Origin of the sequence: Acinetobacter ihumii, assembly GCF_900625095.1 — a bacterium.
GTDB classification, from domain to species: domain Bacteria; phylum Pseudomonadota; class Gammaproteobacteria; order Pseudomonadales; family Moraxellaceae; genus Acinetobacter; species Acinetobacter ihumii.
Window position 1 is genome coordinate 2,610,528 of the sequence record NZ_LR130760.1, and the last position, 115,343, is coordinate 2,725,870.

Genomic DNA, 115,343 nt, shown 5'->3' on the forward strand with positions numbered 1-115,343 from the left:
CAGACCCTTTTTCGACGACGCAGACGGACAAATCGGGTAGATTCTTTTCAATCGCAAGTTGGCGAATTTTAATCGCAGCCGATAGACCGGCAGGTCCAGCACCAACGATGACGACGTCAAATTCCATCGCTTCGCGTTCGATGTGCTCCATGTAGGACTCCTCATATTGCTAAGGGTGGCAACCGTAACTTTGTGCTTCGGTGCTGCCATGAGTGTTCTTTAATGTTATAGACACAAACAGACAATCGTGTCTTAAATAGTTTGCGGCTAGTATAGTTTCAAACCCTGATCTAGCCAATTGGCTGAGTCGCTCTATTTTCTCGTCAGCAAGGCATAAACCATGGTAAATCAAAATCATTCATCTCAGCAGACGAACGAGATTACATCGCTAGATGATAAAAACTTAATGAGTATCGCACAATATCTAAAAGATGCACAGCAAAGTCACAAAAGGTCAATTCCCCCACTTGACCAATGGCATCCAAAGCATTGTGGCAAAATGGATTTGGTTATAAAAGCCAATGGAGAATGGTGGCACGAAGGTCAATTGATTAAACGCCAAGCCCTTCTGGATTTATTTTCTAAAGTCCTTTGGAAGGAAAATGACACGTTTTATTTGAAAACCCCAGTCGAACAAATTGAGATAGAGGTTGAAGATGAACCTCTATTGGTCAATCAGGTGGAACAGGTTGAAATTGAATGTAAATCTTTTATCCAGTTGACCACGACCAATCAGGATGTGGTGATTGTCGATGAGGCGCATTCCATTTTTATGCGTGGTTACCCAAATGGAGCGGGGGAAATTGAATTGCGCCCGTATGTGCATGTGCGCTTTGGCATGAATGCCTTAATTCAGCGTGCGGCATTTTATCATTTGATTGAGCTCGGATCATTAACAGAAAATTCTGATGGAGAAACCGTTCTGGCATTAAAAAGTGGTGATTTAGACTTGCAATTGAGCAGTTGAGGTTTAAGCTTAATCGTGAATCTGAAAGGATGGATTTCAATGTGGATATGACGGCCATACAACCGATTTACGCTGAACTAAAACCAAGACCTAAAGCGGCTAAAAGTGCACCGATTGGAATTTTTGACTCAGGGATCGGTGGTTTATCGATTGCTCAGGAAATTAGTCATCATTTACCGAATGAACAAATTGTCTATTTTGCAGATACAGCACATGTACCCTATGGTCCACGTTCCGATGATGAAATTCGGCAACTGACCGCGCAGGCAGTTGAGTGGTTATATCGTCGTGGTTGTAAAATGGCGGTTGTGGCATGTAATACCGCTTCGGCATTTAGTCTGGATTATTTACGCGCCTATTATGGCGAATCTTTTCCTATCGTGGGTTTGGTTCCCGCGCTGAAACCAGCAGTACTACAAACTCAGTCTAAAGTGGTTGCAGTGCTGGCGACACCAGCGACTTTTCGTGGGCAATTGATTAAAGATGTGATTCAAAACTTTGCGTTACCAGCTGGCGTTAAGGTGTTGCCTGTGACTTGCTTGGAACTGGTGCCTTTTGTTGAAGCTGGTGAACAAATGAGTCCGGCCTGTTTAGAGGTATTGCAGCAGTGTTTGCAGCCCGTTGTGGATCAAGATGCAGATTTTCTGGTGCTTGGTTGTACGCATTATCCTTTTCTAAAGGACGCAATTGAGCACTTATTTGGCAGCAAAATGACGCTGATTGATTCTGGATTGGCAGTAGCTCGGCAAACTGCCCGTATTTTAATTAAAAATGAGTTACTATTTGACGAAATTCGTCAGAATTTTCTAAAAATTGAATGTTTTGCCAGTGGAAATAATGCAGACGAGTTAAGCTTTGTGTTAAAACATATGTTGAAGAATCATATTTCTTGGCGTATTCAAAATATTGATGATTAAACATGATGCAAATCATGATTTAGACGGTTGTACTTTTAAATTTGGGGATGTGTATATTTTCTACAGCATAAGGATGGGTGTGGAAATATAAACTTGAGAGGATAACCATGCTGGATAAGCGTTATCAGGTCTTTATTTCAACCTCTGGTGCAGACATGCAACCAGAGCGAATGGTACTGGCTCAGACACTCATTGGAATGGGCTTTTTTTCGTGGGGATTAGAGCAACGAACACCTCTGAGTACAGCCTTGGCGCGTCGTCAAATTGATGATTGTGATTATGTGGTTGTATTATTGGGAAGTCAGTACGGTGAACAGTCTGTTTCAGGTGTCAGTTATATGCATCTGGAATATATTTATGCGGTCACCAAACAAAAGCCTATTATTGTTTTTATGCACGATGCTCCTGAAAGTCGCGATCTGACATTGCAGGATAGTAAACCTGAATTAAAAGAAAAATTTAATGAATTTCGCAAACAGCTTCAACAAGAGGTTGATCAGGTATTTTGTTATCACAGTCTACGGGATCTGGAGCTGGCAGTGCGTTTTAATATGTCGCAGATGCTCGAGCGTTATCCCGTATTGGGTTGGGTGAGACCACAAAATACACAAGTTTTGCAGGATGAAATTGACAGTTTACGCGCCAAAGTCACTCGACTTGAAACGGACATGGGTAAACGTGAAGTTGATCCACTCATCACCATGCCTCGAGTATATACCAATGAGTTGTATAGTTTTGAATATCGCGTACATGCCTATCAAGATGGTAATTTTCAAGAATTAAAACCTGAACGGCAACTGACATGGTTGCAAATTTTATCCATTTTAAGTCTGGTCTTTAAAATACCGACACCTGAAGAATATTTTTCTAAACGCATCAATGACTATCTGAATGAAACTGGTTTAGAAGATGCACGAGTTGTGTTACCTCGTGCCCATGCGGTGGCTCGTGCTCAAATCAACATACGTGCCTTACATCATATTAAAATGCAGATGCGACAAAATGACTGGATTGTGCCAACAGGTCGAGATGATCGACAACGTTTGCTCTGGCAAATGACACCTAAGGCACTAAAATTACTTGAAAGCTATTCAACTGAAAATACTAGCCGTATTGCTCAACTCAAAACCAAATAGTCATATTCAATCTGGATGAATCATTACATGCAACTAAAGGTTGATGACTGAGCCAACTGACGCATAGATTTAGACAAACTGCCAAAAACTGTTAAAGTAAGCTCACTGAAAATATTTTGATTGAAGTGATGGATAGGAAGCGACATGTCTGCTGTGTCTAAACCAAAAGTGACCGTGATTTTAGCCAATTTGGGGACGCCTGATGCAGCTACTGTGCCAGCAGTACGACAGTTCTTAAAACAATTTTTGTCAGATCAACGTGTCATTGAAATTCCCAAAATACTTTGGCAAATCATTTTACGGTGTTTTGTTCTACCTTTTCGTCCGAAACGGGTAGCGCATGCGTATGCAATGGTGTGGCGCAATGACTCTCCAATGCGTGAAATTCTATTGGCGCAAACCGAAGCATTAAAACATGAATTAATAGCAGCTTACCCACAGTTTGATTTAAATATCGTGCCTGCCATGACCTATGGGCAGCCCGGAATTAGTGATCTTTTACAGCAACTGCAACAAGTACAACAAGATCATATTATCTTATTGCCTTTATTCCCGCAGTATTCTGCGACATCAACCGCGCCTCTTTACGATGCTTTTGCCAAATGGATTCCCCAGCAACGTAATTTGCCCGGACTAACCCTGATGAAGGATTATCATCGACATCCTCTTTTTATTCAGGCACTTGTACAAAGTATTCAAAATTTTCAGATCGAACATGGTCAGCCCGAAAAGTTACTCATGTCTTTTCATGGTATTCCACAACCTTATGCTGATAAAGGTGATCCCTATGCTGAGCAATGTCGGACAACGGCAGGTCTGGTTGCACAAGCGCTGGGACTTTCACAGGATCAATGGGCCATCAGTTTCCAATCCCGATTTGGCAAGCAAGAATGGGTTAAACCCTACACAGATCAATTACTTGCAGAGTGGGCAGAGCAGGGTGTGAAATCTGTACAGATTTTGAGTCCTGCGTTTTCGGCAGATTGTCTGGAAACACTGGAAGAGCTGGCGATTCAAAATGCGGAATTATTTTTAAATGCGGGCGGTCAGTCTTATCAGTATATTCCTGCCTTAAATGCTTCAAAGCCGCATTTGGCGTTGCTGAGTCAATTGGTTCAGGCACATCTGGATGCACTTGATGTGACACTAGCCCCTTTGATGTGATGTTTAACCCGAGGTAATTATGCTGCAAGTTAAAATTGTTCCTGTGACTGCATTTGCACAAAACTGTTCTATTGTTTGGGAGAGTGAAAGCAAAGAGGCGGTCTTAATTGATGCAGGTGGAGATGCCGCCCAACTTCAACAGGAAGTTGCAGCTTTGGGCTTAAAAGTCAAAGCATTGTGGCTTACTCATGGACATCTTGATCATGCCGGTGCCGTCGGCGAGCTGGCAAGAGTCTGGGATATTCCTGTTATTGGTCCGCATAAAGAAGATCAATTCTGGCTGGATATGATTCAGGAGGTATCCAAACGTTATGGCTTTCCAATACCAGAGCCTGTCAATGTGACACAATGGCTAGAGGGTGGAGAAATCTTAAATTTGGGCGAACATCAATTTGAAGTCCGTTTTGCACCGGGACATACTCCAGGACATGTCATATTTTATAATCAGCAGCATGATTTATTATGGACAGGAGATGTGTTATTTAAAGGTTCTATTGGGCGCACAGATTTTCCTAGAGGAAATCATCAACAGTTATTAGATTCAATTCAGCGCGAATGCTTTAGCTTGCCTGATCATACCCAGTTTATTTCAGGGCATGGACCGATGAGCAATATTGGCCATGAAAAACAATTTAATCCTTTTGTGGCAGGACAGGCGGGATAAAAAATCCTCAAAATAAGTGCGTAAAAAGGTGATGATTGAACCAGCAATCATCACCTTGGGAAATTATGAATGAAATATGCTATGAAATCGTTGTTTGGCTTCCCATGCGACTAAAACACTTGCCACAGCAAACAGTATCGCAATAACAAATAAAACGGCATCTGAGGCGATAAAACCTAAAATAAGGAAGATCAAACAGCAAATTGCAAAAACAGCAAAAAGAACTCTCAATAAAAGCATCATATTCTCCTATAAAGAGAGAAGGGATCTATTATTGATAAATATTTTACGTGATGTATGTTTAGTTTTGTTTAAAAAATGGGCATTTTAATGCGATTTTGCAACAAAATATAACCACAAATTGTGAGAGAGTTTCATTTTGCTGCATTAACTATCGTAATCATTGGGATTCCCATTTTCTGATTGGGGAGCATCTTCAGTGGGTAGCTTATAATCTTCATTTGCCCACGCTCCCAGATCGATTAGCTTGCATCGTTCAGAGCAAAACGGACGAAAAGGATTGCCTTCCCATACAGATGGCTCACCACAACGGGGGCATGGAAATGTACGTGGCATAGCAAAATCCTCAAATTCATGGTCAAGATGTTAGGCAAAGCTCAAATCAATTGTTAGACTTAGAGCTGATTTCAATACCTCATCTGAATAGTTTGCTGTGATTATCTCGATTCGTCAATTTCAAGCCCAGCGTATGCAGGCACCACGTGACTTTAGCCCGATTGAAAACACTCCGATTTGTGTCGAAATCGGTGCGGGTAAAGGCAAACATGCGTTGTTGTTTAGTGGGCAACATCCCGAAAAAAAGCTGTATGCAATTGAACGGACTAAAGAAAAGTTCTTGGCAATGCAGAAACAACAAACACTTGAACCTCGTCATCATCTGTTTCCGATTCATGCAGACGCTTTACCCTGGATGGTACATGCGCTCTATCCGCAGCAAGTAGCGCAGTTTTTTATTCTTTATCCAAATCCTGAACCCCATAATCCTGCACAGCGCTGGCTGAATATGCCTTTTTTTGAGTTTTTATTGTCACGTTTAAAACCTGAAGGAACCATTACCTTAGCCAGTAATATTCCAGATTATATAGACGAAGCACAACATCAACTGGAGCAACTTTGGCATTTACCTTATCTCAAACAGCGCATTGCTTCTGATTCAGCACGAACCCATTTTGAGATCAAATATTTAGAGCGTGGTGAATTATGTCAGCAGTTGATTATCACCAAGCCTGAACATTATCAGACCCGTTTTGATGAATTTATGCCATTGCAAGGGCAAAATGATGCTAAATAAGCAGGTGGTGATTATCGGCGCAGGTCCAGCAGGACTAGCTTGTGCCGAGATGCTGTCAGAATTGGGAGATTATGACATCACCATTTATGAGCAAAAACCGTCGGCTGCACGTAAGTTTTTAATGGCAGGCAAAACAGGGCTGAATATTAGTCATGCGGAAGATGTAGAAGTATTTATTTCACGTTATGATCATGCAGAATGGCTGCGTCCAATGATTGAAACTTTTAATGCGCAAGAGATTCAAGCATGGATGAAAGGCTTAGGCATAGAATCCTATGTTGGCAGTTCTGGACGAATTTTCCCCAATGAAATGAAAGCCGCGCCGTTATTGCGTGCATGGCTGAAACGTTTACATGATCGCGGTGTAAAGTTTCGTTATCGTCATCAAGTTGTTGCCATACAACATCAGGGTTTGACAGTTCTGGATCTTGTGCAAGGGCAACAGCATCAGATTCAAACTGATGCGATGGTACTGGCCTGCGGTGCACTGTCATGGCCACAATTGGGTAGCGATGGTAAATGGCAAAACTGGCTCAATTCTTCAACACTTCAACCTTTTATCGCCAGTAATGTCGGGGTTCTGGTTAATTGGTCGAGTTATTTGCAACCGATTTTTGGTCAACCATTAAAACGAATTCGAGCATGGGTACACGGGCAAACGCCGCAGTTTGGTGAAATGGTGATCAGTCATTATGGATTAGAAGGCGGTTTGGTCTATCGTTGTAATCGTGATTTACGTAAGGCGATGCAAACACAACATTCGGCAGTTTTATATTTAGATTTATTGCCAGATTTAAGTTTCGAACAAATTTTACAAAAGTTGCAACACGGCAAAAAGCAGTCGTTAAATACCTTATGGCAAAAGATTGGATTGGATAAAACCAAAATTGCTCTCATTCGTGATGTGGTTGATAAAGCGGATTGGAATGAGGTCCAAAAAATGGCACATCATATGAAACAGCTTGCTATTCAGATACATGGTTTTCGACCGATTGAAGAAGCAATTAGCTGCGCTGGAGGAATACGATTAAATGCGCTGGATCAACATTTAATGTTAAAAAATAGCCTTTATTTGTTTGCCTGCGGTGAAATGTTGGATTGGGATGCACCCACTGGAGGCTATTTACTCACCGCTTGTTTGGCAACAGGTCGTGCTGCTGGAGCAGGAGTTGATCAAGTTTTTCAACAGGGCATTAAACTTAGAAATTAAAATTTAAGTTTGTTAATAATCATGTTAATTTATTTGAAAAATCAAATATAACGCAAAAGGATTTTAAGTATGTCGCAATCAGCAGTATTATCTGGAAGCTGTTTATGCCAAGGCATTCGTTATGAAATTTCGGGTCATGGTTTGGGGGATATTATTCAGTGTCACTGCCAGCGTTGCCGTAAAGCCAACGGTACGGCTTATGCCACCAATACGCCTGTGCGTGTGGATGATTTTAAAATTGTACAAGGTGAGCATCTGCTCAAAAAATATCAATCCAGCCCAACGACGCAACGTTGCTTTTGTGGTGAATGTGGTTCACCGATTATGAGTATTAAAACCGATACGCCTGAATTTTATCGTTTGCGAATTGGGACTTTAGATAGCAAAATTGAGCAAAAACCAAGTATGCATATTTTTACTGCCCATAAAGCTGAATGGGAAACTATTTCTGATCATTTACCGCGGTATGCTGAACGACCTTAAGTTTATATACCAAGTTTTTTTGTTCATATGCTGGAACTTCGTGATTCATTTCGTCTTTAGTCATGAAATATGGGTGAATGAATCCTTGTGGAACGTGAATAGTCACGAAAAAGCCGTTCCAGTGCGCTGTTTACTGGAACGAATTAGCTTAAAGTATTGATGCTTATAGGAAAATTTCAATGACTTCGCATAAGCTGTATTATGTTAATTGTAGGAAGACTTATACGTTGAAAGAAAAGAGGATATAAAAAATAAAAATTAAACCAACAAGAAATATAACTATCTTAGTCCCATTTTTGCTTGGCTCTTGATAAGTAGGCTTTTCTATAATTATTGGTTTTTCTATAATTTGAAGTTCTCGCCAAGCTTTCAATTCTTGAGAGCTTACATACCAATCAGTTCTATTTCTTTGAGAAAATTTAGAGTTATTATGAAGGGGATTAGAAGCCCTAATTTCGGCTAACAATAAGTTAATAAATCTAAATCCTTCTTCCTTAAATCTTTGTATTTCTTCTTGATTTAACTCAATGTCAAAAAAATACTCACCATGGGTATCTACCATTATTCCAACTTCCAAGAGATATTCACCATTTTTTTCAGCAAAATAACAATCTCTATTCCAACGTAATATTTTAGGTTGGTTAGGCTGATCAGTAGTAATCACTTGGCATAAATATAAAAATCTAAGACAAGCCTGATATTCAGATGCATAAGTTATATTTTCTATAACTTTTCCATCATTAAGAGTTAAGACATGCCAAGACTTATCAGTTAATCTTATACACCAGCTCTTCGATTTTTTTTTAAAACATAATTCGTTGTTGTGGCAATTGAGCAATCTCGCTTTGTTCGATGAGAACAATGTTTGAATATTATTCAAGTTAAGAGACATAAAAGAATGAGTTCCTTTTTTTATATTTAGCAAAGTAACAGATATTAAATTAATGTTCTCTCAATGCTTATTTAACATAATGGGCGTTATACGAAGTGATTTTTTAAAATTTATTATTTTTCAATAAATTAGTCGTTTTACATAATCCTAAAATTCCTCAAAAATCTGCTTTGGAAACAATGCGGAGTTTTTTTGAGCAACTTTGATACTTCTTGCCAATAAAATTGCTTAAAAAACATCCAAAAAATCACTTTTTCCTGATTTCTTAAGCGTCACACATTTGAAATAATCCCCAATTTCTGCGGATAAACTTTGGGATAATTTTTAAAGCATTTCGCTGTACGTTTTGGCGTACAGCCATTCAGGAAATTCACCAATAGCCAGATCCCCATAGATTTCCTATGATGAACCCATCGAGAACAGGATGTTCGAAGACATAAAACAACGATAATTAGTCAATCATCAGGATCGTGAAGCAAGACAGGAGTCATGCTTAAGCAGCAAATACGAGAAACCCAGACAGGATGTCTGGGTTTTTTTAATGCAATATGACTTATTTTGTAGTCAATGCCTGACCTTCAAAGCTGATACCATCCCAGCCATGTTGCATAAACTGACGAATATTTTGGTGGTCTGTACCTTCTGGCGTAGAAACTACCGCTGCATAATGTTCAGCAAATAAGCTTAAAGTTTGAGCTTGATCTAAACCTTCAATTTGAGCAAAGGAAAATACTTTCGCGCTGCCTTGGTTCTCTGTTGCAGCATTGTGCTGTTGACCATTTTTAAATGCAGTAGGGGTATGATTAAAACGTGCTTCAATATGTGCAAGAACGTCAGAAAATTTTGCTTGACCATTTTCAAGTTGTGTCAATAATTCCAATGCCATGATATTCCGTAATTCAATGAAGAGCCAAAAGAGATGGCTAGCATACCATTGAATATAAAATGATGAGACATTGAATTGAACAGATCATGCACAGGACAGATCAATATAGAGGTGAGGAAACTGTAGATTAAAGTAGTAGTGTTGTGGATAACTTAATCTTTATACACAAGACTAAAATTAAGCCAAAAAAAGAAGCCTAAGAGGAGGAGATATGTCCTTAGGCTTCGAATAATACGATTTTAAAAGATAAAACTTAAAACAAGATTAACGTTTAAAACGTGAAAAACGTTTGTTAAAGCTTGCGACACGACCTTCATTACTGGCTTGACGTACTTCACCAGTGTAAAAAGGATGCGATGCACTTGAAATATCCAAAGTAACATAAGGATAAGTCTTGCCTTCATATTCACGTGTTTGTTTGGTTTGAATGGTGCTGCCAATCACGAAATAGGCATCTGCATTTGTATCGTGGAACAGGACTTCTTTATATTCAGGATGTATACCGTTACGCATGGGAAAGCCTCCAGTTAAATTGATTTATATTGATATGTTATATTATTTCAATAAAATAATCAAATCTGGAAGCTGATACGATCGTAACATGCTGTATTAAAATAAAATTGAATTAGCTTGGTACTAATTCCTCGAAAAGATCATTCAAATTATCGTCGACTTTAAGTTGAATCAAATTCCAGTAATGTCCTGAAATGGTTCGATTCACCATTAATGTATCAGGTGATGGCTTAAACACATCCCAATATTTCAGGGATTTTTTGACAAGAATGACACCATCATGATGCGCTGAATTTTCAGCAAAATTATAGGAAGTGGTGAGTGGGCGAAGTAGCACTTCAAGCCATTGTAAATAAAGTTCCTGTGGAAATAAGCCTTTGGCTGAAAGTGCATGTAAGGCATCCAGATGCTCTTCAATCACTGGGATGTTCTCTTGACGTGCAGCTTGAACCAGTTGTTTAAAATGCATGATGACATCAGGACTCAGAGTTTTTACGCCACCAAAATCATAAATAATCACGGTGCCATCTTCACGAAAAGCAAAATTGCCCGGATGCGGATCGCAATGAAAACGTTTCAGATAAAATATTTCTTGACCCAGAGCGCGTATTAGACGACGTCCGATCTGATTACGCACCTCAACAGGCCATGTGCTTGCGGTTTCAATGGATTCACCGCGTTCCAGACTTAAAGTTAAAATACGTCTTGATGAATAGTCTTTATACACGGTAGGAATAATAATTTTAGGATCAAGCTGCTCGTGGAAGGTTTTAAACACTTCCAGATTTTGCGCCTCAATTTCGTAGTTCAATTCGTCTGACAAGCTGTCCTGAATCTCTGCAAACAGTTTGTCTTGAAGTTTTTTATCAATTTTAATCACACCCATCAGGCGCAGCGCAAGCCGAACCTGTTTTAAATCACTTTCGCAGGCTTCATCGACGCCTGGATATTGAACTTTAACCACGACTTGCTGCCCATTGGGCAAGGTTGCACGATGGACTTGTCCGATAGAGGCGGCAGCAAAAGGCTGTTGCTCAAAAGATTGAAAGGCTTGTAGTAACGGCTTACCCAATTCTTTTTCAACTTGTTGTTGAATGGCACTAAAAGGTACAGCAGGTGCTTGACGTTGTAATTTGGCAATGGCTTTGGCAACTTCTGGCGGGAAAATGTCTTTATATTGAGACGCAATTTGTCCCACTTTCATGACCGCGCCTTTCATTTCACCGAGTGTGTCTGCAATTTGAACACCGATGTCCTGAAAGAGTTTACTTTTGGCAGCAAGTTTTTGTTCCTCATCGGCATTCAGGTTACGAATTGAATTGGAAACCGTTTTGCTCGCAATACTGGCGGTCATACCCGCAAGTTTCATAAAGCGCCGACCGGGAGAACTCGCATTTTTTGCCATATCTAATACCTTTCACTACCTGCGCTGGGATTGTTTGTTGATCATAGGCGACAACGCTTAAATTACCTATTTCAAATTGTTAATAAAAGAGAATTAATTCTAAAAACAAAGATTTGTGGAGATTGCAAATTTTATGCAAAGCATTGCAAAAACTAATTCATAAACAATGCGTTAATCCTTATAACACGCTCAAATTTTTGGTGCTATGTTGAGCAGTATAAAGCAAAAACAAAGATGAGATGATTCAACATGAGCCATTTAAATACTGCTGTTTCTCAACATTCCATACATGCGCAGCGAGCAAATTCTGTGCCATTACAGGTATTTGAACAACCTGAAAATGCACACATTATTCAAAGTGATGCTGAAGCCATTCAAGTGGCAAAACAATTGGCACAAGAGTTTGCCAAAGAAGCATCCTTGCGTGATCAGGAGCGTCGTTTACCATTAAACGAAATTCAACAATATTCTCAAAGCGGTCTCTGGGCGATTACCATTCCTAAGGCATTTGGTGGGGCACAAGTTCGCTATCGTACCTTGGCTGAAGTGGTCAAGACCATTTCCAGTGTCGATTCGTCACTGGGTCAGTTACCGCAAAACCATTGGGCATTTCTGGAGCATTTACGACTAGATGCCAGTTTGGAGCAACAACGTTTTTTCTTTGATCTGGTCTTAAAAGGCATTCGTTTTGGCAATGCATTTTCGGAGAAAGGCAGTAAAACCGTTGCAGATTTGACCACCACCATTCACAAAACGGCATCGGGCTATGAAGTGAATGGACAGAAATTTTTCGCAACAGGAGCCCTGTTGGCGCACTGGATTCCAATTGTCGCGATTAGTGAGTCGGGTCAGCCGCATGCTGCATTGGTTCCGCGTGAAACAGAAGGCGTCAATATCATTAATGACTGGTCTGGTTTTGGTCAACGCACCACTGCCAGCGGCACAGTGGAACTAAAAAAAGTACCTGTGCGTGAAGAATATGTTGTTCCTATTCATCAGGCTTTTGAACGACCAACAGTTGCGGGTGCAATTTCACAGTTTATTCAAGCGGCGGTAGATGCAGGTATTGCGCGCGGTGCGATTGAAGAAACCATTCAATATGTGAAAAAACACAGCCGTCCATGGATTGATTCGGGCTTGGAACGTGCCACAGATGATCCTTATACCATTGCCAGTATTGGAGATCTCAAAATCAAACTACGCGCTGCGGAAGCTGTTTTGGACTTAGCTGCTGATCAGATTGATTTGGCTATCGATGAACCTACAGAAGAACATGTTTCCCAAGCCACTCTGTTGGTTGCAGAAGCAAAAGTGCTAACGACGGAAATTGCTTTATTGGCCGCCAATAAATTATTTGAACTTTCTGGAACGCGTTCAACTTTATCAGAACTCAATCTGGATCGTCATTGGCGTAATGCGCGAACTCATACTTTGCATGATCCTGTGCGCTGGAAATATCACATCGTTGGAAATTACTACTTAAATGGTGTGCAACCACCGCGCCATCCTTGGAGTTGAGTTTAAACGACGGTCAAGATATTAGGATTAAAAAATAAACAGGATAAAATCATGAGTCAATTTGAACAGATTAAAGATCAATTGTCATTGGGTGCAGATTACGAAGCCGTTGCTGCTCAGTACCGTCCCATTTTTGCCAAAATTGCAGAAGGTGCTTTACAGCGCGAACAACAGCGTCAGCTACCGTATGAACAAATTCAGTGGCTTAAGCAGGCTGGTTTTGGTGCTTTACGTGTTCCAGTGGCCTATGGCGGGGCAGGTGTCTCAGTGGTACAACTTTTCCAGCTTCTAACCGAGCTAGCAAAAGCCGATTCTAATGTGGTGCAGGCATTGCGTGGGCACTTTGCTTTTGTGGAAGACCGCTTGGTTGCGCATAGTAGTCAGCCACAAACAGAATGGTTTGAACGTTTTGTTGCAGGCGAATTGGTTGGAAATGCATGGACAGAAGTGGGTGCAGTTAAAATTGGCGATGTTATCACCCGCGTGACGCAGGATGATGCAACAGGCAAGCTTTTGGTCAATGGTGAAAAATATTATTCTACGGGCAGTATTTATGCGGACTGGATTGATTTATTTGCCTATGATGAAGTCAGTCAACAGCATGTGATTGCCGCGATTGATCGTCATGCCACTGGGGTCACTATTGAAGATGACTGGGATGGCTTTGGTCAAAAAACCACGGGTAGTGGTACTTTGCGTGTACAACAGGTTGAAGTTCCAGCCACGCATATTTTACCGTTTGATCAGCGCTTTAAATATCAAACTGCTTTTTATCAGGTGGTGCATTTAGCGACATTATCAGGTATTGCTCAAGCAGCGGTGGAGACATTTAGTCAGGAAGTCCGTGAGCGCAAGCGAATCTTTAGTCATGGCAATGCCGATCTTGCACGACATGATCCACAGGTCTTACAAGTGATTGGTCAGGCATCGGCACAAGCCTATGCCAGTGAAGCAATTACACTACGCACAGCTGAAAGCTTGCAACGCGCTTATTTGAGTCATTTTGCTGACTCAGACGTGAAGGAGCATCTTGCCAATGTCGATGCAGAGCTTGAATCGGCTCAAGGTCAGGTGGTGATTGCGGATCTGGTACTAGAGTTAACCTCAAAGCTATTTAATGCATTAAGTGCTTCGGCCAGTAGTAGCGCAAAACAACTCGATCGTTTTTGGCGTAATGCGCGAACGGTGTCTTCACATAACCCACTTATTTATAAGGAAAAGGTGATTGGGGATTGGGTGGTGAATCAAACTGAATTGCCTTTTGTCTGGCAGATTGGGGCGAGTCCACAAGCAAAATCTGTTTAAAAGTAAAATCCTGACCAGTTATTTCGAGTCAGGATTTGATCATTTAGGGTGTTTGTGCTGACAATTTCCGATTATTGCTATGCAATCTGGCTAAAAGTAATACACATGCAATGCACAGTCCTATAATCAAGCCGAGCCAGACACCCGCGGGTCCCATCTTAGCCACTCGAGCCAAATAAATCCCGATTGGAAAAGCAATGATCCAATAGGCGATCAGGGTAATCCACATAGGACCTTTTGTGTCTTGCATACCGCGTAAACAACCTGCTGCGCCCACCTGCCATGCATCCATCAGTTGATACGCCATAGCAAATAGCAATAAATAGAGTGCAACATTAAATACGGCTGGATCTTGGGTATAAATGGCAACAATTTGTGGGCGAGCGAACCAGATCAGACTCATGGTACAAATGGCAAAAAAAGTGGCAGTTGCTAGGCCAAGTTTTTGTACATGGCGCATGGCAATCCAGTTTTTTTCACCATAATACATGCCCACACGAATGGTCAGCGCAATAGCAAGTGACATCGGAATCATAAACAGTTGCGAGGTGACCGACATGGCAATCTGATGTGCCGCTACCAACGTATCGCCGAGTGGGCTAAGTACAATCGCGCCTGTACTAAAAATACTGACTTCAAAGAACACGGCTAGACCAATGGGAAAACCGAGCTTTAGAATGCGTCGCACCAAATCAGGATTTATTTTGTCCCAAGTGCGAAACACTTGAGTAGATTGATAGGCTTTGGCCCGATAAATATAACCACCAAGGGTTATAAGCATGAGCCACTGTAAGATCGCCGTGGCAAAACCACAGCCTGCACTGCCCAAATGTGGCACAGGACCAATGCCATACATAAACAGATAATTGAGAGGAACTAGTGCCACTAATGCCAATAAACTAATCACAGTCACAGGGCGTGGGTAACCCAGTGCTTCGGAGTAACCTCGTAAAGCTGCATACATGGTGACCGCTGGCATACCAAAGCCAATCGCATGTAAAAACAGTCCAGCTTTGGCTTGTAAACTTTCGGGTACGCCTAAAATGGGCAACAAAAAAGGCATAAGTTGAAGAACAAGCATGGCGATGATTCCCAGCACCAATGCCACCCAAAGCGATTGACGCACAATCACGGGAATACGTTCAGGTGTTCTGGCGCCTTTGGCTTCTGCCACTAACGGCGTGGTGGCAATCATGATCGCACTAAATAGTAACATGACGGGCATCCACAAACCGACACCCACCGCAATTGCAGCTAAATCATTGGCAGACAAATGGCCTGCCATAATCGTATCAATCAGCCCAAGACCTGCTTGTGCAAATTGCGTGATCAGAATCGGCCACATTAAATGAAAAAGCTGTTTTAACTCAAAGCGGAAACCCGCAGTATTTGACACAAAAAATACTCATCTATAAAAATTATCGTTGCAGGGTCAATATCACGCCAACGAAAATAATGATTGCTCCGACCAGCCTTTGCCAGTTGAATGGAACCCGATCGGTTCCCAACCAACCGAAATGATCCAGTAGCATGGACATGCTCAATTGACCAAAAATAATCAGTGCAGACAGGGTTAATAAACCCAATTTAGGTGCAGTATAAATGCTCAGACTAATTGCATAAACCCCTAAAAAACCACCCAGCCATAACCACCACGGGATTTGCATCAGTTGTGATAACGATGGTTTCTCGACATCTTGAAAACTCACCAATACCCCAAGCAGCAGAGTGCCGATTAAAAAAGAAAAAAAAGCAGCCTGTAAAGGCGAGCTAAGATACTCTCTTAGCTGTGTATTTAAAGCTGTTTGAATGGACATGGCAATGCCGATACCTAAAGCTAAAGGTAATAAAATCAATAACTCCGAGCTTATTTTCATCTGTAGCGTTCCTTATTGTTCTTTTTCATTCATGTTCCAGTCTAAATGAATTCGCTGTACTTGAGGTCGGGGGATTGCTGTAGTCATGTTAAACTAACGGTGTTTGATTGCCTGAGCATATTTCTTGACTGTTTTACTTGATCCTGCCGAAATTCCACTATCGTTGTACATTCATATGCCATGGTGTGTACGCAAATGTCCGTATTGTGATTTTAATTCACATGCTGTACCCAACGGGGCTTTGTCGTTAGAACTTGAGCAGCAATATTTACAGGCGCTGTTAGCCGATTTTGAAACACAACTTGAGTTTGCTCAGGGGCGCAAGATTCACAGTGTATTTATTGGTGGGGGAACACCCTCGCTGATTTCGGCACAGGGTTATCAATGGCTATTTGAACGGCTAAGCGTCATGATTGCCTTTGAAGAAGGATGTGAAATTACGCTCGAAGCCAATCCTGGTACAGTCGAACATGATCCATTCGCAGATTATTTAACATCCGGAATTAATCGTTTATCCATTGGGGTGCAAAGTTTTAATCGTGAGCATTTACAACGCTTAGGGCGAATTCACAGTTCAGACAATGCCATTGAGTCGATTCAGCTGGCTAGGCAAGCGGGGTTTAAACGGATTAATGTCGATTTAATGCATGGACTACCTGAACAAACGCTTGAACAAGCCTTATTCGATTTAAAATTGGCGGTGGAAAATGGAGCAACGCATATCAGTTGGTATCAACTCACCATTGAGCCCAATACGGTTTTTTTTAGAACACAACCGGTTTTGCCACAGGATGAAACCCTTGAACAAATTCAACTACAAGGTGAGCAATATTTAAAAGCACAAGGCTTTATTAATTATGAAGTCTCAGCATGGCGTAAAGAGCGACCATCGGCACACAATTTAAATTATTGGCAATTTGGCGATTATTTGGCAATCGGGGCAGGGGCGCATGGCAAAGTCACGCAACCTGATGGTATTTATCGTTTTCAAAAAACCCGATTACCCAAAGATTATTTGGCCAAAGTTCCTGCTGAACATGGACAATGGAAGCGTATTGCAGCAGAGGAGCTGCCTTTTGAATTTATGATGAATGCTTTGCGGTTAAATGAAGGTGTCGAGTCAAAATTGTATACACAACGCACAGGTTTGCCGTTGGCTGAGATTGAACCGATCTTGAATGGTTTGCGTCAGAAAAAGTTATTGCTGGATGATCCCGATCGAATCGCCTGTACTGAGCAGGGGCATATGTTTTTAAATTCAGTGCTGGAGAGTTTTTTGTAAACAAAAAAAAGCTGAGAAAAGAGGGCTCCCAGCTTATAAAAAGATATTGTGATTAACGCGTGGTATAACCCCCATTCGCAAAAATGGTTTGCCCTGTAATCCACCAGCCTTCAGTGACCAAGAAACGCACCAACGGTTCGATATCTTCAATTTTAGTCAGACCGCCAAGCGCAGAAGCTGATTTGTGATAAGCCACTGCTTCTGGTGCCTCCTGACCGTAGAAAAATGGCGTGTCCATGGGACCCGGTGCAACCGCAGTCACTGAAATTCCACGTTCACCAAACTCTTTAGACGCAGCGCGGGTGTAATGTTCAACGGGGGCTTTTAAACCTTCATAGGTTGAGTAAAGCCCTGTATAAGCTGCGAGTAATGAGGTAACGATGCTACAAATTTTACCGCCATCATTCAAATGATGACCTGCCGACTGAATAAAGAAATAAGCGATTTTGGAATTAATGTCGCTCATCGAATCAAATTCAGCTTCTGTCGTATCCACAATAGGTTTTTTGAGCACACGACCTACAGTATTAATGGCAATATCAATTCCGCCAAAATGTTGTTTAGTTTTGACAAAAAGTTCCTCGATGCGATCAATTGAACTGAGATCAGCTTGCAACAAAATCGCATCAACTCCAAGTGCTTTCACATCAGCCAAAGTTTGTTCCGCATCCGCTTTGGTCGATTCGCTGTTGTAATGGATGGCCAGTTTCGCGCCTTGTTCAGCAAATTTACGTGATATTAAACCGCCCAGATTTTTTGCACCGCCCGTAATTAAAACCACTTTATCTTTTAAAGTTTGTGCTGCCATGATGTTCTTTCCTTTCAATCAGACTATTTTGGATATTTATGAGTCTAAATTTGAATCGTGTAACCATCAATTATGCTAATTTAGTTTCACTATTCAGAAATCACGAACAATAAAATGGATCGGCTACAGCAATTTGAAATTTTTATAGAAGTTGCCAAACGGGAAAGTTTTAGTGAGGCGGCGCTACGTCTGGATTTGCCGCGCTCTACAGTGACATCCGCTATCCAGAGTCTGGAAACGTTTTATAAAGTCCGATTATTTCAACGTACCACACGACGCGTTAGCCTGACGCAGGATGGAAAACGAATTTTACCCGACTGTCAAAATTTACTCATGGACTATCAACTGCTTGAACAGATGATTCAAACGCATAATCAGGATTATCAAGGCATATTAAAAGTTGATATGCCCAGCCGCATTTCGCATCAGATTGTTGTACCTGCATTGCCTGACTTTTTTCAGCAGTATCCGAATATTCAAATTCAACTGCATAGCTCTGATCATTTAACCAATTTGGTCGAGCAGGAAGTCGATTGCGTGGTGCGTGTCGGGACACTGGAAAATAGTAGTCTGATTTGCAAATCAGTCGGGTATTTAGAGATGGTCAATTGCGCTAGTCCCGATTATTTACAACAATTCGGGACGCCGCAAACGCTAGAAGATTTACAACAACATTCGATGATCAATTATCCAAGTGGTGTCGGAGAGCAACAGGGGATTTTCTTTTGTCGACATGAACGAATCAAATTAAATGCCAACCTAAGTGTGAATAATACTGAGGCTTATATTCAGGCAGCGCGCGCTGGTTTAGGCATCATTCAAATTCCTTATTATGATGTGCGAGAGGATTTAGAGCAGGGCAGGCTGGTTGAATTTTTAAGCTATGAAGTGTGTTCGGCATTAGCACTGAATGTACTTTATCCAAATCGGCAATATATTCCACGGCGTCTGGATGTGTTCATGAGTTGGCTCATTCCTGTATTACAACAACAATGTTGTTTACAACGTGAAAATAAAAAACCACTTCCTTTGTAGAAGTGGTTTTTCCCAGATTTAGTGGGGTTTAAATCTCTAGGCTTTCAGGCTTAAATTTTACCCACCAGATCAATCGATGGTGCTAAAGTTGCATCACCCTCTTTCCATTTGGCTGGGCAGACCTCCCCCGGATGATTGTGGACATAGACGGCAGCTTTGACTTTACGCAGTAATTCCTGAGCATCACGACCAATACCACCAGCATTGATCTCTACAATTTGAATTTTACCGTCTGGATCAATCACAAACGTACCACGATCAGCAAGACCTTCTGCTTCAATCAATACATCGAAGTTTTTAGCAATGGTCCATGTTGGATCGCCAATCATGGCATACTGGATTTTACCAATAGCATCTGAGGTGTCATGCCATGCTTTATGGGTAAAATGCGTGTCAGTTGAAACGGAGTAAATCTCAACACCTAATTTTTGAAATTCTTCGTATTGATCTGCCAAATCTTCAAGTTCTGTTGGACACACAAAAGTAAAGTCTGCTGGATAAAAGAACACAACTGACCATTTACCTTTTAAATCTGCTTCAGTCATATCAAAGAATTGACCATTTTGATAAGCGGTGGCTTGGAATGGCTTGATTTCAGTATTGATTAAACTCATGTTGAAGTCCTCTTGGTTAAATGAGAAAGTTTCTTAACTTGGTAACCAAGATAACGTATTTATTTAAATCGTAAAAACAGTAAATTTTTATAAATTTAATCGGATATTTAGATTTTTAAATAGCATAGGCATAAAAAAAGCCTTAACAAAAAATGTTAAGGCTTTTTAGAATCTGGTGGGTCGTCCGCGACTCGAACGCGGGACCAACGGATTAAAAGTCCGCTGCTCTACCAACTGAGCTAACGACCCTGAACGAAATATTCAAGCGACGCTTGAATATAAAGTGCAAGAGAAATTGATAACATCAATTTCTGTTAAAGTCATGCAACATCACTTTAACCATTTGCAAGAAATCAAAAATTGAAATCTTGACTGAGATCAAAACAATCAATGGTGGGTCGTCCGCGACTCGAACGCGGGACCAACGGATTAAAAGTCCGCTGCTCTACCAACTGAGCTAACGACCCTGAACGAAATATTCAAGCAACGCTTGAATATGAAGTGCAAGAAAATAAAATTATTTCTAACACCGCCGTTGTTTTGATGGAGCGTATTTTAGCAAGATCCTCAACGAACACAAGAGAAAATTGAAAAACAATCGCATAACTGTTTATAAAAAGCACGATTTTCTCTTGGTTAGTTAAAAAACACACTAAAAACGATATTTGTAAGCCTGAATGTTTTCAAAAATCTCAGAAGTTACATCGCAGTAGGCATCGGCATTTGGTAAAAGCACCAGTAAACGTTCATCTGTTTTACTCGGATCAAAAGCCTGTTCCTTGAGTTTGTTCTTTTGATATTTAAAGGTACCTGTGGTTTCAACGACTTCTTGTACACGTAAAAACACCGGAACGGCATAGGCCGGCAGACATTTTTTAAATGTGGCAGCCATATCGCTTAAATCCTGCTGATTCAGCTCGACGCCTTCAGCTAAGGTAATCGCGGCCATACCTACACGACCATTGGTATTTGGAATCTCAACGCCATACACCACAGCTTCAGTGATTTTGTCATATTCACAGACCATATTTTCAACTTCAGTGGTCGATACATTTTCACCTTTCCAGCGGAACGTATCGCCCAAACGATCGACAAATTGTGCATGACGAAAGCCGATATCGCGTACCAGATCACCCGTATTAAAGTAAGAGTCTCCCTTTTTAAAGACATCTTTTAAAATTACAGATTTATTTTTTTCTGGGTCGGTATAACCATCAAAAGGTGAACGACGGGTGATTTTACCAATCAATAAACCGACTTCTCCTGTTTTAACTTTAATACAATGGCCTTTTTTGTCACGAATGGCTTCGCCTTTTTCTTTATCGTATTTCACCACCGCATACGGTGTTGGAGAAAAACCGACCGTATTATCAAAGTTAAAGATATTACTAAAACCAACATTGCCTTCGCTTGAAGCATACAGCTCAAGCACTTCTTTAATGCCAAAACGTTGTTTGAATTTGTCCCAGATGTTTGGACGCATACCATTGCCAATCATTTTAGTCACGCGATGAGCACGATCGAGTTCAGATGGTGGGGCATCCATTAAATAGCGACATAACTCGCCTACATAGCCAATGGCTGAGGCATTAAACTTTTGTACATCTTTCCAAAATGCACTGGTCGAATATTTACGGCGCAAGGCAAGCGTTGAACTGCCAGCAATCACGCCACACCAGCACACCACAATTCCTGTGGCATGATACATTGGTAAGGTCACGTACATCACATCATCTGGGGTCAAATCCAGAATATGACCATAGGTTCCATACGCCAGTGTCCAGCGACTATGCGTGAAAATCACGGCTTTAGGCAGACCAGTTGTGCCAGAGGTATAAATATAAAATAAACCATCTTTACCTTGCACTGTATGGGTTGTCGGTGGGTTAAATTTAGCAAAATGATCGATTTTTTCAGCCAGATTGAGATAGCCAGTAGGTGCAGAACCTACATTTTGACGTGTTGGCTGATCTGCAAACCAATGGAAACGGTCTGATGGTAGCTCCAGATCATCACGAATCTCATCAACACAGGCACGTACTTCTTCGCCTAAAATCAGTGCAATGGGCTTGACCAGATTAATACTATGCGTCAGCACCTTGCCTGTTTGTGAAGTATTGACCAATGCAATTGCAACGCCAATTTTTGCCAGACCAATGACGGTCGCAATGAGTTCAGATCGATTCTCGATCATGACTGCAATCACATCACCTTTGCGTGCCCCAATGGATAAATAATAATGTGCAATCTGGTTGGCCCATTCATTTAAATCCTGATAGCTATAACGTTGCTCTTCAAATAAAAGCGCAGCTCCCTGAGGATTTCTTTTGACTGCTTTCTCAAATGCAATACCTAAACCAGCGGGGCTAGACGATGTGCGCAAATAGGCTTGTTTTAGACCGGCAAGAATATGCGGTACTTTAGGTAAAAAGCCTGGCAGGCGCGAAGCCACATTTCCAAGTGTAATGATATCGGGTTGTGCAGTCTGGCTCATATACATCCTATTATTTTTCGATCAGTCCAATGCGATTTAATATAGAAGAAACGCATGCAATCATTTGACGCAAAGGTTGTTTTAAAGGTTTTGCACTAGTGCAATCAACCTAATCTGACATAAAGTATCAAAAAAAACCTAGTCACCGAAATGACTAGGCTTTCATTAGTTACATGCAATTATGCAAATTATTCAGTTGTTGTGCTTGCCTTTTTAGGCGGACGACCACGTGGGCGACGTGGGCGGCTAGGCTTGTCACTGTCTACCTTCTTTGCTTTAGTTGCTGTTTTTCCAGTATTTTCTTCATCAGTTACAGCAGATGAATTTTCTTCTGTGTCTGCAACATCAAGTTCTGCTTGTACAGGTTGCGCTTGAGAAGGCACAGAAGCAGGTTCTGCCGTAGCCTCAAACTCCGCAGTACTGGTAGATTCCTCAGTGGTTTTGACCTCATCTGTAGGCGCTACCTGCTCAGTTTGAACAACAGGTGTAACATTTTCGGCCGTAGCAACGGTTGTCTCTGTCGCTTCCTGAGGTGCTTCAGCAGCAGCAACTGCCACTTCATCTGCTTGTGTTGTCGTTTGAGCGACTTCATTTGCCTGTTTCGCTTGTTCATGCGCTTGCTCAGCCGCTTGTTTCGCTAAACGACGGCGTTCACGTGGATCATTGGCAACACGACTGGCCGATGCCTCTGGTGGCGTCAGCGGTAAAACAGGTGCTGGTTCACTTTCTTCAGCCACTTTAGCGGTAAGCTGAGCATCACGTGTCACAGGCTTTTTGTCTTCTTCAACCGTTTTTGTCTCTGTGACTAAATTGCTGGCATATTGTTCAGTAAATTTCACCAAAGCACGGTTAAAGGTCGGTACTAATCCAAATTGTTCGATCAGTACGGTACAGTCTTCGCCATAGACATGACGAATCAGACTGCCCAAAGTATAGTTCGCTAATTCAGGAATTTGCGAGGGTTGTACCTTTGGTGCTGCAACCGATTTAGCCTGTTGCGCTTCACGTTGCTGGCGACGACGTAGACGTGGATCGTTATTTGCACGTTTAACAGGTTGCTGCGCAGTTTCGGTAACATCAACTGATGCAGGTGTTTCAGCCACAGTTGCCTCACTCACCACGGCTTCTTCTACAGGATTCGCAAGAGGTGTCTCAGTGACTTTAGCCGGCTCTTGTGATGCAACTTGTGGATTTAATGCCACAATCTCACTTTGTGCCTGATCCACATTAATCACCAATGCAGTTGCCATAACGTCATCACGTGGCGCATCAACGACATCGACTTTGACCTGTTTTGCATCATGCGTTACAGCTTTGCTGTTTGGTGTGTTGGCATTTTGATCCAACACACTTTGATCGCGATGACGATTCGGGCGGTTTGGACGTTGCTGGTTGTTACGATCACGACGTGGGACAGCTTCTTCAGCATGTGATTCAGTTTGCGCATGATTTTGTACATGATTTTGTGCATGACTTTGTACGTTGTTTTGATCTTGCGGTTGCTGACGTTTTTGCTGACGTTTTAATTCACGTTGTTCATGACGTGACAGTTGTACGACTTCTTCGTGAACCTGAGTCGGTTGTGGCTCTGGGTTCGGCTCACGTTGTTGTGGTTCACGATCGGTACGCTCGCGCTGATCTTTATGCTTACGCTTCTTGTTGTTTGGACGATTATTTTTCTCGTCACGTTCAACGGTGTCACGTGCTTCCTGTTTAGCCGCAGGTGCTTGTGACATGTAAGCGTTGTTGCCTGATGCTGCAACAGCCACAGTTTCGGTCACGCTAGCGATGTTTACCTGACCAAATTGACCACGGCTCACGGCACCGCCATTGACCATTTGCTCAATCGCTGAGGCTGCATTTTGCGCAGAACGTGATTGGTCAATGGTTTGTGCTTGCTTTTGTACAAACAGATTCTCTAACCATGCACATGGGCTGGCTGCTTTAGCGGCAACCATTGCCTGTTGTGTTGCAGGCGCAGATGCTTGAGCACTAGCTTTACGTTTATTTTGCTCAGACTGAACAGGAGCAGCATGAATATGCTCTGCTTCTTCCAGATGCCATTCAGATGACTCATAACCGAGTTCTTTTTCACTAGAACGTGTCGCTTCAGTACGTTCATAGCTAGAAGGTGCAAAACCTTCAGGATTATACTGAATTTCGTAATGTGGTGTTTCCAAGTGAGGGTGTGGTAACACGGTCACACGTACGCCAGAAGTTTGTTCTAAATAGACCAGACTATGACGTTTTTCATTGAGCAGGAATGCCGCAATTTCAACAGGAACTTCAACCTGTACTTCACCATGACGTTCACGCAGTGCAATTTCTTCCACTTTGCGCATAATCGACAGTGATAAAGAACGCAAATCACGAACCATGCCTGTACCATGACAGCGCGGGCAAACATAACCCGTGGCCTCTTCAAGTGATGGACGTAGACGCTGACGACTCATTTCCATCAAACCAAAACGTGACAACTGACCAAACTGGATACGTGCGCGGTCGCTTTGAGTCGCTTCACGGAGTTTAGCTTCGACCATACGCTGATTACGATCTTTGGTCATGTCGATAAAATCGATCACCACGAGACCACCGATATCACGCAAACGTAATTGACGTGCGATTTCTTCGGCTGCTTCGAGGTTGGTATTCAGCGCAGTTTCTTCAACATCGTGACCACGAGTCGATTTGGCCGAGTTAATATCAATCGAAACCAGGGCTTCGGTCTGGTCAATCACGATTGAACCACCAGATGGCAGTTTAACTTCACGCTCATAAGCCGTTTGAATTTGGCTTTCAATGCCAAAATGAGCAAATAAAGGCTCATTCAGGGTGTACGTTTTTAACTTATCTAATTGACGCGGCATCACCGCTTTCACAAAGTTATAGGCTTCGTTATAAGCTTGTTCACTATCAATTAAGATTTCAGAGACATCATCACGTAAATAATCACGAATGGCACGAGTCACGACACCTGCTTCCTGATGCACCAGCATTGGAGATGGGCCAGAGTTTGCAGTGCTTTGAATTTGATTCCATAAATCGAGCAAATGTTGCAAGTCGAGTTGTAACTCTTCTTGAGAGCGACCAATCCCCGCAGTACGTACAATCACGCTCATTCCGCGTGGGATATTCAATGATGCCAACATTTCTTTCAATTCTTCACGAACTGAACCTGAAATTTGACGACTAATACCGCCACCTTTCGGATTATTTGGCATGAGCACCAAATAACGACCTGCAAGCGAAATAAACGTCGAAAGTGCAGCACCTTTATTGCCGCGTTCTTCTTTTTCCACTTGTACCAAAAGCTCAGTGCCTTCAGTAATCAGTTCGCGGATATTTGAAGTTTGACGTGGGTCAGCCTTAAAGTAAGTATTGGCAATTTCGCGCATGGACAAAAAGCCCTGACGCTGTGCACCATATTCAACAAACACGGCTTCAAGAGAAGGCTCTACGCGAGTGACGTGACCTTTGTAGATGTTGGATTTTTTTTGTTCGCGGGTACGATTCTCTAAGTCAAAATCGTAAAGGCGATTACCAGTGATAAGTGCAACGCGAACTTCTTCAGCATGAGTTGCATTAATCAACATACGTTTCATGGGTGTGACACCTAATAGTGACTCACTCAGACAAATGCGAACATCGATAAAGCGGACAACTGTTGGCAGTCATCATGCATCTTATTTAACTCAGATTACAAAATATTTTTGCTCTGATTGCTAAAATTCCCTGATCTCACATGTAGCTTCGGTGAATGATGCTGGTGATGATGTCAGCAGTTGCGTATTCATTTCGTTTCGATTAACGACGAATCCTGACTTTTCACTGGCGAGTGAGCGGTGCATTGGATGATGACTTTCACTGTCACGGAGCTTGAAGACTTGGTTTGTAAAGTCTTGATACGGAATGATCGTCGTATCGGTGCTCGGCAGTTCCAATGCATCAACGCTTGAGCCTGAAAGGTCACGATGACGCAACGTGTCTGATGTGCATCAGTTTTCGTTTAATAACCAACATTAACGGTTGGCGACATATATTTTTCAACAAACTGCCTATGCAAAAGCATAATTAAACGCAACAGTTTGTCATTTTGCCGATATAATAAGCCTTCGGCGTCGGCATATTCTTTTGGGACCATTCCGAGTTTTGAGTGAAATCTTCAACGAAAATGCATTTCATAAACATTGAAATATTTCCGTTTTTGTTCACTTACGGCGGTATCCGTGCGCTGACTATATCAAACCTTGCAGCATCTGCCTATGGGCTAAATAGATGTTTCTTGTGAAATCAACTGTCTAAGTGGTTATTTTTCACTCAAATTTAATAAATAATCGGGTTTCAAATACTGTATGAATTCTACACAGCAATGGCAAAGTGTCACTTGGTTTGACGTGGACGAGCACCAAGCAGGACAGCGCATTGATAATTTTTTATTTAGTCGCTTAAAAGGCGTGCCTAAAAGCCGAATTTATCGTTTGATTCGTGAGGGACAGGTTCGGGTCAATAAAAAAAGGGTTAAAGCAGAAAGTAAATTGAATATTGGCGACCAGATTCGAGTTGCCCCAATTCGTTATGAACAAAAAGATGAAACTGCCGCACCTGTGAGTGATCAGGTGGCACAGAGCTTATTGCAACGTGTGGTTTACGAAGACGAAGGTTTATTGGTGGTGAATAAACCAGCAGGCATTGCGGTGCACGGCGGTAGCGGTGTGGCCTACGGTTTAATTGAGGCATTACGCGCTGCGACGGGTAAAAAGTATCTGGAACTGATTCATCGGATCGACCGCGATACTTCAGGGTTGGTCATGATCAGTAAAAAGCGCAGTACCTTAAAACATCTACAGGACTTATTGCGCGAACACAAAATTCGTAAAACCTATGCCGCTTTGGTTAAGGGACAGGTGAGTCTGGATAAACAACTGATTGATGCGCCATTATTGCGTTATGAATTGGCCAATGGCGAGCGTCGTGTGCGTGTATCTAAAGAGGGTAAGCCAAGTAAAACGGAATGGAAGGTGGCAGAGCGTTTTAAAGCGGCGACTTTAGTTTACGCTTCGCCGCTATCTGGGCGGACGCATCAAATTCGGGTGCATGGCCTCAGCATTGGACATCCATTGGTGGGTGATGATAAGTATGGTCATCAAACCGTTTACACAGGCCCAGAAGCGCGACGGTTATGTTTACATGCCATGCGTCTGGAAATACCGGATTATCCTGTGATAGAAGCACCACTACCTGAAGATATTCAAACTGTCGTGGCACAGTTGAGAGCACAAAAATGAATCGTCCTGAACTAATTATTTTTGACTGGGATGGCACATTATTTAACTCGGTTGGACAAATTGTTGAAAGTCTCAAATTTGCTGCTGCAAAGTTTGAACAGCCTTTAACTGATGAAGCTGCACAGAGCATTATTGGCTTAGGCTTACCTGAGGTGATGCAAACCTTATTTCCTCAAGTTCCTCATCTACAGCAAGATATCTTGGTGAGTTATGGAGAGCATTATGTGGAAAACTCCAAACACGATGCATGGTTTGATGGTGTAGCTGAACTGTTGCAGGATTTAAAAGCGCAAGGGATGAAACTGGCGGTGGCAACGGGTAAAAGTCGTCGTGGCTTAGACCGTGTACTGACTCAAACGAATAGTCATGATTTATTCGATATTACCCGCGCGGCCAGCGAAACCATGTCTAAACCGCATCCTTTAATGCTGGAAGAAATCTTGGCGTTCACAGGCGTAGATGTTCAAGATGCGATTATGGTGGGGGATAGTAGTTATGATCTTGAAATGGCCATGAATATTGATATGCCGCGTATAGGGGTGAGTTATGGTGTACATGATGTTGACGTGTTACAACAGTACCAGCCTTTAACCATTGTAGAAGATATTGCCAGTTTACATAGATATTTAAATCAGCTTATTCAGGATAAAATAGAAGCTGAATTCTAAGCTGTAAAATGCTATTGATCTGCCTCACTCCCCATGGACCCTAAAGAACAATTTAGCTGTGTTCTTTTTTGAAATAACAAGAACAAGAGATCAGGAAATGAGTCGTTCTATACGTTTACTCAATTTATTACAACAATTAAGAGAGGCGAGATATCCGATGACTTCTCAGGTATTGGCTGAAAGATTAGGTATTAGCCAGCGTAGTGTTTATCGGGATATTGAAAGTTTACGTGCGCAAGGTGTGCGGATAGATGCTTGTGCAGGATTGGGGTTTCAACTCAAAGAGGACTTTTTTCTACCTCCGATTAGCTTAAATGAAAACGAGGTGGAAGCGATATTTTTGGCTTTGCATTGGCTAAGAAGTGTACCTGATTTATCTTTACAGTCGGCATCGACATCCGTTCTAAGTAAGTTGAATGCGGTGTTACCAGCACATCGGCAACATTTGCTGGAGCAAACGACACTGAGGGCTTTTAATGTCTGGCTGCCTGTGGATATGCAAGTGCTGGAAAATATTCGCATGGCGATTCGTCAGCAAGTGAAAATTTCAGTGAATTATCTGGATGAGCAGCAACGTGAAAGTTCCAGAACATTGTGGCCGTTTGCAATGGGTTATTTTAATGACAAAATTGTTTTAGCTGCATGGTGCGAATTACGACAAGATTTTCGAAATTTTCGTATCGATCGAATTCAACAACTTGATTTAACACAAGACATTTACCCACAGTTTAAACATCAACTTTTTCAAAAATGGTGGCTCAAAGAGGTCTGCAACACTACTGACAAAAACTGACAATGACTCTGTTTATGCTGGATACATCCAATTTAAAGGAGTCATAAAAATGAGTTTAAAACTTTATACCAACAAAGAATCACGTGGGATTGTGGTGGAATGGTTATTTCAGGAACTGAATATCGATTATGAGAGAATCGAAGTTGCATATTACACAGAAATGAAAGCCCCAGAATTTTTACATTTGAATCCTTTTGGCAAAGTACCTGTATTGGTAGATGAAAAAACTGTGATTTATGAGCTTGGCGCAATTTGTACTTATTTAGCAGATAAATATGCTGAAAAAGGACTTGCTCCTTCAATAAATGATCCTAAACGTGGCTTGTACTATCGCTGGTTATTTATGATGGCTGGACCGTGGGAAGCTGCATGTGTAGATAAAAATCTGGGCTTAAAAGTAGCAGATGAGCAGAAAATGTTTGTGGGTTATGGAAGTTATGATGACGCTTATACCGCATTAATTCAAGGTTTAAGCGAGGCAGAACCCTATTTGTGCGGTGGGCAATTTACTGCCGCAGATATTTGTGTCGGTGCAATGCTATTGTGGCAGGATAAAATGGGTGAAATCCAGCCACATCCTATACTTGAACGGTATCTCAACACCCTGCGCCAGAGAGAAAGCCTAAAACTGGGCATGCCGATGTTGGCGAGTTAGTATTCATTCAGTCATGCATGGCACTTTAGTTTGATATAACTTTAGTTTGATATAAAAGTTGCCGCGATATTGATGCAAATCGCTAAAATTGTGGTATTGAAGCCATAGGCCAATACCACATGAAACAAATTAAACATTCGCATCGCTTTTGAAGTGACCGAAACATCGGCTGTTTGTGCAGATGTACCAATAATATAACTAAAGTAGACGAAATCTGGATACATCGGTTCTGGCGTTTTAGGGAAATCCAGACCCGCTTCTCTACCTTTGCTACGCGCAATATAAAAGTCGTGCGCATAATGTAAGGCAAAGGCAGTATGCATAAATAACCACGCAGAAATAACGGTTAGAAGGGTTAATGCCAAATGACCATATTTAAATGGACTATTTTTAGTAATGGAGGACAGTTGCATGACAATCGCAATTAAACACATGGCTAGAGCGAGTAAAACCAGCAGCATAATCACCCATTTACTTTCATCTTGTTTTTGAGCCTGTTGCTGCATCGCAGTATGATCAGCATGCCACATCAAATGAGCTACTGAAATCAGATACAGCCCGACTGCAATATTCCAACTGATTAAAATAATCGTTGACCATTGCCAAGAACTAAAAACATTAAGTAATAGACTGATTAAAATTCCGATTAGTAAGGCACTAAAAAAGTGAGGTCGGGTGTAAATAGTTGTTTTCAGATGCTTGAAGATTTTTAGTATTTTGATCATGAGCGATGCTCAAAATGGTGAATAACTGGCTGTAGCATAAATCGAATGTAAGAAAACTGTTAGATTCAAGATGTAAAGCAGCATGTTGAATCAGTATAAAACTGAGCAAATGAAAATAACGAAGGGCGTTATGTATGACTGTGAGGATGGTCAACAAATTACAACAGGAAATATCTTTGGAAAGAACTCAACTAAGGCTATAAAAAACCAATGAAAAATAAAAAGGTGAGGGTATGGCCGAGTCAAGCAAAATTGTGGTCTATGCGGCTTTAATTGGAAATCTGGTCATTGCCTTGGTTAAATTTGTGGCGGCGTATATCACCAACAGTTCCGCCATGCTCAGTGAAGCAGTACATTCGGTGGTAGATACGCTCAATGAAGTTTTATTGTTGCATGGCATGAAGCAGTCACAAAAGCCCGCTAATTTTCGTCACCCTTTTGGCTATGGTCGGGAGCTTTATTTCTGGGCTTTTATTGTGGCTTTACTGGTTTTTGCACTTGGGTCTATTGTGTCTATTTATCAAGGTATTGCACATATACGTCAACCCGAGGAGATGGCTTCACCTTTTATTAACTATATTGTATTGGGTATTGCGATTGTGTGTGAAGGCATTTCGTGGCGAGTTGCCCTCAAGGGATTTCGCAAGGAAAAGGGAAACATGGGGTATATGGAGGCTTTTAGACGCAGTAAAGATCCGACAACCTTTACCGTTTTATTTGAAGATTCCGCAGCCCTGATTGGTCTATTTATTGCTTTAATTGGAATTACCGCCGCCCATTATTTCGATATGCCCGTATTGGATGGTGTTGCATCTATTTTGATTGGTGTGGTTTTGGCAGTGTCTGCGTTTTTACTGGCGAGAGAGACCAAAGGGTTACTCATGGGAGAAACTGCGAATCCTGAATTACGTGAAAATTTACTGATGATTGCTCAACGTGATATCGCAGTATCTTCTGCGAATGGGGTACTGACAGAACAAATTGGTGCACATCAGGTAATTGCTTCTCTTAGCCTTGAATTTAAAGATAATCTAACCTCAGATGATATTGAGATCTGTGTTAATCGAATTGAAAAACAAGCGCGGCAAATTCACCCTGAAATTGTGGCGTTATTTATTAAACCACAATCTCAACAAGTTTGGCTTGAGCGAATGAAAGGTCGGTTACAAGACAAATAAATTGAGCAGTAGCATAATTTGATTTTATCGTTAAGATGAACAATGCCCGACCTTAAAATGACTGCTGCATCACTGAATTGTATGATGAAAATTACCCTATGAAAGAGAAGCCGACATTAACCTATCAATTGCCGACTCAATCCTGCTGGACACATACATGGAGTAAACCGCCATTTCGTTATGCCGATTCAGAACATGCCAGCACCACACGCTTTCAAAACCAGATTAAACGCTCAGGTGCAAGAGGGTCAAAAGAATTATTGCGCTGGTTAGCCACACGTGAGTCTTTTACGTGGCAGGTCAATATTCAACAAGAGTACCAACAGCGCATCAATACCCCGATTGCTTTGCCAAAAAATCGACCTGATGCCGATATGGATGATTGGCAAGTCTGGTTTGTTGGTCATGCGACGGTTCTCATTCAAATTGGACCATTTAACTTTTTGACCGATCCCGTCTGGTGTGAATATGCGAGTCCACAACAGGGACGTGGTCCACGTCGGGTGTGTCCAGCTGGAATTGCTTTAGAACAATTACCGACCATTCATGCAGTTTTACTGAGTCATAATCATTATGACCACATGGATATTGCAAGCTTAAAGTGGTTACATCAAAAATTTGCCATGCCCATTTATACCGGCTTAGGCAATGGCTATTATTTGCCTAAAGATTTTCATGTGATTGAAATGGATTGGTGGCAGATGATTCCCTTTCATGATGAAATCACCATTGCCTATACGCCAGCACAACATGGCTCTGGGCGGGGTTTACGCGATCAGAATAAAGCATTATGGGGTGGCTTCTCTCTTTTAAGCAAGCAAGACCATTGTTTCTTTGCTGGCGATACTGGCTATTCGCCTCATTTTAAAGAGATTCACGAGCGTTTTGGTGAGGCCAGAATTGCATTATTGCCCATCGGTGCTTATGAGCCACGCGAGTTAATGCAATATGTGCATATGAATCCGCAGGATGCGCTGCATGCACATCTGGATTTACAGGCACAACGTTCCATGGCGATTCATTATCGAACCTTCCAACTGACCGATGAAGCACGTGATGAGCCAGAGCATGAATTGAGTCATTTACTCAAAACATCGTCTAAATTTGTGAATCCTTTTTATTGTATCAAAGAGGGACATAAACTGACCGTCTGAGTATTTAAGCACTTTGATTCGTTTGAAAAGTCAACCAATATTGCACAAAGTGACAACGCTGTAACGCAAAACATGTGTTATAAAAAATAAAAAGATCAAAAAAAAGAGGTCACTTTTTTCATGAAAATAATCAGGTTCATCATTCTTTTAATTACATTGTTGACGAGTGTATTCCTCCTGATTGGAGGGATGATGCTTATCAGTGCAGGTGGTTCATTCTATTATGTGCTTTTAGGTCTGATTTACCTGCTCAGTAGTTTCTTGCTCTATAAAAATAAGGCACTGGGTTTTTATTTAACTCTTGTTGCTTTAGCCTTAACCTTTATTTGGGCGGTGTATGAGCGCGGTTTTGCGTATTGGCCTATGCTCGCGAGAATCATGGTTCCGTTGGGTTTAGCTTTCGTTACACTGTATGCACTACGAAAAGAGCATTACAACGCGAAAACACTCGGCTTTAGTTTAAGCGCATTGGTGATCTTTATCGGGATGGCAATCGCGGCATTTTTCCCACATGATGCGCAATATGCCAAAGGCGAGTCTTATCAGGCGCATTCTCCTTTTGGAATGCCAGAAAATTGGACTGCATATGGACGAGACAATGCAGGGACACGTTTTGCGCCCTTTACTTTAATCAATCGTGATAATGTCAAAAATCTTGAAGTCGCGTGGACCTATCGAACAGGCGATCAAGGACCGGGGATTGATCAGAATACGCCACTACAAATTGATAACTTACTCTATACCTGTTCCAGAAATGGCGTGATTGCGGCATTGGATGTAGATACAGGTAAATCGGTCTGGAAATTTGATGCCAATGGACGCTCTCCTATTTGGCAGCGTTGTCGCGGACTAGGATACTTCGATGCTCGTAAAGCAACACAGGAACGTCCAATTGGACAAGTTACACTGACTCAGCAAAGCAATGCTGCACAATGCCAGCAGCGGATTGTTCAGACCACCAATGATGCACGTTTACTGGAATTGGATGCCAAAACTGGGCTGCCTTGTCAGGACTTCGGCACTCAAGGCTATGTCGATTTAAAAACAGGCATGGGAGAGGTGAAACCCGGTTTTTATTTTCAGACTTCGGCACCTTTGGTTGCCAAAGATACCATCGTAATCGGTGGTTGGGTCGTGGATAATCAGGAAGTTGGTGAACCATCTGGTGTGATTCGTGGTTTTGATGCAAGTACTGGCGCATTAAAGTGGGCATGGGATTTGGGTAATCCTGCGATTGATCAATTACCACCTGAAGGTCAAACCTATACGCGCGGTACTCCAAACTCATGGACGACTTTAAGTTATGATGACAAACTGGGTTTGGTCTATGTGCCATTGGGGAATAATACACCTGATTATTTTGGTGCAGATCGTCCTGAGTTTTCCAATCAATATAATTCATCTTTGGTGGCACTGGATGTCAATTCAGGTAAAGAAAAATGGCATTTTCAAACCACACATTATGATTTGTGGGATTATGACTTACCTTCACAACCCGCTTTAATGGATGTACCTGATCAAAACGGACAGATCGTACCCGCTGTAATGCAAACCACTAAACGTGGACAAATTTTCTTGCTTAATCGTGAAACAGGGGTACCAATTGCAGATGTGGTGGAAAAACCTGTCCCTGCAAAAAGTCCGATTCCAGATGAAAAACCACTTTCACCGACTCAACCTTATTCAGTCGGTATGCCAACCATTGGTGCTGATCGTTTAGACGAAAAGAAAATTTGGGGGGTGACCTTATTTGATCAACTGGCGTGTCGGATTCAGTTTAAAAAGATGAGCTATGAAGGTGACTTTACTCCTGTGGGCTTTAACAAAACGCTGGAGCAACCGGGAAATCTGGGTGGGATGAACTGGGGCAGTGTCGCTTATGATGCGAAAAACCAGATCGCGTATATGAATGATATTCGTATTCCTTCAGTTTTCTGGCTGGTTAAACGGGATGAGTTTGCCAAGGTCAATAAAAAATATCCTTCTGATGGCACAGGACATGGACCTTCACCACAAACGGGTACGCCGTATGGAATGGTGACCATGATGTGGACATCGGCACTAGAAACCCCATGTACCGAACCGCCATTTGGAACGATTAGTGCAATTGATATGAAACAGAAAAAAGTGCTATGGCAAGTGCCTGTAGGCACTACCAAAGACTTGGGGCCTTGGGGAATTAAGTCACATATTCCTTTAGCGATGGGCATGCCAACTTATGCAGGTACTTCTTTAACCGCAGGTGGCGTATTGTTCTTTGCAGGAAGTCAGGACTATTATTTGCGTGCCTATGATGCAGCGACAGGTCAAGAAATCTGGAACTACCGTTTACCCGTCGGTTCTAGTGCTACTCCAATGACCTATGTATCACCTCAAACAGGTAAACAATATATCGTGGTCTCTGTCGGTGGTGCAGCACATTCCACTGAAGTGGGTGACTATGTGATGGCTTTTGCCCTAAAACAGTAATTCAAGCAAAATAAAAACAGCCAGTGCATTGCACTGGCCGTTTTTTAACAGCAACCTGATCATTTGAATGATCAGGTTGCTTGATCACTTAGAACAAGGTTTTTTACAAGAGTCCCGGATTGCCTTGTGCTGGATCGGTTGCACGAGCCGCTTGTGCATCCGCCACGGTTTTACCTAATGCTTTCGCGACACCTTCACCATAGGCTGGATCGCACATATAGCAGTTACGAATATGGCGATACTGGATGAATTCCAAAGCGTCACCAATATTACGTGCAGTATTATCAAACAATGCTTGTTGTTGTTCAGGGCTCATTAAGTTGAACAAGGCACGTGGTTGACTGAAATAATCGCTATCATCTTGACGATAATCCCAGAAGTCTGCATCACCATTAATTTTTAATGGGGGTTCGCGGTATTGAGGTTGCTCTTGCCACTGATGAAAACTATTCGGTTCATAGTGAGGTAGACCACCATAGTTACCATCCATGCGACCCTGACCATCACGACGGTTACTGTGAACTGGGCAGCGTGGGGCATTCACTGGAACCTGTATATGATTAACCCCGACACGATAACGATGCGCATCGGCATAATTCACTAAACGGGCTTGTAACATGCGGTCAGGTGAATAGCTAATACCGGGTACAAGATTACTCGGTGCAAACGTCGCTTGTTCGACATCCTGAAAATAATTTTCAGGATTACGATTTAGTTCAAATTCACCCACCTCAATCAGTGGATAATCACCATGCGGCCAGACTTTGGTCAGGTCAAATGGATGATACGGAACTTTTTCTGCATCTGTTTCCGGCATAATTTGAACGAATAATGTCCACTTAGGAAAATCGCCTCGATCAATTGCATCAAATAGATCGCGTTGACTGCTTTCTCGGTCTTTACCCACCAGTTCTTCAGCTTCAGCGTCGGTCAGGTTTTTAATGCCTTGTTGAGTGCGGAAATGGAATTTCACCCAAAAACGTTCGTTATTGGCATTGATAAAGCTATAAGTATGGCTACCAAAACCATGCATATGACGATAACCATCTGGAATACCACGATCAGACATCACAATGGTCACTTGATGAAACGCTTCTGGAAGCAAGGTCCAGAAATCCCAGTTATAGGTCGGGCTACGTAAATTGGTTTTTGGGTCGCGTTTAACCGCTTTGTTCAAATCTGGAAACTGGCGTGGATCACGGAAGAAGAAGACAGGTGTATTATTGCCCACCATGTCCCAATTGCCTTCTTCGGTATAAAATTTTAGGGCAAAACCGCGAATATCACGTTCTGCATCGGCTGCACCGCGTTCACCAGCGACGGTTGAAAAGCGAGCGAACATTTCAGTTTTTTTACCAATTTCACTAAAAATTTTAGCGCGGGTATATTGGGTAATATCGTGGGTTACGGTAAATGTACCAAACGCACCAGAGCCTTTGGCATGCATACGGCGTTCTGGAATGACTTCACGGGCGAAATTGGCTAGTTTTTCATTGAGCCATAGGTCTTGAGCAAGAAGGGGACCACGAGCACCTGCCGTCATACTGTTCTGATTATCTACTACAGGCGCACCTGCATCAGTCGTAAGGTGGGTGACTGGACACTTTAGCTTATCGTCACTCATTTTAATTCTCCATTGAACTGCGGTAAATGATAAAAAATTGTAATAATGTCATAGGTATAGCAATACTATATAACTAGCATTGTTCGCCCTAATTAACATTTGATGTTTTGTAAAAAATAGTCGAATCCGTCATGCCGAGAGGCCATCTCTTTCAAGCTATAATGCCTGTATTGCACTACCATGAATTGAACTCAAATAGGTTGAACGACTGACATCAACGTTTGGGATGATCCATTTAAGATACGCAGGATTTGTTATAATGTAAAAGCGATTAAACTTATTTTAACAAGAGATAAAAACGATTATTGTCAATGCGTTTATATGCATCCAGAAAGCGCAATTTGAATATCTTGCTCCAATTTTTTCCAGTCAGGAATCTCAAGATTAACCATCAGTGATTGAGAAATAAAACCATAGCTAATCCGATGAATATTGAGCGCAAGCCATTCAATATTTATTTCAGTATGACGGGGATGTTGTTTGAGTGCAAAACACCATGCGTGTACATGTTGTAAATAATGCTTTTGATACATGTCGATATTTGAAATGTGTCGCTCCAATAAAAACAATTTTTGCCAGAGATGACTTTGCTCCGCAATAGCTTCAATTTGCACATGGATCAGGCTATGAATATAGGTTTTTAGAGGAATATTTTGTTTAAGAGCAGTTTCACACGAATGCTGTAATGCAAGCGCATTACGCTGCACATAGTGGTGAATGGTCAGCGCGAGTAAGTCTTCCTTTTGACTAAAATATTCATAAAAGGTGCCTAAACCTACACCGGCCAGATCGGTAATTTCCCGAATCGTAATTTGTGCTGCTTCTTTTTCCAGTAAAAGCTGAACAAAGCTATCCATCAAGGCATCCTGAGTAAATTTGGCTCTTGATTGCTGGGGCTTTCGACGCACGTTAATACGGGTTATTTTCATTTATAAAATCCGAACACCTCAGGGCAGGTTTGTTTCTATACTGTTATAAAAAGAGCAGGAGCAAAACATGAATGCATGGATGACGCATCAGATCGAAAACCAATTTGATGAGCTAAGCAACTATAATTTATATCGAACCGATCCTGTTTTACAAGAAATCCTGATGCGTTATGGTAGTCAGGATCACACATTGCTTGCAGATTTTGGTGAAAAAGTAGGAAGCACTCAGGCTTATCACTTGGCTGATCAAGCCAATCGACATACACCAGAGTTACACGCCTTTGATGCACGTGGTCGTCGCATCAATGATCTGGAATTTCATCCTGCATGGCATGCATGGATGAAACTGAATCGAGAATATGGCGTACATTCACATCCATTTATTGCGACGCAATCTAAAACAAACTGGGTGGATTGGGCAGCACGATTTTATCTCAGTGGACAGGTGGAATGTGGGAATTTATGTCCCAATGCCATGACTCTAGGCAGTATTCCCTTATTACAACGCGAACCCGCATTATGGCAACAGTTAGGCGAAAAGTTGCTATCGACAAATTATGATGAGTGCGATGTGCCCATTTCCGAAAAATCATCGATCTGGATTGGAATGGGCATGACCGAGAAACAAGGCGGTTCAGATGTGCGTGCCAATCAAACCTTGGCAAGGCCGATCGCACAATCGGGTCGAGGACAGGAATATTTACTCAATGGACATAAATGGTTTTTTTCCGCGCCGATGTCGGATGCGCATCTGGTTGTGGCACAAACGTCTGAAGATGGATTGGGCTGTTTCTACGTGCCGCGCTGGCTAGAAGATGGCACAAAAAATACAGTCAACATTCAGCGTCTAAAAGACAAAGTCGGCAACCGCAGTAATTCAAGTAGTGAAGTTGAATTTCATGATGCGTGGGGGGTGATGATCGGCGAAGCAGGGCGCGGTATTCCGACCATCATAGAAATGGCGGCCTATACGCGCTTAACCTGCGTAGTCGGTAGTTCAGCTATTGTACGACAGGCGTTGGTGCAATGTATTGCTTATACGCGTCAACGCAAAGCATTTGGCAAGGTATTGGCAGATCAGCCTTTAATGCAAGCTGTTTTAACCGATCTGGCACTAGAAAGTGAAGCTGCTGTCCAACTCAGCATGCATTTGGCGGCGTGTTATCAACAACAAGATGTGTTGTCACAGGCATGGACACGTATCATGACGCCAGCGGCGAAATTCTGGATCTGTAAACGCGCCGTGGAACTGACGGGGGAGGCAATGGAAGTCTTTGGCGGTAATGGTTATGTCGAAACAGGAATCATGGCACGCTTGTTTAAGGAAGCCCCTGTTAATTCGATTTGGGAAGGTTCGGGCAATGTCATGTGTCTGGATGTATTACGAGCAATTCAACGTCATCCAGAATCGATTCAAGTTTTATTGGAATCTTTTTATGAAGTGACTTCGCAGGAACAAAAGCTCCAGAACGAAATCCATGAATTAATGGACGATTTAAAACAGTCACCAGAACAACTGCAATTTATGGCACGTAATTTTGTCAGTCGTTTGGTAATTTTAGCTCAGGCGGTGCTATTAAAGCGTTATGCACCTGATGACGTTGCTGATGCCTTTATTCAATCACGTTACAGTCAATTTCATGGACGTGTCACAGGATTAATTTCAATGCCAGAGACCAGTGTTATACAACGTATTTTAGAACGAAGTTTTCCTACATAGAGGATTTTGATTTCACGCTTAAATTTGATTTCAAGATTAAAATAGTCAGGGTGCAATCAATGCACCCTCATTCTTTGCTGTCGTATCTGATCTGAAAGTAAATTAGACCGATAAACGATTGGATTTCACCATATCGCCGAGTCCATGATTTTTAAAATAATACTCTATCCAGCTTTTGACCATGAGCGGATTATTCATTTTAACCACTTCATTCAACAGTCGCTCAGCATCTGTCATCGGAACATGACAAATCGCTTTACGGACACGCAAAATATTACTGGAACTCATCGAAAGCGTATTAAAGCCCATTGCCATGAGTAAAATAGCAGACAGTGGATCACCCGCCATTTCACCGCAGATACTCACTGGTTTTTCATATTTATGGCATTCTTTGACCAGACGTTGCAGGGCGCGCAATACCGATGGATGAAAATGTGAATAGACGCTGGAAACACGTGGGTTATTACGATCAACTGCTAGTAGGTATTGAATCAGATCGTTGGAGCCCACTGAGAAAAAGTCCACCAGCTCTGAAAATTCATCGATTTGTAAAAGTACACTTGGCACTTCCACCATGATCCCAATTTTAGGTTTAGTGATTTTGACCTGTTCTTCTTCCTGCACCGCAATCCAGTCACGTTCCAGTAAATACAGAACTTCTTCAACCTCACTGACGCTGGTCACCATTGGCAATAAAATATGCAAATTATTTAACCCAATGCTGGCTTTAAGCATCGCGCGTACTTGCGTCGAGAAAATCTCTGGATGATCCAGCGTAAATCGTAAGCCACGCCAGCCCAATGCTGAGTTTTCTTCCTCGATACTAAAATACGGCAAGTCTTTATCCGCACCGATATCTAGTGTGCGCATAGTCACAGGCTTATTCGCAAAATGACTGAGTTGTTGGCGATACATGGCACGTTGTTCTTCTTCGCCCGGGAAGCGGTCACGCAACATAAATGGAATTTCACTGCGATATAAACCAACACCTTTGGCACCACGTTGTACGCCACGTACCACATCAATCATAAGGCCAGTATTGACATATAAACGGACTGCAACGCCATCAGGGGTAATGGCATCACGGGTTTCATACTGTTTTAAATCTTTGGCAATTTGCTCTTCTTCTTTTTGAATCTCTTTATAACGCTGACGCATGCGTCGTGGTGGATTAATAAAGACACGACCTTGATAAGCATCGACAATCATTTCAGCATCATCAAGCGTGTTAATTGGCAGTTCAGTGACCCCAACCACGGTTGGAATGCCCAATGCACGTGCCACAATCACCATATGTGAATTGGCTGCGCCTTCAGTGGTGACAATGGCTGCAATATTATCAACAGGCAGTTCCACCAACGCCGCTGTACTGATTTCTTCGCCAATAATAATGCTGTCTGGACTAATCTCACGATGACTGGAATCAGCCTCCTGCAAAGAGGCTAAAATCCGTCGTCCCAGATCTTTTAAATCTGAAACACGTTCGCGCAAATAGTCATCTTCCATTTGGGCGAACAAGCTAATATGTTTATCAATGACACGACGCACGGCACCCTGTGCCCAATTGCCTGCGCGAATCAGCTCTTTAATTTCAGCGGGCAAGGCATTTTCATCCAGCATGCGTAAAAACACGCTAAATAAGGCGCGTTCTTCTGACATGAGTGAGTCTTGCATTTTTTCATCCAGCGACTGAATTTCAGTTCGTACTGAAACAATCGCTTGATCGAGCAGACTTAATTCATCACTGATATCTTCGGCTTCACGGTCAGGAATGGCAGCCAAGTCGGCCGGTGGATACAGGACAATGGCACGACCTAAAGCAATACCGCCTGCGCCAGAAACCCCCTGAAAGGTTTTGTAGGCAGCACCCGAAGTCGGCTTACGAAAGACATCAATATTTCCCACCGCATGCGCATGTGCAATCACACCTGAAAGCTGTGCACACAAGGTGACGAGGAATGACTCAGCAGCTTCACTAAAATCCTGAGGTTCTTTATTTTGAACCACCAATACACCCATCACCTTACGGCGATACATGACAGGCACACCTAAAAAAGAGTGATAAATTTCTTCACCCGTTTCAGGCAAGTAGGCAAAGCGTTCATGTTTGGAGGCATTTTCAAGGTTAACAATCTCTTCGCGTTGTCCGACTAGCCCGACCAGACCTTCACCCACATGCAGTGAAACATTGCCCACCGAGTCAGGATTTAAACCTTTCGATGCCATAAGCAGGTAACGCTGATTACGTTCATCCAGTAAATAAATGGAACACACATCCACTTTCATGGCTTCAGCGACCTGATTAACCATAATATCCAGTGAATCATGCAAACTCACCGACGCATTGATCTCTTGAACAATCCGTCTAAGGGTATCGAGTTGCATGTTTGACATGAATGTATGCTCCAAAAAATGAATCGCGCCTAGTGATGTTATATCAGCACTCAGGCAAAAAATCACTCGCTAAAGATGTGATTTTTCAACTGATTGTGGTTGTGGCAAAAGCATGCACAACTCCATCATGGCTCGACGGTAAACATCACGTTTGAAGTTCACCACCTGACCCAGTGGATACCAATAGCTGACCCATTGCCACTCATCAAACTCGGCAGGGTCAGACAGGTTTAACTGAATATGACCGACTGGCGCGGTCAGTTTCAATAAAAACCATTTTTGTTTTTGTCCGATACAGACAGGATCTGAGTCCGGTCGAATGTATCGATGTGGCAAACGATAACGCAGCCAACCTTTGGTTTGCGCAATAATTTGGACATGTTCGGGCAAGAGGCCGACTTCTTCTCTCAGCTCACGGTAAAGTGCCTGTTCAGGGGTTTCTCCAAACTGGATTCCTCCTTGTGGAAATTGCCAAGCATTGTGACCAATGCGTTTTGCCCATAAAACCTGTCCGTTATCATTTGCCAAAATGATCCCGACGTTGGGTCGGAAACCTTCAGAGTCGATCATTTGGCTACCTAAATTTTATCAATATCGTTGACTTTGAAATCGGGGGCGGTCACTCTTGAAGCCCAGCTCGAAAAGATCAAAGTAAAATGCATTAAAATTGCTATGATCTTAACGAATTTCTATCGACTAGCGGAGATAGATTTACATTTTTTTTCTTAAATTTCAGTTTTAACGAGTATTTTCATGAAATTGGCTTTGTTTGATCTTGATCACACCTTACTCAATACAGATTCTGACCATTCTTGGGGCGAATTTTTGGTCAATGAAGGTTTGGTCGATCCCGTACATCATCGCCAGATGAATGATCAATTTTATGAAGACTATAAAGCAGGTCAGCTTGATCCGATTGCCTATAATGAGTTTGTTTTTCAGTTTTTGACGCAACATGACAATGCTTATTTAACTGAACTGCATCAGTTGTTCATGCAAAAGGTGATTCGCCCACAAATGCGTCCACAAGGTTTTGCTGCCATTGAACATCATAAAAAGCTGGGACATGAGATTGTGGGAATTACCGCCACCAGTGATTTTATTACCGCGCCCATTTTTCGTGAGTTTGGGATTACTGAAATTATTGCGACCAATGCTGAAGTGGTCGAAGGAGCTTATACCGGTAAGGTGGCAGGATTGCCGTGTTATCAGCAAGGGAAATTGCTTCGTTTGGATCAGTGGTTAGAGGGTCGTCCAGTGGATGAGTCTTGGGCATATTCGGATTCGATTAATGATCGTTTCCTGCTTGAATATGCAACGCATGCCATTGCAGTGAATCCAGATGATCGTTTAGAGAAATTGGCGCAAGAGAAGGGCTGGGAAATTCAGGACTGGTCGCTTTAAATTTTAAATCTGGATAGAGATTAGACTTCTTTCATAAGTTCCTTTTATTTCTCCTTAAGGGAGAAAAATAAAGAGGGTTTAAACAATGATGAAAGAAGTCTATTTAATTTATATTTTGATCAAGCATAAGAGCCCTACAATTTTTAGATTTGGGCAAAGGTTATCTATTTTTTGTGTGCCTTACTTTTCAAAGATGAAAAGTAACAAAAATCTTCTGCTGGATTGACGGTGCGTCCCTGCAACCGCAATCCAGCATGGCGACATCCATGTCGCCTGTCACGATCATGATTACGGGTTGAGCCATTTATTTTTTGCTCACTCTATACGCTCCCAAAACGTCACTTCCGATAAAGTATGTTGGAACTTATGTGCAGTTTCCCGAATCACAAAGCCAACATGTTGTGGTGGAGTGATCAAGCGAAAATGTTGATCTAACAATCCATGTAAACCATCCAGTGTGGTGAAATTCTCGCCGTCTTTTTTAAAGCCACCAATCCATTCTGCACGTGGTGTATGTTCTTCTAACCATGTATATGGCGAGGCCAGCATCAAAACACCACCAATGTTTAGTCGTTCATGAATCTGCTTTAAAAATTTACTTGGGCTGTATAAGCGATCGATTAGGTTTGAGGCAAAGATAAAATCATAGTCTGTAAAATTACTTTTGAGATTGCAGGCATCGCCTTGATAAAAGTCAACCTTGTCTTGAGTGGCTTCAAGTGCTAAATCGCGTAAACAACAGGATTTATAATCGACCAATTCTCCTTCGGTGGTCAGGGTATAACGTAAAGTTTCTCCTTTTGCGAGTTGTACGCCATGTTGAATAAAACGGGCAGAGAAATCGATACCCGTTACCTGTTCAAAATGCTGTGCCAATTCAAAGCTGGCACGACCCAATGCACAGCCAATATCCAGTGCTTTGATTTTAGGTCGATCGCCCAAGGTCTGAATGGCTAAATCAACCAGCGCTTTAGAAAAATTTGGCACTGCAAAATATTCATCGCCATAGTGAAATTCAGCATATTGTGAGAGCAATTGGTCTGTCTCGTAATGAGAGTCTGGATGTATGGCATTTTGTTCTGAAACCACGTAACGAAATCCTGCATGTTGAAAAAAATGACGACGAAAAGCATAGCGCGAAGCGTGTAAAGTTTCATTCCCACAGGACATCCATGAGCCGCCTTTGATTAAGTTATGTCGTCCATCAAAGGTGGGTGTGGTGAAATCATCATAAATGGGATGAACATCAAAACCGTCAAATGGATAAGTTGGGGTCTCTGTCCATTGCCAGACATTGCCGCGCACATCAAAAAAATCGCCATGTTGAAATTGATTGATTGGACCGGAAGATGCCGCATGATCTAGATGCAAATTAGCATCGGCAGCAGCTTCGCTCAATTCTTTTAAGCCTGCCACATCATACAAACGATACCATTCATCTTCGGTTGGTAGGCGAACATTTAAGCCAGTTGTGGCTTTTTTCCACAGACAAAATGCTTTGGCTTCATGGTAATTGACTTCAACAGGCCAGTCCCAATACATTGGCACTTCTTCGGTCATAAGTCGTAAAAACCAACCCTGTTTGTTCTTGATCCAGAACGTAGGATGCGTGGCTTGACTAAATTCGAGCCAAGCCTGACCTTCTTCTAACCAGTATTCAGGGGTTTGATAGCCGTATGCTTCAACAAAAGCCAAATATTCCTGATTGCTGACCAGATATTTTGAGGCTTCAAATGCCGCAATATCTGCTTCATGCTGACCGTATTCATTGTCCCAACCATAATACGGATCATCTTTGCTTTTATTGAGCAAGACTTTTCCCGCAGGCACTTCAAGTAATGTATTTTCAGGTGGATGACTGCTTTGGGTATTGGCTTGCCAAAGTGGATGCGATTTTACAAAAGCCAGATCATGCTGACGAATTAAAACCGAAGAGGTTTCCAGATGAATCCGTTCATGTTCAATCCCCATGATGATGGCCCACCAAGGATTGTTCCAGTCTATGGGCATACTCAGTGGTGCATGTGCAATCAAGTCCAGAATGAGTGTGCGGACTTTATCCCGATAGGCTTTGACTTGTTGGGGTGTTGGCCATTCATAATGCGTATCATCCAGATCATCCCAACTCATTTCATCGACACCGACTGCAAACATCGACTCCATTTTTTGGTCAACACGTTGTTCAATCATTCGGGTCAATAACAGCTTATTGATAAAAAAAGTTGCGGTATGCCCATAATAAAAAATCAGAGGATGCCGCAGCGAAATGGGTTTTTTATAAAAAGCTTCCTCATTGGCTAAACACTCAAATAAGCTTTCGTAGGTATCAAAAGTATTTAAAAAATAATCGCGCAGAATTTCTCGCATGCGGGCACTGTCATGCTCACGTAAATTTGGAGTCCGTCGCATTTTTGGACAAGTGTTGGTTGCAGACATATTTTGACTTAAAACTTCAGATGTTTTTGTCGGGCAAGCGGGGGTTGTTTCATCATGATTGAGTTCATTGGCTATTTTTGAAGTTTCGGTCAGCATGCTTACGCTCCATGGTGGCGAGATGTTATGTGTTTTTTATAGACTCACCATGTTTCGATATTTCAGTCATATTGATTTGTTATTCTTGAATAGGAATAAGTCATGGCTTAAACAACAACTTACTCCTATTTTTGATTCAGTTTTTTATCATTCAGTAAGTTGCCGTGAACATGCGTTACAGAGTATCCATCACTTCATGCTGGACATGATGCTGCATTAAATGGATCAAGGCCTGAGCTGCTTTGGATTGGCTACGTGATGGATGCCAGACCATACCGAGTTGACGATGCAATTCCATATTGAGGTCCAATTGGTATAAATCCTGATTGACCAAAGTTTTAGGTAAAACTGACCAACCTAAACCAATTGAAACTAACATTCGTATGGATTCAAGTGGATTGTTGCTCATGCTAATTTTGGGTTTAAGTCCATGTTTTTCAAACTCAGCGAGGGTAATCTGACTGGTGTAGGTTTGAGCTGCGGGTAATAAACTTGGGTAATTCAGTAAATCTTCCAGAGAAAGATTGTTTTGTTTTGCCAAAGGATGAAAAGGCGCAGTGACAAAGACCAATGGATCAGTCCAGACATTCATATAGCTTAAGCGTTCATCGCCTTGCGGCGGAAGTGTTAAAAATGCCAACTCCAGATCGCCTGCCAAAACCTGTTCATGTGCCTGTTCCGAATCGACAAAATGTACGTCCAGTTTTACATTGGGAAATTGTTGCACATATTGTGTTAAATAATGCGGTAAGTGATGTAAACCAATATGGTGACTGGTACCGATTTTGAGACGACCTTGTACCTGATCATGTTCGTGGCTAAGCGTGTAATGAATGTCACCTAAATCATTTAGCCAGTTTTTGACTTTCGGCAAGAGTGAATGTGCTGCATGCGTTGGTTGTACACCACGTCCTGCCGACTCAAACAATTTGACTCCAAAATATTCTTCCAGACTATGAATGCGTTTAGTCACGGCAGGTTGAGTAATAAACAACTGTTCGGCAGCCAGTGAAATTGAACCTGTTTCCATGACTTTTACAAAGGCTTCAAAGGCGGCAAGATTCATGTTGTGCTACTCATAACTGTTTTTTATATCAAAACTATTATTTAAAAAAAATGCGCATAAATCAAAGTTTATTGATAGCAATGATCGATGGTCAAAGTAGAATCCAAATAATTCCAAAAAGTTTTTTAATTTATAAAAATGATAAATTAGTTTTATGAAAAACATTCGTTATAATCAGGATAAGATTAGCATTACCCAGTCCAATGGCAAGCACGGTGGAGAGCGACGACATGGCAGGCAATACCCAAAGCGCAAAAACTTTATATGATAAATTATGGGATGATCATTTGGTTTCACAACGTGATGATGGTTCAAGCTTAATTTATATCGACCGTCATTTATTACATGAAGTGACCAGTCCACAAGCCTTTGAGGGTTTGCAACTCGCCGATCGCAAGCCGTGGCGTTTAAGTGCCAATATTGCAACACCTGACCATAACGTTCCAACTTCAAAAAAAGAACGTGAACAGGGCATTGCAGGGATTGAAGATGATACCTCACGTATTCAGGTACAAACCCTTGATGATAACTGTAAAACCTTTGATATCGTTGAATTTGGCATTAACGATATCCGTCAGGGTATTGCCCATGTGGTTGGGCCAGAGCAAGGTTTGACCTTGCCGGGTATGACCGTGGTTTGTGGTGATTCGCACACTGCAACACATGGCGCATTTGGTTGCTTGGCACACGGAATTGGTACATCAGAAGTTGAACATGTATTGGCAACTCAATGCCTTGTTCAAAAGAAAATGAAAAACATGTTGGTGCGTGTCGATGGTACTTTAGGTAAAGGTGTGACCTCTAAAGATGTCGTCTTAGCCATTATTGGAAAAATTGGCACAGCAGGTGGTACAGGTCACGCGATTGAATTTGGTGGACAAGTTTTCCGTGATATGTCGATTGAAGGTCGTATGACGGTCTGCAATATGGCGATTGAAGCGGGCGCACGAGTGGGAATGGTGGCGGTCGATGACAAAACCATCGAGTATGTAAAAAACCGTCCTTATGCACCGAAAGGTGAGCAATGGGATCAAGCGGTCGCCTACTGGAATACCTTACATTCTGATGACGATGCGCAGTTTGATACGGTTGTGGTTTTACAAGGTGAAGACATTGAGCCACAAGTGTCTTGGGGTACATCGCCTGAAATGGTCATTCCAGTATCGAAGGCTGTACCTACTTTGGAACAAGCTAAAGATGACGTACAACGCAATGACTGGACACGTGCTTATCAATATATGGGTTTAACTGCGGGACAGGCATTGGATCAGATTCAATTAGATCGCGTATTCATTGGTTCTTGCACCAACTCTCGTATTGAAGATATTCGTGCAGCAGCAGAAGTCGTGAAAGGTCGTAAAGTGGCTTCAAGCATTAAACAGGCCATGATTGTGCCGGGTTCAGGCTTGGTCAAGCAACAGGCGGAGCAGGAAGGTTTGGATCAAATTTTCTTGGATGCTGGTTTTGAGTGGCGTGAGCCGGGTTGTTCAATGTGTTTGGCGATGAATGCCGATAAATTACAACCGGGTGAACACTGTGCATCGACTTCAAACCGTAATTTTGAAGGTCGTCAGGGCAATGGTGGACGGACGCATTTGGTCAGTCCAGCGATGGCCGCAGCAGCGGCGATTGCAGGTCATTTTGTTGATGTTCGTTCATTCTAAGGGAGCAAGCCATGAAAAAATATACCGTTGAACAGGGCATTGTTGCACCTTTAGACCGTGCCAATGTCGATACCGATTTAATTATTCCAAAACAGTTTTTAAAGTCGATCAAACGCACAGGTTTTGGCGATAACTTATTTGATGAGTTACGCTATTTGGACGAAGGTTATTTGGGGCAGGATATTAGTAAACGTCCTAAAAACCCTGATTTTGTATTGAATCAGCCGCGCTATCAAGGTTCTACCATTTTATTGGCACGCACCAATTTTGGTTGTGGCTCAAGTCGTGAACATGCGCCATGGGCACTCAATGAATATGGTTTCCGTACCGTCATTGCCCCAAGCTATGCAGATATTTTCTTTAATAACTCATTTAAAAATGGCATGTTACCTGTGATTTTGCCAGAAGAGATTGTTGATCAGTTATTTAAAGAATGTGCAGCAAACGAAGGTTATCAACTGACTGTTGACTTAGAGGCACAAGAAGTACGTACGCCATCGGGTCAGGCATTTAAATTTGAGATCGATTCATTCCGTAAACATTGCTTATTGAATGGTCTGGATGATATTGGTTTGACTTTACAAAATGCCGATGCGATTCGTGAGTTTGAAGCGCAAGCCAAACAGCGTCGTCCTTGGGTATTTCAGGAACTGACACAATAACTGTTGCGGTATATTTAAAGGAAAGATAGCCATAGCATGAAGCCTCAACTCTTGTTAACATGCAGAGCTAAAGACGTTGCACACGTTGCTCTCAATAAGGTTGGGCTCTGAAAATGAAGAGGACATTTCGCCATAGTATGGTACTTGGACTATGCTCAGTTGTAATGGGTGGGTGTCAAAGTACCAACAATGTGGTCGATACTTTACGGATTAAACAGGCAGAAACTCAAACTTTACATGCCAATGCATCTATTTATTGTACTGGGGTGAAACATTGCGAGTTTGAACGGATCAATACAACACCAATTATGGATGCGACCACACATCGCGTAAGTCCACAAAGTCTCCAGCAGGGGATTGTTCGCTTACACGGTTCGGTTTTTAGCCAACATAGCACGATGTATCTGTCTGTCCCTGCCAATCAATATGAATTGGTCATCCGTTTTTATCCTATTTCTCAGGACCGTGCTGAAACTTTCCATGTGATTCATCAATTTAAACCGAATCAACATTATACCTTTAAAATGTACCGTGACCGTTCCAAGCGTTCAGGAGGGAGCCTACTCAATGTCTCTGCACCTGAACCTTTATGTGTGGCTCTTGACGAAGGTCAGCGAACCATTCGCCGTTTTTGTCGTCCATTCGATGCAATCACGGGTCTGGGTGAGTTTAGCGAACAAAAGGTTTAATGATCCGTCAGCCTAAGGGCTGATACACTGAAAAATGGAAAGTAAAGATGTCTAAACAAATTTTAATTTTGGCGGGTGACGGCATTGGCCCTGAAATTGTGGCTGCCGCAGAAAAAGTATTAAACTCAGTCAATCAAAAGTTCAATTTAGGTTTGAGTTGGGAACATGGTTTGTTGGGTGGGTCAGCCATTGATGCTCACGGTGAACCGTATCCTGCTGTGACATCTGAACAAGCCAAAAAAGCCGATGCCATTTTATTGGGTGCTGTAGGCGGACCAAAGTGGGATAGCATTGAACGCTCAATTCGTCCTGAGCGTGGCTTACTCAAAATTCGCAGCGAATTAAACCTATTTGCCAATTTACGCCCCGCAATTCTGTATCCACAACTTGCGGATGCATCCAGCTTAAAACCTGAAATTGTGGCAGGTTTGGATATTTTAATTGTTCGTGAGTTAACGGGCGGTATTTATTTTGGTCAGCCGCGTGGTATTCGCGAGCTTGAAAATGGCGAAAAACAAGGTTACAACACCGACGTTTATAGTGAATCTGAGATTAAACGTATCGCCAAAGTTGCTTTTGAAATGGCAGGGCTGCGTGGTGGTAAAGTCTGTTCAGTCGATAAAGCCAATGTATTGGAAGTGACGGAACTGTGGAAGCAAACCGTAACTGATTTACAACAGGCTAATTATGCAGACATTCAGCTTTCACATATGTATGTGGATAATGCTGCAATGCAACTGGTACGTGCACCAAAACAATTTGATGTGATTGTGACAGGTAACTTGTTTGGCGATATTCTGTCTGACGAAGCAGCGATGCTGACAGGTTCAATCGGCATGTTGCCATCGGCGTCACTGGATGAAAATGGTAAAGGCATGTATGAACCTTGCCACGGTTCTGCGCCAGATATTGCAGGGCAAAATATTGCCAATCCATTGGCTACGATTTTATCAGTTGCGATGATGTTGCGTTATACCTTCCGTGAAGAAGCCGCAGCCAAAGCGATTGAAGATGCCGTAGGCAATGTACTGGATCAAGGTTTGCGTACGGGAGACATTATGTCTGAAGGCATGACCAAAGTCGGTACCTCTGAAATGGGTGATGCAGTGGTTCAGGCACTCGCTTAATTTTTATTCATAGTCATAGAAAAGAAACGCAGCATAGGCTGCGTTTTTTATCGGCTATTAGTTGATTAACATTAAAGATTCATTTGAGCCAGCTTTAACAGGCTTTGCCTTCATAATGAATAGATTCAGCAATCTGGTTATTTAAATTAAAAATGATCTTACAGTTAAAATTTACATCGTAAGAATTGGCTGAAGAATTACCAAGTTGTAATGGAACCGCCGTACCACCGATGTCCACATTAGTCACCATGGGTGTTGGAATATTCATTGGACGTAAAATGGTATAACTTAGTTGATTATTCAACAGGCGTGGTCGCTCAAGTGTTTGATAGCCTAATGATTTTAAATTAATATTTTGCTCAATGTCTTGTACAGATTGTCCAATAAACTGTTGTAAATACTCGGATAAACTGACTTTGTGCTGAGAAGGGGTGGTGCAGGCCTGAAGTAAAAAAACAAAGCATAATACCGCATAGTTTTTATTATTCATCACAAAAGTCCTTTTCTGCTTCATACAATAATTAAAAATCAAAAAAGAGTAGAAATCGATATGATTGCTGTAAGTGTTTAAGTTTATTTATACGTTAAAAATGATGGGCATAAAAAAAGCCACAGATGAATTGCGGCTTTTTTGCATTCACTAAACGAAATTAGCGTGCACGATAAGTAATACGACCTTTGGTCAAATCGTATGGGGTCATTTCAACTTTAACATTGTCACCTGTTAAAATACGAATATAGTGTTTACGCATTTTACCAGAAATATGTGCAATTACTTCGTGACCGTTTTCTAAACGTACACGGAACATCGTATTAGGAAGCGTTTCGGTGACAACGCCTTCGAACTCGATGAGTTCCTCTTTATTGGCCATAGCCTACCTGATGATCAAATTGGAAAGGCGCAAATTGTAGTCAATTTTTTATAAAAAAACAAGACCAACGCCTGAATTTATCAATCATGCAAGAGTGGCAGATAGGTCAAATTCATAAAAAAAAATGTGTAAAAATGACCTGAATTGAGTTGTCAGTTTGGTCAATCGGCGGTAATCTAAATTAGGTTTTCAAGTATAAATGAAGAACATACAAGGAAGGATGTCGCGTGGGTCAGCTAACAGATGCATCGGTTGTATTACGATTTGGCTATCAGGCGATTCGTCGTGCAGGATTGCCAACCGAAGAAATTTTAACAAAAGCAGGTGTCGCCTTAAATCAGGTGGATACCAATACCCGAACACCATTAAATGCACAGTACGCCTTCTGGATTGCGGCAGAAGAGGTAAGTAAAGACCCAGACATCGGTTTACATCTGGGGGAACATTTACCCTTGTATCGTGGTCAGGTGATTGAGCATTTATTCATTAGTAGTGAAACCTTTGGTGAAGGTTTAAAACGTGCCTTGGCTTATCAACGTTTAATTAGTGATGCACTACAGGCACGTTTAGTCGTCGATGATCATGGATGTTATTTGACCAATGGTGAACAGCCGTTTTCTGACAATATAGTCAATCGACATTTTTCAGAATGCGCACTGTCGGGTATTTTACGATTTTTTAAATTTATTACTGAAGGCGCATTTAAGCCTATTTTTATTGATTTCGACTTTAATCACGGCGCCGCAGAAGATGAATATTTGCGTGTCTATGGGTGTCCAGTCAGTCTAGGGCAAAAAGAAACCCGCTTATATTTTGATTCCGAGATTTTAGATTATCCGCTTTGGCAGGCAGAACCTGAATTATTACAATTGCATGAACAACTTGCGATTGAAAAGCTTCAGGAACTTGCGCGCTATGATCTGGTTGGTGAAGTACGTCGTGCGATTGGTTCAACGCTTGAAAGTGGTGAAACGACGCTGGAAACCGTGGCAGGACAGTTACACATTACCCCGCGACGTTTAAGAACCCAATTGAGTGAAGCCAATACCAGTTTTCAGCAAATTTTGTCAGATTACCGCTGTCGTCTTGCCAAAAAACTTTTAGCCAATACCAATGAAAGTGTTGAGCGGATTGTTTATTTGACTGGTTTTTCTGAACCGAGTACCTTTTACCGTGCCTTTAAACGTTGGACCAATGAAACGCCTGTAGAATATAGAAAGCGTAAGCAGCGTGCATAAATCAGGACAAAATGCATCTAACAGATGCATTTTTATTGTTTGAAATTAAGCCCGAACGATTGAAATACCCCCATCAACGTACAAGGTTGAACCAGTCATAAAACTTGCTTCATCGCTCACTGCAAATAATGCCGCTTGCGCAATTTCCTGAGCTTGTGCCATTCGTTTTAAAGCATGTAGGTTTTGGATATGCTGACGTGTTTGCTCATCATGCGCAGCGGTACGTCCCATTTCGGTATCTGTCCCACCAGGAATAAGACAGTTACAGCGAATACCGAATGCGCCATATTCTGCGGCAATCACTTGAGTTAGGCCAATTAAACCCGCTTTACTGGCAGCATAAGCTGCCATGTTTGGAAAACCGATGCGATGACCAACAAAAGTCGAGGTAAATAGGATACAGCCATTTTTTTGTTCAAGCATTGCATTTAACTGCATCTGTACCGCATAAAAATGTGCTGAAAGATTGGTGTTTAAGGTGTTTTCCCATTCACTTTGACTGATTTGGTGCGTAGGTTTTAATGCGCCTAATGTGCCCGCATTGTTAAATGCAATATCAATCCGACCAAAATGTTGTAAAGCTAAATCTAAAGCACGTGACATGGTCGATGGATCGCCAAGATCACCCACCACAGAGAAACATGGATGGCCTTGTGCTTTAATGCGTTGCTCAAGCGCTTGAAGACGTTCGGCACGTCGAGCCACATTGATGACAATTGCACCGTGCTGCGCAAACAGTAAGGCGCTTTCCCAACCAATACCTGAACTTGCACCTGTGATGATCACGATTTTATTTTCTAGACGTTTCATAATGAGCCTAAAGAGTATTTAAAGACTCATTTTGAAAACTTTTAGTCTAGGTAACGACCCGATTCTTGCGGTGCTACAAAAAACTATGCAAAGGCATCGGCCAGATTGAGCCAATGCGGACCCAATGGAGGCTGTGGTAGATCAAAGTGTTCAGGGTAGTAAGCCTGAATGAAATAGAGGCCATCAGGAGGTGCGGTGATGCCAGCGGCTTTACGATCTTGAGCTGCAAACAGGGTGTCGATATGGTCAATACCATATAGACCTTGCCCAATCTCAAGTAAACAACCCATAATATTACGCACCATATGGTGTAAAAAACCGTCGGCTTGTATATCAAGAACGAGATAGCGACCGTGTTCGATCAGTTGGCAATGACTGACATGACGTACAGGCTGTTTGGATTGACAGGCAGCCGCACGAAAAGTTTCAAAATTATGTGTACCTTGAAACTTTTGCGCTGCCAAGATCATCTTTTCGACATCAAGTGGTTGATAAATATGTGTGACTTGTTTGTATAATAATGCTGGACGTTGAGGGGCGTTATATACCACATAGCGATAACGACGTGCCTTCGCCTTAAAGCGGGCATGGAAATCATGCTCCATATGTTTGATCCACTGGATCGAGATATCCTTGGGAAGTTGACTATTGGAGCCCATCAACCAACCACGTTCAGGTCGAATGGCATTGCTGTCAAAATGAGCGACCATATTGGTGGCATGTACGCCTGCATCGGTACGACCTGCACCATGTAAAATGATTGGCTCGTCTGCAATCTGGCTTAATACACGTTCAATGCTTTCCTGAACACTTGGAACGCCTGCTTGCTGGGTCTGCCAACCGCGATAGCGAATACCACAAAATTCAATCCCGACTGCAAAACGTTGCATAGTTCAACCCCAAAATTAAGCAAAAGACCAATGCTGTTCGCGCTGTTCCAATGTTGAATATTTTAAATAAAGCTGTAGTAATTTGGCATAAAGATCAGCATGTCCATGGGTATTATTCATTAAAATTTGTGCTTGATGCACCCATTCGCTAATGGCATAGCGTTGATCCATCTGACCAAAGCAAACTTGAGTATCTAAAATACTTAGACAACCTTGCAGGCGAAGTTGATGAAAGATTTTAATAATGTTGCTATCCACCGCTAAATTGCCAGTGCCAAAGCCTTGAATGACTAAAAAATGTGGAGGATGAATGAGAAGATTATTTAATTGCTGTTTAAATGATTCTAATTCAATAGGTTGAGCCATTACATTTAAAATGGATAAGCTGCGACAAGAAATTAAGTCAGCCTCTGAAATCACCTGTGCATCTATGACCGTATTACAGTGCTGCGCTGCCAAAGTTCCAGTAAAAGCATTCAATTCAGTGGTGTGAATTTTTAAAGCCGTTTGCGCATGAAAAACCTGTTGATGAAAAGCCAGATACACACCCTTCGATAATGTTCTAACCTGTTGTAGCGCAAGATATAAATTATCTCGTGCATCGGTGAAATCACGTATCTCACGACCAGCTACATTCAATAAAGGATATTGACTACCCGTCACGACTACACGACAAGATTGGCCAAGAAAGCGTGCCAATGTCGCAGCAGCATAGCTTAAGGTATCCGTACCATGAATCACTACAAAATGCGAATAGCCTTGTTGTTGCAGAGATTGAATTTGTTGAACCAGCGTCAGCCAATCCGAGGCGGTACATGCACTACTGTCTTTAATAACAGGTGCTGCAAAACAATCGACATCGAAATCATCAGCGATTAAACGCTGTAGCATGGGTAAAAATTCTGTAAAAGGCATGGGTGCCAAAGGCTCACCTATACAGCCAAAGGTTCCGCCCATATACAACAGTGCTATTTTGTTCATAATAAAAAAGCAGTCTAAACAGACTGCTTATGGTAAAGCCATCTTTTTTAAGAAGCTATTCGATTTAGTAAGTTTTTTGACAATTCACGTTGTTCCGCATTGAAGGCTGACTCATTTTTGTTCAAAAGAATGCGCGCCGAATCGTAAGCCCCCAATTTTATATATTGTGATGCTAAATCTAGATCCAATTGGGCTTCATTGATATTGGCCAGTTCGGGAAAAGACTGAACCAATGGATCATTTACATCAAGTGTTGACTGAGTTGTTGGTGATGCTGTTGCTAAACTAAGCTCAGACCTTTGCTGAGGATTCAGTTCAATTGGAGAGTCAGCAGGCAATGTTTCGACTGCTAATTGATCAAATTTAAATTCAGTTAATGTTGCTGCATTCACTTGCTCATCTAACGATGGCTGAACAGTTTTTTCCAGATCAAACTCAGAGGTAGGCGCAAACTCAAGATTGGCAAAATCAGCAGTTAACTCAGTCGAAGTTGCTTCAATGTATGGTCTTGCTGAAGGCTCAATCTCAATCGCTTGAGAGGTTTCAATATGGCTTTGCGAAACTTCTCGCGGTTCTAGCGTTAAAGAAAACTCAGTCAGAGGTGCCTGATTCTCAATATGTACTTCTGGCGTATGTGGTGACGGCTCAGAAACTTTTGCAGGTTGATCAAAGGAGAAATTAAACTCCAAAGGTTCAATTTCAACTGAATTTTGTTTTTGTATCTGATGAGCGCTGGTCGTATCTTGATCAATCTGAACCTGATGGTCAGCATCTGGCTGGGTAGTTTGAACCAACGCATCAAAATCAGCTTCACTTACTGAAACATGAGACGAGGGCGTTGTCGATTCTGACGCTGTGCTCTTAAAATCAAAAGCATTGGATGAAAACTCAATCGCATCAGGTTGTTTTTGCTGCTCATAATCGCGTTTTTTCGCTTCAGCTTGCATCACGATATCTTGTAAATCTAGAGCACGTAGATGCGTAATGAGTTGATCAATGGCAAACTCATCTTTTTGTAAAATATGAATATCTAATAGATGTAAATACAGACCATGTTGTGAATTATCACGATTTAAGGCCTGATTAATTTGTGCTTCAGCACTAGAAAAATTTCCAGACTGAATCAGACTGATAATTTTTTGATGTAATTCCTGAGAAATAGGTGTAGTTTTTTTCTGTTCAGCAATGATGGTTGGGGTGACTTCACGAGACTCTGTACGTGTGCGGCTACTATTTTTTACCGTCGTTTTTTTAGCTTTGTTTCTAGCAATCGCTTTGTTTGCGGGAGCTTTTTCTTCTTTACTGGCTTCCCGTTTTTTTAAAACAACCGCAATAATCAATAAAATGATAAACGGAATTACATACAACATGCTAATGCCCCTTCAAGCATGAGTCATTTTATAACGACTCATTCAAATATCTGTATGCGTCTAACTTAATGTATTGGCTTTTTTGCGTTTTCACGCTCTTTTAGCTGTTGCTGTAGTTGCGCCAGACGGGCATTTAAGAGCTGGATTCTTTGATCCTTTTGTCTTAAAGCCAACTCCATTTCAGTCACGCTTTGTTGTAATTTAACGGTTTTTTCACGTGCTGTCATAACTTTTAATGATAACTCAGCATTACTTTTTTCTTGTTTTGTGTTGTGTTTCGCGCTTCCTTGTGTGGAATCTTGTTCATTGTCTGCTACAAGATTCATTTCAGCCTGATTTAAACGATATTTAGCACGCCCAGCTGTTTGCTGAGAGGTATTTGCAAGCTTCATATCCGCAGCTTTAGGGGGATTTGTAGCAGCAGTCATTGAAAGGTTAAGTGCAACCCCTTGTCTTAAGCGGTTGACGTCACCCTGAATAAACGCATGACTATTTTGTGCTTTAATTTGTTGCATCACTTGTGCAATCGGTTGATTGGTCTGAGTCGCAATACGGTTGGCAATCCGCCACAAAGATTCATTGCGCTGCACAATGTGTTGATTTTCATGGGATGCTTTTGCTTCAGAGGCAGTTTTAGCTTTAGGAACACTATTTTTTGCTAAAGTTTTTTCTGTCTCAGATGCCTTTTTTGCAGGCGGAGTTTGGTTTACTTGTTCTTTCGCTTTTTCTGTAACTGGTTTTGCAGGCTGCACAGGTGCAACCGAGGCTTGAACATTTGAGGGTGGAGCTAGCTTTGAAATATTATTAGGTTGTAGTGTTTCTTTAATATTGAGATGAGCGGGTGGCGATTGATTAAACTGTGCTTTTGTTTCTTTTGCCGTGGTAGAAGTTGCTGTCGCTTGTAAGGCTGGAGGCGGCGCAGTGTTAATTGACAACACTTGAGAACGCTCTGAGCTTAATGTTTGTTTTTTATCGGATGTTGTGCTAACCGTACCAGTAGGAGATAACGGAGTATTCGTGACAGAATATCGGGTACTTTCTGGTAAATTGAGCGCAATGTCTTTTTCACTGACAATAAATTTGGGGGCTAAAGTCTGTTCATTTGATGTCTGTAATGCAGGTACAGCTCTGCGATTAATACTTTGTTTAACATGCTGTAACCGTGTGCCATTGCCTTCCTGAATTTTAAGCACGATATCCAGTTCAGGCTGAATATAGGGTCGCGATGAGGTAATGACAATAACTCCAGAACCTTGTCCATTGCGTCGTGCAAAAAAGTTGAGTTGGGCAGGTGGTTGATGCGCAATCCCTAATCCAATTAAATCCTCAGGGGTCGCCAGACTGACTTGCAAATTTGAAGATAAATCAGCCTGACTGAAATTCATTTCAGCATAAAGCAAATCCCCAGGTGCAGACAGAACTTGTAAAGGTTCTAGCGTGATTGCATGCAATGGTTGCGTCGCAAGAAAAGTTAAAATTGCAATTTTTAGTTTGTTATAGACAGTCATCTCGTTCCATGAAGCAAGAGCAAAGCGGTCAAGCTATACAATACCCAGATGTTAACCGAATGTAAAACTTTTACATAAGATGTACATAAAAAAAGCCGAGTCACGAATGATCGGCCTTTTCCTTAAAAATGCGGATTAAGCATTCTTATATTCAATCAGGATACGTAACATACGACGTAAGGGTTCAGCAGCACCCCAAAGTAATTGGTCACCGACTGTGAACGCACCTAAATATTCTTTACCCATATTGAGTTTACGTAAGCGACCCACTGGAACGGAAAGTGTTCCTGTGACTGCAACAGGTGTCAAATCAGTCATCGAGGCTTCACGCGTATTAGGAACGACTTTAGCCCATTGATTTGACTGACGAATCATATCTTCAATTTCATTCAAAGGAACATCTTTTTTAAGCTTAATGGTCAATGCTTGAGAATGACAACGCATTGCACCAATACGTACACAATGACCATCAATAGGAATAATTTGCGAATTACCTAAAATTTTGTTGGTTTCCGCCTGACCTTTCCATTCTTCTTTGGATTGACCATTTTCAAGCTGTTTATCGATATATGGAATCAATGAGCCTGCAAGTGGCACACCAAAGTTGGCTTTAGGGAAACCTTCACCACGTTGTAACTCGGCCACACGACTATCGATATCCAAAATGGCTGATTTAGGATCGTCCAGTAACTCTTGGGTATTGTTATATAAATAGCCCATACCTGTGAGCAATTCACGCATGTTTTGCGCGCCCGCGCCAGATGCCGCCTGATAAGTCATCGCGCTCATCCATTCCACTAAATTGTTTTGGAACAGTGAACCTAAACCCATCAGCATCAAGGAAACCGTGCAGTTACCGCCAACAAAAGTTTTGGTGTCTTTGGCAAGACCATCTTTGATGACTTGAGCATTGACTGGGTCAAGCACGATAATCGCATCATCTGCCATGCGTAAGGTTGATGCTGCATCAATCCAGTAACCATTCCAGCCTTCAGCTTTGAGCTTTGGGAATACCTCAGAAGTATAATCACCACCCTGACAGGTAATAATGACATCCATTTGCTTCAGACTTTTAATGTCTGTTGCATCCATAAGTGCTGGGGCAGTTTTACCACCAAATGAAGGGGCTTCACCACCTGCATTACTGGTAGAGAAGTAAAATGGCTCAAAGTGAGCAAAATCATTTTCTTCAACCATACGTTGCATAAGGACGGAACCAACCATCCCGCGCCAACCGACCAGACCTACTTTCATGTCACTTTGCCTCGGTGCGTTAAAAAATGTAAAAGGGGCTTGAGTGTATCAAAAGCGACCACAACTGCAAGTATTATCCATTTAAAACCTCACGTTTATTGTGAATAAATTTATGAATGTGCTACATAGAGTGTGTGTAAATAAAAATGAATCCCCAATGACAGGATGGACTAAAACTTGATACTTTTGCTTGAAATTTTTGCCGTGCTGGTGATTTGGTTAACTTTCTGGTCGCTGATCCCGCGAGATGAATGGTGGATTCGGGGCGCAGACTTTCCTCGGCTACAAATTTTAACCATTGGCTTTATCGTGCTTGGTTTTTTGTTATTTTGGGATGCACCATGGAATTTATCACGTGAATTGATTGTATTTGGATTAATTGCAGCAATTGCTTATCAGTTGAAAATGGTTTTACCGTATACCTTCATCTGGAAAAAACAAGTCAAGCAGGTTAAAACTGAGCAACTTGATCCAGACAAACAAATATCACTACTGGTTTCCAATGTATTAACGCCGAATGATCAATATCATCTTTTGATTGAACAAATCCAGAAACTTAAACCAGATCTTGTTTTGACGCTGGAAACGGATCAAACATGGCAAAATGAACTTAGCGTGATTGAACCAGATTATCCTTACCGGGTGCCTGTCCCTTTGGACAATTTATATGGTATGCACTTATATAGTCGTTTAGAGCTCAAAGACACCGAGGTCAAATTTATTCTGAGTAATGAAATTCCGTCCATTCATAGCACTGTCATTTTACCCTCAGGCATACCCGTTCAACTCTACTGTTTACACCCTAAACCGCCTAGCCCGACGGAAGCCAAAGATTCGACTTTACGTGATGCAGAATTGTTGATAGTGGGTGACCAGATTAAGGATTTGGATGAAAGTTGTATTGTGATGGGAGACCTTAATGATGTGGCGTGGTCACGCACCACACGCCTGTTTCAACGCATTAGTGGTTTGCTTGACCCTCGCGTAGGACGTCACTTCATTAATACCTTTCATGCAGATTATCCGTTACTGCGCTGGTCGCTTGATCATGTATTTCACAGTACCGATTTTGCGCTGGTTAAAATGCAGCGTTTGGCGCATGTGGGTTCTGATCATTTTCCTGTGTATGTAGTTCTACAAACAGGACGGATTTTTGAACAGATACAAGAAGAATTGCCAGAGACTCAAGATGACCATGAAGATGCACAGCAAGCTATACAAGAAGGCATTAGTAAAGCTGAAACAGAAGAAAAAATCGTGACGGATGAAATTGCACAGGCTTACAAGTCCTAAAAAAGTACTGTAAGAAAATGCTTACATGAAATGCGGACTTGAACCAATAGCCAGCCAAGTTCCCAGAAGGTATTCTACTTTTATCGGCACAGGAACTGGGAATGGAATATCCCCACTATGGAAGACTTAGCCGAAGGAACAACATCAAGGATTTGATGACGCTAGGGAAGCAACTTTTACACAATAAAAAGAATAATTGAAAGCACAACCTCATTTACCCGAGTTTTGCAGGACGCAGAACTCGGGTTATGATTTTTTAAAGCCCTAAAATAACGATCTCATTGCCTCATGTATCATTTAAAATTTCAAGAATTTAAAATTTATATCGTTCACTTCACAGATTTGGCACGTGGTGCTTTGCATATTCATGTCGGCTTGTTGGTCTTTTTCTGCGTGGCTTTTTTAGATCATCGTCAATTGAACAATCTGGGCATTGTTTGCGGTGATAATTATCGCGATTGGGGCAGATTTATTAGATGCCAGAGATGATTTTATTAACTATGGATATTGGCGTTTTGATGCAAGTCTGCATGATATCGTGAATACCATATTTGGGCCTTGCATGCTCTGGTTCATTGTGAGATTTGAAATTTTAAAATAGTAAAAACTCATCTCATTTATGAGAGGGATTGTCTTTATTTGGGTTTTTATGACAGCGTTGATTTTTAAATAAACAAATATTGATTAATAAAACTACAAATTGTGCAGATTTATTGTTTTGTAAATATGTTTTTGTGTTGTTTTTATACAGTTAAAATTAATTAAAATATTGAAATAAATATAATTTTAATATTTAGCTAAGAATTTGATAAACTTTGGATTGGTTAAGTATTGTTAAATAATAAAATCTCTCTAGAATGTGCCGATCATTTATCGCGCGATGTCCGTAAAACCCGAAATTTAAGCTGACTGGTCAAGGGCTAGACCTCATCTTTAAACCAAAACGAATTTTACGAATGGACAATTTGTTATAAGCGCATGTGTTCTCCTGTTGTTTTGTCGTGCTTGTTTGAGCACAAAGGATTGTCATATGAAGAACTTTAAAATTAGCCTTGCATGGCAAATTTTAATTGCTTTAATCCTTGGTGTGGTTGTTGGAGCTATTTTGCACAACCAGCCTGAAATAAAAGATGCTGCGGTTGATAATGTTCTGAAGCCTTTGGGGCAGATTTTTATTAGCTTGATTAAAATGATTGTCATTCCAATCGTTTTTTCTACACTGATTCTGGGGATTGCAGGGGTAGGCACCACCAAGAGCTTGGGAAGACTTGGTTTTAAAACCATTTTATATTTTGAAATTATCACCACCATTGCGATTATTGTCGGCTTGGTGGCTGCAAATATTTTCCAGCCGGGTGCTGGCGTAGATATGTCAGCATTGGTGAAAACTGATATTTCTCAATATCAGCACACCACGCAAGAAGTTGAATCGCATTCGCATGGCATTATCCAGACGATTTTATCGCTGATTCCCACCAATATTATTAGTTCTATGGCACATGGTGAAATGCTGCCTGTGATTTTCTTCGCAGTGTTATTTGGTATTGGACTATCGTCATTGCCAACCACCACCAAAGAACCGTTATTGCATGTGTTTCATGCGGTGTCTGAAACCATGTTCCGTGTGACGCATATTATTATGAAATATGCACCGATTGGGGTTTTTGGCTTAATCGCGGTGACGGTTGCCAATTTTGGTTTTGCATCGCTGATTCCTTTAGGCAAACTGGTAATATTGGTTTACGCTGCGATTTTCTTCTTTGCTTTTATCGTGCTGGGGATAACTGCCAAAATCTTTGGGATTAACATTCTCACTGTCATGAAGATTTTAAAAGATGAGTTGATTTTGGCGTATTCAACGGCAAGCTCTGAAACGGTATTGCCGCGCATTATGCAAAAAATGGAAGCCTATGGTGCACCCAAAGCCATTACCAGTTTTGTGATTCCAACAGGCTATTCATTTAATCTGGATGGTTCGACACTTTATCAGAGTATTGCTGCCATCTTTATTGCACAGCTTTATGGTATTGATCTGTCTTTATATCAACAGGTGATTTTAGTCATTACTTTAATGATTACTTCAAAAGGCATTGCAGGTGTGCCTGGTGTTTCTTTTGTGGTGTTGTTGGCAACTCTGGGCAGTGTTGGGATCCCACTTGAAGGCTTGGCCTTTATCGCAGGCGTTGACCGTATTTTAGATATGGCACGAACCGCGCTCAATGTGGTGGGGAATGCGCTGGCGGTATTGGTCATCAGTAAATGGGAAAATGCCTATGATGAAGATAAAGCCAAAGCTTATGAAGCCAGTTTAAATCAGACTCAAACAGCTGACTGAATCATTCGATTAATGTAAATAAAGACCTCAATCTGAGGTCTTTATTTTTTAAATGACAAACATCCTTAAAGTTTAATGATGTTTAATTTCAATTGACCTTTTTTAACTCAGGTGTATTTAAAGGGGCATGACGGGGCTGTGCGTATTGCTGCCAAGCATATGCAATTTTAAATAACGTTGGTTCTGCAAACTCACGTCCTAAAATTTCCATCCCTACAGGTACGCGAGGCAGTCCTGCCGCAGTAGTGACCATCCCCGCAGGAACATTCATCGCTGGAAAACCTGAAAATGGGCTGAGACGATTATTTGTTCCAGTGGTTGGTGTGCCACCGAGTACGGAAGGTAATCCTTGAATGGTTGGGTAGAGCAATACGTCATAGGCTGCACCTTTGCTAACACCATCAAGGGTTTTATTATCAAGTGCGCTATTGAGTCGAGTACGCACAAAATTAGGACGTTGTTCAGTATTTTTCTTATATTCCGCGAGTACGCTTTCTGCACTAAGGTCAATGTTATAGGCATTGAAGTTACTACGGGCTTCACCACTGGCCAAAACTTCATCGTAGCTTAGATAATGATGATCTTTGACATTAGACCAAGATTGCAAATATTTAGTTAAGCTGGTTTTAAACTCAAATGCAGAGACACTTCTATAGTTGGTCAAGATTGCATTGAGATCTTCAATGGTTACATCATCTACAGTGGCACCAGCCGCTTTAAGCTGTGCAATCGCATTGTCGATGGTGTTATTCACCAGTTGAATCTCTGTACTATCGGTCGTACCAAACAGGGCACGAACCACCCCGATGTGTGCACCTTTGAGTGCATCCTTGTTTAATGCACTGGTATAGCTGCTCGGGATATTCGTCATTGTTTGATAAGCAATACTGCCATTGACTAGAGGAGCATTAATTTCAAAAGAAGAACGCTGATTAGAAAATGAACTAGAGTCATAGCCTGTCATTTGATCCATAAGAATTGCGCAATCCTGCACTGCGCGACACATTGGACCTGCGGTATCCTGAAATGGTGCTAAAGGAATAATGCCACTTTGGCTGACTAAACGTAAACTAGGACGTAGACCAAACAAGCCTTCAACTGAAGAAGGGACACGGACGGAACCGCCTGTGTCAGTACCTAGCCCGACCTGAGCAAAGCTTGCAGAAATAGAAGCGCCAGTTCCTGAAGATGATCCACCTGGACCTTTACTTAAATCATAAGCATTTTTGACTTGTCCACCGCGCGGATGCGTACCATTTCCCTGAAAGCCGAAAGCAAATTCATCCAGATTAGCTTTACCAATGATAATGCCACCTGCATCGCGAATTTTTTTAATAATATAGGCATCTTGTTCAGGTTGGCTGTACATCAATGCTTTAGAGCCAGCACTGGTTGGCATATCAAAAGTGTCAATATTGTCTTTGGGTAAAACGGTTACGCAATGCATGGGGCCAATGAGTTTGCCATTTTGTTTAAAATAAGCATCTAACTTATCCGCTTCACTTAGCGCAGTGTCACTGATGGTGATCACGCTATTGAGCGTTGGCCCTTGTTTATCATAAGCATTAATGCGATCAATATAGCCTTGCACCACTTGATGACAGGTGATGCCTCCAGTTTTAATGGAGGTTTGCATTTGCTCAATGGTACCCTCAACAAAATTATAGGGTTGAGGGGGGGTGCTGGTTTGAGTGTTGTCATTGTCATCATTACAGCCAGCTAGAAAAATAGGAAGGAACAGGAGAGAGAAGCTAAGTCGCTTTAAGCCATGTGAATGATTCACCATGATTGTATTGCCCCAAATGATTTAAGAATTTACAACAAGGGTAATCAAGCAAAATGGATGCCAAAAAAACAGCCAAGTCAGTGGCTGATAATTTTGAAAAATTGGTTTTAAAAGTCAAACGTGCATGAGTCAAATTTGCATGAAAAAATTATTTAATGATTTGTTGATACAGTTCTAAAGTTTGATGACACATTTCATCCAGACTAAATTGAGTGACAGGTTCGACATATTGGGGTAAATCAATATGCTGTTGAACTGCTTGAAATAACGCTTCACGATCATCCACATCAATTAAACCTTGCGGATAGAGGCGCGATAAAATTTCAGCGACACCACCACGATTCCAGCCAATTACAGGTGTTCCAACAGATAAGGCTTCTAATGCAGTTCGACCAAAAGTTTCCGCCTGATTGGAGAGCGAAAGTACAATATCACTCAATGCCAGCCATTCACGAATTTCAGAGGTATGCCCGACAAATGTGATTTTATCGCGTAGCCCATGATCTTGAATGGTCGCTTCGAGTTCATCCAGATAGGCTTTCTTTTTAGGATCTGCTCCGCCCAGGACAATGGCATGGATATCGGGATAATCTGTCTGTAATCGCTCCATCAATTCAATCAGGGTTTCATGACCTTTCAGACGGGTAATTCGTCCCGGCAAACAAATTAAAAACTTATTTTCTAACTGCGGAAATAACGTGTATTGATGATTGATCCATTGTGCAGATGGCTGATATCCGTGTGGAAATGCTTTGGGATCAATACCACGATAAATTCGGACAATATCTTCAGGAGGGCAGTGCTTATAGTGGTCGGTAATGTATTTGACCACGCTGTCTGAGACGGCAATGACTTTTTCGGCCTGCGTCATGATCGCACTATAACGATTAACCGAATAAAAACCATGTACGGTACTGATCAGATGGGGACGTTGATGTGCTGGAAGACCACGTAATGCAAAATGTGTTAACCATGCTGGTACACGAGAGCGTACATGCACAATATCTGGCTGATGTTGCTCGATCAGTTTACGCAAAGGACGAATCTGCCAAAGACTCGACAATGATTTTTTATGAATTGGCAAGGTAAGATGAATAGAGCCTTCAGTCTCTAATTGTGAAACTAAACGTCCACCATGAGAGACCACAAGTGATTGATGACCTTGTGCAACCAAAGCACGTGCAATTTCCAGCGTACCACGTTCAACACCACCACTGTTCAGTTCGGGAAGAAGTTGCATCACTTTCATGCTCAAGTCTCAACTATTTCATTGGTTGAATATTAATAAATTTTCTCGTATCCATCTGGACGCGTTTTAAAGCGGCGATGAAACCACATATATTGTGTTGGTGCAATACGAAGCTGATTTTCAATAATTTTATTGACCCGAGTGGCGTCATCCACTTCATCTTCACTGGGCATATTCTCAACAGCCGCTTCAATTAAAACATGATATTGAGGATCACGAATATCGCCGTGACGATAAAAATACAAAGGGATGGCTGCTGCTTTGGAAATTTTGAGTAAACGTCGATGCGCGGTCACTGTCGCGGCGGGTACACCAAAAAACGGTGCCATCACGCCCTGTTTAAGTCCAAAGTCCTGATCGGGGCTATACCAGATCGCATCGCCATCTTTGAGTTTACGAATCAGACCACGCATATCATCATGATCAATCTGGTGTTTATAGATGGTGGCACGACAACGGTAAATCAGCATATCCAAGAGCGGATTGTTCTGTGGGCGATAGACTACATCTGGTTCAAAATACTGCGAGCAAATATATCCACCTGCATCCAGCAAAGTGCTGTGTGTACCGAGTAATAAAACACCCTGACCATTGGCTTGGGCATTGCGGATATGTTCCAGACCTTCAATACTGGAGCGACCCTTAAACCACTGTGGGGAATACCATGCATTCAGGGTTTCAAATACCCCCAGCATCATATCGATAAACACCTGTCGACCTTGGCGTTCAACATCTTGCTGAGACCATTCGGGAAAACAGACTTGCAGATTACGAATCGTAGTTTTGCGTCGTGACTTTAAATATTTCCAAGCCAAATGCCCCATACCATGTGCCAGACGCCATTGAATTGCCCACGGTAAAATTGCCAATAACATGAAAAAAACAATGGCGATCCAGATACCCCAGTATTTGGGCAATAGGAATGACCATTGAAATGCACCGGGCACATAGGGCTGTTTCTGGCTCATGATAATTTAAATAAAAATAAAAGATTAAAACGAGAAGCAGTGTAGCATGAACTGATTTTTAACTTGTAGTTTAACGCTCGAGATAAGTTGATTTGTCAGAGATATTCACGAAAATTATTTAAAATAAGCAAATTTAAACATGAGATTATTGATGTTTATACAGCGTGGTATGAGTACAATTCATAACCAAGAATCCTAAAATATATATACATAACGTAAAGCTCAAAAGAATATATTTATAAATTATTTTTTTGTGAGCCTGAATTTTGAAAAAATTATTATTTATAAGTTCCTTAATCTTGGTTTCATCTTCTCTATATGCACAAGATCCATTAAATGGCACAACATGGAAAACCATTGATGACACTACTCATCAGGCGAGAAGTATTGTCAAATTTAAGGAAGATAAATCTGGACATTTATCTGCAAGCGTACAAAAAGTTTTAGTCGCTGATCAGGCTGAAAAGTGTACCAAATGTACGGGAACATTTAAAAATAAGCCGCTTGTTGGGATTACTGTCATTCGAAATCTAAAAAATGTAGGCGGAAATACTTATGAGGGCGGAACCATTGTCGATCCCCAAACAGGAAAAACTTATTCCTTGAAAGGAAAATTAACTAACAATGGAAGCCGATTAGATTTACGTGGCTATATGGGAATTTCAGCACTGGGTCGAAATCAAACTTGGTATAAAGTCAGCTAATTGAATGATTCAGCATCAGCTTGGATAAAGTATACCCCTTTCTCAAGGAAAGGGGCATCTTGTTAACCTCAGTTTCCTTTACTTAAATTTTCCAGTTCATCCCAGCGTTCCAGTTTTTCCAGTAATTGTTCCTCAATTTCTGCCAAACGCTGGCTGGCTTGGGTTGCCGCTGCTGCATCTTTAACAAACCAAGAACCATCAGCGAGTTGATCTGATAAGGTACTTTGTTCGGCTTCCAATTTTTCAATTTCGACTGGAAGCTGCTCCAGTTCACGTTGATCTTTAAAACTGAGTTTTACTTTTTTGGCAGGCGCCGGAGCTTTATTGGCTTCAGCTTTGGCCTGTGCTTTTTTGACCTCAGACTTTTGATCGACCACAGTTTGATTTGGACGTTGCATCAGATAATCCTGATAGCCACCGACATATTCTTCGATACCACCTTTACCATCAAATACCCAAGTTGAAGTTACCACGTTATCCATAAAGGCACGGTCATGGCTAATCAGCAGTAATGTGCCTTTATAATCAGCCAACATTTCTTCAAGCAACTCTAACGTTACCATATCCAGATCATTCGTCGGTTCATCCATGACGATCAGATTCGATGGTTTGAGCAGTAATTTAGCCAGTAAGACACGATTACGTTCACCCCCCGATAAGGCTTTGACCGGGGTACGAGAGCGCTCAGGCGAAAATAGAAAATCCTGCAAATAACTATAAATATGACGGCGTTGTCCATTGACATCGACAAAGTCGGAACCTTCAGACACATTGGCCATGACTGACTTTTCCAGATCAAGCTGATTACGTAATTGATCAAAATAAGCCACTTCAAGTTGAGTACCGGTTTTCACTGTACCTGTATGTTCAATATCGCCCAAAATTGCTTTGATCAGCGTGGTTTTACCCACACCATTGTCACCGACTAAACCGATACGATCACCGCGTAATACCACCGCAGAAAAATCTTGAATGAGGGGTTTGGCATCATAACTGACACTGAGATTTTCAATATCAAACACCAGTTTGCCTGAACGTTGAGCATCCTGAACGCCCATATTGACTTTGCCTTGTTGGAAGCGACGTGCTTTGGATTCTTCACGCAAGGCCTTCAAGGCGCGAACACGGCCTTCATTACGGGTACGACGTGCTTTAATCCCTTGACGAATCCATGCTTCTTCTTCGGCCAATTTCTTTTCAAATAAGGCGTTTTGCTTTTCTTCCGCTTCAAGTTGCTGTGCTTTTAAATCCAAGTAGCGAGAATAGTTACCTTCATAACTACGCAGGATACCGCGGTCCAGTTCAACAATACGGGTTGCCAAACGATCTACAAATGAACGGTCATGCGAAATAAATAATAAAGTTAAATTATTTTGCTCCAGTAGGAATTTTTCTAACCATTCGATACTTTCCACATCCAGATGGTTGGTCGGTTCGTCTAGCAGTAAAATATCAGGCTGGGTCAGTAGGGCACGTGCCAGTAAGACACGACGTTTACGTCCACCTGATAAATCAGCGAGATCGGCGTTCGGGTCGAGCCCCATTTTCCCTAAAATGGTATTGACCTTATTTTCCAGTGCCCAACCGTCGAGTTGATCCAGTTTGTGTTGCAAATGACCCATCCGGTCGCAAGCTTCCATATCCCCCAAGACACAGGCATCACTGGCTTCATGATAGTCTTTCAGTACAGTTGCCGCTTCACCCGCACCATCTGCCACGATATCGGCAACCTTACCCGAATCCATGGGCACATCTTGCGCCAACATGGACACCGTTAAACCATTTTGAATAGAAACTTCACCGCGATCGGGCAATAAACTTCCCTCAATCAGCTTAAGTAAAGTAGACTTGCCTTCACCATTACGACCGATCAAACACACTCGTTCGCCGCGCTCCAATACAAAGTTCGCGCCGTCGAGGAGGGCGGGTCCACCAAATGCCAGTTGGACATCCCTTAAAGTAATATAGGCCATAATGTTTTCCAAAATCCCAAATGAGGAGAGTTAAATGACTAAACCAACAGATTATGATGATCATGCGTCATTTTCCGCACCCATTGAAGATTTGCAAGTCCGAATTGCATTTTTAGATGATTTAGTTGAGCAGTTAAATACGCAATTGGCGCTTCAGTCGATGGAAATTGCTGATTTAAAAAAACAAATGCAACTATTGTATCAACGCGTTGAATCAGCAGATATGTCAGAAGGTATTGCACCTTTTGATCCGTTAAGTAATAAACCTCCGCATTACTAATCTGTATGTGGTTTTATTAGATTTCTTTCATAGCGGTTTAAACCTTTTATATTTTTCTTCCTCAGGAAAAAATAAAAAGGACGGATGAAAGATCTGGATTGAATATTGAACCAAAGTGATGTGCACCATGGAAAATATCGTTTTAATTGATCTTGAAAAAAATCCACTACAGGCTAAAAAGCTACGTGGCTATGTTGAACAAGATCAACTGGTTTATCTATTTAATTTAACTGGGCATTTTGATTATAAACTGGAAGATATGACCGAGCTTGCAGGCTGGATCAGTTCGGGTCTGGTCATGATGCTGGATGTACCGGAAACCTCCAGAAAAGAGTTAGCTTACGCTATGCTTGCTGGGCAGCTATTGGCATTGACTGAACATGATGTTGAGATTGGATTGATTTCATCCAGTAAAGAGATTCATGTATTGGTCGAAATTTTACAAAGTTCAGGGCGTAAAGTGAGCTTAGAAACAGCCAATAACAAACATAAAACAGAATATCGCTTACCCACAATTGCCAGTTTTCAGGCACAGCCGTTATTACAACAAGTCAAAAAATATTGTGATGCACTTGCGCAGATGAAAGGTCTGCCAACAGGCTTGCAAGGCTTACAAAACTCGATTGGCAATGTCCTGAACATTTCAGCCGAGCAAAGCCAACAACTGGTTGCAATGTTGGTTAACTTAAAAATTATTAAACGTAATACATCACAACTGAGTTTTCGCAAGAAAATTTTAAAACAATGGATCGATCTTGATTTCAATCAACATCAACAGCTTGAGTCAAAGCCTTCTGATGTTGTTGATTCGGTGATAAAGGAAAAAAATTCTGGTGTCGTCATGCCACAAGTTGTGGTCGGGGATGTGGATACCATCATGCAATTTTTACAACAACAGCAACCTGTTGCAGAAGGCCCATTTCCGCCTGAACTAGACGCATTACAATGGCAAGTGTTACAAAAACTGGATGAGCTTCAGCATGATCGACCTACTGATATTTTTAGTTTAAGAGATCAATTACAGGACTGGTTTCCCAAAGCCGATATTCAAATGCTGATGAAATCCTTACTGGATAAAGGCTATATTCAACTTAATGATGACCAGCTACATTATACCGCGCAAATGGTGATTCATTGATTTTACAGAATAAATCACCATTAATAATGAAAAACTTGCGTTTTATATTGAGCTTATGCAAATCTAATAATAGAACACGATAGGGTTAGGTATGGAACATTTAGGTTTATGGGTGGCGATTGTTATCGTCGTTTTTGTTTTAGGCTCAATTTTTGGCTTGCGGGTCAGTCCGCGCGAGAAAGCATTGGGATTGATGCGAGACAAAGCACGTAAAATGGGTTTACACCCTCGACTGGTTGCAGCACCTGAATGGACCAAAATCCCGAAAGCCACTGAGAATCGTGCCAGTATGGTGGCTTATTATAGTGTGCTCATTCCAGAGGCACGACTTCCTTTAATGCGCGCTCGTGTCGTAGATGGTCATTTGAATGTGATTGAAGGTGATCAGAAATTTAATGATTCTCCCATTGCATTAAAAGGGATTTATGCTATTGATATGCAGGCAAACTGTGTGGGCTTGTATTGGGATGAAGAAACGGATCTTAGAGCCACACAACTTGAAGACATGAAAGCGTATTTATTACATCTCGCGACAGTCTAACTCTTTATTTACCAACAGGAATAACAGTTTATTATGGCGAATGCCCCTCGATCCACAAGCAAAAAAAGCACAACAGCATCTTCAGAGCCTGCTGCAAATAAACGTGCCTTAGTGATTGTGGAGTCGCCTGCAAAAGCGAAAACCATCAACAAATATTTGGGCTCACAATACATCGTGAAGTCTTCAGTGGGTCACGTGCGTGATTTGCCGACAGGTGGTTCAGCCAAGTCCAGTGAAAAAAAACCAGCAACACGGACCAAACTGACTGCTGAAGAAAAAGAGCAAAAAGCACAAACAGCACTGATCAACCGAATGGGTGTCGACCCAGAGCATGACTGGATTGCACAATATGAGGTGCTGCCAGGTAAAGAACATGTGGTTGCAGAACTCAAAAAACTCGCGTCTCAGGTCGATGAAGTCTATCTCGCAACGGATTTGGACCGTGAAGGAGAAGCGATTGCTTGGCATTTAAAAGAAGTGATTGGTGGTGATGACAGCCGTTACCAACGTGTGGTATTTAACGAAATTACCAAAAATGCTATTCAGGAGGCCTTTAAACATCCAGCGCGTTTAGATACCAATAAAGTCAATGCACAACAGGCACGCCGTTTTCTGGATCGTGTGGTTGGCTTTATGATCTCACCGTTACTTTGGGAAAAAATTGCGCGTGGTTTATCCGCAGGGCGTGTTCAATCCGTTGCAGTGAAGCTGGTGGTCGAGCGCGAACGTGAAATTCGGGCATTTATTCCAGAAGAATATTGGCAAATTTTTGCTGATACTACGTCTAAAAAAGACGATATTCGTCTGGAAGCCTTCAAGCAAGCAGGTAAAACTCTCAAGCTACGCAATAAAGCTGAAACCGATGCGGTTCTGAATCTACTTAAAGATGCCGAATATAAAGTCGCACAACGTGAGGATAAACCGACTAAGGTCAATCCAAGTGCGCCATACATTACTTCGACCTTGCAACAAGCGGCGAGTACACGTCTTGGCTTTTCAGTGAAAAAAACCATGATGTTGGCGCAGCGTCTGTATGAAGGTGGTTTTATCACCTATATGCGTACTGACTCCACTTTTTTAAGTGATGATGCGGTGAATATGGTGCGTGATCATATTCAGCAAAATTATGGCGATAAATATGTACCAGCTAAACCTAATCGTTATGGCAATAAAGCGGGTGCACAAGAAGCGCACGAAGCCATTCGTCCGTCTAGTGTCGCATTAACGGGTGAGCAGCTTGCAGGTATGGAGCGTGATGCCCAGCGTTTATATGATTTGATCTGGCGTCAGTTTGTGGCCTGTCAAATGACACCTGCTGAATATTTATCATCGACCTTGACCGTAGAAGCCAATAATGTCGAGCTACGTGCCAAAGGTCGTACCTTGGTTTTTGATGGTTTTACCCGAGTCCGTGGTGCCAATAAATCTGATGATGATGTGTTATTGCCTGCGGTGAAAGTGGGCGAAGTTCTGAAACTAGAAAAGCTCGATCCGAGTCAGCATTTTACCAAGCCACCTGCACGTTTTACCGAAGCCTCATTGGTTAAAGAACTGGAGAAACGTGGAATTGGTCGTCCATCCACCTATGCTGCGATTATTTCCACGATTCAGGATCGTGGTTATGTCAAACTGGAAAATCGCCGTTTATTTGCCGAAAAAATGGGCGAGATCGTGACCGATCGTTTGGATGAAAGCTTTAATAACCTGATGAATTATGCCTTTACCGCAGATCTGGAAGGCCAGCTTGACCGAGTCGCGACAGGTGATCGTAACTGGAAAGAATTGCTAGATAGTTTTTACGGTGATTTTAAAAATCGTTTAAATACCGCAGCCAGTACCGAAGGTATGCGCCGTAACCAACCGGTTGAGGTGCCTGATGTAGCGTGTCAACTTTGTGGTCGTCCAATGCAGATTCGTACAGGAACCACAGGGGTATTTTTAGGTTGTTCTGGCTACAACTTACCACCGAAAGAACGCTGCAAAGGTACGCTCAACCTGACTCCAGTAGAATCATTGGCTGCATTTTCGGATGATGATTCGGCAGAAACCGCAGATTTAATGTCGAAACATCGTTGTCCAAAATGTGGTACTGCCATGGACAGCTATGTGATAGATGGCGGTCGTAAATTACATGTCTGTGGGAATAACCCTGATTGTGATGGTTATGAAGTCGAGGAAGGCGAATTCAAAATCAAGGGTTATGATGGCCCAACCATTCCATGTGACAAATGTGATGGTGAAATGCAGTTAAAGACAGGTCGCTTTGGTCCATACTTTGCGTGTACTAGTTGTGACAATACCCGCAAAGTCTTAAAAAATGGTCAGCCAGCACCACCACGTGTTGATCCCATTAAGATGGAACATTTACGTTCAGCCAAGCATGATGACTATTTTGTCTTGCGTGATGGCGCAGCAGGTTTGTTCTTGGCAGCCAGTAAGTTCCCGAAAATTCGTGAAACTCGTGCACCGAAAGTTGCTGAACTTCGTACTGTCGCAGATCAACTTGATCCAAAATATCAGTATTTGTTGAAAGCGCCTGATGCTGATCCTGAAGGTAATCCGACACTGATCAAGTTTAGTCGTAAAAATCAGTCACAATATATTGGTTCTGAAACGCCTGAAGGTAAACAAACCAAATGGAGTCTGGTTTATCAAGATGGCAAATGGGCTGAGGCTTGATAAAGATGAATAAACATGCTGACTAAGGTCAGCATTTTTATTTCTTGATGAAAAATCACTGGGCTGTATGAATAGGAATAATTGTGATGTGGAAAAATATTCGTATCGCCATTCTATTATTGATTTTATTGGTGGTGCTGATCAATAACTGGCGTGATCAGAATCAAAATTGGAATCGACCTATTGTGGTGTTATTACATCCAATTAATGCAGATGGCCAATCCTCAACAGCACAGTATATTCAGCAATTACAGCTTGCTCAGTTTGGCGAAGTTAAAAATTATTTAGAGCAGCAGTCAGCAAAATATAGACAGCCCATCGTCGTCATCATGAAATTAGGGCGAACCTTAGATGAAAAGCCACCCAAAGTACCTACAGAACCATCCATACTAAAGGTGATGTGGTGGAGTCTCAAATTTCGGTTTTATGCATGGCAACAACGAAAATCAGACGATCAGCCTGCGGCTGTGACCTTATATTTAAATTATTATGATCCTCAGCATATTAATGAGCTTAAACATTCCACAGCCTTAGAAAAAGGACGAATAGGATTAGTGAATTTATTTGCTGCAAAAAAACAAGATTCACAAAATAATATCGTACTTACCCATGAATTATTACATGCTTTTGGAGCGACTGATAAATACAATTTACAAAACGGTCAACCACTTTATCCAATTGGATATGCAGATCCTGAGCAACAACCGCGTTATCCGCAAAATCAGGCAGAATTAATGGCTGGAAAAATTCCTGTTTCAGATCATCAGATTAAAATGCCAGAAGACTTAAATCAAACCATTATTCATACACTGACTGCACAGGAAATTGGCTGGTTAAAATAGACCAATCCTTGATTGAAATTAAAAGATTTAAAACTTTATTTTTCATTTTATTTTGATATAAATTCATGTTTTTAAAAAGATATTGATTTTAAAATTAAAGGCTGCTAATTTAATTGGGTGGTCAAATTTTGACTTAAACCAAGCCTAAAACAAAATGAATATTTAAAACATTTTATAAATTGTCTATCGACAAAAAAAGAGACATCGGGGGCAGATATGATCGATTGTCAAGATTACCAGTTTTATAAAACTTTACTTGAATCCACTCGAGCAATTCCATGGAAGCTTGATTGGCGAACCAAAGAATTTAGCTATATTGGACCACAGATTGAAACTGTATTGGGCTGGCCACAGGAGAGTTGGAAAACAGCACAAGACTGGATTGATCGTATTCATGAAGAAGACCGTGAAAAAACCGTATCTTATTGCATAAATTTGTCCAATCAGGGTACAGACCATGAGGCAGATTATCGTGCTTTAACCCCAAGTGGTGATTATATCTGGATTCGGGATGTGGTGTATGCTCAAGTTGAAGGAGGAGAGACGGTTGCAATTATTGGTTTTATGTTTGATATCTCTGAACGAAAAAGGCTTGAACTTGAACTCGAATCATTGAATCAAAAAAATCAGCAATTGTTATTGCTAGACAGTTTAACGGGAGTGGCAAATCGCAAAGCTTTGAGTGAGCGAATTGAATATGAATTTAGTCGTTCCTTGCGCTATCAAAGACCTTTATCCGTTTTGTTTATCGATGTCGATTTTTTTAAAGACTATAACGATCGTTACGGACATATACAGGGGGACGTTTGTCTAATCACGATCGCAAGTCAATTGAGAGATATCTTTAGCCGTAGTTCTGATTTTGTTGCGCGTTTTGGTGGCGAAGAATTTGTAGTTTTGCTCCCTGAAACATGTTTGCAAGAAGCGATTCAACTGGCAGAAAAATGTCGCTGCATCATTTTTGAATTGAATATTCCAAGTAAAGCGGAAAATATTTTTTCCAAAGTTACAGTAAGTATTGGCGTGAACACTGTCGATACCCCACAATCATATTTGGATGCGACTACTTTTCTAAAATCGGCAGATGAATTGCTTTATCTTGCTAAATCACAAGGGCGTAACCAAGTTCAATATATGCAGTAGTTTGAATATCTTGCTTCATCCATATTCGCTGTTGTGGATAAATCACCTGTTATCCACATAATCGTGCAATTTTAATGCAGTTTTTATACAGAAAATAGACATTTATTTGTTCAATATAATAACGTATTCATTATAACGAGACTAAATTATGAAAACAGTGGGCAATGACTTAATCCGCAATGAGCTACATCAACAACGGAAATGGTATCTATTATTTGGGATTTTACTGATCATTTTTGGGGTGATTTTACTGGGTTCACTTTCAATCGCTACTTATTCCGTCATCTTGCTGTTTGGTGTTTTAATGATGATCGGTGGCGTATTGCATCTGATTGCTGCATTTAAGTTTTTTGAAGGGGGTAGTCGCTGGCTATGGGCATTATTTGGCGTGTTGTATTTATTGGCAGGTTATTATGCTTTTAAAACTCCCGTCACAACGGCTTTGGTTTTAACTAGCTTATTGGCTATTTTCTTGGTCATTGCAGGAATCTTCAGAACGGTGAATGCCTTTATTTTAAAACCGATTCCGGGTTGGGGCTGGACATTATTTTCAGGAATTTTAACCTTCGTGACTGGCGTACTCATTTTAATGTCACCTGATGCGCCATTTTGGGTACTGGGCTTATTTTTGGCGGTTGATATTTTATTTCAGGGGATTAATTATTTGACCTTGGCATCCGCGATTAAACATTTACCAGATAGCTCAACCACCACCCTTTAACTTGAGTTGCAATGCTAAAAACATTGGAACCCCTGCAAAAGAATAGACTCTGTTACACTAAGGGCTATTCTTTTTTATATTTTGACTTATGAGTTTTGAGCAGCTAATGGGGGAGTTAAATCCTCAACAATACCGCGCAGCCACAACGCAGGCACAACATTGCTTGGTGTTGGCAGGTGCAGGCTGTGGCAAGACCAAAACCATTGTATCGCGCGCGGCTTATCTTATTCATCAGGGTGTGCCTGCCGATCAAATTCAAATTTTGACATTTACCCGCCGTGCTGCCAGTGAAATTGTGACTCGAGTTGAACAACATTTGGGTACGCCTGCCAAAGGATTACGTGCCTCGACCTTTCATACGTTTTGCATGTATTTATTGCGTAGAAATCCCCATGCGTTTGGTTTGGGACAATTTACGATTATTGATCGTGATGATCAGATGCTGATGTTTCGCCTGTTACGCGGTAAAGATAAGGACAATATTTTACCCAAAGCCGGCCAATTGTGTGATGTGTATTCCTATGCGCGTAATACCCAATCAACATTATCGGATGCTTTAATCAAACAATTACCTGAAGCCATTGAACATAAGGCAAAAATTGCAGAACTGATGCAGGCATATGAAACGCGTAAGCAGGAACGTCATTTTCTGGATTACGACGATATTCTGGCAATTGTTGCAGTCAATTTGCAACATTCACCTGAATTGGTGCAATGGGTGACCAAGTTTTGCAAAGTGCTTCTGGTTGATGAAATGCAGGATACCAATCCGTTGCAATGGGCCATTTTACAGCCTCTGGTTGAGCATGTTGGTTTATTTTGTGTGGGGGACGATGCGCAGTCGATTTATGGCTTTCGCGGTGCAGATTTTGAAAATATTCATCATTTTAAAGAGCGAATTCCAGACGCAGAAATTTTGACTTTAGAAGAAAACTATCGCTCAACTCAGGAAATACTGGACATCTCAAATTGGCTGCTGGCACATAGTCCAATTCATTACGGCAAGCAACTTAAAGCGCATCGCGGGCAGGGTTTAAAGCCGCAGTTACATATTTTTAATAACGAATTTGAAGAAGCCAACTGGATTGCGCAGGATTTAATCGCTCGGCAGCAGCAGGGAGCGAACTGGAATGAACATATGCTGTTGGTGCGTTCAGGTTTTTCAGCACGTTATCTGGAAGGGGCATTTATTTCAAGTAACATTCCCTACCGTTTTATTGGTGGCGTGAAATTGCTCGAGTCTGCTCATGTTAAAGACGTTTTGAGCATGTTGCGTGTGGTGATTAATCCTCAGGACGATATTGCATGGATGCGCTTTTTAACGCTCTGGAATGGTGTTGGCGATGTGGGTGCGAGTAAACTGGCACACGAGCTCATCCAGTTATCTGATATTGAAACACGTTGTGAACGTTTGGAGCGACATGGCAAAGTTTCTACACAAGCAATTTTAATTTTGAAGCAACTTGATGTGTTGCAACAGCATGTTGAAGCCTCAATTGCATTGGCACTTGAGGCCTTGTCGGAACAACTGGAACAGAATTACAAAACACAGGACTGGTTGCGTCGGGTCAAGGATTTTGATCTGGTCAAACAATTGGGTCGTAAACATGGCGCATTGTCCGAATTTTTAGAAGAATACGTACTTGAACCCATTTCAATTTCAGAAATTGAACGGGCAGGTGATCAGGATTTAGTCACGCTCATTACCATTCATTCTGCCAAAGGTGCAGAACAAAAAGTGTGTTACGTACCGCATGTGTCACCTAATTCCTATCCGCATGCACGAGCTCAAGGTGATTTTGATGACGTCGAGGAAGAACGCCGAGTTTTGTATGTTGCGCTGACCCGTGCTGAAAATGAGTTGATTATCACTAAGCAAAATTACAATACTTGGGCGCAGAACCAGTACGATGAACAGGGCCGAAAAATAGAAAGTTATTTTTTAAATGACTTGCCACAGGACTTGGTTCAGACAGAAATTCACCAAACGCTGCCAAGATTTCCACAAAAAACTCAAGTACGGCAGAAACGATTTAGTTTTGGCATCGATCTCGATTAAACTGTAGCGATATTTCAATGCATGATGCATATTTTGCGTCATAAAAAAGGTTAATTCATGAAAATTTTAGTCCGTAACCTTGAACGTTCCATTAATGAGCAAGAATTACTTGAGCTTTTTCAGGCTTATGGTCAGGTCGAATCCTGTGTATTGGTGATGGATGCTGCTACGGGTAAATCCAAAGGCTTTGGTTTTGTGGAAATGCCGCATGCTCGAGAAGCGATTAAAGCCATCAAAGCGTTAAATACCCAGAAAATTAAAGGTTCTGGTATTCGTGTTAAAGCTGCACAAAGCGAATGAAAATTTTCATTTTAAAAAGATGTTCAGTGTAAGCATATCCAGTTAATCTATAGCTTGTCTTTGTTGATCGTTGAAGGAAAAAAACATGTCCCGAGTTGCTCGTTATCATGCTGACCGTACCAATCAGAAATTGTATTTTGCGCGTTTAGCATGTCAGCAGGCGGAGCAAATTGAACATGTCCAACAAGCACAGGCTTATCGTGAGGCGGCGGTATTTCATTTACATGGTGCAATTTTAGCGTTCTTGCAAGAACTTGTGCGTTATTATCGTCTAAACGATTTGCAACCGACCCTAAAATCGATTGAAGATAAAATGGCTGAAAAAGGGCAAGTTTCCCCAGAAGTGATGGTACTTCAGCAATTGGCCAGAGACGGTTTTGTGGCTGAACTTAAACGCGCGTATCGTATGTGTCAGTATGCGCCTGAGCCAACAGAGCCAACGACTGAGGAAGAAACGTCTTCTAACCTGATTATTAAGGTGACTCAAGGACCACAGTCATGGTTGCCTGACGTCAAAATTCTAAGAGAATGGCATCGTGAACTAAGTCACCTGATTGATGGTTTTCGTAACGAAATGGTAGAATTTTAATTACGATTCCCATAGAGAACTTGAAATCTGCCGCAAGAGCTCCTATATATAAATCTAACACCGCGCAAAGTGCTCAGGCTCTTTGCCACCATGTTGACCATGGAGGATTTATGTCTATACAACAGTTGAAAGAATTATTTGGTAGTCAGGAAGCAATTCTAGAATTGGTTCAACTCGAAGGTGGCGAATTGGCACTGCGTAATGCCGATTCAGAACAAGAGCCTTTGGTTAGAATTCAATTTAATGATGAAGTTAAAGCGATCCTCGGCGATCAAACCCCGATGGTGGCGCAGCATATGATTCAGGCTGCATTGTTTGGCTTGCTCGAAAAGCAGATGAATCAATGGCAGGCTGAAGTGGTTGATGAACAACCTCAGCATTTAAGCTAAAAAAAAGCGTACCTCGGGTACGCTTTTTTATGTTCTATTCTCTAGTGACTATGACTAACATGATGAGCCAATTCAATCTGGTGCAGAATATGCTGGCTCATATTTTTCGCCATTTCTTCTTTGGCATAAAACACAAGACCAATATTATCCTGACGAATGACTTCAGCCTCTTCATTGCTTTCTGCGCAGCATAATACCTCAATTTGAGGGTTTAACTGTTTGGCAATATCGACAATACGGTGAATATCAATAATGTCCATGGGCGATAGAACCAGTAAACGTGCATGCATAATATGCGCTTGAATCAACACACTCGGTTCGGTCGCTTCACCACTGACAGCAGCAATTCCTTTTTTACGCAAATTTTCCACAATTTCCCGATTTTCTTCAGCAATGACCACTTTAATTTCTTGTTCCATTAAGGTCTTGGTAATGCGTCGTCCCACTTCACCATAACCGACCATCACTACCTGATCACGCAAATAATTTTGATCAACCTCATCGGGAAGCATGGCCAACGGATCACCACTGCGTTCTAATAAACGTGCCAAATGTGACCGTTCCCGAATCCAGCGTTGAATAGGTTCAATGGCAGAGAATACAAATGAATTGAGGGTAATTGAAAACAGTGCACCTGCAAGAATTAAATTTTGCGCATCTAGGGTTAATAATCCGAGTGACACCCCAAGTGTTGCCAAAATAAAGGAAAACTCTCCAATTTGCGCCAAACTGGCACCCACGGTGAGTGCGGTATTAATGGGATAACGAAAGAATAACACCAGTGCCATGGCTGCAAGGGTCTTACCGACCATAATAATCGCAATGACGGCCAAGATATGTAACGGTTGTTCCAGCAAAATATGCGGATCAAAGAGCATTCCCACCGACACAAAGAATAAAATGGAAAAGATTTCACGTAGTGGCAGCGTTTCTTCTTCGGCACGGTGACTAAAGTCAGACTCTTTGACCACCATCCCTGCAAAGAATGCGCCCAGTGCCATAGAAACCCCAAAAATCGCATAAGAGCCATAGGCAATCGAGACGGCTGCGGCAACGACCGTGAGGGTAAACAGTTCACGTGAACCCAGACGCGCCACGAACTGCATGATCATCGGGACTAAACGTTTGCCAATAATCAGCATAAAGGCAATAAAGCCCGCAACTTTTAATAAAGTGATGCCAATGGTGACCCAGATATTGCCATGACTTGCTGCGCCATGCGCCAGCTCTTTGCCGCCCAATAAAACAGCCGTAGCAGGCAGCAGCACCAAGACCAAAACCATGACTAGATCTTCGACTAACAGCCAGCCTACCGCGATTTTACCGTTCACTGAGTCAAGTAGACCGCGATCCCCCAAAGCTTTGAGCAAGACCACGGTGCTGGCACAGGACAGACTTAAACCAAATACCAATGCAGAACCAAAACTCCAGCCCCACCACATCGACACCCCAATGCCGAGCAAGGTCGCTACAGCAATCTGTAAAATCGCGCCGGGCAGTGCAATACGGCGCACCTGAAGTAAATCATTTAGAGAAAAGTGCATTCCCACGCCAAACATGAGAAACATGACGCCCAATTCTGCCAACTGGTTGGCAAGCGTCATATCTGCCACGACACCAGGTGTGTTGGGACTGATAATAATGCCGGCAATTAAATAGCCAATAAGAGGAGGAAGGCGTAGACGTGCAGCGATATAGCCAAAAATAAGGGCGATACCGAACCCAACCGCTAATAGAATAATCAAATCTACGTCATGTGGCACTCAATACTCCTTATGGGTACGGTTAAAACAATAAGCATAAAAAATGCCAATGTTTAAAATATGAAAAGTTTAGCAAGCTGGACAAAAGGAATGCAAAAAAAAACGACCTCAATTGAAGTCGTTTTTTGTAGAATCTAAAATTATTTAATTTTAGCTTCTTTGAAGATGACGTGTTGACGGATTTTTGGATCAAATTTTTTGATTTCCATTTTTTCCGGCATAGTACGTTTGTTCTTAGTGGTAGTGTAGAAATAACCAGTACCAGCTGAAGAAACTAGGCGAATCTTGTCACGCATTGCAAGGACTCCTTAGATCTTTTGGCCTTGAGCACGAAGATCAGCTACAACCTTTTCAATGCCCAATTTGTCGATAATACGCATACCTTTAGTGGTTAGACGAAGACGTACGAAACGTTTTTCGCTTTCTAACCAAAAACGGTGGTGGTGCAGGTTCGGCTCGAACCGGCGTTTGGTTTTGTTGTTTGCGTGCGAAACGTTGTTACCAACGATTGGACGCTTGCCGGTAACTTGGCAAACCTTAGACATGGTGAACTCCATTGCTAGTTTTAAGCACACAATGTGCGACTAGCCATTCAAACTAAACGGATGAAATCATTCAAGGGGCGTTTTATACCAAAAATACGATTAAAAGACAAGCGAATTTGGTAAAAACTAGGCATGAGTTTGTGTAATAGCTCATGCCTTGATCACATTAACGAAATAGGGTTTTTAAAAGCAGTGTGTGTGCAGGTTTATTGTACGGCGGCAAAATCATTTTCAAGCTATACAATTTTGAACTGACTGGATTTGACATCATTGAACGTTCATGTGAAAAGCTAAAGAAGCCTTCAGGACCGTGATATTTGCCCATACCTGACGCACCAACACCGCCAAATGGCAAGTCATCCTGCGCGACATGTGTCAGCGTTTGATTAAAGCCAAAATGTCCAGAATGAGTGCTTGATGCCACATAATCAGCCCGTTTACTGTCGGTGTCAAAATAATAAAATGCCAATGGACGTGGGCGGCTATTAATATATTGCAGTGCATCTTCAATATGCTCATATTCTAAAACAGGCAACACCGGGCCGAAGATTTCATTTTGCATAATTTGCATGTCATTGGTGACACCTGTAACCAAAGTCGGTGCAATTTTTCGGACTTCATCTAAAGATTCATTGTGCTGATTGAGCTCAATGACTTTTGCACCTTGTTGAACAGCATCTTCCAAATAACCCTGAATACGATTGTATTGTTTGTCATTAACGATTGAGGTGTAATCATTATTGTCGCCCAAATATGGATACATGGTTGAAACAACGGCTTGATAGTGTTGTGCAAATTCTTCAGTTTTTCCTTTTGGAATTAATAGATAATCTGCGGCCACACAAGTTTGACCTGCATTCCAGAGTTTTCCAACCGCTATGCGTTGTGCAGCATCGCGAAGATTCATTGCAGGATGAATTAACGCTGGAGATTTACCACCGAGTTCCAAAATGACAGGCACCAGATGTTCCGCCGCCGCTGCCATGACGGTTTTACCGACTTCGGTAGAACCCGTAAAAATCATTTTATCAAAGGGTAAGCGACTAAAAGCATCGGAAATGGCACCACCACCATTAATGACAGTGACTAATTCCTGTGAAAATGCTTCTGCCAAAGCATTTTCCAATACCTGACCAAAATGTGCAGATGCGCTGGAAATCTTGATCATGGCATGATTGCCTGCTGCCAGCGCACAAATCAGTGGGCCAACTGAAAGCAAAAGTGGATAATTCCAAGGGGTAATAATACCGATCACGCCAAGAGGCTGGTACTGTACCCAGCCTTTGGCAGGTTGATGTAACATACTTATATGACGTTTAGACGGTTTCATCCAAGCCGTTAAATTCTTGCTATAGTATTTAATATGTTCTAAACAAGTCAGTACTTCACCAATTTTGGTTTCCATAATGGCGCGATTGCCGTAATCTTGGCTAATGGCATGCGCAAATTGATCCTGATATTTGATCAGGACTTGTTTAAGTCGGGCTAAACGGTCAATCCTTTCTTTTGCACTCGGCAGAGGATTGCGCTGATAGGCAAACTTTTGATGTTCGAGAACATCTTTTAAATGTTGTGTATCGAATGAATGAGGAGTCATCGAAGTTGTTTTTGTTTGACTGTTCATGACACGCTACCGTAACTTGAGATTGCTATATATTAATTTTTAGAGTAAAAACTCTAAATAGTCAAGCTGGATCGTGTTTCAGTGTTTTAAGTATTTGAATTTATAGATGGTTATTAAATAATGTCCAACCCTAAAACAGTAAAAACCAAAGATCGTATTCTGACCATGAGCTTGCAACTGTTTAATGAGCGTGGTGAAAGATCGGTAACGACCAATCACATTGCCTCGGAGTTGGGCATTAGTCCAGGTAACTTGTACTACCATTTTCGCAACAAGCAAGACATTATCAAGGAGTTGGCTGAACAATATCAGCAGGAAACTTTACAAATGTTGGCTTTACCCGATGACCGTCAAGTCAATAGTAACGATAAAATTCGCTATTTTCAGGTACTCAGTAATCAGCTTTGGGCGTACCGTTTTTTGCATCGCGATGTCTATCATTTAATAGAAAATAATAGTGATTTTAAGAAAATTTATCCGCGTTTTGCTGGCAAGGTTATGCAGCAGGGACAAAAAATTTATAAAGCCTTTGTAGATGCAGGTCTTATGAGAATGACAGACTCAGAAATTGAGGCGCTGATTATTAATCTCTGGATTGTGCTCACCAACTGGACCAACTTCCTGTTCATGTCGGGACATATTAGTGACAATAGTCATTTAGACGAAAAGTGGATCTGGCAAGCATTACGTCAAATGGTGTTTTTAGAAGGTCCATATTTAATGGGGGAAAGTCGCCAGACCTACGAAAATCTACTGCAAAGTTTTGGTAATTCTGAACTTTTTGCCAGTCTATCTGCCAAAACTCATTAAGTTGCTTTTTAAGTCCAGTTTTGGCTTTGTCTGCGGAAACTCTTTTAGTCTGCTACAAAAAAGAGCTAGAATACTCGGCTTGTTTTTAAATTGACCTATAAGTGATTTTTATCCAATGAACACGACCACCGCCAATACAGCACGTTTACTCATTACCTGTGAAGATAAGCCGGGCATTGTACAAGCTGTATCGAGTTTTCTGTATCATCAGGGCGCGAATATTACTGCGCTTGATCAATATGCCACAGAAGCTCAGGGTGGACGCTATTTCATGCGCGTTGAGTTTGAACTCGATCATTTACAATCGCGTAAAGAAACATTGATTCAAACCTTTGCTGTTAATGTGGCTGATCGTTACAACATGCAATGGCGTTTGGCTTTCGTCAATGAACTGAAAAAAGTGGGTGTTTTGGTTTCTAAAGTAGATCATGCCCTATTAGAGTTACTCTGGCGTCATGCACGTGGTGGTTTGGCCTGTGAAATTACCAAGGTGGTGTCAAACCATGAAGATTTACGTGACGCTGTAGAAAATTTTGGTATTCCGTTTGAAGTGGTGCCCGTTACTAAAGAAAACAAACGCGAAGCATATGCCAAAATTGATGACATCATGCAAGGCAATGATCTTCTGGTGTTGGCGCGCTATATGCAAATTTTAGATGAAGAATTTGTACAAAAATGGGAAATGAAGGTGATTAATATCCATCATTCATTCTTACCTGCTTTTGTTGGTGCAAATCCATATAAACAAGCCTATGAGAAGGGTGTGAAGCTCATTGGTGCGACCGCACATTATGTGACGGCTGATCTGGATCAGGGCCCAATTATTGAACAGGACGTTGAGCGTGTGAATCACGATTTTACAGTGGAACAACTGCGAGAGTTGGGACAGGACGTTGAACGTAATGTTTTGGCGCGCGCGGTTAAATGGCATTTAGAAGACCGAATTATTGTCGATGGCAACAAAACAGTGGTTTTCCAGTAAAAACGTCAATAATTTCTTAAGAAGCATGTTTTACATGCTTTTTTTATTATTTATCATTGTTATGATATAACATATAATATAAGAGCATGCATTGATTTTAATATGCAGAAATTCGAGTCAAAAAGATGCGGAATTAATTTATGAAATTTAGGCATTTTTTTATTTGAGTTACAGTTCAGCAAAATAATGGTTGCAAATGAAAACACTTCTCATTTATTATTGCGTTACTTTAATTGTTTGAACCGATGAGCTAAATCGTTCCAAGACATGGTCTGGAGATTTGGTTTTCAATAAGGTAATTAGATTCATATGAGTCAATCTCCTGCTATAACTTTGAATTCTACTCCTCCGAATTCTCCCAATCCGATGAAGAAAAAAGTCATCGCTGCACTGGTTGCGGTTGTTGTGGGACATGCGGGAGTGCTTTGGGCAGTCAGTCATTTAAAAAGCCCAGAGTTGCCTCCAATTGAGAAAAAACCACTCAATGTTCGTTTTGTCAAAATTCAGGCACCTCCTCCATTGCCTCCAAAACCAAAGGCTGAACCGAAGAAGGAAGAGCCAAAGCCTAAAAAAGAGGTGAAGGAAGTTAAAGTGGTTGAAAAAGTTGCACCACCACCTAAAAAAGTGGAAAAAGTGCAGCAGGTGAAAAAGGCGGAAACCCCTAAAGAAGTGGTGAAAGCTGAACCAAAGGTGGATATGAAACCTTTGACAACGACTACAACAGTGACCGAAAAAGTGGTTGAAAAAGCGAAACCTGCACCGCAACCTGCGGTAGAACCACAACGTGATGCTTCACCTAAAAGTGTATCGATTGGTGGCTCAGGAGTGCAATGGAGTCGTTCTCCACGTCCTTCCTATACCAATCGTGATTTGCAGGGGCAGACCCGAACTGTCGTGGTCATGATTGAAGCAGATGAAACTGGAAAAATCATGAATGCACGTGTGACGCGCAGTAGTGGTGTTGCTTCACTAGATGACAAAATTTTACGCGCAGTGCGTAGTGCGAAATTCAAACCGTATAAAGAAAATGGTGTGGCTTACCCAATTCGGGCAGAGCAACCATTTGAACTAACATTGAATCCTAACGGCTAACATTTTCAGGAGTTCGAGTATGAACTTTTCAGTTTATTGGCAACATGCAGATGCAGTCAGCAAAACACTGTATTTTGTGCTTTTGGCTATGTCGATTGCAACCTGGACGATTTTCATCCTGCGTTTGATGGGAACCCGCCAATTAAAACAACAAGCTTATGCTCAACTGTCTAAAGCATTATCCAGCTTAAAGGCAAAGTTTGTACATTTGCCATTTGATCAACGTAAAGCGGTGGCTGAACAAGCGTTGCTCCGTCAGATTTCTGCTGAAAAATCCAATGCAGAAAAAGGTGTTGCAGTTTTAGGTACGATTGCCTCGATTGCACCTTTTGTGGGTTTATTTGGTACGGTATGGGGGATTTTCCATGCTCTGGTTGCCGTCGGTAAAAGTGGTCAGGCAGGTCTGGCTCAAGTGGCAACTCCAGTCGGTGAAGCCTTGATTATGACGGGTTTAGGTTTGGCTGTCGCAATTCCAGCGGTCTTGGCGTATAACATCTGTGTACGTTTTAATCGTGGTTTGGCGCATGATTTACAGGATCAGGCACACAGCTTATTGATTGATACCATGTTGCAACAAGATTCTGTAGAAACTAAAGCAGATGTGAAAGCAACTTCACAAAGTTATGTGGGAGGTCAGGCTTAATGGCTTTTCAATTGGGTGAAGACCACGACAGTGGCATGAATGAGATGAACCTCATTCCGTTAATTGACATTATGTTGGTATTGATGATCATTTTTCTTGTTACCGCGACGGTCGCCAACCCATCAGTGCCATTAACACTACCAAAAACCACTGCTGAAATTCAGCCTCCGCCAGATAAGCCAATTACCATTAGCATTAATGCAGATGGAGGTATTGCTTGGGGGCAGGAAAATATTAGCTTAGATGAGTTGCAACGACGTTTTAATGAAGCAGGTCAAGCGGCTCAAAAACCTACCGTACAATTACGTGCAGATAAAGAATCACGTTATGATACTGTGGCGCAAGTGATGTCACGTGCGAGTGAAGCCGGACTCAGTGATATTGCTTTTGTGAGTGAGAACTGATTTTCACTGTTGATTTAAATAATCTGCATTCAAAGAAAAGCAACTCAAATGAGTTGCTTTTTTACGTTAAGCTTTGACTCAATCTGTTTTCAGCAAATCCTGAAACTTGGCTCTTAATTTAGAAAGTTTCGGTGGAATCGCAAAGTTGCAATAACCTTGTGAAGGATTTTTGGCATAGAAGTTTTGATGATAATCTTCTGCTGGATAAAAGGTCGGCACAGGACTGAGTTCAGTGACAATATTCAAACCGTCCTGTTTTAACTCGGCAATCAACTGTTCAGCTTGCTGCTTTTGCGACTCGTCAAAATAATAAATGACAGAGCGATATTGTGTTCCGACATCGTTACCTTGACGATTAAGTGTCGTCGGATCATGTGTGGCAAAAAAAACATGCAATAGTTGAGTGTAGCTGACTTGCTGTTCATCGAAGTCGATGAGAATGACTTCTGCATGTTTGGTCTGACCTGTACAGACTGCTTCATAACTAGGGTTAGGGATATCTCCGCCAGCATAACCACTGAGCACTTTGCTGACCCCTTGAATCTGTAAGAAGACCGCCTCGGTACACCAAAAACATCCACCGCCAAATAAAGCCTGTTGCATCTATTGATCCCTCTATGTTCATTACTTAAAACTTTAACGCTATCCTGAGAGTGTTACCACAATTCATTGATAAGATTATATGCATTGGTCTGAATGATGGGTTTACGAATTTGCCTGTTTAAAAGCAATAAGTGTTTGTCCATGTTGATCAAATAACACCAGTAGCTCTGAACTCACACGATAACGGGCAACTTTTGCCAATGCCTGTTGATATTGCGTTGCGGTTAGGCTATTGGCATCGGTACACATCATCTTGGTCGTTGCGATTTGTCCCAGACTTAAATTATCATCTGATGTGTTGAAACTCCCCATAATTTGATTACAGCCATCTGAACCACTAAAACGTTTGGAGGCAGCATCGAATTGGATTTGGGGTATTTTTTCAGAAGATTGCACCTGAAAACCATTAATTTCTGTCGCCATCCAGTGTTGCGTATAGAGCTGGTTCTGACTGTCTACTTGAGCGGAGGTAGTGGATTCCGACTTTGTTTGTGGTTGAGTCGGTGCAGATGTTGTGGTTGCGCACCCCGTGATGATGAGACAAGAAATCAGACTGCTTGAAATGATCCACTGCTTAAGCATGCACATTACCCTTTATATATTGATGCAAATTGCTAGCTATAAGAGCAAAAAAACAGGATAAACGCAGTGAAAAAACGTGAAATTGTGTAGTGAATTTTTAGTATAAGCTCACATTGTCTTCATCATTTGTTCAAGCTATGGATTGGGTTGTGGTAAACCCTGACGAATCACTTCAGAAAAATGTGTGCTGGTTTTATATTTAAATTTCTCGTATTCAGCCGCGCGTTCGTTAATATATGCCATGTGATACCACTCAGGAACACTGTACTGATGACTGAGTACATTTAAATCATAGAGATAGTTAGGTAAATAACCTGAAACAATTAGGCGGTAATCTTTAGGCAACTCGTTGGGGTTAATGGCCTGAACCATATCAAATACTAGGGTGGTGCAATTACTGGTCAAAGTATTGTACCAGCGTGGCTGTTGTTGTAATTCATCAACCGTTTTCAGATATTCATTAAACAGTGCTTTGGCCTGTGTATTGTTCATCTTAATCGGAAATAAATACACTTGTTCTTTGCGCACATTACTACGCGTATAGACAATGTCTTTTTCATCAGCAGCGACCAGACTCAACTCAAACTGTCTAAAGAATCCCCCAATTGCCGAGAAGCTCTCATTTTTCTCTTTACGTATTTCAATGGAGAAGGTCAGTGGCGCTTGATCCGTAAAATCAAAACTGACCAATGTATGCGCAATTTGTGGCCCCATCCAATAGGAGGTAATAATATTGACACCGCTGATTTTGTTTAAATCTAACTGACGTGTTTCCCAGTGTTCAACATAGCTACCATCAGCTTTCCAGTCAAAATTTCGAATATTGTGCAAGGTCACCACATCGCCACTGCGTTCATAGGATAATATTCTAGCCACTTCTGGATTCCAGTCCCGATTTTGTAATGCGGGAATAGAAAAATACCAGACCAATACACCCGCAAAGGCAATCAGATAAATCAAAAGATCAATACGCCGGCTAAACAGATGCTGGGTGATGTAAATGCCCAAGATGCTGAGCGCAAACACAATCCAGATACCCATCAAAATTCGGGTTGCTAGCCAGCCCATAGGCTGCTGAATCCAGAGTGCCAAACACACCCAAAGACTGGAAAGAATTACCAAGAGTCCGAAGATGGTCAAAATAAGCCCTTTTCCTAAAGCAGCAATAAATTCTTTTTTTCCAATCTGATGCATAAGTCGTTTTTAATTGAATTATTTGCTTTATTTTTGATAGCTGACGAATTCAAAAGCAATACCAGTTTTGTCATCAATATGTTGTTCGCGGCTTTGTGGCTGGAACGCGACGGGAATCGCTGGATAATGGGCATCGCCTTGAACATCCAGTGCAACATGAGTCAACTCCAGACGGTCTGCAAGATGAATGGTTTGACTAAAAATCTCCCCGCCACCAATAATAAACAATGCTTTTTTATCCGTTTGTTGTGCATCTTGTGCAGCACCGATTAATGCTGCGTCGATGCTATGTGCTACTTTTGTTCCATCAAATTGCCAGTTCGGATCGCGAGTAATGACCCAATTGATACGCTTAGGTAGGGTGCGGCCCATCGATTCTAGGGTTTTTCTTCCCATAATCACCACGCCACCTTGAGTGATTTCCTTAAAATGTTTCAGGTCGGCAGAAATATGCCACGGTAGCGCATTGCCTTGACCGATGCATTGCTTTTGGTCCATGGCGACCACATGTACCACTTCTAAACCTTGAAATGCCATTTTGATCTTTCCTTCAACTTACACTGCGACAGGGGCTTTAATTGCGGGATGCGATTGATAATCCACGATTTCAATATCTTCAAATTTAAAGTCAAAAATATCGTCAATCTCAGGATTCAGTTTAAGTTGGCACAATGGCAAGGGTTCGCGAGTGAGTTGCAGCTGTGCCTGTTCAAAATGGTTGGTGTACAAATGAGTGTCACCACCGGTCCAGACAAAATCACCGACCTCTAATCCACACACTTGCGCGATCATATGCGTGAGTAAAGCATAACTGGCGATATTAAATGGTACGCCTAAAAATACATCGGCACTACGTTGATAAAGCTGACAGGAAAGTTTGCCATCCTGCACAAAAAACTGGAACAGCGTATGACAAGGTGGCAAGGCGACCTGACCCGCTTCGTTGGGATTCCAGCCAGACACAATCAAACGGCGTGAGTTTGGATTGGTTTTAATTTCATTCACCAGCCATTGAATCTGGTCAAAGCCATCTTGGTTATAGCTCGAATCTGGATTTTTACTTGCGCCAAAGTTACGCCATTGATGACCATATACGGGACCAAGTTCACCTTCAGGACGGCCAAAACGAGCCGTTTGCTCTGCGGTTGCCCATTCATCCCAAATACTGACTTTATGGTCTTTTAAATATTGGACGTTGGTATCGCCTTTTAAAAACCATAACAGCTCAATCACAATGGAACGGAAATGAACTTTTTTTGTGGTCAGTAGCGGGAAACCTTTGGATAAATCAAAACGCATTTGATGACCAAATACTGAACGTGTTCCTGTTCCAGTGCGGTCGCCTTTGTCACCGCCATTGTCAAGGATATGTTGTAAAAGGTCTAAATACGCGCGCATGATAATCTCTAATCTGGATGGATGCTGGTCAATGCAATGACCAATCAAACATTTAAAAATTGATGTCAAATCTTAGCTGTTTTTAGTCCGAATGAACAGCATGGGATAGGCAATCGCCTCTTAACGAGGGGCGCGATTTTGATAAATCGACACGATGAATAAACCTAAAGCGCTAAATCCAATCACCTGTATGGCTAAAGCCCATTGATGGGTATCAGGTAAAAAACCAATGAGGGTGATGAGTGAAATAATCGGAAATACAAAACCAATGATAGAAAACCCTTGTGCATAAGGATTGTTTGATGCAATACGCTTTATTTTTTGCTGTAAAAAATGATTGATTATTCCTAACATCAAACTCACGATCACAAAAGGCACTGCTAATTTTTCAACGCTTGAACTGAGATAAATGATGAGACAGGTGACGATACACACCATCAATTTTATGGAGCGAGTACAACGATCTGAATACCAAAAATCGAACATATTAGTGGTCTTTGGGTGGTGTAATCGGTTTGGACTGAATCAGAAACTGCGGTGAAAATATAAAAACAGCCAATGCCATAAAGGCGATCCCTTGAATGCCCCACGACATTAAATGATTAAGGGTTTTTACAAATAATAGAGCAAAAATCAGTGCGATTGGAACCCATGTCAACAAGCGATAGAGTAAGCCCGTCGGTTTACTCGCGGCAAAATGCAGCTTTAAATAACGACAAATTAAAAATATCAGACCTGTTCCTGCAAACATCAAGATCACATCTAAGGGCAATGGTTGGTAAGCATATAAGCCAAACGCAACCAGTAGCGTAATAAGCAGCGTAAGAAATTTTTGAGCACGGGAGATCTGAGGGTTAAACCAGAATTCAAGCATATGGATTGGATCAGAATGGAATCCTTGAAAATGTAACATACAAATCTATAGCTGGAATGTTGAATCAATAAAAAGAGAGGGGTGCGATTAATGAAATTGATATTGTTTTTGTTCTATGTGTTTGAAAATTAATTCTATTCTTGAAATTAGACGGAACAATTGAGATTTAAAATCGTTTTAAATCATTTTGTATTGTTTAGCTGTTTTGATGAAATTATTTTTTAAATTTTCGGTTTGATTAGGAACCAAACCGAAAATAAAAATGACTTTAAAAATCACACTGAACGATTTTTTAAAGGTCCCCAGTCATAAATTTTACGTTGATAAGCATACCAAAGCATCCATACGCCAATTAAAATCATTGGGATGGTTAAAATTTGCCCTTTGGTCATCCAGCCTAATAGGATAAAACCCTGATCGGCATCGGGTTCGCGGAAAAATTCCATGCTAAAACGTGCAATACCATAACCTATTAAAAAGAGTGCCGATACAGCCATACGTGGACGCGGCTTACTACTAAACCACCACAGTACTAAAAACAGAATCAAACCTTCGCATACTGCCTGATAAATCTGTGAGGGATGACGAACCAGATGTAAGGGATCGGTTGGAAAGATCATTCCAAATGGATAGTCTAAATTCTGAACCGCACGACCATATAACTCTCCACCAATAAAATTACCAATACGACCAAACATCAAACCTGTCGGTACACAAGGCGCAATAAAGTCTAAAGTCTCAAACCATGTTTTTCGGTACTTGCGGCACCATAGAATCATGGCAAGCATGACCCCAATAAAGCCGCCATGAAAACTCATGCCGCCTGTCCAGACTTGAAATAACCACAGTGGATCGGCTAAAAATTTAGCAAATTCATAAAACAGCACATAGCCAATCCGCCCGCCCAGTACTACACCCAGTGCCCCATAGAACACCAAATCGGAAACCATATCCGCTGTCCAGCCATCACGTTGTTTGGCACGATATGAAGCCAGTCCCCAAGCGCATAAAAAAGCCAAGAGATACATCAGTCCATACCAATGAACTTTTAAGGGTCCAAGTGACACTGCAACAGGATCAATATTGGGGTAGGTCAGCATTGCTATTCCTTGATTTTTATCATTGGCACAGATTTTAACGGAGTGAGCGAAAAATGTTGTACATTCAATGTGTAAAGATAACGAGAAAAATTTCATGTGTATTGTAGCATTGGCTTGGCAAGTTCTAGAACAGACACCGATCTGCTTATTATCGAATCGCGATGAGTTTTATGCACGTCCAACGACTCAGCTCCACCAATGGTCAAATCATCCAATTACAGCAGGACAAGACTTGCAATCGGGTGGAACGTGGATGGGGGTCACTGCGTCAGGACGTTGGGCGGTGGTGACCAATTTTCGTGATGGTCATGATAAAAAAAGCTATGACACCTCTCGAGGAGCGTTGGTGGAAGATTTTTTATTGTCTGATTTAACCCCCATTCGTTTTGCTCAACAATTGGAGCGGAAGCAACAACAATATGCGGGTTTTAATTTATTTCTGGGAGATCAAGATCAGGCGGTTTATATGAGTAATCGTGGTGAAGCACCGCAAGTCTTGGCCAAAGGGGTTTATGTGGTGTCCAATGGCCTGATGTCTGAACATTGGGAAAAAACCAAACATTTGCGAACTCGTTTTACCCAAGAATTTTTACCCATGTTGCAAGTTAATACCGATCAGGATGCGCTGGAGTGCGCGGCATGGGATATCTTAGAAGACGAACGTAAAGTGATTGCTGAGTTGTTGCCTACGACAGGCGTGAGTCCTGAAATGGAAGAGCTTTTATCATCGACTTTCATTCAAAGCCCCATTTACGGAACCCGTTGTTCAAACTTTCTCACCATGCAAAATCAACAATGGAACTGGCTGGAAAAAACCCAAGCGGGTGAGTTAAAAGATCATATTATTGATTTGAATCTACCTCTAAAACAACCAAGCTGACCGAAGTCAGCTTGGTTTGAAATCACTGCAATTATTTTTTAACTACAGATGGTGCAATTGGATCAGCAGTAATATAACCCACCGACGCAGCATAGCCATTGTTATAGTTTTTATTGATGGCATCGCTTAGGGTTTTTTGATCGTTTGCACTTAGACCAGCACGTACGCCTGTTTTACTATCCACTTTATAGAAACGATCCCATTCATCACCCGCATGTTGGAAGTTACTCATAATATAGGTCCAGCCATTGACGTTATCGACGGCATGTAAACCTGTTGATTCTGCGCCAGCAGGGGCAGAGAGTAAACGAATCAACTGTTTGCTATCGACATTGTATGCCCACAAAAAGTTATTGAGGTGATTACCACTGTCTTCACCAATAAACAAAGTCCGCAAGGTTTCTGAATATTTTAGGTTATCTGGGCTTGCAATATTATTTGGATCTGCCGTATTACCCAGATTATCCATGCTGGTATCAACCCCCATAATCAGCATATGACTTTGTTTGGCAGCCCAGTCACTATTGATTGCTGCACCAGTGCTATCGACTTGACCAGATGCAAGATCATGCGCTAGGATACCACCCGCTTTAAGGGTTTTGCTAAACGAGACATTATTGGCTTCAACCCATCCAGAACCGCCTTTCACCATCGAATCCTGAATGTTGGCCAGTGCTGAATAACCGACTTTGTCCTTGATATTGACGGTGGTGCCTTCCATCTTGGTAAAGGCCATACTTGCACCTTTAAGGGCAGCATAACGATGTGTTTCAAGGAAAGCCGCAGCCAGTTGAATCTCTGCATCGCTAAAGCCGTTATTGGCTGTTTTAAGTTTGACCCAAAGTTTTTTCTTGGCAAGCACAATTGGCGTATAGCTGGCATCATTCGGATCTGTGGTCAAACTTTCCATAATGTTTTCTGGTTTGATGCCACGGACATTGACCAAATCTTCAATGGTTTTACTGTTGGTTGATCCCAGTTTAATCCACTGAATACGCGCTGTCGTGGTTTCTGTTAAGACGTCCAGATATTTTGCGACATAGAGGGTTCCCGCAGATAAATCTTTTTCTTTATCTGCAACAAACATAAAGAAACCGCCATTGGTATAGTCATCGCCCATAATTGCCGTACGGTTATCTGGCATTACCTGAATCAGTTCATGCGAAATACGACCTAAACAGAAATGTTTTTTGGCGGTTCCTGAACCATCTTTATTGACGATGATTTCAGGCAAATGCCCATAGTTATAAGGATTTGCTTTAGATGCATCACCAAAATAGTATTGACCAATACCATCTACAGCAGGGCCGCCAATGCCTTGTTTAAATGCATCGGGTTCGTATTCTTCACTGGAAAGATGGGTATTCCATGGCGAAAGGCTTGCACCACAGGTAATCCATAAACCATGGACTTTAGACATATCCACATTGAAATATTTTTTTAGGGTTAAATGGCCTGTTTTTTGATCCTGATCAAGCGTCAAAATCGCAATAGGTGATGGCAGTTGACCATACATGCTGGTTCCTGCCAAATTTTTAGTGGTGTATTCAAATTGAACCACATGAAACACAGGATTCGTCACACCAGAAACTGCCGCACCTTCAAGCTTGATTAAAGATGAACCATCTGGACAGTCGGAGAAAAATTGACGTTCAGAACCCGCCACCGAAGTATCCTTGATTGGATTGCCATTGATATCAAAGTACCCACCTGCAACGATGGTGCCACCATTTAACGCAGGAACACTTTCACCTGTTTTAAAGAAAGCATTGTATCCAAGTTGATAGTCGGTTTTTGAACCATCATCCCAAGAGATGCTCAGTTTCGAGCCAACAGAAGTGGTCGCCATCGCCGCAGGATCTGCCAAACTTGGCGCAGCCATTGGCGTAAAGGTTGCATTTTTAAAGTTGGCTGGTTTAATTGGTGTACTGCTATCGTTATCACTGTCATTGCAACCTGTAAGTGTTGCAGCTGTAGCCATTGCCCCTAATGGTAAAAAAGGAATTCCGCTGAACCATTTTAGTAAATCACGACGGGTAGGGTGATTGCTTGCCGATGTCATAATAAATCCATAACGTTTGTGGGTATATTTGTGGCATTGATTCTAGGTAACTTCGATGACATTTTTTTTACGGTTTTAAGTCAATTTAAAGACAATATTTTATGTAAAATCAAATAATTAATTTAATAATAAGAAAGCTTGAATATATTGAACATTCAAGCTTTAAAAGATGTTGTTATTTTGAAGTTAAAGATTTTAATTTGCAGGTTTTTCTAAAAGTTTTCCAAAAAATAAACCCAACTCAAATAACAGCCACATCGGTACAGCCAGCATCACCATTGAAATCGCATCAGGAGGCGTAATAAACATCGAAATAAAGAAACAGCCGACAACAATAAAACGTCTTTTTTCCGCCAGACTTTGCGTACTCACCACACCAATCAAGATCAGTAGTAATGTGACGATTGGAATCTCAAAGGTAAAACCAAACACTAAAAAGAGTTTAAGACAAAACTCAAGATAACTATTAATGTCGGTCATCGGTGCAACGGTTTCTGGCGAAACACTGATAAAAAAATGCAGAATTGCGGGCAGGGTAATAAAGTAGGCAAAAGCGATACCCGCAAAAAACAACACAATACTGCCGACTAATAAAGGTAAAGCCAAATAGCGTTCTCTTGCGTAAAGTGCAGGTTTAATAAATAACCAGAGCTGATACAAAATAAACGGCATGGCAAGAACTATCGCCACAAATAAATTCAGCTTAAAGGGAGCCATAAAAGTGGCCGTGACATCCGTTGCAATCATGGATGACGAGGCAGGCAACTGCATGCGTAAGGGTTCAGACAGCCATTGATAGGTATAATTTCGAAATGGAAGCAGGCAAAAAAATAAGAACAGCGTAACTCCCACGATTTTAAACAGATGCTGACGTAGCACGACCAAATGATTGGTGAGCGGCATTTGTTCAAGTGTTTCTGCTGTATTCAGTGTATTTGATGGGAGCTGGTTCATACGGCAATCTTCAATTTAGTCTGGGCTGGATGTTGAGCGATATCGGCAACGCTAGAGTGAAGAATCTGAGAGGGTTGCCAAGTGTTAAATGGGATATACCGAGCTGTTGAAATAAAGGAATACACTCGAACAATATTTTGTTTTTCCTTATGATCAGTAGCTATATGTTCTAGTTCGGAAAGTTTTCTCTTTTCTATTTCTTCGAGTTGAGATTGTACTTTACGTTCGAGTGCTTCGATACGATTCAATTCATCCTGCATTTCTTTACGGAATTCTGAAATTTTCAGTTCGCGATCAATTTCATTTTGAATATTGCTGATATGACGTTTGATTCTGGCATACCAGCGACCTGCAAAACGCGCTGCTTCTGGAAGTTTGTCGGGACCTAAAACCAGAATTGCAATGACTGCAAAACATAGAATTTCTGTCATTCCTATATTGAGCATGACCAGAATCCTTTAACTTTTCGCAGATGAAACATGTTCAGCGTTTTTAACATCGGCTTCGATGGTTTTGGGTTGCTGAAGAGCTGCATTTTCTTCATCTTCACGAATTGATTTTTTAAAATCCTTAACTGCACCACCTACATCTTTACCCAGATTTTTAAGTTTAGATGTACCAAATAAAAGTACGACTACAATTAAGAAAATCACTACGTGCCAAATGGATAAGCCTGCCATTTTTATATCCTCCAAAGATTTGTGGATATTTCAACAGTCTGCAATGACAGAGACGTGACAGAAATATTTCATTTTTAAGACAAATAGAATTTTTTAAGGTGAAAGTGCTAGTATGTTTTTTAAATTTGAATCTGTATTTCAGAGTGTGCTGTGAGTCTTATTCTCCCGTTGCTTGCCTTTATTATCGGATGGTTATTGGCTCAAACTCGATTCGCTGAACGCCTCAAACCCCTGTTTGCAACCTTACTGGCTCGTCTTTTTATTCCGATTGTGATTATTTACAATATGGTGTTTTATCAGGCGGGTAGCTTAAGTCTGATGCTATTTAGCTTTATCTCTGCGATTTTGCTATACGCATTATTTATGCAATGCTTTAAAGATCGTTTAGGGGCTTTGTGCTTTAGTTATCTCAATATGGCTTGGCTCGGTTTTCCGTTTGCGATTGCTTTATTTGGTCCTGAAATTAGCCCCGCCATGGTGGCGCTTTATATTGGTGGTTCTATTTTTGGCAATATTTGGGCAGTCACAGCGGTATCTTCGGAACCACAGCCAAAATCCATCATCCTAAAGAAGGTGATGCAATCGCCACCTTTTGTGGCTCTGGTCTTGGCTGGATTGTTAAGGTTAATCGGGCTACAAAATATTCAAAATATGTTTTGGCTTGATCATCTTTATAGCGCAAGCAAGATTGGAATGACCTTTGCGGGAATGTGTGTCCTCGGCATGTGGTTACGCCGTACCAAAGTCAATTGGGGTGACTTAAAACGTAGTAGCTGGATTTTAGGACTTAAAATGATGTGTGGTGCATTGCTGTGCACCATCGCTTATTTTTATTTGCCGATTCCACATATTCAGCAATATATCGGTGTGATGTTTTTATTGTTTTGTTTACCGCCTGCGGCGAATATTGTGGCGTTGGAAACACATTATCAGGGCACTGGAGTTTCGGCAAAATATATTGCGTCTGGGACGATAGTGAGTTGTGTGGTAATTGCGGTTTATGGGATGTTGCTGCATTTTTTTAAGTAAGTTAGCGAAGCTTGTAAGCGATTGCATTTAGTTTACTTTAAAGTGCATTTTTTAAGCTCATTAAAAAAATTGTGACCTCTAATAAGACATAATTTTTTTAATTTTAATTAATGTGAAAAATATTTCATTTAATAACAATTGGTTAAATTATTAAAACAATAGTGGCATGGTAGTTGCATTTATGAAACTAAAGTTTCAAAGGCACTCAAAATGCATAATAGATCAATTCATGAACGAATCAACCTGCTAGGTGATACTTTAACTGAAAGTGAAAAAAGACTAGCAAAAGTCACATTGGAAAATCTGACAAGTCTAGCAACTTATTCTGCAACTGAATTGGCAGATATGGCCAAGGTTTCGAAGGCAACAGCCGTACGCTTTTTTAAGCGTCTAGGTTATGAATCATTTTCAGACGTACGATTACAGGTCCGTGACAGTTTGGATCATGGTTCACCACTTTATGCTTTTTCAAGAACCAATACTAACAATGACACAATAGGTTATTTTGAATCACATATTCATAATGAAATTAAAAATCTAACACAAACCTATGAGCAACTTGATTCAAAATATATTGAACAAGCTATCGCTAATATTCAACAGAGTAGAAAAATTTACATTGTTGGTTTTCGTAATGGAAAAATTTTAGCGCAATATTGTTGGGCAATGCTTTCACAACTTCGCTCAGATGTTCTGCTTATTCCATCTAGTAGCAGTATGAATATTCCTGAAGAATTACTCGATTTGCAGAGTAATGACTGTGTACTGGTGATGGATTTCAGAAGGAGAGTTTCACTGCTTCGTCCGATCGTGGACTATGCCAAGGCTGTCGGCTCAAAAATTTTAATGATTACAGATATAACAACGACTGACCTAAGTTCACAAGCTGATCTGGTATTTAGAACAGCAACTCAAAGTGTCGGAATATTTGATTCTTATATTTCTGCAGTTTCATTAATTAATGGATTGTGTACTCGTTTAGCACTTCAATCTGCTGATCAGGTCAGCCAGCGCTTAACTCAAATTGAACATCTTCACCAATATTTTCAAGATTTAAACAGCTAGATGAGACAAAAAATATGTCCAATATTTTACAAAATATGACCATTCACTACTTTTCTAATCCCCAGTTTCGACCTGGTTTAGCGTATGGCGTAGATCAGAGAAATATTTTAGGAGGTCAGCGTTTTATTGATGCTAAACAGACCATTGAACAATGGCAAGGTTATTCTCCTTCACCATTGGTTGAACTTCCTCATCTAGCTCGAGAATTGGGCATTAAAAATATTTTATATAAAGATGAGTCACGTCGCTTTGGGCTTAGTAGCTTTAAAGCACTAGGTGGGGCTTATGCCGTATTTCGGTTATTGCTGAGAAAAATACAGTATGACTATCCTCAAGATGACGTTTCACTTCAGGATTTATTGTCTGGTAAATACCGCGAAGTTACTGAAAAAATTACAGTGACTTGTGCCACAGATGGTAACCATGGTCGTTCTGTAGCGTGGGGAGCACGTACTTTTGGTTGTAAATGTGTGATTTATATTCATAGTACGGTCAGCCAAGGTAGAGCAGATGCAATTGCAAAATATGGGGCAGATGTTATTCGTACTCAGGGAAATTATGATGATTCGGTAAGACAAGCTGATCATGATGCTAAACAATTGGGACGTTTTGTTGTTTCAGATACTTCTTATGAAGGATATATGGATGTGCCAAAAGATGTAATGCAGGGTTATGCAGTCATGGCTGATGAAGTCTTACAAAAAATACCATCCCAACAAAAAATTAGTCATGTTTTTTTACAAGGCGGTGTTGGAGGACTGGCCGCAGCAGTCACTGCACAGTTATGGGAACAACTTGGCGATCAAAAACCTATTTTTATAGTTGTAGAGCCCGATCAAGCAGCATGTTTATTTGAAAGTGCTAAAGCAGGCCAACCTGTTGCGGTTGAAGGTGAATTGAATACCATTATGGCAGGTTTGGCCTGTGGTGAAGTCTCTTTGCTTGCGTGGAGCATATTAAAGGATGCGGTGAGCCATTTTTTAACTATTGATGATCAATCTGCTGTAGAGGTAATGAAAATTCTGGCTACAGGCCAATACGGCGATCAAAATATTGTTGCAGGTGAATCTGCTGTAGCTGGTCTTGCAGGCTGTATTGGTGCGGCTACACATCCAGATCTAAAAAAAGCCCTTCAATTAGATGAGAAAAGTTGTGTATTAGTAATCGGCAGTGAAGGTGCAACAGATCCAGAACTTTATCAGCAGATTATTGGAAAAACTGCTGAACAAATATGGAGTGCTGCATGACTATCAATTTAAGGATTAATCCTGAACGGCTTTTAACAAGAATCTCTAGGCTTGCTCAGGTCGGTGCAATTGATGGAGGCGGTGTGTGTCGTCTGGCGTTTACTGAGCAGGATAAGTTGGGTCGTGATTTGGTGATTCAATGGATGCATGAGCTTGATTTGCATGTCACGATCGACGGTATTGGAAATGTCGTTGCAACTCGAACAGGTAAAAAGAATCTACATCCAGTCATGACTGGATCACATATTGATACGGTTAGAACAGGTGGCCGATATGATGGCAACTTAGGAGTACTAGCAGGTCTCGAAGTGATCGAAACACTTAATGAGGCAGGCATAGAAACCGATCATCCAATCAGTGTGGCATTTTTTAGCAATGAAGAAGGAGCACGATTTGCACCAGACATGATGGGTAGTCTGGTTTTTCAAGGTGGTCTGAGTTTAGAAGATGCATATCAAACACAAGGTATTGATGGCACCACAGTGCGGGAAAATCTGGAAAAAATTGGTTATATCGGTGGTCATCCTGTAGGTCAGAACAATTTGCATGCCTTTATTGAACTTCATGTGGAACAGGGACCGATTCTGGAACATGAACAGAAGAATATTGGTGCAGTTACTGGTGTACAAGGTATTCGCTGGATTGAGTTCACGATCAAAGGAGTTTCCAACCATGCGGGTACAACACCGATGCGATTACGCCACAATGCAGGTCTAGTGGCCATGAAAATTGCAACGTATGTTCATCAATTAGCTGAGGCTCATCCAGGGCAGCTGGTGACAATTGGTTTTATGGAATTAAAACCCAATTTGGTTAATGTGATTCCAAATGATGCAAAATTTACGATTGATCTGAGAAATACCGATCAAATGACTTTGAATCAAATAGTTACTGATTTACTGGCACAGGCCAAGATTATTGCATTGGAAGAAGGAGTGGAACTGAGTTTCCGAGATTTAGCAAATTTTCAGTCAGTTTCTTTTGATGAAAGAATTATTGCCAGTGTGGAAAGCTTTGCAAAAGAATCACAACTTTCAGTGCAAAGATTATCAAGTGGGGCCGGACATGATGCTCAAATTATTTCGCGCATGTGTCCGACAGGAATGATTTTTGTACCGAGCGTTGCAGGTCTATCTCACAATGTAAAAGAGTTTACACATGATGCAGATGTTGTTTCAGGCGCAAATCTTCTCCTGAAAATAATATATGAATTAGCGAATGGTAAAATTATTGAGGAGACACAACATGCCTAGAATAGTAAATATTGCAGCAGCTCAACTGGGTCCAATCCAAAGACGTGATTCTAGAAAAGAAGTGATTGAACGCTTACTCAATCATATGTATAACGCGGCAAAAATGGGCTGTGATGTGGTTGTCTTTCCTGAACTTGCATTAACAACTTTTTTCCCAAGATGGTATATAGAAGATCCTGAGGAATTAAATCAGTTCTATGAATCTGAAATGCCAGGTCCAACTACTCAACCCTTATTCGATGCTGCCAAAAAGCTCGGTCTGGGGTTTTATTTAGGCTATGCCGAATTGAATAAACAATCGGATGGCTACCATCGTTACAATACCTCAATCTTAGTTGGTAAAGACGGAAAAATCATAGGTAAATATCATAAAGTTCATTTACCAGGACATGATGAATATGAACCTTGGCGACGTTTTCAGCATTTAGAAAAACGCTATTTTGAAGCTGGAAGCTCTTTTGATGTCTGGTCAGCTTTTGGTGGCATTTTCGGTATGGCCTTGTGTAATGATCGACGTTGGTCGGAAACTTATCGAGTGATGGGTTTGCAAGGCGTGGAAATGATTTTACTTGGCTATAACACTCCAGTACACAATCCTCCAGCCCCAGAGCATGATGATTTATCGCTTTTTCATAACCATTTAGTGATGCAAGCAGGAGCTTATCAAAATGGGACTTGGGTAGTTGGAGTGGCTAAAGCAGGTAATGAAGAAGACTGCGACATGATCGGAGGAACCTGTATTATTGCACCCTCTGGTGAAATTGTTGCGGCTTGCTCAACTAAAGGAGATGAGCTTGCGATTGCCCGATGCGATCTAGATTTGTGTCAATCCTATAAATCCACAACATTTAATTTTGAAAAACATCGACAGATTCATGCTTATGGTTTGATTAGCCATCAGCGTGGAGTCAAAACTCCTTAAATTAAACATGATTATTTAACAACAACATAGGTATTTTAATGAAATACCTATAGGGAACTTTTTCTCAAAAAAAGGTGAAGTGATGACTAAACAGATCGTTTTATCGAATCATCAAAGCTCATATAGCCAGATGACTAATCAAGCTATTGATGAAAATAAACTATATAAAAAAGTAGCTTGGCGTATTATCCCACTGCTGATGCTGTGTTACGTTGCCGCATATCTTGACCGTGTAAATGTCGGTTTTGCAAAATTACAAATGCTGGATGATTTGCATTTTAGTGAAACAATTTATGGTTTGGGTGCGGGGATATTTTTTATCGGATATTTCTTGTTTGAAGTGCCAAGTAATGTACTCATGCATAAAATCGGCGCGAAAAAAACCATCACCCGAATTATGATTTTATGGGGAGTGATTTCTGCCTGTATGGCTTTGGTTCATACTCCTACTCAATTCTATATCTGTCGTTTCTTTCTAGGGGCCGCTGAAGCAGGTTTTTATCCAGGAGTTATTTTCTATCTCACCCAATGGTTTCCTGCAAATCGACGTGGCCAGATGATTGCGATTTTTATGACAGCGGTTCCTTTTTCTAGTATTTTCGGAGCGCCGCTTTCAGGATGGATTATGCAATCTTTTCATTATTATCAAGATTTGGCGGGCTGGCAATGGTTATTTATATTGGAGGCCATACCCTCGATTGTGCTAGGCTTTGTGGTATATAAATACTTGTACAATAATATTCAAGAAGCCCCTTGGCTTAATCAAAATGAAAAAATAGTTTTACAACAGCATCTTCAATCAGAAAAAAAACAAAGAATTCAGCATGGATCTTTGCTCACGCTGTTGAAAGACAAACGTGTATTACTGATGGCTCTAATTTGTTATTGCACAGTTTCAAGCTTAACTGGACTTGCATTTTGGCTACCTACAGTCATCAAATCTACAGGTGTAGATTCACTGCTAAAGGTAGGATTGTTGACAGCTATCCCTAATATTTGTGCGGTGATTTCCATGATTTTAGTTTGCCGTCATTCAGATCAACAGAATGAACGTCGATGGCATATGATTTTACCATTCTGTATTGGCGGTTGTGGCTTAATCTTATCAACTTTATTTGGACATAATCCTACATTAGCGATCGCGATGTTATGTATTGCAGCAGCAGGTTGTATGGTATGTTCACCTTTGTTCTGGAGTTTACCAACAGTTTATTTAGATGGGAAAAATGCGGCAGCAGGAATAGCTGGAATAAATTCTTTTGCTGGTTTAGCCGCTTTTTGTAGTCCATTTATCATCGGATGGATCAAAGAAACGACAGGTTCAACAGATATTGGTATGTATTTTTTAGCCAGCTTTGCATTTTTAGGTGCAATATTGGTATTTATTCTGACGCGTTCACAACCCCAAATGCGAGCAGGGGGTAGTAAAAAGGTTTAATTAAAGTGTTTATTTTTAAAAATTTTTTTGGTTAAATGTGAATTTAACATCCACACTTTTCTTGAATGTCTTGATGATAATTTTGTATCGTATAGGTTTACGATTAAATTGATCTTTACTTTTTAGTAGTGACAATTTAATCGTTGATTTTTTTATCTCTTATTCTTAGATGAAGTGCGATAGAGAATTAGTTTCGGATTGAAGCAAGATGGAATAGCGTTGTGCTAAATCTTCACGTTATCCCATCTAAGGACTAAATAAGATAAACCGATACTTAAATCCTGTGCGTATATTTGTAGATGAACAATCGCTTTAAACTCGAGTCAAACTCTCACGAAAATGCTGCATTGCTTGTCCGCGATGGCTGATTTTATTTTTTTCTTCCTTGCTCATTTCCGCACTGCTGATTCCAAGCTCTGGCAACCAAAATAACGGATCATAACCAAAGCCATGTTCGCCACGCGCTGCTTCAAGTATTTCACCGTGCCAAAAGCCCTGAAAAATTTGTGGAAGTGGATCATCTGCATGTTCAACCAAGGCCAGTACACAAATGAACATGCCTTCAATGATTTGCCCATCTTTACGAAATGGTTTTAACTCATTGAGTAATTTTTCATTATTGGCGGCATCATTGCCATGATCACCTGCATAGCGTGCAGAATAGATGCCTGGTGCGCCATCCAAGATTGGGACACAAATTCCTGAATCATCTGCAATCGCAGGTTTACCTGAAATTTTGGAGGCATGTCGTGCTTTAATAATGGCATTTTCAACAAAGCTCAGTCCATCTTCAATCGCATCTGGAATATTCAATTGTCCTTGCGGGATGACATCAACTGGCAGTTTTAGCTCTGCAAATAGTTTTTCAAACTCGGTAATTTTACCTTTGTTGTTACTGGCTAAAACTAAAGTACCTTGAGAAAGCCAATGAGGTGCAGACATAATCAAAACTCGAATAAAATAATGAAGAGATAATAAAAACAAAAAGCACCCGAAGGTGCTTTAAAATTTTAATGGCTTACTGCGCTTGAATCCACTTATCAGCACGGTCAACTGCTTGACGAATTTGGTCTTGGGTTAAGTTTGCAGCCAACGCCGTTTTCTTGCTTTGCGACATGTTAATCACTTTATTGTCGAGCATACCGTCACGCGTTGAAAGCTCGTACCATTGATACGCGCCTTGATAGTTTTTCTTCTGTTCTTCCATCATGGCAAGGTTATAACTGGCACGGTTATCCCCATTACTGGCCGCTTTCTCGAAGTATTTACGGGCCATCGCTTCATTTTTAGCTACGCCAACGCCATCTGCATACATCCGGCCAACATTGAGCTGAGCAGGAGATAAGCCCTGATCTGCGGCGGCTTTAAACCATGTAAAAGCTTGCTTTTCATCTTTGGCAACATCTTTACCATATTGGTAATGTGAACCTAAATAAAATTGTGCACCTGCCTGACCTGCTTTAGCAGCTTTCATCAGGTCGGTAATCCCCATGGTAGAAAAATGTGCAGCTTGGGCTGCAATAGATTGTGGCTGGGCAACGTAATCCGCATGTGCGTGAATACTTAAAAGTCCAACTACTAGTGTGCTGAATAATGTTTTTTTCATAGAGCGCTCACTCGATATATTGCGACTTCACCAAACAAATTAGGGACGTGCTTACTTAAAAAGCTCCCTTGCTGGTTCCCATTGACGGCAAGTCGGTTAATAATCCGAATCTGATTTTCAGCACATAGTGCCTCAAAATCTCGGAAAGTACATAAATGAATATTGGGCGTGTTATACCACATATAAGGTAATGCATCTGAAACAGGCATCATTCCTTTCAAAGCCAAAAACGAGCGCGTCTTCCAATGCGCAAAGTTTGGAAAAGTAATGATGGCTTGTTTGCCCACTCGCACCATGTCCCGTAATAAAACATCTGGTGCATCTACAGCTTGCAAAGCTTGTGCCATCACTACATTATCAAAAGATTGATCTGCGAAACGGCTCAAACCAAGATTCAAGTCTTGCTGAATAATATTTAACCCGCGACTGACCGCAATTGCAATCTTTTCTTGATCAATTTCTAAGCCATAAGCATGAATTTGGTGTTTTTTGCTCATATGAGCCAATAATTCACCATCGCCACAGCCCAGATCCAGCACACTGGAACCCGGTTTAATCCACTTTTCCGCAAGTTGTTGGTCTATACGCATTAGATCATCTCCACTTGCTGGGTCGATTTTAAAAGTGCTTCACCGCCCAAAAATGCCCGTAAGGTTTTTACATACAGTGGAATGGGGAATAAGAATGAATCATGACCTTGTTCCGCATCAATATCCAGATAGGTCACAGGTTTATGGTTGGTAATTAGTGCATCGACAATTTCTTGAGAACGTTCTGGGGCAAAACGCCAGTCCGTAGTGAAGGAAACCACTAAAAAGCGACATTTGGTTTGTGCCATGGCTTGGGTTAAGGATTGCTCATATTCGCGTGATGGATCAAAATAATCCAGTGCTTTGGTCATAATCAGATAGGTATTGGCATCAAAGTTTCGGCTAAATTGTTCACCCTGATAACGCAAATAGCTTTCCACCTGAAACTCAACATCAAAGCCATACATAAACTTGCCTGATTTTAAATCACGACCAAATTTCTGTTTCATGGCTTCTTCAGACAGATAAGTAATATGTCCCACCATCCGCGCTAAAATCAGCCCACGTTTTGGATAGCTATCATTTTCCAGATAACGCCCATGATAAAAATCAGGATCAGAAAGAATGGATTGACGTGCAACTTCGTTAAAGGCGATATTTTGTGCAGAAAGTTTAGGTGCGCTGGCAATGACGACACAGTTCTTTAAACGATCAGGATAATCTACTGACCATTGTAAGGCTTGCATGCCGCCCAATGATCCCCCAATTACCGCATACCAAACGTTGATGCCTAATCGGTCGGAGAGCATGGTTTGGGTTTTGACCCAGTCACGTACCGTGACTAATGGAAAATCTGGGCCATAAGGACGATTTTCATTTTCAGGATTGGGAGAAGTTGGGCCAGTTGAACCATTACATCCGCCAATATTATTCAGTGCCACCACAAAAAAATGATTGGTATCAATGGCTTTTCCGGGGCCGATACAGGCATCCCACCAGCCCGCTTTTTTATCATCTTCATGATGATAACCCGCCGCATGATGATGCCCTGAGAGTGCATGACAAATCAGAATCGCGTTGGATTGATCGGCATTGAGCGTACCATAAGTTTCAACCATCAGTTCGAAACGCGGTAAACTACGGCCACATTCTAAAGGCAAGGGTTGTTCAAATTGAAACTTTTGTGGAGTAACCAAACCCACTGAATCAGATGCAAAAGACACGGGAGCGATTCGCCTTCTATCTTTAAACCAATAATAAAGAAAGGATACCATAGGTATCCTTTCAAAAAGAGTGTTTTACGCAGTTTATACGGCAGCGGCAGCGACTTGATCCGTGCTAAGAACACCTTGTTCAATCAAGCGATTGGTTGAAGCCAAAATCGCTTCAATGGATGAAGTCACTGTGTTGTCATGGATGCCAGCACCAAATGCGCTTTTGCCTGTGCCTTTAACTTGGATCTCGATTAAGGTCAAAGCCTTAGCATTTGCACCCGAACTAATACTACGTTCTTCATAGTTCAATACATCAATTGGCAATTGAAGTGCATTTAAGAAAGCTGAAATCGGGCCATTACCTTCACCGCGTAACTGCTGAATTTCACCGTCAATCTCAACATCTAACTCAATGACTTGTGTCCCATTGATGTCTGAAAGACGATAGTTTTTCGCGGCATAGTGCTGTTGTTTTGCGTTCACATAAGTATCTTGAAACAAATTCCAGATTTCTGTGGCACTAATTTCTGTACCGTTGCTGTCGGTATGTTGCTGTACAATTTGCGAAAATTCAATTTGTAAACGACGTGGTAATACCACGTTATAGTTAGATTCCAACAAGTAAGCAATACCACCTTTACCTGACTGACTGTTGACGCGAATCACGGCATCGTAGTCACGACCCAAGTCTTTTGGATCGATTGGCAAGTAAGGCATATCCCAGATTTCTTCGTTTTTCTGGAATTCAAAACCTTTTTTGATGGCGTCCTGATGTGATCCAGAGAATGCGGTGAAGACCAAGTCACCCGCATATGGATGGCGCGGATGCACAGGTAAACCCGTACATTCTTCAATCGTGGCAATCACTTCATTAATATTGGAAAAATCCAACTCAGGTGCAACACCTTGTGTATACATATTCAAGGCAATCGCTGCAACATCGACATTACCTGTGCGTTCACCATTTCCAAATACACAACCTTCAACACGGTCTGCACCTGCCATAATCGCAAGTTCAGAGGCTGCAATACCGCAACCACGGTCATTGTGACAGTGAACCGAAATAATCACCCCATCACGACGGGCAATATTACGATGCATCCATTCGATTTGGTCGGCATAGACATTGGGTGTTGAAACTTCAACGGTTGCAGGCAAGTTTAAGATCACTTTGTTGTCTGCTGATGCTTCCCAAATTTCAGTGACCGCATCGCAAACATCTTTGGCGACGTCTAATTCGGTGGCAGAAAAACATTCTGGGCTGTACTGAAAAATCCAGTCAGTTTCAGGATATTGTGCTGCAATTTCCTTGATTTTTTTTGCGGCATTAACAGCTAAAGCCTTGGAACCATTGGCATCGACATTTAATACTTTTTTGCGGAAGGTTGGTGAATTGGCATTGTAGATATGCACAATTGCACGTTTTGCTCCGATTAAAGACTCAAATGTACGTTCGATCAAATGATCACGCGCCTGAACCAACACTTCAATATAGACATCATCTGGAATGTGGTTTTCTTCAATCAACTTACGCGTGAAGTCAAAATCGACTTGAGATGCTGATGGAAAACCAATTTCAATGTGTTTAAAACCAATTTTGACCAACATTTGGAACATTTTAAATTTTTGATCGATATCCATCGGTTCAAAAATGGCCTGATTACCGTCACGTAAATCTGTACTCATCCAGATTGGTGCTTTGGTAATTTCGTTATTTGGCCATTGACGGTCAGGTAAATCGACTCGCTGGTACATACGACGATATTTTTTGCTTGGGTCTGCCAACATCATGAGATAACTCCTTGCTGTAGCGCGCTTGCTCTATATTTTTAGGCAGCTCACTACTTTATATATGGTGTTTAAATAAAATGATTTAAATAAAATAACTAAAAAATTTTGAGGCCAATTTAGAGGCAAAAAGAGAGTATGCGCGCTTGGCGCAGCATCAGGAGTGCGGTCAAATCAGTTGTAGACTTGGAAAAAGCAAAAATGTATTTCATTTCCGTATACCATTAAATAAGCTTAGTGGTTTCACCTGCGTAAAAAGATTTTACGACTCATTTGAGTGTAGGTGAAAAACGTCGCATATGCAAAATCATATCCTAAATTTTAATTTGAATAAATGGAAAATATTTCCCTGTTTTTTGCGTAATTTGCAATTTATGAGGAAATATTTTGCAGATAATATGTATATTTTGATGCTAATTTTTTGTTTGTAGGTTCTCAAGCCAGACCTGTTTTACAGTTCAGACCACATTCGCATGAGATTATGATAAATGTTGGTCAGTTTCATCACTTCTGGATAATGGTCGCCATGCTGCATACGTAAATTACGAACAGATTCATCTAAAGTAAATAACAAATGTCGTTTCGTATCATCACGAATCAAACTTTGTACCCAGAAAAAAGAGGCGAAACGCGTACCGCGACTAATACTGCTCACTTCATGCAGGCTGGTTGCAGGATATAGCACGACATCTCCTGCTGGAAGTTTAACTTCGTGATAGCCATAGGTATCTTCAATCACAAGCTCGCCACCGTCATATTCTTCGGGTTCACTTAAAAATAAAGTACAGGATAAATCAGTACGAATTTGTTCAGTTGTACCGCGAATCAGCCGGATCGAATTATCAACATGGAAACCAAAACTTTCATGTTCATTGTAGCGATTAAACAACGGAGGAATAATCTGATGGGGGAGTGCAGCAGTTTGAAATATTGGATGATTCCAGATGGCTTTAATGACTAAATCACTTAAATGATGCGTCAAAGGATCTTGTTCAGACAACTGTTGATTATGCTTAACTGTTGCAGATAAAGTTCCTGCGGTGACTTTACCTCCAACCCAATTGGCTGATTCCATCAATGTTCTAAATTCTGCGACTTGTTCTTTGCTCAGTACATTTGGAATATGATGGATCATGTGAAATACCTTTGATCAGAAAGTGGCGATTAGAAAAATAGCCTCATAAGGAGGCTATTTTATCGGAATTTGACTTAAAGCCATAAATAAATTATGGCTTTAATGATTAATATTTAAAATTAATCGCTAACACTGCATTACGACCATCACCTTCATAGGCATAGTGTGCAGCATGGGCACTTGTAAAGTAGCGTTTATCTGAAATGTTATTTACATTTAACTGTAAGTTCACATTTGGATTAATTTCATATTTCGCCATAGCATTATAGATAGTATAGGCTGGTAGATATTTAGGGGTTGCTGTACTACTACCAGAATTAACGTAAACATCATCTTTGTACTGAGCACCAGCACCTAGCGTCAACTGAGGTAAAACTTTATAAGTTGACCATAATGTTGCACTGTTTTTTGCAACGTAAGGAATTGGACCGCCTGCTGGAACTACTGTTCCACGAGAGTACCCACCATTTGTTAGTTCACTATCTAAATAGCTATAGCCTGCTGAAATGTCCCATTTATCCGTAATGTGACCATTTAAACCAAGCTCAAAACCATCAACTTTACTTTCACCAACATTCGAATAAAAGCCAGCAGCATCTTGAATACGGGTGTTTTGTTTCTCAGTACGGAAAATAGCAGCCGTCACATTAGCACGTTTATTTAAGATATCCCATTTTGTACCTACTTCATAAGTACGAGCTTTTTCTGGTTTTAAATCGTTAATCGTAATCGCAACTGCTGATTCGCTACTGTCACCTTGCCCAACACCAACTGGATTAGCAGAAGTTGCATAGCTCGCATAGATGCTGCCATTTTCAGTTGGTTTGAAGATTAAACCTGCTTGATAACTAAAGAAGTCGCTATCACTTTCAATATTAGTGCCCGCAGGAGTTGTTCCAGATGCTTTATTATATTTAGCTTCTGTATCAAACTTATCCCAACGTAAACCCAGATTCATTAACCATTGTGGTGTAAATTCGATGCTATCCAGCGCATATAAACCAACTGTACGGCTACGTGTGGTCGTGACAGCAGTATTGGCATCACGTGTACCAATCACAGCAGGGTTATCTGGATTGGTGACACTAGTACACCAGTAAGTTATTGCAGTACATTGAGCATCTGCATTTGATGCAGTTTTGCTATATGTGTATGAACCCATATCTGTTTCTTGGAGACTCCATTCTACCCCTGTATTAAACGAGTGTTTAATTGAGCCTGTATTGAATTTACCATTTAAAGAAAGCTGATCTGAATAAGCATCCGTATCAGAAATACGACTTAAAGCGTGACCGCGATAGATATATCCATTTAAAACATTATTTTGTCCATTTAAACCCGTTTTGGAATCATTCGAGTTGGTGTAGACATAATCTGTTTTTGATTTTGTGTAATTGACAACATTAGAAAGAGTCAAGTTATCGTTAAAATCATGTTCTAACTTAAATGTGCCAATATGATTTTCGCGTTTATCAAAGTCACGGTTTTTCCAGCCATAATAAATGCCTTGTTTGGCTTGGTATGGTTTTCCGCCAGTCGATAAAAATGGAATACCTGCATCAGGCTCATCATAACTTTGTAAATAATAATAGCTGAGAGATCCGCGTGTCGCTGTACCTAAGCCCCATGCAATGCTTGGTGCAATACCAACGCGATTGTATTCAGCGCCATTGCTTTGACCGGGTTTGTCATTTTGGTGTCCCATTACCACAACACGACCTGCAACACCATTACCGAAGTCTTTATTGGCATCAAGTTGGATATGGCGATAATTATCGGTTCCGCCTGCTACTGTCCCTTGATATACATCACCTTGATGCGCTTGCTTGGTGATAAGGTTAATACTACCACCAACACCACCGCCACCAGATAACGTAGAACTTGAACCTTTTGTGACTTCTACTTGTTCAATCGCAAACATATCACGATTTTGCAGAGTTGCATTGCGCACACCATCTATGTAAATCGAAGATTGAGAGCTATAACCACGAATATAAGGCGTATCACCAAATGGCGTGCCACCTTCACCTGCTGCAAAGGTAATTCCTGGCACGTTTTGTAGTGCTTGCGTCAAAGAGTTAGAACCCGTGTCTTGTAAAAGCTTTTGTGAAACGACTTCAACCGACTTTGGCGTATCTAAAAGCGGTGCAACATATTTTTTATTAGCCGAGTTATCTACTTTCAGGCTGTCGGTACTTGCTTCAGCATGAATCGTAGGTAAATGGGAAACGTCATCTTGTGCAATTGCTGAAACAGCAACAACAGATAAGGAAGAAGCGATTGCGGATGAAACAATCTTCTTGCGCGTTTTAATAAAAGACATAGTCACAGATATCAATAATAAAAAGTATGTGAATAATAATGATTATTATTTTTATAAATAGTTTTTGCTGATTGGATTTCTTGTTTAAAAAAGGAGATATTATGGATTTTTAGAAACATTGTTTTACATATGTATATTTAACTTTATGAAAATTAAATAAATTATTGATAATGCTGAAAAATCACCCGTTATAAAAAAATAATTTTTAAGCTTTTTTTAAGTTTTTAATATTCTTGGTTGTTGTTGTGTTTTTTGGCTAAAACCCTCCTTTTTCATCATCCGTTTTGTATATCGGAAAAGTTGTCATATAATGTGGCACTTTTAAAAATTGTTACTCTAACTAATTATCGAGGAAGCCATGCAAGTAACGACTGAAGCGGTTTCGGGCGTTGCCCGTCGTTTAAATGTTTCTGTACCGACGAGCCGTATTAATGAGCAATTTGAAGCTCGTTTAAAACGCACTGCCAAAAC

107 protein-coding genes and 2 tRNA genes (1 of these 109 only partly in view) are annotated in these 115,343 nt (G+C 41.3%); 53 read left to right on the top strand and 56 right to left on the bottom strand.

Translation table 11 applies throughout. The annotated features are described in order from the left end of the window. Positions 1-151 (bottom strand): FAD-dependent oxidoreductase (locus E0D95_RS12295; RefSeq protein ID WP_130804902.1); only part of this gene is annotated, 151 nt, incomplete at its 3' end. 189 nt (positions 152-340) lie between these two features. Here E0D95_RS12295 and E0D95_RS12300 point away from each other — a divergent pair. The 5 genes from E0D95_RS12300 to E0D95_RS12320 all read left to right on the top strand — a co-directional run bounded on the left by E0D95_RS12300 (position 341) and on the right by E0D95_RS12320 (position 4,848). Further along, on the top strand, positions 341-967 hold the full coding sequence (locus E0D95_RS12300) for a DUF1285 domain-containing protein (RefSeq protein WP_130804077.1): 627 nt from the start codon (positions 341-343) through the stop codon (positions 965-967). Between the two features lie 47 nt (positions 968-1,014). Next, positions 1,015-1,884 (top strand): glutamate racemase, encoded by an 870-nt coding sequence (gene murI, locus E0D95_RS12305; protein WP_130804903.1) that lies wholly within the window; start codon positions 1,015-1,017, stop codon positions 1,882-1,884. Positions 1,885-1,991: 107 nt separating this feature from the next. Beyond that, positions 1,992-3,020, top strand: coding sequence for a DUF4062 domain-containing protein (locus tag E0D95_RS12310; protein WP_130804078.1), 1,029 nt, complete (start codon positions 1,992-1,994; stop codon positions 3,018-3,020). Between the two features lie 144 nt (positions 3,021-3,164). Then, the gene (hemH, locus tag E0D95_RS12315) at positions 3,165-4,184 is read left to right on the top strand and encodes a ferrochelatase (RefSeq protein ID WP_130804079.1); all 1,020 of its coding nucleotides are present in this window, start codon (positions 3,165-3,167) and stop codon (positions 4,182-4,184) included. Positions 4,185-4,203: 19 nt separating this feature from the next. After that, positions 4,204-4,848 carry an MBL fold metallo-hydrolase gene (locus E0D95_RS12320; protein ID WP_130804080.1) on the top strand — a complete coding sequence of 215 codons (645 nt, stop codon included), beginning with the start codon at positions 4,204-4,206 and terminating at the stop codon, positions 4,846-4,848. 387 nt (positions 4,849-5,235) lie between these two features. Here E0D95_RS12320 and E0D95_RS12330 read toward each other — a convergent pair whose 3' ends face one another. After that, positions 5,236-5,424 (bottom strand): DNA gyrase inhibitor YacG, encoded by a 189-nt coding sequence (locus E0D95_RS12330; protein ID WP_130804082.1) that lies wholly within the window; start codon positions 5,422-5,424, stop codon positions 5,236-5,238. Positions 5,425-5,521: 97 nt separating this feature from the next. On the opposite strand from E0D95_RS12330, the gene E0D95_RS12335 reads away from it, so the two are divergent. The 3 genes from E0D95_RS12335 to E0D95_RS12345 all read left to right on the top strand — a co-directional run bounded on the left by E0D95_RS12335 (position 5,522) and on the right by E0D95_RS12345 (position 7,853). Further along, entirely contained in the window at positions 5,522-6,160 is a 639-nt protein-coding gene (locus E0D95_RS12335) for a class I SAM-dependent methyltransferase (protein WP_130804083.1), read from the top strand. After that, the gene (locus E0D95_RS12340; RefSeq protein ID WP_130804084.1) at positions 6,150-7,370 is read left to right on the top strand and encodes a TIGR03862 family flavoprotein; all 1,221 of its coding nucleotides are present in this window, start codon (positions 6,150-6,152) and stop codon (positions 7,368-7,370) included. Before E0D95_RS12335 ends, E0D95_RS12340 begins: the two co-directional genes overlap by 11 nt. Positions 7,371-7,439: 69 nt before the next feature. Then, positions 7,440-7,853, top strand: a complete 414-nt coding sequence (locus tag E0D95_RS12345; RefSeq protein ID WP_130804085.1) for a GFA family protein — start codon at positions 7,440-7,442, stop codon at positions 7,851-7,853. A gap of 220 nt (positions 7,854-8,073) precedes the next feature. On the opposite strand, the gene E0D95_RS12350 is transcribed toward E0D95_RS12345, so the two are convergent. The 4 genes from E0D95_RS12350 to E0D95_RS12365 form a co-directional block, all read right to left on the bottom strand. Further along, entirely contained in the window at positions 8,074-8,745 is a 672-nt protein-coding gene (locus tag E0D95_RS12350; RefSeq protein WP_130804086.1) for a hypothetical protein, read from the bottom strand. A 553-nt stretch (positions 8,746-9,298) separates the two neighbouring features. Next, positions 9,299-9,631 (bottom strand): HopJ type III effector protein, encoded by a 333-nt coding sequence (locus E0D95_RS12355; RefSeq protein WP_130804087.1) that lies wholly within the window; start codon positions 9,629-9,631, stop codon positions 9,299-9,301. 264 nt (positions 9,632-9,895) lie between these two features. Then, positions 9,896-10,144, bottom strand: a complete 249-nt coding sequence (locus E0D95_RS12360; RefSeq protein WP_120369789.1) for a type B 50S ribosomal protein L31 — start codon at positions 10,142-10,144, stop codon at positions 9,896-9,898. A 112-nt stretch (positions 10,145-10,256) separates the two neighbouring features. Beyond that, the gene (locus E0D95_RS12365; protein ID WP_130804088.1) at positions 10,257-11,549 is read right to left on the bottom strand and encodes an ABC1 kinase family protein; all 1,293 of its coding nucleotides are present in this window, start codon (positions 11,547-11,549) and stop codon (positions 10,257-10,259) included. A 249-nt stretch (positions 11,550-11,798) separates the two neighbouring features. On the opposite strand from E0D95_RS12365, the gene E0D95_RS12370 reads away from it, so the two are divergent. Both E0D95_RS12370 and E0D95_RS12375 read left to right on the top strand, forming a co-directional pair. Then, complete coding sequence (locus E0D95_RS12370) at positions 11,799-13,067, top strand: SfnB family sulfur acquisition oxidoreductase (protein WP_130804089.1); 1,269 nt, start codon at positions 11,799-11,801, stop codon at positions 13,065-13,067. A 51-nt stretch (positions 13,068-13,118) separates the two neighbouring features. Further along, on the top strand, positions 13,119-14,372 hold the full coding sequence (locus tag E0D95_RS12375; protein ID WP_130804090.1) for an acyl-CoA dehydrogenase family protein: 1,254 nt from the start codon (positions 13,119-13,121) through the stop codon (positions 14,370-14,372). A gap of 43 nt (positions 14,373-14,415) precedes the next feature. Here the strand turns inward: E0D95_RS12375 and E0D95_RS12380 are convergent, their stop codons facing one another. Together E0D95_RS12380 and E0D95_RS12385 are read right to left on the bottom strand one after the other, a co-directional pair. Continuing rightward, positions 14,416-15,768, bottom strand: coding sequence for an MATE family efflux transporter (locus tag E0D95_RS12380; protein WP_130804091.1), 1,353 nt, complete (start codon positions 15,766-15,768; stop codon positions 14,416-14,418). A 22-nt stretch (positions 15,769-15,790) separates the two neighbouring features. Continuing rightward, the gene (locus tag E0D95_RS12385; RefSeq protein WP_130804092.1) at positions 15,791-16,249 is read right to left on the bottom strand and encodes a DMT family transporter; all 459 of its coding nucleotides are present in this window, start codon (positions 16,247-16,249) and stop codon (positions 15,791-15,793) included. Between the two features lie 124 nt (positions 16,250-16,373). On the opposite strand from E0D95_RS12385, the gene hemW reads away from it, so the two are divergent. Then, positions 16,374-17,531 (top strand): radical SAM family heme chaperone HemW, encoded by a 1,158-nt coding sequence (gene hemW, locus E0D95_RS12390; protein WP_130804093.1) that lies wholly within the window; start codon positions 16,374-16,376, stop codon positions 17,529-17,531. 52 nt (positions 17,532-17,583) lie between these two features. Here the strand turns inward: hemW and E0D95_RS12395 are convergent, their stop codons facing one another. Continuing rightward, complete coding sequence (locus E0D95_RS12395; RefSeq protein WP_130804094.1) at positions 17,584-18,339, bottom strand: SDR family oxidoreductase; 756 nt, start codon at positions 18,337-18,339, stop codon at positions 17,584-17,586. 114 nt (positions 18,340-18,453) lie between these two features. On the opposite strand from E0D95_RS12395, the gene E0D95_RS12400 reads away from it, so the two are divergent. Then, positions 18,454-19,374 carry a LysR family transcriptional regulator gene (locus tag E0D95_RS12400; protein WP_130804095.1) on the top strand — a complete coding sequence of 307 codons (921 nt, stop codon included), beginning with the start codon at positions 18,454-18,456 and terminating at the stop codon, positions 19,372-19,374. 50 nt (positions 19,375-19,424) lie between these two features. Here E0D95_RS12400 and ahpC read toward each other — a convergent pair whose 3' ends face one another. The 5 genes from ahpC to E0D95_RS12425 all read right to left on the bottom strand — a co-directional run bounded on the left by ahpC (position 19,425) and on the right by E0D95_RS12425 (position 26,084). Beyond that, a complete protein-coding gene (ahpC, locus tag E0D95_RS12405; protein WP_130804096.1) occupies positions 19,425-19,988 on the bottom strand; it encodes an alkyl hydroperoxide reductase subunit C in 564 nt (187 codons plus the stop codon). A 173-nt stretch (positions 19,989-20,161) separates the two neighbouring features. Next, positions 20,162-20,237, bottom strand: a tRNA-Lys gene (locus E0D95_RS12410). Positions 20,238-20,379: 142 nt separating this feature from the next. Further along, positions 20,380-20,455: transfer RNA gene (locus tag E0D95_RS12415), tRNA-Lys, on the bottom strand. 185 nt (positions 20,456-20,640) lie between these two features. Next, positions 20,641-22,482: a long-chain-acyl-CoA synthetase gene (locus E0D95_RS12420; RefSeq protein WP_130804097.1), complete on the bottom strand. Its 1,842-nt coding sequence runs from the start codon at positions 22,480-22,482 to the stop codon at positions 20,641-20,643. A 188-nt stretch (positions 22,483-22,670) separates the two neighbouring features. Then, on the bottom strand, positions 22,671-26,084 hold the full coding sequence (locus E0D95_RS12425) for an Rne/Rng family ribonuclease (protein WP_130804098.1): 3,414 nt from the start codon (positions 26,082-26,084) through the stop codon (positions 22,671-22,673). A gap of 750 nt (positions 26,085-26,834) precedes the next feature. Here E0D95_RS12425 and E0D95_RS12435 point away from each other — a divergent pair. The 4 genes from E0D95_RS12435 (at position 26,835) to E0D95_RS12450 (ending at position 29,883) form a co-directional block, all read left to right on the top strand. Continuing rightward, positions 26,835-27,767: an RluA family pseudouridine synthase gene (locus E0D95_RS12435; protein ID WP_130804099.1), complete on the top strand. Its 933-nt coding sequence runs from the start codon at positions 26,835-26,837 to the stop codon at positions 27,765-27,767. Further along, on the top strand, positions 27,764-28,435 hold the full coding sequence (locus tag E0D95_RS12440; RefSeq protein ID WP_130804100.1) for an HAD-IA family hydrolase: 672 nt from the start codon (positions 27,764-27,766) through the stop codon (positions 28,433-28,435). The genes E0D95_RS12435 and E0D95_RS12440 overlap by 4 nt, the downstream gene beginning before the upstream one ends. 97 nt (positions 28,436-28,532) lie before the next feature. Continuing rightward, the gene (locus E0D95_RS12445; RefSeq protein WP_130804101.1) at positions 28,533-29,228 is read left to right on the top strand and encodes a helix-turn-helix transcriptional regulator; all 696 of its coding nucleotides are present in this window, start codon (positions 28,533-28,535) and stop codon (positions 29,226-29,228) included. A 49-nt stretch (positions 29,229-29,277) separates the two neighbouring features. Beyond that, positions 29,278-29,883 (top strand): glutathione S-transferase family protein, encoded by a 606-nt coding sequence (locus tag E0D95_RS12450; RefSeq protein WP_130804102.1) that lies wholly within the window; start codon positions 29,278-29,280, stop codon positions 29,881-29,883. A 41-nt stretch (positions 29,884-29,924) separates the two neighbouring features. Here the strand turns inward: E0D95_RS12450 and E0D95_RS12455 are convergent, their stop codons facing one another. After that, positions 29,925-30,608, bottom strand: a complete 684-nt coding sequence (locus E0D95_RS12455; RefSeq protein ID WP_130804103.1) for a DUF1345 domain-containing protein — start codon at positions 30,606-30,608, stop codon at positions 29,925-29,927. Positions 30,609-30,841: 233 nt separating this feature from the next. On the opposite strand from E0D95_RS12455, the gene E0D95_RS12460 reads away from it, so the two are divergent. From E0D95_RS12460 to E0D95_RS12470, 3 genes are all read left to right on the top strand, one after another. Continuing rightward, on the top strand, positions 30,842-31,786 hold the full coding sequence (locus E0D95_RS12460) for a cation diffusion facilitator family transporter (RefSeq protein WP_130804104.1): 945 nt from the start codon (positions 30,842-30,844) through the stop codon (positions 31,784-31,786). Positions 31,787-31,884: 98 nt separating this feature from the next. Then, a complete protein-coding gene (locus E0D95_RS12465) occupies positions 31,885-32,940 on the top strand; it encodes an MBL fold metallo-hydrolase (RefSeq protein ID WP_130804105.1) in 1,056 nt (351 codons plus the stop codon). Positions 32,941-33,060: 120 nt separating this feature from the next. After that, positions 33,061-35,409, top strand: a complete 2,349-nt coding sequence (locus tag E0D95_RS12470) for a membrane-bound PQQ-dependent dehydrogenase, glucose/quinate/shikimate family (protein WP_130804106.1) — start codon at positions 33,061-33,063, stop codon at positions 35,407-35,409. A gap of 103 nt (positions 35,410-35,512) precedes the next feature. Here the strand turns inward: E0D95_RS12470 and E0D95_RS12475 are convergent, their stop codons facing one another. Then, positions 35,513-37,033 carry a catalase gene (locus E0D95_RS12475; RefSeq protein ID WP_130804107.1) on the bottom strand — a complete coding sequence of 507 codons (1,521 nt, stop codon included), beginning with the start codon at positions 37,031-37,033 and terminating at the stop codon, positions 35,513-35,515. A 317-nt stretch (positions 37,034-37,350) separates the two neighbouring features. Next, on the bottom strand, positions 37,351-37,962 hold the full coding sequence (locus tag E0D95_RS12480; RefSeq protein ID WP_431830749.1) for a TetR/AcrR family transcriptional regulator: 612 nt from the start codon (positions 37,960-37,962) through the stop codon (positions 37,351-37,353). A gap of 67 nt (positions 37,963-38,029) precedes the next feature. Between E0D95_RS12480 and E0D95_RS12485 the strand changes: the two genes are divergently transcribed. Beyond that, entirely contained in the window at positions 38,030-39,682 is a 1,653-nt protein-coding gene (locus tag E0D95_RS12485) for an acyl-CoA dehydrogenase family protein (RefSeq protein ID WP_130804108.1), read from the top strand. A 102-nt stretch (positions 39,683-39,784) separates the two neighbouring features. On the opposite strand, the gene ptsP is transcribed toward E0D95_RS12485, so the two are convergent. Both ptsP and E0D95_RS12495 read right to left on the bottom strand, forming a co-directional pair. Then, a complete protein-coding gene (ptsP, locus tag E0D95_RS12490) occupies positions 39,785-42,076 on the bottom strand; it encodes a phosphoenolpyruvate--protein phosphotransferase (RefSeq protein WP_130804109.1) in 2,292 nt (763 codons plus the stop codon). Positions 42,077-42,145: 69 nt separating this feature from the next. Continuing rightward, entirely contained in the window at positions 42,146-42,646 is a 501-nt protein-coding gene (locus E0D95_RS12495) for an RNA pyrophosphohydrolase (RefSeq protein ID WP_130804110.1), read from the bottom strand. Between the two features lie 183 nt (positions 42,647-42,829). Here E0D95_RS12495 and E0D95_RS12500 point away from each other — a divergent pair, with 183 nt between their 5' ends. Next, complete coding sequence (locus tag E0D95_RS12500; RefSeq protein ID WP_130804111.1) at positions 42,830-43,480, top strand: HAD family hydrolase; 651 nt, start codon at positions 42,830-42,832, stop codon at positions 43,478-43,480. Positions 43,481-43,795: 315 nt separating this feature from the next. On the opposite strand, the gene ovoA is transcribed toward E0D95_RS12500, so the two are convergent. Beyond that, positions 43,796-46,012 carry a 5-histidylcysteine sulfoxide synthase gene (gene ovoA, locus E0D95_RS12505; protein WP_130804112.1) on the bottom strand — a complete coding sequence of 739 codons (2,217 nt, stop codon included), beginning with the start codon at positions 46,010-46,012 and terminating at the stop codon, positions 43,796-43,798. A 175-nt stretch (positions 46,013-46,187) separates the two neighbouring features. Then, on the bottom strand, positions 46,188-47,078 hold the full coding sequence (locus E0D95_RS12510; protein ID WP_130804113.1) for a LysR family transcriptional regulator: 891 nt from the start codon (positions 47,076-47,078) through the stop codon (positions 46,188-46,190). A gap of 230 nt (positions 47,079-47,308) precedes the next feature. On the opposite strand from E0D95_RS12510, the gene leuC reads away from it, so the two are divergent. The 4 genes from leuC (at position 47,309) to leuB (ending at position 51,220) form a co-directional block, all read left to right on the top strand. Next, complete coding sequence (leuC, locus tag E0D95_RS12515) at positions 47,309-48,742, top strand: 3-isopropylmalate dehydratase large subunit (protein ID WP_130804114.1); 1,434 nt, start codon at positions 47,309-47,311, stop codon at positions 48,740-48,742. Positions 48,743-48,753: 11 nt separating this feature from the next. Then, positions 48,754-49,404 (top strand): 3-isopropylmalate dehydratase small subunit, encoded by a 651-nt coding sequence (leuD, locus tag E0D95_RS12520; RefSeq protein WP_130804115.1) that lies wholly within the window; start codon positions 48,754-48,756, stop codon positions 49,402-49,404. A gap of 113 nt (positions 49,405-49,517) precedes the next feature. Then, complete coding sequence (locus E0D95_RS12525) at positions 49,518-50,093, top strand: hypothetical protein (protein ID WP_130804116.1); 576 nt, start codon at positions 49,518-49,520, stop codon at positions 50,091-50,093. Between the two features lie 47 nt (positions 50,094-50,140). Next, a complete protein-coding gene (gene leuB, locus E0D95_RS12530) occupies positions 50,141-51,220 on the top strand; it encodes a 3-isopropylmalate dehydrogenase (RefSeq protein WP_130804117.1) in 1,080 nt (359 codons plus the stop codon). Positions 51,221-51,314: 94 nt separating this feature from the next. Here leuB and E0D95_RS12535 read toward each other — a convergent pair whose 3' ends face one another. Both E0D95_RS12535 and infA read right to left on the bottom strand, forming a co-directional pair. Continuing rightward, a complete protein-coding gene (locus E0D95_RS12535) occupies positions 51,315-51,710 on the bottom strand; it encodes a hypothetical protein (RefSeq protein ID WP_165443241.1) in 396 nt (131 codons plus the stop codon). Between the two features lie 160 nt (positions 51,711-51,870). After that, positions 51,871-52,092, bottom strand: a complete 222-nt coding sequence (gene infA / locus E0D95_RS12540; RefSeq protein ID WP_004718087.1) for a translation initiation factor IF-1 — start codon at positions 52,090-52,092, stop codon at positions 51,871-51,873. A gap of 227 nt (positions 52,093-52,319) precedes the next feature. Between infA and E0D95_RS12545 the strand changes: the two genes are divergently transcribed. Further along, the gene (locus tag E0D95_RS12545; RefSeq protein ID WP_130804120.1) at positions 52,320-53,330 is read left to right on the top strand and encodes an AraC family transcriptional regulator; all 1,011 of its coding nucleotides are present in this window, start codon (positions 52,320-52,322) and stop codon (positions 53,328-53,330) included. A gap of 45 nt (positions 53,331-53,375) precedes the next feature. Here E0D95_RS12545 and E0D95_RS12550 read toward each other — a convergent pair whose 3' ends face one another. The 6 genes from E0D95_RS12550 to asd form a co-directional block, all read right to left on the bottom strand. Further along, entirely contained in the window at positions 53,376-54,140 is a 765-nt protein-coding gene (locus E0D95_RS12550; RefSeq protein ID WP_130804122.1) for an SDR family oxidoreductase, read from the bottom strand. 83 nt (positions 54,141-54,223) lie between these two features. Next, the gene (truA, locus tag E0D95_RS12555; protein ID WP_130804124.1) at positions 54,224-55,030 is read right to left on the bottom strand and encodes a tRNA pseudouridine(38-40) synthase TruA; all 807 of its coding nucleotides are present in this window, start codon (positions 55,028-55,030) and stop codon (positions 54,224-54,226) included. Positions 55,031-55,045: 15 nt separating this feature from the next. Next, entirely contained in the window at positions 55,046-56,011 is a 966-nt protein-coding gene (locus E0D95_RS12560) for an asparaginase domain-containing protein (protein WP_130804126.1), read from the bottom strand. A 47-nt stretch (positions 56,012-56,058) separates the two neighbouring features. Then, a complete protein-coding gene (locus E0D95_RS12565; protein ID WP_130804128.1) occupies positions 56,059-57,381 on the bottom strand; it encodes a hypothetical protein in 1,323 nt (440 codons plus the stop codon). Between the two features lie 65 nt (positions 57,382-57,446). Next, entirely contained in the window at positions 57,447-58,889 is a 1,443-nt protein-coding gene (locus tag E0D95_RS12570; protein WP_130804130.1) for a type IV pilus assembly protein FimV, read from the bottom strand. 135 nt (positions 58,890-59,024) lie between these two features. After that, a complete protein-coding gene (gene asd, locus E0D95_RS12575; RefSeq protein WP_130804132.1) occupies positions 59,025-60,143 on the bottom strand; it encodes an aspartate-semialdehyde dehydrogenase in 1,119 nt (372 codons plus the stop codon). A 180-nt stretch (positions 60,144-60,323) separates the two neighbouring features. Between asd and E0D95_RS12580 the strand changes: the two genes are divergently transcribed. Beyond that, on the top strand, positions 60,324-61,436 hold the full coding sequence (locus E0D95_RS12580; RefSeq protein ID WP_130804905.1) for an endonuclease/exonuclease/phosphatase family protein: 1,113 nt from the start codon (positions 60,324-60,326) through the stop codon (positions 61,434-61,436). Positions 61,437-62,466: 1,030 nt separating this feature from the next. After that, positions 62,467-63,771: a glutamate/aspartate:proton symporter GltP gene (gltP, locus tag E0D95_RS12590; RefSeq protein WP_130804134.1), complete on the top strand. Its 1,305-nt coding sequence runs from the start codon at positions 62,467-62,469 to the stop codon at positions 63,769-63,771. Positions 63,772-63,859: 88 nt separating this feature from the next. Here gltP and E0D95_RS12595 read toward each other — a convergent pair whose 3' ends face one another. The 3 genes from E0D95_RS12595 to E0D95_RS12605 all read right to left on the bottom strand — a co-directional run bounded on the left by E0D95_RS12595 (position 63,860) and on the right by E0D95_RS12605 (position 67,774). Then, on the bottom strand, positions 63,860-65,557 hold the full coding sequence (locus E0D95_RS12595) for an amidase (protein WP_130804136.1): 1,698 nt from the start codon (positions 65,555-65,557) through the stop codon (positions 63,860-63,862). 148 nt (positions 65,558-65,705) lie between these two features. Continuing rightward, positions 65,706-66,806, bottom strand: a complete 1,101-nt coding sequence (locus E0D95_RS12600; RefSeq protein WP_130804138.1) for a glycosyltransferase family 4 protein — start codon at positions 66,804-66,806, stop codon at positions 65,706-65,708. A 32-nt stretch (positions 66,807-66,838) separates the two neighbouring features. Continuing rightward, complete coding sequence (locus E0D95_RS12605) at positions 66,839-67,774, bottom strand: LpxL/LpxP family acyltransferase (protein ID WP_130804140.1); 936 nt, start codon at positions 67,772-67,774, stop codon at positions 66,839-66,841. Positions 67,775-68,040: 266 nt separating this feature from the next. On the opposite strand from E0D95_RS12605, the gene E0D95_RS12610 reads away from it, so the two are divergent. Next, positions 68,041-68,478, top strand: a complete 438-nt coding sequence (locus E0D95_RS12610; protein ID WP_130804142.1) for a DUF2147 domain-containing protein — start codon at positions 68,041-68,043, stop codon at positions 68,476-68,478. A 68-nt stretch (positions 68,479-68,546) separates the two neighbouring features. On the opposite strand, the gene E0D95_RS12615 is transcribed toward E0D95_RS12610, so the two are convergent. Next, positions 68,547-70,451 (bottom strand): ATP-binding cassette domain-containing protein, encoded by a 1,905-nt coding sequence (locus E0D95_RS12615; RefSeq protein WP_130804144.1) that lies wholly within the window; start codon positions 70,449-70,451, stop codon positions 68,547-68,549. Between the two features lie 34 nt (positions 70,452-70,485). On the opposite strand from E0D95_RS12615, the gene E0D95_RS12620 reads away from it, so the two are divergent. From E0D95_RS12620 to E0D95_RS12670, 11 genes are all read left to right on the top strand, one after another. Continuing rightward, positions 70,486-70,731 (top strand): SlyX family protein, encoded by a 246-nt coding sequence (locus E0D95_RS12620; RefSeq protein ID WP_130804146.1) that lies wholly within the window; start codon positions 70,486-70,488, stop codon positions 70,729-70,731. A gap of 127 nt (positions 70,732-70,858) precedes the next feature. Further along, positions 70,859-71,869, top strand: coding sequence for a hypothetical protein (locus E0D95_RS12625; protein WP_130804148.1), 1,011 nt, complete (start codon positions 70,859-70,861; stop codon positions 71,867-71,869). Between the two features lie 91 nt (positions 71,870-71,960). After that, on the top strand, positions 71,961-72,410 hold the full coding sequence (locus E0D95_RS12630) for an ammonium transporter (protein ID WP_130804150.1): 450 nt from the start codon (positions 71,961-71,963) through the stop codon (positions 72,408-72,410). 33 nt (positions 72,411-72,443) lie between these two features. Next, positions 72,444-75,089, top strand: coding sequence for a type I DNA topoisomerase (gene topA / locus E0D95_RS12635; protein WP_130804152.1), 2,646 nt, complete (start codon positions 72,444-72,446; stop codon positions 75,087-75,089). 86 nt (positions 75,090-75,175) lie between these two features. Then, a complete protein-coding gene (locus tag E0D95_RS12640; RefSeq protein WP_130804154.1) occupies positions 75,176-75,931 on the top strand; it encodes a hypothetical protein in 756 nt (251 codons plus the stop codon). Positions 75,932-76,147: 216 nt separating this feature from the next. Further along, on the top strand, positions 76,148-77,074 hold the full coding sequence (locus tag E0D95_RS12645) for a sensor domain-containing diguanylate cyclase (protein ID WP_130804156.1): 927 nt from the start codon (positions 76,148-76,150) through the stop codon (positions 77,072-77,074). A gap of 148 nt (positions 77,075-77,222) precedes the next feature. Beyond that, entirely contained in the window at positions 77,223-77,795 is a 573-nt protein-coding gene (locus E0D95_RS12650; protein ID WP_130804158.1) for an HdeD family acid-resistance protein, read from the top strand. Between the two features lie 88 nt (positions 77,796-77,883). Next, a complete protein-coding gene (locus tag E0D95_RS12655) occupies positions 77,884-79,854 on the top strand; it encodes an ATP-dependent helicase (RefSeq protein ID WP_130804160.1) in 1,971 nt (656 codons plus the stop codon). A gap of 57 nt (positions 79,855-79,911) precedes the next feature. Next, the gene (locus tag E0D95_RS12660; RefSeq protein ID WP_130804162.1) at positions 79,912-80,154 is read left to right on the top strand and encodes an RNA recognition motif domain-containing protein; all 243 of its coding nucleotides are present in this window, start codon (positions 79,912-79,914) and stop codon (positions 80,152-80,154) included. 85 nt (positions 80,155-80,239) lie between these two features. Next, entirely contained in the window at positions 80,240-80,743 is a 504-nt protein-coding gene (locus tag E0D95_RS12665) for a DUF6586 family protein (protein WP_130804164.1), read from the top strand. Between the two features lie 110 nt (positions 80,744-80,853). Beyond that, positions 80,854-81,132, top strand: a complete 279-nt coding sequence (locus E0D95_RS12670) for a hypothetical protein (protein ID WP_130804166.1) — start codon at positions 80,854-80,856, stop codon at positions 81,130-81,132. A 41-nt stretch (positions 81,133-81,173) separates the two neighbouring features. Here E0D95_RS12670 and E0D95_RS12675 read toward each other — a convergent pair whose 3' ends face one another. The 4 genes from E0D95_RS12675 to E0D95_RS12690 form a co-directional block, all read right to left on the bottom strand. Then, positions 81,174-82,895: a cation:proton antiporter gene (locus E0D95_RS12675; protein ID WP_130804168.1), complete on the bottom strand. Its 1,722-nt coding sequence runs from the start codon at positions 82,893-82,895 to the stop codon at positions 81,174-81,176. 140 nt (positions 82,896-83,035) lie between these two features. Further along, positions 83,036-83,191 (bottom strand): 50S ribosomal protein L33, encoded by a 156-nt coding sequence (gene rpmG / locus E0D95_RS12680; protein WP_001205031.1) that lies wholly within the window; start codon positions 83,189-83,191, stop codon positions 83,036-83,038. A gap of 12 nt (positions 83,192-83,203) precedes the next feature. After that, positions 83,204-83,440, bottom strand: coding sequence for a 50S ribosomal protein L28 (gene rpmB, locus E0D95_RS12685; protein ID WP_004649871.1), 237 nt, complete (start codon positions 83,438-83,440; stop codon positions 83,204-83,206). Between the two features lie 166 nt (positions 83,441-83,606). Beyond that, positions 83,607-85,064 (bottom strand): coniferyl aldehyde dehydrogenase, encoded by a 1,458-nt coding sequence (locus E0D95_RS12690; RefSeq protein WP_130804170.1) that lies wholly within the window; start codon positions 85,062-85,064, stop codon positions 83,607-83,609. A gap of 120 nt (positions 85,065-85,184) precedes the next feature. Here E0D95_RS12690 and E0D95_RS12695 point away from each other — a divergent pair, with 120 nt between their 5' ends. The 5 genes from E0D95_RS12695 (at position 85,185) to E0D95_RS12715 (ending at position 88,995) form a co-directional block, all read left to right on the top strand. Beyond that, a complete protein-coding gene (locus tag E0D95_RS12695) occupies positions 85,185-85,874 on the top strand; it encodes a TetR/AcrR family transcriptional regulator (RefSeq protein ID WP_130804172.1) in 690 nt (229 codons plus the stop codon). Positions 85,875-85,989: 115 nt separating this feature from the next. Beyond that, entirely contained in the window at positions 85,990-86,856 is an 867-nt protein-coding gene (purU, locus tag E0D95_RS12700) for a formyltetrahydrofolate deformylase (RefSeq protein ID WP_130804174.1), read from the top strand. A 309-nt stretch (positions 86,857-87,165) separates the two neighbouring features. Next, entirely contained in the window at positions 87,166-87,948 is a 783-nt protein-coding gene (locus E0D95_RS12705; protein ID WP_130804177.1) for an energy transducer TonB, read from the top strand. A 19-nt stretch (positions 87,949-87,967) separates the two neighbouring features. Further along, entirely contained in the window at positions 87,968-88,591 is a 624-nt protein-coding gene (locus E0D95_RS12710) for a MotA/TolQ/ExbB proton channel family protein (protein ID WP_130804179.1), read from the top strand. Continuing rightward, positions 88,591-88,995: an ExbD/TolR family protein gene (locus tag E0D95_RS12715; protein ID WP_130804181.1), complete on the top strand. Its 405-nt coding sequence runs from the start codon at positions 88,591-88,593 to the stop codon at positions 88,993-88,995. The genes E0D95_RS12710 and E0D95_RS12715 overlap by 1 nt, the downstream gene beginning before the upstream one ends. Positions 88,996-89,073: 78 nt before the next feature. Here E0D95_RS12715 and msrA read toward each other — a convergent pair whose 3' ends face one another. The 8 genes from msrA to lgt form a co-directional block, all read right to left on the bottom strand. Further along, positions 89,074-89,598, bottom strand: a complete 525-nt coding sequence (gene msrA, locus E0D95_RS12720; RefSeq protein ID WP_130804183.1) for a peptide-methionine (S)-S-oxide reductase MsrA — start codon at positions 89,596-89,598, stop codon at positions 89,074-89,076. Between the two features lie 102 nt (positions 89,599-89,700). After that, on the bottom strand, positions 89,701-90,180 hold the full coding sequence (locus E0D95_RS12725) for an META domain-containing protein (RefSeq protein ID WP_130804185.1): 480 nt from the start codon (positions 90,178-90,180) through the stop codon (positions 89,701-89,703). 135 nt (positions 90,181-90,315) lie between these two features. Then, positions 90,316-91,374: an Lnb N-terminal periplasmic domain-containing protein gene (locus tag E0D95_RS12730; RefSeq protein WP_130804187.1), complete on the bottom strand. Its 1,059-nt coding sequence runs from the start codon at positions 91,372-91,374 to the stop codon at positions 90,316-90,318. A gap of 27 nt (positions 91,375-91,401) precedes the next feature. Continuing rightward, entirely contained in the window at positions 91,402-91,911 is a 510-nt protein-coding gene (locus tag E0D95_RS12735; protein WP_130804189.1) for a dihydrofolate reductase, read from the bottom strand. 18 nt (positions 91,912-91,929) lie between these two features. Continuing rightward, positions 91,930-92,772, bottom strand: a complete 843-nt coding sequence (gene thyA, locus E0D95_RS12740) for a thymidylate synthase (RefSeq protein ID WP_130804191.1) — start codon at positions 92,770-92,772, stop codon at positions 91,930-91,932. Between the two features lie 120 nt (positions 92,773-92,892). Further along, positions 92,893-93,258 (bottom strand): hypothetical protein, encoded by a 366-nt coding sequence (locus E0D95_RS12745; protein ID WP_130804194.1) that lies wholly within the window; start codon positions 93,256-93,258, stop codon positions 92,893-92,895. 1 nt (position 93,259) lies between these two features. After that, positions 93,260-93,646 carry a hypothetical protein gene (locus E0D95_RS12750; RefSeq protein ID WP_171478591.1) on the bottom strand — a complete coding sequence of 129 codons (387 nt, stop codon included), beginning with the start codon at positions 93,644-93,646 and terminating at the stop codon, positions 93,260-93,262. A 275-nt stretch (positions 93,647-93,921) separates the two neighbouring features. Beyond that, positions 93,922-94,746 (bottom strand): prolipoprotein diacylglyceryl transferase, encoded by an 825-nt coding sequence (lgt, locus tag E0D95_RS12755; RefSeq protein ID WP_130804198.1) that lies wholly within the window; start codon positions 94,744-94,746, stop codon positions 93,922-93,924. A gap of 94 nt (positions 94,747-94,840) precedes the next feature. On the opposite strand from lgt, the gene E0D95_RS12760 reads away from it, so the two are divergent. Then, positions 94,841-95,626, top strand: a complete 786-nt coding sequence (locus E0D95_RS12760; protein WP_130804200.1) for an NRDE family protein — start codon at positions 94,841-94,843, stop codon at positions 95,624-95,626. Between the two features lie 31 nt (positions 95,627-95,657). Here the strand turns inward: E0D95_RS12760 and E0D95_RS12765 are convergent, their stop codons facing one another. The 4 genes from E0D95_RS12765 to tatA all read right to left on the bottom strand — a co-directional run bounded on the left by E0D95_RS12765 (position 95,658) and on the right by tatA (position 99,322). After that, positions 95,658-97,688: a PhoX family protein gene (locus E0D95_RS12765; RefSeq protein ID WP_130804202.1), complete on the bottom strand. Its 2,031-nt coding sequence runs from the start codon at positions 97,686-97,688 to the stop codon at positions 95,658-95,660. 195 nt (positions 97,689-97,883) lie between these two features. After that, entirely contained in the window at positions 97,884-98,642 is a 759-nt protein-coding gene (tatC, locus tag E0D95_RS12770) for a twin-arginine translocase subunit TatC (RefSeq protein WP_130804204.1), read from the bottom strand. Then, positions 98,639-99,088 carry a Sec-independent protein translocase protein TatB gene (tatB, locus tag E0D95_RS12775; protein WP_130804207.1) on the bottom strand — a complete coding sequence of 150 codons (450 nt, stop codon included), beginning with the start codon at positions 99,086-99,088 and terminating at the stop codon, positions 98,639-98,641. The genes tatC and tatB overlap by 4 nt, the downstream gene beginning before the upstream one ends. Before the next feature lie 12 nt (positions 99,089-99,100). Further along, the gene (gene tatA, locus E0D95_RS12780; protein WP_130804209.1) at positions 99,101-99,322 is read right to left on the bottom strand and encodes a Sec-independent protein translocase subunit TatA; all 222 of its coding nucleotides are present in this window, start codon (positions 99,320-99,322) and stop codon (positions 99,101-99,103) included. A gap of 150 nt (positions 99,323-99,472) precedes the next feature. Here tatA and E0D95_RS12785 point away from each other — a divergent pair, with 150 nt between their 5' ends. From E0D95_RS12785 to E0D95_RS12810, 6 genes are all read left to right on the top strand, one after another. Beyond that, positions 99,473-100,351 (top strand): AEC family transporter, encoded by an 879-nt coding sequence (locus tag E0D95_RS12785; RefSeq protein WP_130804211.1) that lies wholly within the window; start codon positions 99,473-99,475, stop codon positions 100,349-100,351. Between the two features lie 210 nt (positions 100,352-100,561). Continuing rightward, a complete protein-coding gene (locus E0D95_RS12790) occupies positions 100,562-101,416 on the top strand; it encodes a MurR/RpiR family transcriptional regulator (RefSeq protein WP_130804213.1) in 855 nt (284 codons plus the stop codon). Positions 101,417-101,430: 14 nt separating this feature from the next. Further along, positions 101,431-102,663 (top strand): diaminopropionate ammonia-lyase, encoded by a 1,233-nt coding sequence (locus E0D95_RS12795; protein ID WP_130804215.1) that lies wholly within the window; start codon positions 101,431-101,433, stop codon positions 102,661-102,663. Then, positions 102,660-103,916 carry a Zn-dependent hydrolase gene (locus E0D95_RS12800; RefSeq protein WP_213073704.1) on the top strand — a complete coding sequence of 419 codons (1,257 nt, stop codon included), beginning with the start codon at positions 102,660-102,662 and terminating at the stop codon, positions 103,914-103,916. The genes E0D95_RS12795 and E0D95_RS12800 overlap by 4 nt, the downstream gene beginning before the upstream one ends. Beyond that, positions 103,909-104,838: an N-carbamoyl-D-amino-acid hydrolase gene (locus E0D95_RS12805; RefSeq protein WP_130804219.1), complete on the top strand. Its 930-nt coding sequence runs from the start codon at positions 103,909-103,911 to the stop codon at positions 104,836-104,838. Before E0D95_RS12800 ends, E0D95_RS12805 begins: the two co-directional genes overlap by 8 nt. 82 nt (positions 104,839-104,920) lie before the next feature. Next, positions 104,921-106,276, top strand: a complete 1,356-nt coding sequence (locus E0D95_RS12810) for an MFS transporter (protein WP_130804221.1) — start codon at positions 104,921-104,923, stop codon at positions 106,274-106,276. A gap of 312 nt (positions 106,277-106,588) precedes the next feature. Here the strand turns inward: E0D95_RS12810 and rdgB are convergent, their stop codons facing one another. The 7 genes from rdgB to E0D95_RS12845 form a co-directional block, all read right to left on the bottom strand. After that, positions 106,589-107,218 carry an RdgB/HAM1 family non-canonical purine NTP pyrophosphatase gene (gene rdgB / locus E0D95_RS12815; RefSeq protein ID WP_130804223.1) on the bottom strand — a complete coding sequence of 210 codons (630 nt, stop codon included), beginning with the start codon at positions 107,216-107,218 and terminating at the stop codon, positions 106,589-106,591. A gap of 76 nt (positions 107,219-107,294) precedes the next feature. Continuing rightward, entirely contained in the window at positions 107,295-107,882 is a 588-nt protein-coding gene (locus E0D95_RS12820; RefSeq protein WP_130804225.1) for a tetratricopeptide repeat protein, read from the bottom strand. Next, entirely contained in the window at positions 107,879-108,472 is a 594-nt protein-coding gene (gene metW, locus E0D95_RS12825) for a methionine biosynthesis protein MetW (protein WP_004991325.1), read from the bottom strand. The genes E0D95_RS12820 and metW overlap by 4 nt, the downstream gene beginning before the upstream one ends. Further along, positions 108,472-109,635 (bottom strand): homoserine O-succinyltransferase MetX, encoded by a 1,164-nt coding sequence (gene metX, locus E0D95_RS12830; RefSeq protein WP_130804227.1) that lies wholly within the window; start codon positions 109,633-109,635, stop codon positions 108,472-108,474. The genes metW and metX overlap by 1 nt, the downstream gene beginning before the upstream one ends. Before the next feature lie 84 nt (positions 109,636-109,719). After that, positions 109,720-111,417, bottom strand: coding sequence for a 2-isopropylmalate synthase (gene leuA, locus E0D95_RS12835; protein WP_130804229.1), 1,698 nt, complete (start codon positions 111,415-111,417; stop codon positions 109,720-109,722). 448 nt (positions 111,418-111,865) lie between these two features. Beyond that, positions 111,866-112,549, bottom strand: coding sequence for a Fe2+-dependent dioxygenase (locus E0D95_RS12840; protein ID WP_130804231.1), 684 nt, complete (start codon positions 112,547-112,549; stop codon positions 111,866-111,868). 106 nt (positions 112,550-112,655) lie between these two features. After that, positions 112,656-114,872, bottom strand: coding sequence for a TonB-dependent receptor (locus E0D95_RS12845; protein ID WP_130804233.1), 2,217 nt, complete (start codon positions 114,870-114,872; stop codon positions 112,656-112,658). 358 nt (positions 114,873-115,230) lie between these two features. On the opposite strand from E0D95_RS12845, the gene tig reads away from it, so the two are divergent. Continuing rightward, positions 115,231-115,343: the 5' portion of a trigger factor gene (tig, locus tag E0D95_RS12850; protein WP_130804235.1), read on the top strand. 1,222 nt of this gene lie beyond the right edge of the window; only the first 113 of its 1,335 coding nucleotides appear in the window; the start codon lies at positions 115,231-115,233; its stop codon lies off the right edge, out of view.

Excerpts from the sequence above, each read along its gene's own strand:
- E0D95_RS12300 (WP_130804077.1), top strand. The coding sequence starts at position 341 with ATGGTAAATCAAAATCATTCATCTCAGCAGACGAACGAGATTACATCG.
- murI (WP_130804903.1), top strand. The coding sequence starts at position 1,015 with ATGACGGCCATACAACCGATTTACGCTGAACTAAAACCAAGACCTAAA.
- E0D95_RS12310 (WP_130804078.1), top strand. The coding sequence starts at position 1,992 with ATGCTGGATAAGCGTTATCAGGTCTTTATTTCAACCTCTGGTGCAGAC.
- hemH (WP_130804079.1), top strand. The coding sequence starts at position 3,165 with ATGTCTGCTGTGTCTAAACCAAAAGTGACCGTGATTTTAGCCAATTTG.
- E0D95_RS12320 (WP_130804080.1), top strand. The coding sequence starts at position 4,204 with ATGCTGCAAGTTAAAATTGTTCCTGTGACTGCATTTGCACAAAACTGT.
- E0D95_RS12330 (WP_130804082.1), bottom strand. The coding sequence starts at position 5,424 with ATGCCACGTACATTTCCATGCCCCCGTTGTGGTGAGCCATCTGTATGG.
- E0D95_RS12340 (WP_130804084.1), top strand. The coding sequence starts at position 6,150 with ATGCTAAATAAGCAGGTGGTGATTATCGGCGCAGGTCCAGCAGGACTA.
- E0D95_RS12345 (WP_130804085.1), top strand. The coding sequence starts at position 7,440 with ATGTCGCAATCAGCAGTATTATCTGGAAGCTGTTTATGCCAAGGCATT.
- E0D95_RS12350 (WP_130804086.1), bottom strand. The coding sequence starts at position 8,745 with ATGTCTCTTAACTTGAATAATATTCAAACATTGTTCTCATCGAACAAA.
- E0D95_RS12355 (WP_130804087.1), bottom strand. The coding sequence starts at position 9,631 with ATGGCATTGGAATTATTGACACAACTTGAAAATGGTCAAGCAAAATTT.
- E0D95_RS12360 (WP_120369789.1), bottom strand. The coding sequence starts at position 10,144 with ATGCGTAACGGTATACATCCTGAATATAAAGAAGTCCTGTTCCACGAT.
- E0D95_RS12365 (WP_130804088.1), bottom strand. The coding sequence starts at position 11,549 with ATGGCAAAAAATGCGAGTTCTCCCGGTCGGCGCTTTATGAAACTTGCG.
- E0D95_RS12370 (WP_130804089.1), top strand. The coding sequence starts at position 11,799 with ATGAGCCATTTAAATACTGCTGTTTCTCAACATTCCATACATGCGCAG.
- E0D95_RS12375 (WP_130804090.1), top strand. The coding sequence starts at position 13,119 with ATGAGTCAATTTGAACAGATTAAAGATCAATTGTCATTGGGTGCAGAT.
- E0D95_RS12385 (WP_130804092.1), bottom strand. The coding sequence starts at position 16,249 with ATGAAAATAAGCTCGGAGTTATTGATTTTATTACCTTTAGCTTTAGGT.
- E0D95_RS12395 (WP_130804094.1), bottom strand. The coding sequence starts at position 18,339 with ATGGCAGCACAAACTTTAAAAGATAAAGTGGTTTTAATTACGGGCGGT.
- E0D95_RS12400 (WP_130804095.1), top strand. The coding sequence starts at position 18,454 with ATGGATCGGCTACAGCAATTTGAAATTTTTATAGAAGTTGCCAAACGG.
- ahpC (WP_130804096.1), bottom strand. The coding sequence starts at position 19,988 with ATGAGTTTAATCAATACTGAAATCAAGCCATTCCAAGCCACCGCTTAT.
- E0D95_RS12420 (WP_130804097.1), bottom strand. The coding sequence starts at position 22,482 with ATGAGCCAGACTGCACAACCCGATATCATTACACTTGGAAATGTGGCT.
- E0D95_RS12425 (WP_130804098.1), bottom strand. The coding sequence starts at position 26,084 with ATGAAACGTATGTTGATTAATGCAACTCATGCTGAAGAAGTTCGCGTT.
- E0D95_RS12435 (WP_130804099.1), top strand. The coding sequence starts at position 26,835 with ATGAATTCTACACAGCAATGGCAAAGTGTCACTTGGTTTGACGTGGAC.
- E0D95_RS12440 (WP_130804100.1), top strand. The coding sequence starts at position 27,764 with ATGAATCGTCCTGAACTAATTATTTTTGACTGGGATGGCACATTATTT.
- E0D95_RS12445 (WP_130804101.1), top strand. The coding sequence starts at position 28,533 with ATGAGTCGTTCTATACGTTTACTCAATTTATTACAACAATTAAGAGAG.
- E0D95_RS12450 (WP_130804102.1), top strand. The coding sequence starts at position 29,278 with ATGAGTTTAAAACTTTATACCAACAAAGAATCACGTGGGATTGTGGTG.
- E0D95_RS12455 (WP_130804103.1), bottom strand. The coding sequence starts at position 30,608 with ATGATCAAAATACTAAAAATCTTCAAGCATCTGAAAACAACTATTTAC.
- E0D95_RS12460 (WP_130804104.1), top strand. The coding sequence starts at position 30,842 with ATGGCCGAGTCAAGCAAAATTGTGGTCTATGCGGCTTTAATTGGAAAT.
- E0D95_RS12465 (WP_130804105.1), top strand. The coding sequence starts at position 31,885 with ATGAAAGAGAAGCCGACATTAACCTATCAATTGCCGACTCAATCCTGC.
- E0D95_RS12470 (WP_130804106.1), top strand. The coding sequence starts at position 33,061 with ATGAAAATAATCAGGTTCATCATTCTTTTAATTACATTGTTGACGAGT.
- E0D95_RS12475 (WP_130804107.1), bottom strand. The coding sequence starts at position 37,033 with ATGAGTGACGATAAGCTAAAGTGTCCAGTCACCCACCTTACGACTGAT.
- E0D95_RS12480 (WP_431830749.1), bottom strand. The coding sequence starts at position 37,962 with ATGAAAATAACCCGTATTAACGTGCGTCGAAAGCCCCAGCAATCAAGA.
- E0D95_RS12485 (WP_130804108.1), top strand. The coding sequence starts at position 38,030 with ATGAATGCATGGATGACGCATCAGATCGAAAACCAATTTGATGAGCTA.
- ptsP (WP_130804109.1), bottom strand. The coding sequence starts at position 42,076 with ATGTCAAACATGCAACTCGATACCCTTAGACGGATTGTTCAAGAGATC.
- E0D95_RS12495 (WP_130804110.1), bottom strand. The coding sequence starts at position 42,646 with ATGATCGACTCTGAAGGTTTCCGACCCAACGTCGGGATCATTTTGGCA.
- E0D95_RS12500 (WP_130804111.1), top strand. The coding sequence starts at position 42,830 with ATGAAATTGGCTTTGTTTGATCTTGATCACACCTTACTCAATACAGAT.
- ovoA (WP_130804112.1), bottom strand. The coding sequence starts at position 46,012 with ATGCTGACCGAAACTTCAAAAATAGCCAATGAACTCAATCATGATGAA.
- E0D95_RS12510 (WP_130804113.1), bottom strand. The coding sequence starts at position 47,078 with ATGAATCTTGCCGCCTTTGAAGCCTTTGTAAAAGTCATGGAAACAGGT.
- leuC (WP_130804114.1), top strand. The coding sequence starts at position 47,309 with ATGGCAGGCAATACCCAAAGCGCAAAAACTTTATATGATAAATTATGG.
- leuD (WP_130804115.1), top strand. The coding sequence starts at position 48,754 with ATGAAAAAATATACCGTTGAACAGGGCATTGTTGCACCTTTAGACCGT.
- E0D95_RS12525 (WP_130804116.1), top strand. The coding sequence starts at position 49,518 with ATGAAGAGGACATTTCGCCATAGTATGGTACTTGGACTATGCTCAGTT.
- leuB (WP_130804117.1), top strand. The coding sequence starts at position 50,141 with ATGTCTAAACAAATTTTAATTTTGGCGGGTGACGGCATTGGCCCTGAA.
- E0D95_RS12535 (WP_165443241.1), bottom strand. The coding sequence starts at position 51,710 with ATGAATAATAAAAACTATGCGGTATTATGCTTTGTTTTTTTACTTCAG.
- infA (WP_004718087.1), bottom strand. The coding sequence starts at position 52,092 with ATGGCCAATAAAGAGGAACTCATCGAGTTCGAAGGCGTTGTCACCGAA.
- E0D95_RS12550 (WP_130804122.1), bottom strand. The coding sequence starts at position 54,140 with ATGAAACGTCTAGAAAATAAAATCGTGATCATCACAGGTGCAAGTTCA.
- truA (WP_130804124.1), bottom strand. The coding sequence starts at position 55,030 with ATGCAACGTTTTGCAGTCGGGATTGAATTTTGTGGTATTCGCTATCGC.
- E0D95_RS12560 (WP_130804126.1), bottom strand. The coding sequence starts at position 56,011 with ATGAACAAAATAGCACTGTTGTATATGGGCGGAACCTTTGGCTGTATA.
- E0D95_RS12565 (WP_130804128.1), bottom strand. The coding sequence starts at position 57,381 with ATGTTGTATGTAATTCCGTTTATCATTTTATTGATTATTGCGGTTGTT.
- E0D95_RS12570 (WP_130804130.1), bottom strand. The coding sequence starts at position 58,889 with ATGACTGTCTATAACAAACTAAAAATTGCAATTTTAACTTTTCTTGCG.
- asd (WP_130804132.1), bottom strand. The coding sequence starts at position 60,143 with ATGAAAGTAGGTCTGGTCGGTTGGCGCGGGATGGTTGGTTCCGTCCTT.
- gltP (WP_130804134.1), top strand. The coding sequence starts at position 62,467 with ATGAAGAACTTTAAAATTAGCCTTGCATGGCAAATTTTAATTGCTTTA.
- E0D95_RS12595 (WP_130804136.1), bottom strand. The coding sequence starts at position 65,557 with ATGGTGAATCATTCACATGGCTTAAAGCGACTTAGCTTCTCTCTCCTG.
- E0D95_RS12600 (WP_130804138.1), bottom strand. The coding sequence starts at position 66,806 with ATGAAAGTGATGCAACTTCTTCCCGAACTGAACAGTGGTGGTGTTGAA.
- E0D95_RS12605 (WP_130804140.1), bottom strand. The coding sequence starts at position 67,774 with ATGAGCCAGAAACAGCCCTATGTGCCCGGTGCATTTCAATGGTCATTC.
- E0D95_RS12615 (WP_130804144.1), bottom strand. The coding sequence starts at position 70,451 with ATGGCCTATATTACTTTAAGGGATGTCCAACTGGCATTTGGTGGACCC.
- E0D95_RS12620 (WP_130804146.1), top strand. The coding sequence starts at position 70,486 with ATGACTAAACCAACAGATTATGATGATCATGCGTCATTTTCCGCACCC.
- E0D95_RS12625 (WP_130804148.1), top strand. The coding sequence starts at position 70,859 with ATGGAAAATATCGTTTTAATTGATCTTGAAAAAAATCCACTACAGGCT.
- E0D95_RS12630 (WP_130804150.1), top strand. The coding sequence starts at position 71,961 with ATGGAACATTTAGGTTTATGGGTGGCGATTGTTATCGTCGTTTTTGTT.
- topA (WP_130804152.1), top strand. The coding sequence starts at position 72,444 with ATGGCGAATGCCCCTCGATCCACAAGCAAAAAAAGCACAACAGCATCT.
- E0D95_RS12640 (WP_130804154.1), top strand. The coding sequence starts at position 75,176 with ATGTGGAAAAATATTCGTATCGCCATTCTATTATTGATTTTATTGGTG.
- E0D95_RS12645 (WP_130804156.1), top strand. The coding sequence starts at position 76,148 with ATGATCGATTGTCAAGATTACCAGTTTTATAAAACTTTACTTGAATCC.
- E0D95_RS12650 (WP_130804158.1), top strand. The coding sequence starts at position 77,223 with ATGAAAACAGTGGGCAATGACTTAATCCGCAATGAGCTACATCAACAA.
- E0D95_RS12655 (WP_130804160.1), top strand. The coding sequence starts at position 77,884 with ATGAGTTTTGAGCAGCTAATGGGGGAGTTAAATCCTCAACAATACCGC.
- E0D95_RS12660 (WP_130804162.1), top strand. The coding sequence starts at position 79,912 with ATGAAAATTTTAGTCCGTAACCTTGAACGTTCCATTAATGAGCAAGAA.
- E0D95_RS12665 (WP_130804164.1), top strand. The coding sequence starts at position 80,240 with ATGTCCCGAGTTGCTCGTTATCATGCTGACCGTACCAATCAGAAATTG.
- E0D95_RS12670 (WP_130804166.1), top strand. The coding sequence starts at position 80,854 with ATGTCTATACAACAGTTGAAAGAATTATTTGGTAGTCAGGAAGCAATT.
- rpmG (WP_001205031.1), bottom strand. The coding sequence starts at position 83,191 with ATGCGTGACAAGATTCGCCTAGTTTCTTCAGCTGGTACTGGTTATTTC.
- rpmB (WP_004649871.1), bottom strand. The coding sequence starts at position 83,440 with ATGTCTAAGGTTTGCCAAGTTACCGGCAAGCGTCCAATCGTTGGTAAC.
- E0D95_RS12690 (WP_130804170.1), bottom strand. The coding sequence starts at position 85,064 with ATGAACAGTCAAACAAAAACAACTTCGATGACTCCTCATTCATTCGAT.
- E0D95_RS12695 (WP_130804172.1), top strand. The coding sequence starts at position 85,185 with ATGTCCAACCCTAAAACAGTAAAAACCAAAGATCGTATTCTGACCATG.
- purU (WP_130804174.1), top strand. The coding sequence starts at position 85,990 with ATGAACACGACCACCGCCAATACAGCACGTTTACTCATTACCTGTGAA.
- E0D95_RS12705 (WP_130804177.1), top strand. The coding sequence starts at position 87,166 with ATGAGTCAATCTCCTGCTATAACTTTGAATTCTACTCCTCCGAATTCT.
- E0D95_RS12710 (WP_130804179.1), top strand. The coding sequence starts at position 87,968 with ATGAACTTTTCAGTTTATTGGCAACATGCAGATGCAGTCAGCAAAACA.
- E0D95_RS12715 (WP_130804181.1), top strand. The coding sequence starts at position 88,591 with ATGGCTTTTCAATTGGGTGAAGACCACGACAGTGGCATGAATGAGATG.
- msrA (WP_130804183.1), bottom strand. The coding sequence starts at position 89,598 with ATGCAACAGGCTTTATTTGGCGGTGGATGTTTTTGGTGTACCGAGGCG.
- E0D95_RS12725 (WP_130804185.1), bottom strand. The coding sequence starts at position 90,180 with ATGCTTAAGCAGTGGATCATTTCAAGCAGTCTGATTTCTTGTCTCATC.
- E0D95_RS12730 (WP_130804187.1), bottom strand. The coding sequence starts at position 91,374 with ATGCATCAGATTGGAAAAAAAGAATTTATTGCTGCTTTAGGAAAAGGG.
- E0D95_RS12735 (WP_130804189.1), bottom strand. The coding sequence starts at position 91,911 with ATGGCATTTCAAGGTTTAGAAGTGGTACATGTGGTCGCCATGGACCAA.
- thyA (WP_130804191.1), bottom strand. The coding sequence starts at position 92,772 with ATGCGCGCGTATTTAGACCTTTTACAACATATCCTTGACAATGGCGGT.
- E0D95_RS12745 (WP_130804194.1), bottom strand. The coding sequence starts at position 93,258 with ATGTTCGATTTTTGGTATTCAGATCGTTGTACTCGCTCCATAAAATTG.
- E0D95_RS12750 (WP_171478591.1), bottom strand. The coding sequence starts at position 93,646 with ATGCTTGAATTCTGGTTTAACCCTCAGATCTCCCGTGCTCAAAAATTT.
- lgt (WP_130804198.1), bottom strand. The coding sequence starts at position 94,746 with ATGCTGACCTACCCCAATATTGATCCTGTTGCAGTGTCACTTGGACCC.
- E0D95_RS12760 (WP_130804200.1), top strand. The coding sequence starts at position 94,841 with ATGTGTATTGTAGCATTGGCTTGGCAAGTTCTAGAACAGACACCGATC.
- E0D95_RS12765 (WP_130804202.1), bottom strand. The coding sequence starts at position 97,688 with ATGACATCGGCAAGCAATCACCCTACCCGTCGTGATTTACTAAAATGG.
- tatC (WP_130804204.1), bottom strand. The coding sequence starts at position 98,642 with ATGAACCAGCTCCCATCAAATACACTGAATACAGCAGAAACACTTGAA.
- tatB (WP_130804207.1), bottom strand. The coding sequence starts at position 99,088 with ATGCTCAATATAGGAATGACAGAAATTCTATGTTTTGCAGTCATTGCA.
- tatA (WP_130804209.1), bottom strand. The coding sequence starts at position 99,322 with ATGGCAGGCTTATCCATTTGGCACGTAGTGATTTTCTTAATTGTAGTC.
- E0D95_RS12790 (WP_130804213.1), top strand. The coding sequence starts at position 100,562 with ATGCATAATAGATCAATTCATGAACGAATCAACCTGCTAGGTGATACT.
- E0D95_RS12795 (WP_130804215.1), top strand. The coding sequence starts at position 101,431 with ATGTCCAATATTTTACAAAATATGACCATTCACTACTTTTCTAATCCC.
- E0D95_RS12800 (WP_213073704.1), top strand. The coding sequence starts at position 102,660 with ATGACTATCAATTTAAGGATTAATCCTGAACGGCTTTTAACAAGAATC.
- E0D95_RS12805 (WP_130804219.1), top strand. The coding sequence starts at position 103,909 with ATGCCTAGAATAGTAAATATTGCAGCAGCTCAACTGGGTCCAATCCAA.
- E0D95_RS12810 (WP_130804221.1), top strand. The coding sequence starts at position 104,921 with ATGACTAAACAGATCGTTTTATCGAATCATCAAAGCTCATATAGCCAG.
- rdgB (WP_130804223.1), bottom strand. The coding sequence starts at position 107,218 with ATGTCTGCACCTCATTGGCTTTCTCAAGGTACTTTAGTTTTAGCCAGT.
- E0D95_RS12820 (WP_130804225.1), bottom strand. The coding sequence starts at position 107,882 with ATGAAAAAAACATTATTCAGCACACTAGTAGTTGGACTTTTAAGTATT.
- metW (WP_004991325.1), bottom strand. The coding sequence starts at position 108,472 with ATGCGTATAGACCAACAACTTGCGGAAAAGTGGATTAAACCGGGTTCC.
- leuA (WP_130804229.1), bottom strand. The coding sequence starts at position 111,417 with ATGATGTTGGCAGACCCAAGCAAAAAATATCGTCGTATGTACCAGCGA.
- E0D95_RS12840 (WP_130804231.1), bottom strand. The coding sequence starts at position 112,549 with ATGATCCATCATATTCCAAATGTACTGAGCAAAGAACAAGTCGCAGAA.
- E0D95_RS12845 (WP_130804233.1), bottom strand. The coding sequence starts at position 114,872 with ATGTCTTTTATTAAAACGCGCAAGAAGATTGTTTCATCCGCAATCGCT.